At 71.6% G+C, this 115,343-nt stretch carries 73 protein-coding genes and 1 pseudogene (2 of these 74 running past the window's edge); 43 read left to right on the forward strand and 31 right to left on the reverse strand.

Features of this window, described 5'->3' with window-relative positions; translation table 11 throughout:
- Positions 1-4,695: the 3' portion of a trifunctional serine/threonine-protein kinase/ATP-binding protein/sensor histidine kinase gene (locus WME83_RS33540; protein ID WP_437313784.1), read on the forward strand. It extends 714 nt beyond the left edge of the window; 4,695 of the gene's 5,409 nt are visible here — the last part of the coding sequence; its start codon lies off the left edge, out of view; it ends in the stop codon at positions 4,693-4,695.
- Between the two features lie 14 nt (positions 4,696-4,709).
- On the forward strand, positions 4,710-5,207 hold the full coding sequence (locus tag WME83_RS33545) for a response regulator (protein ID WP_437313785.1): 498 nt from the start codon (positions 4,710-4,712) through the stop codon (positions 5,205-5,207).
- 42 nt (positions 5,208-5,249) lie between these two features.
- On the opposite strand, the gene WME83_RS33550 is transcribed toward WME83_RS33545, so the two are convergent.
- On the reverse strand, positions 5,250-5,684 hold the full coding sequence (locus WME83_RS33550; RefSeq protein WP_437313786.1) for a hypothetical protein: 435 nt from the start codon (positions 5,682-5,684) through the stop codon (positions 5,250-5,252).
- A 42-nt stretch (positions 5,685-5,726) separates the two neighbouring features.
- Here WME83_RS33550 and WME83_RS33555 point away from each other — a divergent pair, with 42 nt between their 5' ends.
- The 7 genes from WME83_RS33555 (at position 5,727) to WME83_RS33585 (ending at position 18,674) form a co-directional block, all read left to right on the forward strand.
- Positions 5,727-5,981, forward strand: a complete 255-nt coding sequence (locus tag WME83_RS33555) for a hypothetical protein (protein ID WP_437313787.1) — start codon at positions 5,727-5,729, stop codon at positions 5,979-5,981.
- Positions 5,982-6,090: 109 nt separating this feature from the next.
- Positions 6,091-6,558 carry a hypothetical protein gene (locus WME83_RS33560; RefSeq protein WP_437313788.1) on the forward strand — a complete coding sequence of 156 codons (468 nt, stop codon included), beginning with the start codon at positions 6,091-6,093 and terminating at the stop codon, positions 6,556-6,558.
- Positions 6,559-6,790: 232 nt separating this feature from the next.
- On the forward strand, positions 6,791-7,906 hold the full coding sequence (locus WME83_RS33565) for a GIY-YIG nuclease family protein (protein WP_437313789.1): 1,116 nt from the start codon (positions 6,791-6,793) through the stop codon (positions 7,904-7,906).
- A gap of 118 nt (positions 7,907-8,024) precedes the next feature.
- Positions 8,025-8,837 carry an acetolactate decarboxylase gene (locus WME83_RS33570; RefSeq protein ID WP_437313790.1) on the forward strand — a complete coding sequence of 271 codons (813 nt, stop codon included), beginning with the start codon at positions 8,025-8,027 and terminating at the stop codon, positions 8,835-8,837.
- A gap of 189 nt (positions 8,838-9,026) precedes the next feature.
- Positions 9,027-10,133, forward strand: a complete 1,107-nt coding sequence (locus tag WME83_RS33575) for a P1 family peptidase (protein WP_437313791.1) — start codon at positions 9,027-9,029, stop codon at positions 10,131-10,133.
- 422 nt (positions 10,134-10,555) lie between these two features.
- Positions 10,556-16,549 (forward strand): AAA family ATPase, encoded by a 5,994-nt coding sequence (locus tag WME83_RS33580; protein ID WP_437313792.1) that lies wholly within the window; start codon positions 10,556-10,558, stop codon positions 16,547-16,549.
- Positions 16,550-17,084: 535 nt separating this feature from the next.
- Entirely contained in the window at positions 17,085-18,674 is a 1,590-nt protein-coding gene (locus WME83_RS33585; RefSeq protein WP_437313793.1) for a cache domain-containing protein, read from the forward strand.
- A gap of 35 nt (positions 18,675-18,709) precedes the next feature.
- Here WME83_RS33585 and WME83_RS33590 read toward each other — a convergent pair whose 3' ends face one another.
- Positions 18,710-19,369, reverse strand: coding sequence for a histidine phosphatase family protein (locus WME83_RS33590; RefSeq protein ID WP_437313794.1), 660 nt, complete (start codon positions 19,367-19,369; stop codon positions 18,710-18,712).
- A 299-nt stretch (positions 19,370-19,668) separates the two neighbouring features.
- Here WME83_RS33590 and WME83_RS33595 point away from each other — a divergent pair, with 299 nt between their 5' ends.
- Positions 19,669-21,102, forward strand: a complete 1,434-nt coding sequence (locus WME83_RS33595; protein ID WP_437313795.1) for a PQQ-dependent sugar dehydrogenase — start codon at positions 19,669-19,671, stop codon at positions 21,100-21,102.
- Positions 21,103-21,133: 31 nt separating this feature from the next.
- Here WME83_RS33595 and WME83_RS33600 read toward each other — a convergent pair whose 3' ends face one another.
- Positions 21,134-22,375: an MFS transporter gene (locus WME83_RS33600; RefSeq protein ID WP_437313796.1), complete on the reverse strand. Its 1,242-nt coding sequence runs from the start codon at positions 22,373-22,375 to the stop codon at positions 21,134-21,136.
- The gene (locus WME83_RS33605) at positions 22,375-23,007 is read right to left on the reverse strand and encodes a TetR/AcrR family transcriptional regulator (RefSeq protein ID WP_437313797.1); all 633 of its coding nucleotides are present in this window, start codon (positions 23,005-23,007) and stop codon (positions 22,375-22,377) included. Before WME83_RS33605 ends, WME83_RS33600 begins: the two co-directional genes overlap by 1 nt.
- 174 nt (positions 23,008-23,181) lie before the next feature.
- On the opposite strand from WME83_RS33605, the gene WME83_RS33610 reads away from it, so the two are divergent.
- On the forward strand, positions 23,182-24,918 hold the full coding sequence (locus tag WME83_RS33610) for a trypsin-like serine peptidase (RefSeq protein ID WP_437313798.1): 1,737 nt from the start codon (positions 23,182-23,184) through the stop codon (positions 24,916-24,918).
- A 39-nt stretch (positions 24,919-24,957) separates the two neighbouring features.
- Here the strand turns inward: WME83_RS33610 and WME83_RS33615 are convergent, their stop codons facing one another.
- The gene (locus WME83_RS33615) at positions 24,958-25,500 is read right to left on the reverse strand and encodes a GNAT family N-acetyltransferase (protein ID WP_437313799.1); all 543 of its coding nucleotides are present in this window, start codon (positions 25,498-25,500) and stop codon (positions 24,958-24,960) included.
- Between the two features lie 284 nt (positions 25,501-25,784).
- On the opposite strand from WME83_RS33615, the gene WME83_RS33620 reads away from it, so the two are divergent.
- The 3 genes from WME83_RS33620 to WME83_RS33630 all read left to right on the forward strand — a co-directional run bounded on the left by WME83_RS33620 (position 25,785) and on the right by WME83_RS33630 (position 32,379).
- The gene (locus tag WME83_RS33620) at positions 25,785-27,113 is read left to right on the forward strand and encodes a ferritin-like domain-containing protein (RefSeq protein ID WP_437313800.1); all 1,329 of its coding nucleotides are present in this window, start codon (positions 25,785-25,787) and stop codon (positions 27,111-27,113) included.
- Between the two features lie 812 nt (positions 27,114-27,925).
- Positions 27,926-30,340, forward strand: a complete 2,415-nt coding sequence (locus WME83_RS33625) for a hypothetical protein (protein WP_437313801.1) — start codon at positions 27,926-27,928, stop codon at positions 30,338-30,340.
- 824 nt (positions 30,341-31,164) lie between these two features.
- Entirely contained in the window at positions 31,165-32,379 is a 1,215-nt protein-coding gene (locus WME83_RS33630; RefSeq protein ID WP_437313802.1) for a glycosyltransferase, read from the forward strand.
- A 149-nt stretch (positions 32,380-32,528) separates the two neighbouring features.
- Here WME83_RS33630 and WME83_RS33635 read toward each other — a convergent pair whose 3' ends face one another.
- Positions 32,529-33,788, reverse strand: coding sequence for a protein kinase domain-containing protein (locus tag WME83_RS33635; protein ID WP_437313803.1), 1,260 nt, complete (start codon positions 33,786-33,788; stop codon positions 32,529-32,531).
- 440 nt (positions 33,789-34,228) lie between these two features.
- Positions 34,229-39,082, reverse strand: a complete 4,854-nt coding sequence (locus tag WME83_RS33640) for a hypothetical protein (RefSeq protein ID WP_437313804.1) — start codon at positions 39,080-39,082, stop codon at positions 34,229-34,231.
- 495 nt (positions 39,083-39,577) lie between these two features.
- On the opposite strand from WME83_RS33640, the gene WME83_RS33645 reads away from it, so the two are divergent.
- Positions 39,578-40,099: a hypothetical protein gene (locus tag WME83_RS33645; protein ID WP_437313805.1), complete on the forward strand. Its 522-nt coding sequence runs from the start codon at positions 39,578-39,580 to the stop codon at positions 40,097-40,099.
- A gap of 30 nt (positions 40,100-40,129) precedes the next feature.
- Here WME83_RS33645 and WME83_RS33650 read toward each other — a convergent pair whose 3' ends face one another.
- The 4 genes from WME83_RS33650 to WME83_RS33665 all read right to left on the reverse strand — a co-directional run bounded on the left by WME83_RS33650 (position 40,130) and on the right by WME83_RS33665 (position 46,083).
- A complete protein-coding gene (locus tag WME83_RS33650; RefSeq protein WP_437313806.1) occupies positions 40,130-41,701 on the reverse strand; it encodes a hypothetical protein in 1,572 nt (523 codons plus the stop codon).
- A 538-nt stretch (positions 41,702-42,239) separates the two neighbouring features.
- On the reverse strand, positions 42,240-43,784 hold the full coding sequence (locus tag WME83_RS33655) for a hypothetical protein (RefSeq protein ID WP_437313807.1): 1,545 nt from the start codon (positions 43,782-43,784) through the stop codon (positions 42,240-42,242).
- Between the two features lie 469 nt (positions 43,785-44,253).
- Positions 44,254-45,666 carry a B12-binding domain-containing radical SAM protein gene (locus WME83_RS33660; protein ID WP_437313808.1) on the reverse strand — a complete coding sequence of 471 codons (1,413 nt, stop codon included), beginning with the start codon at positions 45,664-45,666 and terminating at the stop codon, positions 44,254-44,256.
- 15 nt (positions 45,667-45,681) lie between these two features.
- Positions 45,682-46,083 (reverse strand): hypothetical protein, encoded by a 402-nt coding sequence (locus WME83_RS33665; protein ID WP_437313809.1) that lies wholly within the window; start codon positions 46,081-46,083, stop codon positions 45,682-45,684.
- A 137-nt stretch (positions 46,084-46,220) separates the two neighbouring features.
- On the opposite strand from WME83_RS33665, the gene WME83_RS33670 reads away from it, so the two are divergent.
- A complete protein-coding gene (locus WME83_RS33670) occupies positions 46,221-48,023 on the forward strand; it encodes a monovalent cation:proton antiporter-2 (CPA2) family protein (protein WP_437313810.1) in 1,803 nt (600 codons plus the stop codon).
- Positions 48,024-48,532: 509 nt separating this feature from the next.
- Here WME83_RS33670 and WME83_RS33675 read toward each other — a convergent pair.
- Complete coding sequence (locus tag WME83_RS33675) at positions 48,533-49,927, reverse strand: sigma 54-interacting transcriptional regulator (protein ID WP_437313811.1); 1,395 nt, start codon at positions 49,925-49,927, stop codon at positions 48,533-48,535.
- A 1-nt stretch (position 49,928) separates the two neighbouring features.
- Positions 49,929-51,425 (reverse strand): protein kinase domain-containing protein, encoded by a 1,497-nt coding sequence (locus WME83_RS33680; RefSeq protein WP_437313812.1) that lies wholly within the window; start codon positions 51,423-51,425, stop codon positions 49,929-49,931.
- A gap of 544 nt (positions 51,426-51,969) precedes the next feature.
- Between WME83_RS33680 and WME83_RS33685 the strand changes: the two genes are divergently transcribed.
- The 4 genes from WME83_RS33685 to WME83_RS33700 all read left to right on the forward strand — a co-directional run bounded on the left by WME83_RS33685 (position 51,970) and on the right by WME83_RS33700 (position 58,312).
- A complete protein-coding gene (locus WME83_RS33685) occupies positions 51,970-52,359 on the forward strand; it encodes a hypothetical protein (protein ID WP_061626275.1) in 390 nt (129 codons plus the stop codon).
- Positions 52,360-52,407: 48 nt separating this feature from the next.
- On the forward strand, positions 52,408-53,250 hold the full coding sequence (locus WME83_RS33690; RefSeq protein WP_437313813.1) for a PspA/IM30 family protein: 843 nt from the start codon (positions 52,408-52,410) through the stop codon (positions 53,248-53,250).
- A 13-nt stretch (positions 53,251-53,263) separates the two neighbouring features.
- Complete coding sequence (locus WME83_RS33695) at positions 53,264-56,083, forward strand: cation-translocating P-type ATPase (RefSeq protein ID WP_437313814.1); 2,820 nt, start codon at positions 53,264-53,266, stop codon at positions 56,081-56,083.
- Between the two features lie 255 nt (positions 56,084-56,338).
- A complete protein-coding gene (locus tag WME83_RS33700; protein ID WP_437313815.1) occupies positions 56,339-58,312 on the forward strand; it encodes a hypothetical protein in 1,974 nt (657 codons plus the stop codon).
- Positions 58,313-58,447: 135 nt separating this feature from the next.
- Here WME83_RS33700 and WME83_RS33705 read toward each other — a convergent pair whose 3' ends face one another.
- Entirely contained in the window at positions 58,448-59,773 is a 1,326-nt protein-coding gene (locus WME83_RS33705) for a PAS domain-containing protein (protein WP_437313816.1), read from the reverse strand.
- 759 nt (positions 59,774-60,532) lie between these two features.
- On the opposite strand from WME83_RS33705, the gene WME83_RS33710 reads away from it, so the two are divergent.
- Positions 60,533-60,736 carry a hypothetical protein gene (locus WME83_RS33710; RefSeq protein ID WP_437313817.1) on the forward strand — a complete coding sequence of 68 codons (204 nt, stop codon included), beginning with the start codon at positions 60,533-60,535 and terminating at the stop codon, positions 60,734-60,736.
- Between the two features lie 19 nt (positions 60,737-60,755).
- On the opposite strand, the gene WME83_RS33715 is transcribed toward WME83_RS33710, so the two are convergent.
- From WME83_RS33715 to WME83_RS33730, 4 genes are all read right to left on the reverse strand, one after another.
- A complete protein-coding gene (locus WME83_RS33715; RefSeq protein ID WP_437313818.1) occupies positions 60,756-62,873 on the reverse strand; it encodes a serine/threonine protein kinase in 2,118 nt (705 codons plus the stop codon).
- A 30-nt stretch (positions 62,874-62,903) separates the two neighbouring features.
- A complete protein-coding gene (locus tag WME83_RS33720) occupies positions 62,904-63,671 on the reverse strand; it encodes an RNA polymerase sigma factor (RefSeq protein ID WP_437313819.1) in 768 nt (255 codons plus the stop codon).
- Positions 63,672-64,030: 359 nt separating this feature from the next.
- A complete protein-coding gene (locus WME83_RS33725) occupies positions 64,031-64,300 on the reverse strand; it encodes a hypothetical protein (RefSeq protein ID WP_437313820.1) in 270 nt (89 codons plus the stop codon).
- A 1,450-nt stretch (positions 64,301-65,750) separates the two neighbouring features.
- A complete protein-coding gene (locus WME83_RS33730) occupies positions 65,751-66,836 on the reverse strand; it encodes a hypothetical protein (RefSeq protein ID WP_437313821.1) in 1,086 nt (361 codons plus the stop codon).
- A gap of 1,310 nt (positions 66,837-68,146) precedes the next feature.
- On the opposite strand from WME83_RS33730, the gene WME83_RS33735 reads away from it, so the two are divergent.
- On the forward strand, positions 68,147-68,899 hold the full coding sequence (locus WME83_RS33735; protein ID WP_437313822.1) for a hypothetical protein: 753 nt from the start codon (positions 68,147-68,149) through the stop codon (positions 68,897-68,899).
- Between the two features lie 342 nt (positions 68,900-69,241).
- On the opposite strand, the gene WME83_RS33740 is transcribed toward WME83_RS33735, so the two are convergent.
- Positions 69,242-71,266, reverse strand: a complete 2,025-nt coding sequence (locus WME83_RS33740; protein ID WP_437313823.1) for an FG-GAP-like repeat-containing protein — start codon at positions 71,264-71,266, stop codon at positions 69,242-69,244.
- Between the two features lie 719 nt (positions 71,267-71,985).
- Here WME83_RS33740 and WME83_RS33745 point away from each other — a divergent pair.
- Complete coding sequence (locus WME83_RS33745) at positions 71,986-73,290, forward strand: MFS transporter (protein ID WP_437313824.1); 1,305 nt, start codon at positions 71,986-71,988, stop codon at positions 73,288-73,290.
- A 535-nt stretch (positions 73,291-73,825) separates the two neighbouring features.
- Positions 73,826-75,616 carry an FG-GAP-like repeat-containing protein gene (locus WME83_RS33750; RefSeq protein WP_437313825.1) on the forward strand — a complete coding sequence of 597 codons (1,791 nt, stop codon included), beginning with the start codon at positions 73,826-73,828 and terminating at the stop codon, positions 75,614-75,616.
- Between the two features lie 163 nt (positions 75,617-75,779).
- On the opposite strand, the gene WME83_RS33755 is transcribed toward WME83_RS33750, so the two are convergent.
- Positions 75,780-77,438 carry a tetratricopeptide repeat protein gene (locus WME83_RS33755; protein ID WP_437313826.1) on the reverse strand — a complete coding sequence of 553 codons (1,659 nt, stop codon included), beginning with the start codon at positions 77,436-77,438 and terminating at the stop codon, positions 75,780-75,782.
- A 436-nt stretch (positions 77,439-77,874) separates the two neighbouring features.
- Here WME83_RS33755 and WME83_RS33760 point away from each other — a divergent pair, with 436 nt between their 5' ends.
- From WME83_RS33760 to WME83_RS33770, 3 genes are all read left to right on the forward strand, one after another.
- Positions 77,875-78,381 (forward strand): hypothetical protein, encoded by a 507-nt coding sequence (locus tag WME83_RS33760; protein ID WP_437313827.1) that lies wholly within the window; start codon positions 77,875-77,877, stop codon positions 78,379-78,381.
- Between the two features lie 153 nt (positions 78,382-78,534).
- The gene (locus WME83_RS33765; protein WP_437313828.1) at positions 78,535-79,020 is read left to right on the forward strand and encodes a hypothetical protein; all 486 of its coding nucleotides are present in this window, start codon (positions 78,535-78,537) and stop codon (positions 79,018-79,020) included.
- 547 nt (positions 79,021-79,567) lie between these two features.
- The gene (locus tag WME83_RS33770) at positions 79,568-81,865 is read left to right on the forward strand and encodes an FG-GAP-like repeat-containing protein (RefSeq protein ID WP_437313829.1); all 2,298 of its coding nucleotides are present in this window, start codon (positions 79,568-79,570) and stop codon (positions 81,863-81,865) included.
- An 84-nt stretch (positions 81,866-81,949) separates the two neighbouring features.
- Here WME83_RS33770 and WME83_RS33775 read toward each other — a convergent pair.
- A pseudogene (locus tag WME83_RS33775) lies at positions 81,950-82,096 on the reverse strand (ISAzo13-like element transposase-related protein); the annotation flags it as partial.
- Positions 82,097-82,251: 155 nt separating this feature from the next.
- Here WME83_RS33775 and WME83_RS33780 point away from each other — a divergent pair.
- Positions 82,252-84,951 carry a TIR domain-containing protein gene (locus tag WME83_RS33780; RefSeq protein ID WP_437313830.1) on the forward strand — a complete coding sequence of 900 codons (2,700 nt, stop codon included), beginning with the start codon at positions 82,252-82,254 and terminating at the stop codon, positions 84,949-84,951.
- Between the two features lie 57 nt (positions 84,952-85,008).
- Here the strand turns inward: WME83_RS33780 and WME83_RS33785 are convergent, their stop codons facing one another.
- Genes WME83_RS33785 through WME83_RS33795 form a run of 3 tightly spaced genes read right to left on the reverse strand, consistent with a single transcriptional unit; the run spans position 85,009 to position 87,725 of the window.
- Entirely contained in the window at positions 85,009-85,983 is a 975-nt protein-coding gene (locus tag WME83_RS33785; protein WP_437313831.1) for a D-2-hydroxyacid dehydrogenase, read from the reverse strand.
- An 11-nt stretch (positions 85,984-85,994) separates the two neighbouring features.
- Complete coding sequence (locus WME83_RS33790; RefSeq protein WP_437313832.1) at positions 85,995-86,780, reverse strand: aldo/keto reductase; 786 nt, start codon at positions 86,778-86,780, stop codon at positions 85,995-85,997.
- 21 nt (positions 86,781-86,801) lie between these two features.
- Entirely contained in the window at positions 86,802-87,725 is a 924-nt protein-coding gene (locus WME83_RS33795) for a GNAT family N-acetyltransferase (RefSeq protein WP_437313833.1), read from the reverse strand.
- Positions 87,726-87,986: 261 nt separating this feature from the next.
- Here WME83_RS33795 and WME83_RS33800 point away from each other — a divergent pair, with 261 nt between their 5' ends.
- The 3 genes from WME83_RS33800 to WME83_RS33810 all read left to right on the forward strand — a co-directional run bounded on the left by WME83_RS33800 (position 87,987) and on the right by WME83_RS33810 (position 91,709).
- Positions 87,987-89,771: an SUMF1/EgtB/PvdO family nonheme iron enzyme gene (locus tag WME83_RS33800; protein WP_437313834.1), complete on the forward strand. Its 1,785-nt coding sequence runs from the start codon at positions 87,987-87,989 to the stop codon at positions 89,769-89,771.
- Between the two features lie 79 nt (positions 89,772-89,850).
- Positions 89,851-90,678 (forward strand): ABC transporter ATP-binding protein, encoded by an 828-nt coding sequence (locus tag WME83_RS33805; RefSeq protein ID WP_437313835.1) that lies wholly within the window; start codon positions 89,851-89,853, stop codon positions 90,676-90,678.
- Positions 90,679-90,845: 167 nt separating this feature from the next.
- Complete coding sequence (locus tag WME83_RS33810) at positions 90,846-91,709, forward strand: DUF5131 family protein (RefSeq protein WP_437313836.1); 864 nt, start codon at positions 90,846-90,848, stop codon at positions 91,707-91,709.
- Here WME83_RS33810 and WME83_RS33815 read toward each other — a convergent pair.
- Positions 91,660-91,926: a DUF433 domain-containing protein gene (locus WME83_RS33815; protein ID WP_437313837.1), complete on the reverse strand. Its 267-nt coding sequence runs from the start codon at positions 91,924-91,926 to the stop codon at positions 91,660-91,662. The genes WME83_RS33810 and WME83_RS33815 overlap by 50 nt on opposite strands.
- A gap of 215 nt (positions 91,927-92,141) precedes the next feature.
- Between WME83_RS33815 and WME83_RS33820 the strand changes: the two genes are divergently transcribed.
- The 4 genes from WME83_RS33820 (at position 92,142) to abc-f (ending at position 98,470) form a co-directional block, all read left to right on the forward strand.
- On the forward strand, positions 92,142-92,387 hold the full coding sequence (locus tag WME83_RS33820; protein WP_061623394.1) for a hypothetical protein: 246 nt from the start codon (positions 92,142-92,144) through the stop codon (positions 92,385-92,387).
- The gene (locus tag WME83_RS33825) at positions 92,384-92,779 is read left to right on the forward strand and encodes a type II toxin-antitoxin system VapC family toxin (protein WP_437313838.1); all 396 of its coding nucleotides are present in this window, start codon (positions 92,384-92,386) and stop codon (positions 92,777-92,779) included. The genes WME83_RS33820 and WME83_RS33825 overlap by 4 nt, the downstream gene beginning before the upstream one ends.
- Positions 92,780-93,089: 310 nt before the next feature.
- Positions 93,090-96,278: a CARDB domain-containing protein gene (locus WME83_RS33830; RefSeq protein ID WP_437313839.1), complete on the forward strand. Its 3,189-nt coding sequence runs from the start codon at positions 93,090-93,092 to the stop codon at positions 96,276-96,278.
- A gap of 266 nt (positions 96,279-96,544) precedes the next feature.
- The gene (abc-f, locus tag WME83_RS33835; RefSeq protein WP_437313840.1) at positions 96,545-98,470 is read left to right on the forward strand and encodes a ribosomal protection-like ABC-F family protein; all 1,926 of its coding nucleotides are present in this window, start codon (positions 96,545-96,547) and stop codon (positions 98,468-98,470) included.
- Positions 98,471-98,503: 33 nt separating this feature from the next.
- On the opposite strand, the gene WME83_RS33840 is transcribed toward abc-f, so the two are convergent.
- The 4 genes from WME83_RS33840 to WME83_RS33855 form a co-directional block, all read right to left on the reverse strand.
- A complete protein-coding gene (locus tag WME83_RS33840; RefSeq protein ID WP_437313841.1) occupies positions 98,504-100,678 on the reverse strand; it encodes a catalase in 2,175 nt (724 codons plus the stop codon).
- Positions 100,679-100,879: 201 nt separating this feature from the next.
- The gene (locus tag WME83_RS33845; protein ID WP_437313842.1) at positions 100,880-101,980 is read right to left on the reverse strand and encodes a sugar ABC transporter permease; all 1,101 of its coding nucleotides are present in this window, start codon (positions 101,978-101,980) and stop codon (positions 100,880-100,882) included.
- Entirely contained in the window at positions 101,977-103,500 is a 1,524-nt protein-coding gene (locus WME83_RS33850) for a sugar ABC transporter ATP-binding protein (protein WP_437313843.1), read from the reverse strand. The genes WME83_RS33845 and WME83_RS33850 overlap by 4 nt, the downstream gene beginning before the upstream one ends.
- A gap of 198 nt (positions 103,501-103,698) precedes the next feature.
- Positions 103,699-104,292, reverse strand: coding sequence for a hypothetical protein (locus WME83_RS33855; RefSeq protein ID WP_437313844.1), 594 nt, complete (start codon positions 104,290-104,292; stop codon positions 103,699-103,701).
- On the opposite strand from WME83_RS33855, the gene WME83_RS33860 reads away from it, so the two are divergent.
- The 3 genes from WME83_RS33860 to WME83_RS33870 all read left to right on the forward strand — a co-directional run bounded on the left by WME83_RS33860 (position 104,291) and on the right by WME83_RS33870 (position 106,900).
- On the forward strand, positions 104,291-104,581 hold the full coding sequence (locus WME83_RS33860; protein ID WP_437313845.1) for a hypothetical protein: 291 nt from the start codon (positions 104,291-104,293) through the stop codon (positions 104,579-104,581). The genes WME83_RS33855 and WME83_RS33860 overlap by 2 nt on opposite strands.
- 310 nt (positions 104,582-104,891) lie before the next feature.
- Complete coding sequence (locus tag WME83_RS33865) at positions 104,892-105,728, forward strand: hypothetical protein (RefSeq protein ID WP_437313846.1); 837 nt, start codon at positions 104,892-104,894, stop codon at positions 105,726-105,728.
- A 2-nt stretch (positions 105,729-105,730) separates the two neighbouring features.
- Entirely contained in the window at positions 105,731-106,900 is a 1,170-nt protein-coding gene (locus WME83_RS33870) for a zinc-dependent alcohol dehydrogenase (RefSeq protein WP_437313847.1), read from the forward strand.
- A gap of 217 nt (positions 106,901-107,117) precedes the next feature.
- Here WME83_RS33870 and WME83_RS33875 read toward each other — a convergent pair whose 3' ends face one another.
- Positions 107,118-107,771, reverse strand: coding sequence for a DUF4142 domain-containing protein (locus tag WME83_RS33875; protein WP_437313848.1), 654 nt, complete (start codon positions 107,769-107,771; stop codon positions 107,118-107,120).
- A 457-nt stretch (positions 107,772-108,228) separates the two neighbouring features.
- Between WME83_RS33875 and WME83_RS33880 the strand changes: the two genes are divergently transcribed.
- The 5 genes from WME83_RS33880 (at position 108,229) to WME83_RS33900 (ending at position 114,375) form a co-directional block, all read left to right on the forward strand.
- A complete protein-coding gene (locus WME83_RS33880; RefSeq protein ID WP_437313849.1) occupies positions 108,229-110,565 on the forward strand; it encodes a DNA polymerase II in 2,337 nt (778 codons plus the stop codon).
- A gap of 155 nt (positions 110,566-110,720) precedes the next feature.
- Positions 110,721-111,416 carry a hypothetical protein gene (locus WME83_RS33885; protein ID WP_437313850.1) on the forward strand — a complete coding sequence of 232 codons (696 nt, stop codon included), beginning with the start codon at positions 110,721-110,723 and terminating at the stop codon, positions 111,414-111,416.
- Between the two features lie 39 nt (positions 111,417-111,455).
- A complete protein-coding gene (locus WME83_RS33890; protein ID WP_437313851.1) occupies positions 111,456-111,956 on the forward strand; it encodes an RNA polymerase sigma factor in 501 nt (166 codons plus the stop codon).
- Positions 111,953-112,786, forward strand: a complete 834-nt coding sequence (locus tag WME83_RS33895) for a DUF4384 domain-containing protein (RefSeq protein ID WP_437313852.1) — start codon at positions 111,953-111,955, stop codon at positions 112,784-112,786. The genes WME83_RS33890 and WME83_RS33895 overlap by 4 nt, the downstream gene beginning before the upstream one ends.
- The gene (locus WME83_RS33900) at positions 112,783-114,375 is read left to right on the forward strand and encodes a caspase family protein (protein ID WP_437313853.1); all 1,593 of its coding nucleotides are present in this window, start codon (positions 112,783-112,785) and stop codon (positions 114,373-114,375) included. The genes WME83_RS33895 and WME83_RS33900 overlap by 4 nt, the downstream gene beginning before the upstream one ends.
- Before the next feature lie 30 nt (positions 114,376-114,405).
- On the opposite strand, the gene pgm is transcribed toward WME83_RS33900, so the two are convergent.
- On the reverse strand, positions 114,406-115,343 hold the 3' portion of the coding sequence (gene pgm / locus WME83_RS33905; protein ID WP_437313854.1) for a phosphoglucomutase (alpha-D-glucose-1,6-bisphosphate-dependent). It continues 709 nt past the right edge of the window; only the last 938 of its 1,647 coding nucleotides appear in the window; its start codon lies beyond the right edge, outside the window — the gene reads right to left on this strand; it ends in the stop codon at positions 114,406-114,408.

Here is a 115,343-nt window from a genome sequence, read left to right on the forward strand (position 1 = left end):
GCCCTGTCCGACATCGTGATGAAGCTCATGGCGAAGACGGCCGAGGACCGTTACCAGAGCGCGGCGGGCCTCCTCCACGACCTGGAAGCGTGCCAGAGCCGCCTCGACGCCGCGGGCGAGATCGCGCCGTTCCCGCTGGGCCGCGCCGACGCCTCCGGCGACCTCCGCATCCCGCAGCAGCTCTACGGGCGGGCCAGCGAGGTGAAGGCGCTGCTCGAGGCGTTCGGCCGCGTCGCGCGGGGCGGCACCGAGCTGATGCTCATCGCCGGGTACTCGGGGGTCGGCAAGTCCGCGCTGGCGCACGAGCTGTACAAGCCGATCACCGAGGTGCGCGGGTACTTCGTCGCCGGCAAGTACGACCAGCTCAAGCGGAGCACCCCGTATACCGCGATCACCAGCGCGTTCCGCGACCTCGTGCGGCAGATCGTCGCCGAGCCGGAGGCGCAGTTCGCGGAGTGGCGCGCGAAAATCAAGGCCGCGCTCGGGGTGAACGGGCAGGTCCTCGTCGACGTCATCCCGGAGATCGAGCTCATCGTGGGCCAGCAGCCGCCCGTCCAGGCGCTCGGGCCCGCCGAGTCCCAGAACCGCTTCGTCCGCGTCCTCCAGAACTTCGTCCGCGTGTTCTGCGACGCCGAGCGCCCGCTCGCCGTCTTCCTCGACGACCTCCAGTGGGCCGACGCGGCGTCGCTCCGGGTCATCGAGCTCCTGATGACCGACGCCGGGCTGCGCGGCCTGCTCGTGATCGGCGCCTACCGGGACAACGAGGTCGGCGCCGCTCACCCGCTCTCGGCCGCGCTCGCGTCCCTGCGGCGCGAAGGGGCGATCGTGCGCGAGATCGCCCCGGGGCCGCTCAGCACCGAGATGGTCTGCCGGATGCTCGCGGACGCGCTGCGCGCCGACCCCGCGGCGGTCATGCCGCTCGCCGCGCTGGTCGCCCGCAAGACCGGCGGCAACCCGTTCTTCGTCAACGAGTTCCTCCGCACGCTGCACCAGACCGGGTGCCTCCGGTACGACGCCGGCCGCGCGGCGTGGACGTGGGACGTCGAGCACATCGAGTCGAGGAACATCACCGACAACGTCGTCGAGCTGATGATCGACAAGCTCCGCGGGCTCCCCGCGGACACGCAGCGCGCGCTCATGTCCGCGTCGTGCCTCGGCAACCGCTTCGACCTGGGCAGGCTCGCGGTCATCCTCGAGGCGACGCGCGGCGACGCCCACCGGCGCCTCCTGCCCGCGCTGCACGAGGGCCTCATCGTCCCGCTGTCCCCGATGGAGCCCGCGGTCCCCGACGATCTCGCCGCGCCGCTCGTCTTCCCGGACTACAGGTTCCTCCACGATCGCGTCCAGCAGGCGGCCTACGCCATGGTCGACGAGGGCGAGCGCGGCGGCCTGCACGCCGACATCGGCCGGCTCCTCCTGCGGAGCCTCGGCGGGCGCGCCCCCGAGGAGGAGGTCTTCGACCTCGTCCACCACCTGAACCGCGGCGCCGACCGCCTGAGCGACGCCGCCGAGCGCCGGCGCCTCGCCGAGCTGAACCTCCTCGCGGGCCGGCGCGCGCTGCTCTCCGCCGCCTTCGACGCCGCGCGCGGCTACTTCTCCGAGGGCCTCGCGCTGCTGCCCGCGGGCGCCTGGCGACGCGACCACGCGCTGACGAGCGCGCTCCACATCGGCGCCGCCGAGGCCGCGTGCATGAACGCCGACTTCGGCGCCATGAAGGAGCTCGTGGACGCGGCGCTCAGCGAGATCCACGACGTCATCGACAGGAGCAAGCTCTACCAGCTGCTCATCCTCTATCACCACACCCAGGCCGAGTTCCGGCAGGCCGTGGACACCGCCGTGGAGGCGCTCGCGCAGCTCGGCGAGACGTTCCCCGCGAGCCCGGGCATGCAGGACTTCCTCGACGCCTACACGAAGACGACGAAGCAGGTCGCCGAGCTGGGCTTCGAGCGCCTCGGCCGGCTCCCGCCGATGACGGCGGCCCCGAAGCAGGCGGCGCTCGTGATCCTCCGGCGCGCGATCCACGCGTCGTACTTCGCCGCGCCGGAGATGCTCGGGCTCTTCATCTGCCGCGCGCTCGACCTGACGATGGATCACGGCGAGTCGCCGCTCGCGCCGTATGCGTTCGCGGCGTTCAGCGTCCTCGTCAACGCCGGCGTGGGCGACATCGCGACGGGGTCCCGGTTCGGCGAGCTGGCGATCGAGGCGCACCGGCGCCGGGACGAGCCGCTCTACAAGGCGAGCGTCTACAACTTCTATTACGGGCTCTCGCGGCACTTCTACCGCCCCGCGCGCGAGAGCCAGGCGCCGCTCATCGAGGGATACCTGAGCTACGCCGAGAACGGCGACGCGGAGAGCGCCGCGTACTGCCTCATCAACGCCTTCGTCTGCGGCGCCGTCTCCGGGCAGAACCTCCTCGAGCTCGAGTCGGCGTTCGAGCGGTACATCGAGGAGGTCTTCAAGTTCAAGCAAGAGCAGGTCATCAACCAGCTCAGCGTGTGGCGCCAGGTGATCCGGAACCTCACCGGCAGGTCCGAGCACGCGGCCAAGATCAAGGGAGAGTTCTTCGACGCCGAGCAGGTGCTCCCCGGCCTGTACGCGACGAAGAACTTCAACACCGTCAATTACATCCACACGGCGCAAGCGATGCTCTATTTCGTCTTCGGCGACTACGAGCTCGCGTACAAGCACGCCGCCGAGACCGAGCCGACCCTCGGCGCGAGCACGGGCAAGGTGTTCACGCCGCTGCACAACTTCTATTACTCCCTCGCGATGACCGCGCTCTACCCGGCGGCCTCGCCGGAAGACAAGGAGCGCTACCGCGCCAAGGTGTCGGAGAACCAGGCGAAGCTCAAGGCCCTGTCCGAGACGTGCGCCAGCAACTTCCTGCACAGGGTCTTGCTCGTGGAGGCCGAGCTCGCGCGGATCGACGGCCGCGTGGCCGAGGCGCTGGACCTGTACGACCGCGCCATCGCGTCCGCGTCGGAGCACGATTACGTGAACGAGGCCGCGGTGGCCTGCGAGCTCGCGGGCCGGTTCTGGCTCGCGCAGGGCAAGGAGAAGCTCGCGCGCGTGTACCTCGCGGACGCTTGCTATCACTACAACCTCTGGGGCGCCGTCCGCAAGACGCAGGAGCTCCAGGAGCGGTATCCGCAGCTCGCCCCGCGCGAGCCGCTCTCGCAGCGATCGACGGAGGTCGCGCCCTCGCGGACGTTCGTCACGACGACCTCGCTCGGCGCGTCCCGCCTCGATCTGCGGACGGTGCTGAAGGCCGCGCAGGCGATCTCCGGGGAGATCGTGCTCGACCGGCTGCTCACCAAGCTCATGGCGGTCGCCATGGAGAACGCCGGCGCCCAGCGCGGCTGCCTCGTGCTCCGGGAGAGCGACGGCCTGCGGGTCGAGGCCGAGGTCGACTGGACCGACGGCCGCGAGGACGCGCACTTCCCGGGGCTGCCGCTCACCCAGGCCGCGGCCGACGATCGCCCGCTCGTCTCGGCCGGGATCGTGCAGTACGTCGCGCGGACCGGCCAGAGCGTCGTCCTCGCCGACGCCTCCGCGGACCGGCAGTTCCAGCGCGACGATTACGTCGCGCAGCGCCGCCCGAGATCGGTGCTCTGCACGCCGATCGTTCACCATAACGATCTGTACGGGGCGATCTACCTGGAGAACAATACGGCGACCGGCACGTTCACCCAGGACAGGCTGGAGCTCCTCACGATGCTGTCCTCGCAGATGGCGATATCCATCGAGAACGCGAAGCTCTACACGGGCGTGGAGCAGAAGGTCCGCGAGCGCACGGCGGAGCTCGAGGAGGCCCACGCGACGATCGTCCGGCTGGAGCGGGAGGCGGTCGAGAACCAGATGGCGGGCGGCTTCGCGCACGAGATGCGCAACGCCCTCTCGGGGGCGGCGATGGTGCTCGGGACCGTGAGCCAGGGCGGCGAGACGGTGTGCGCGAAGAACGCGGCCCGGCTCGGCGAGCTCTTCGACCTGCTCAAAGACGACATCCCCGACGGGAAGCTCGGCTCGGTCCTGGCGCGCCTGGGCGACATCGAGGAGGCCGAGGAGACGCTGGACAGCGTGCTCTGCATGGTGGGCGACTGCACGGCGCGCGCGCTGAGCGTCACGAACAGCATCCTGGAGTACTCGAAGCTCGGCGTCGCGCTCGCCGGCAACGAGGTCGTGAGCCTCCGCCGCATCGTCGAGTCGGTCGCGGCGCGGCACCGCGACGAGTTCGCGCGCCAGGGCGTGTCGGTCGAGCTCGATCTGCGGGGCGGCTCGGCGGTCGTGGGGCACGAGTCGCACTTCGACTCCATCGTGAACAACATCGTCTTGAACGCGCGCGACGCGCTGCTCCTGGTCGGCGACGGCCGCGGGCGGCGGGTGCGGATCGAGACGGCCGAGGAGGGGGATTTCCAGGTCCTCACCGTCAGCGACAACGCCGACGGCATCTCCCCCGACAACCTCGCGAAGATCTTCCAGCCGTTCTTCTCGACGAAGCCGACGACCGGCGTGGGCCTGGGGCTCAGCTTCGTCTCTCGCATCGTCGCGATGTATGGCGGGACCATCGATGTCGACAGCGACGCGGGGCGCGGCACGACGTTCGTCGTCCGGCTCCCGCGCGCGGTGCCGCGCGGGCAGCCGCAGCCGGCCGTCACCACCGCTGGCCGAATCGAGCTCAACCTCGCCGGGAACTGAAAGGGGGCGCCAAGATGACAACGGCGAAATTCACCAGGCGCTTTCGCGGAGCCTCGGACGTCACGCCGGAGGACCCGCCGAAGGAGCGGCCGATCGTGGTCGTCATCGACGACGACCCGAGGATGCGGTCCGCGCTCGCGTTCACGCTGCGGCACGACTACGACGTGCGCCTGTACGCGAACGCTCAGGAGGGCATCGCCGGCGTGACGGAGATGACCAGCCTGGTCATCCTGGACATCCGCATGCCGGGGATCGACGGGCTCACCGCCTACCTGAAGATCAAGGCGCTGTACCCGAAGGTGCCCATCATCTTCTACACCGCGTTCCAGGACATCCTCGAGAAGCAAGACCTGCTCTCGACCCACAAGGCGTTCGGCTATTTCGACAAGAACGGCGACGTGTCGGGGCTCAAGGCGGCGGTCGAGAAGGCCGTCCAGCATCACAGCGTGGTCTCCAGCATGGCGAGCGCGCAGAAGCTGGTGCGCGGGCTCATGCCCCCGGACGACCACTGACCGGGGCGGCGCGTCCCCGCGGCCGCTCGGCCCGCCGCCAGGTCACACCGCCGAGAGCTCGGCGCTCCATGCACAGCCGTCCGATGGCCCGCTCACGGCGTAGCTCAGGCGGCCGGCCTTCACGACGATCGGCTCGCTCTCGTCCCACCCGTGGTAGCTCTTCACCGCCGCGACCGCGATCGCGATCGATGGCGCGGCTGGCCCAGGGAACACCTTGGCCCATCCGGTCCGGCTGATCACGAGAAACGACAGCGACGCGCTCCCGGCGAAGTCAGCGAGCAAGGGAGTCAAGGAGACGAGGCGCCGCTCGCTGAAATACGGATCGGTCGCCTGGAGGATGAGGTGCTCGGCGGCCCTCCCGTCCGGCATGGAGCAGACGAGCGTACGAAAGAACGGCATCGTGCGTTCGAGGCCTGGCACCTCGACGAGGCTCTCACGGTAGTGCTCCAGCGGCTGACCTCTCAGGGAGACCTCCATCTCTCCGCGGAGCTTCGGTGGGAAGAGGAGCCCGTCGCCCCGATGCTCGACACACGCCTTGAAGGTCATACCCGCCTCCCGCATGCTCGGCCGCCCGGCGCTCGCTGGCAACCTGGAGAAGGCGCCGCCTTCCTGCTCGCCGATGCCCAAGGCACCGAGCTGCACCTGGCCGCGGGGCAGGGCTCGGCGATCGACGGCGGCGCGGCCGCGTCTGCTGGAGAGATCGCCGGCGCGATCGGCGGCGAGCCCCGGCGCGGCGCGCACGATCTCGGCGCCGACGAACGCGCTGCGCCGTGAGGGGCGACAAGACCGTCGCGGAGGAGCTGACGGGTGTGCCACTGCGCGGGTTTCCGGCAGCGATCCCCGGAACGCCGGTGGCACAGCCGCTCAGGCATGAGCCTTGCACTTGCGGCTCGACATGACGGCAATCTACAAATTCATGATTCCTCTTTCTCTCATGGCCCTTCTCTCGGGGTGTGGCGACGGCGACGCGGAGCGCATCGAGCGGCAACGTGAGACGTGGAACGAAAAGCACGTCGCGAGCTACGTCGTCGAGATGTGCGCGACGGGCTTCTCCGCCGGTTGCCGGCGCGTGGCCGTCGAGGATGGCCAGGTCGTCGCAGCGCGCGAGAAATTCCCCAACGACAACTCGCCTTGGAGCGACATCGACGATCTGACGATCGTGGACGAGCCCATCGCGTGGATGTTCGATGTGGCCCAGTCCACCTCAGAGGACTGCGAGCTCTCGGAGCTCTCGTTCGATGCGGAATTCGGGTTCATCCGTGAATATTACGTGTCCTGCGGCGAAGAAGGATCCGGTGAGCGCGTGACGTGCTTCGCTCCTGATACCGTCGACCTCGCCGCGTGCGAGTAGGCGTCGGTCGCCCTGAGCTCGTCCCGTCATGCCCGCGGTCTCGCGCCGCGCCGTCCGGGTGGGGCTAAGGAAGGGTGTCCACGAGGGCGGCCGAGGACGCCCGGAAGCCGCCGGCGCCGAGCGGCCGGCGTTCGGGCTGCGCTGCCGCGGCGGGCTGGCGGCCTCGACGCTAGAGCGGGTTCTCGGCGGCGCGGCTTGCGCGCCCGCCGCGGGTTCGCAAGAACATCGGACGATGTCGCGCGCGGCGCTGCTCCCCGCCCGGAAGGGCCCAGGCGATGAAGAGCGGCTCGCGCGGCTCCGCAGCCTCGTGCGGACGGGCGCCGAGAACCGGCCCGGCGTCTACCAGATGGCCGCCGAGGACGGCACCGTCCTCTACGTCGGCAAATCGAAGCGGGTGCGCACGAGGCTGCTCGGTTATTTCCGCTGCGAGCCCGAGGAGAAGGGCGCCCGCATCCTCCGCGAGACGAGCCACGTCGCGTGGGAGTACTGCCCGAGCGAGTTCGCCGCGCTCCTCGCCGAGCTCCGGCTCATCCGGCGGCTGTGGCCGCGCTTCAACGTGGCCATGAAGCGCGACCTCAAGCGCTACGCCTTCATCAAGGTCACGCGCGGGCCGGCGCCGAAGCTCCATGTCGTGCGCGGGCCGGCGCGCGATCCGGGCGCGCTCTATTACGGGCCGTTCACGGGCGCGGGCCGCGTCCGCGAGGCCGTGCGCGCGCTCTCCAACGCGCTCGGGATGCGCGACTGCGCCGAGGACGTGCCGGTGCTCTTCAACGATCAGCAGACGCTCTTCTCGCTCGAGCGCCGCACGCCGGGCTGCATCCGCTACGAGATCAAGCGCTGCCTCGGCCCCTGCGTCGCGGGCTGCTCGTCGCGGGAGTACGGCGATCGCGTGGCGCTCGCCCGCGCCTTCCTCGAGGGCCGGAGCGACGGCCCGATCGGCCGCTTCCGCGACGAGATGGAGGCCTGCCGCGAGCGCGCCGAGTTCGAGCGCGCCGCGGCGCTGCGCGACCGGATCCAGCGCCTCACGGCCCTGCGCGGCGAGCTGGGGCGGCTCCGCTTCGCCATCGAATCGCTCTCGTTCCTCTACACCGTCCCCGGCCACGAGGGCGACGATCGGGTCTATCTCGTCCGGCGCGGCAGCGTGCGCGCCGAGGCCGCGGCGCCGCGCTCGGACGACGACCGCCGCGCGCTCGCGCGGCTCACGGCCGACGTCTACGGCCCCGCGGAGCCCGCCGCCGCGCCGGTGCCGCTCAGCGAGATCGACGAGGTGCTGCTGCTGTCGTCGTGGTTCCAGCGCTACCCGGACGAGCTCGCGCGGACGCAGCCGGTCCCGGGGCTCACGGGGTAGCCTCGGCCGCGCGCCGGCGGCGGCTGCGCGGAGCAACCTTCCGGCGCCGAAGAGGGTTGCGGGCGCAACGATGTATCCCGAGACTGCGCGCTCTCGCGCGTGACCGAGGAGCAGCCCCATGCGAGCGATGCGAGCGAAGGTCTCCAGCGTTCTTCTCGGCGCCCTCCTGGCGTCCGCCGCCCTCGCCTGCACGCGCTCGAGCGAGCCCGCTCAGGGCGCGCCCGCGGCCGAGCCCGCTCAGGGCGCGCCCGCGGCCGAGCCCGCTCAGGGCGCGCCGGCGGGGGTGCAGGTCCGCTCGTTCGGCGCGCTCCGCGCGATCATGCACGAGGGGCAGACCGGGCCCGCCGTGCGCGTCGGCGACGTCGTGCCGGGCCCGCACGCGTTCGGCGTCGGGGCGCTCAGCGAGCTGCGCGGGGAGGTGACCGTCGTCGACGACGCGATCTGGACGTCGTACGCGCGCGACGACGGCACGCTCGACGTGCGCCCCAGCGGGGCGGAGGAGCAGGCGACGCTCTTCGTGATGGCGAACGTCGCGCGGTGGCAAGAGGCGACGCTCGACGCCGACGTGCCCGACGGGCAGATCGACGCGCGCATCGAGGCCCTGCTGCGGGAGCGCGGCCTCGACGCGGAGGTCGCCGTCCCGGTCCAGGTGCGCGGGGGCCTCCGCGATCTCGGCTGGCATGTCATCGACGGGAGAAAGCTCGCCCCCGGCGGCGGCCACGCCGACCACGTGCGGGCGTCGGTCAGCGGGACGCTGCCCGACGCCGAGGGAACGCTGGTGGGGTTCTTCTCGAAGCGCCACCACGGCGTCTTCACGCACATGGGGTCGAACACGCACTTCCACGTCGTCTTGCCGGAGCGATCGCTGATGGGCCACGTGGATCGCGTGACGCTCGCCCGCGGCGCGCGCGTCCTCGTGCCGGCGCCTTGACGCTGGACCTCCCGCGCCGCTGCGCACCTGGCACGGAGGTTGAACCACCTCTCCCCATGAGCGCCAGACACCGCTGCTCGCCGCCACCCGTCACCCGGGCGCACGTCGCGGCTCACCACATCTCCCCGCCAGGGCGCGAGCGCCTGCTGTCCGGACGAGGCAGGCCGCGCGCCCTTCGCGCCCCGCTCGATGAATCCGGCAGGGGGCGCCGTGCGCGCCCGTGATCTCGGCGTCGCGCCCGGGATCTTCGACCCGGGCCCGCTGAACGCGATCACCGACGTGCGCGGCGTGCGCGTCGGCCACGCCACCGTGGTCGAAGGCGACGCGATCCGCACCGGCGTCACCGCCGTCCTCCCGCACGGAGAGAATCTCTATCTCGACCGCGTCCCCGCGGCGATCCACGTGGGCAACGGGTTCGGCAAGCTCGTCGGCGCGACGCAGGTCCGCGAGCTGGGCGAGCTCGAGACTCCCCTCCTCCTCACGAGCACGCTCTCCGTGTTCCGGGCGGCAGACGCCCTCGTCGAATGGATGCTGGAGCAGCCGGGGATGGAGGAGGTGCGCTCGCTCAACCCGGTCGTCGGCGAGACCAACGACGGCGTGCTCAACGCAATCCGGCGCCGGCCGATCACCGCCGCGCACGTGCGCGCGGCGCTCGCCTCGGCGCGCGAGGGGCCCGTGGCGGAGGGGTGCGTGGGCGCGGGCACGGGGACGGTCGCGTTCGGCTGGAAGGGCGGGATCGGCACCGCCTCGCGGGCGCTGCCGGCGTCGCTCGGCGGCGCGTCCGTCGGCGTGCTCGTCCAGTCGAACTTCGGCGGCGTGCTGCAGGTGATGGGCGCGCCCGTCGGCGAGGAGCTCGGCCGGCACGCCTTCCGCGCGGAGCTCGATCCGGACCCGGGCGGCGGGTCCATCCTCATCGTGGTCGCGACCGACGCGCCGCTGTCGGATCGCAACCTCGGTCGCCTCGCGGCCCGCGCGCTCTTCGGCCTGGCGCGCACGGGCTCCTCCGCCGCCAACGGCTCCGGGGACTACGCGGTCGCCTTCTCGACGAGCGCCTCGGTCCGGCGCCCCTCCGGCGCGAGGCGGCTCGTGACGACGGAGCTCGCCAACGAGGAGACCTCCGCGCCGTTCCAGGCCGTGATCGAGGCGACCGAAGAGGCCATCTACAACTCGCTCTTCACGGCCGAGACCACCGCGGGAAACGGCCGTACGGTGGAGGCCATTCCGCTGGATCGCGTCCGTGAGGTGCTGTCCAGGTACGGAATCCCGCGGCGAGACGGCCGCTCTCCGCAGTCCTGATGGGGAGGGCGCCGCAGGCGAGCCGGCGCGGCGCCATCGGTCCGTATGCCTGAGAGATCACATGACCTGGCGCAGGCGGCCCAGATACCCCATGTCACGATGGCGAGTGGTCTGATCCCAACAATGCAGTGGTTGGTCCAAGCGTCGATGTCCGTGGTGCACCTCGTGATGGCTTCCCATGGCGCACCGCGCCGCCGGGGCCGATTCCGGCCATGTCCTCGCGATCGCGTTCGACCGCACACGGGTCCTCTCCCGCAGCATCGTTACGAACGGGACGGACCGCGGGGCCTGACGGGAGCGCGCAGCAAGCGAGCCGACGCGGCGGCGCGTCGCCATTTGTCCGTGGCGAAGCGCCGCACTTTTGGCAACATCAGGACCCACGTCGGCGCCTCGGGGGCCGCCCGGCTTTCGAAAATCTCCCTATGCCCCAGAGCTCACGCTACCTCGTGCTGGAGGTCCTGCACACCGGGGCAGATACGATCCTCTACCGAGCCAGGCGCGCGGAGGACGGCCGGCCGGTCGTGCTCAAGGTCCTGCGGCGCGACCACGCGAGCCCCCAAGCCCTCGGGCGGCTCCACCACGAGCACGAGGTGGCGAGGGGGCTCGACGCGCCCGTCATCGTCAAGGCGCACGCGATCGAGGCGTTCGGCGACCAGGTGGCGCTGGTCCTGGAGGACTTCGGCGGCCGCTCGCTCGACCAGCTCCAGCGCGGCCCCATGCCGCTCGAGCGCTTCTTCCCCCTCGCCCTGCGCCTCTCCGCCGCGCTCGCCGAGCTGCACCGGCACCACGTCGTCCACAGGGACATCAAGCCCCAGAACCTGCTTTACAACCCCGACACCGGGGAGGTGAAGATCACCGATCTCGGGATCGCCTGCCCCTCGCCCCGCGGGCCGGAGGACCTCGCCCACGACGCGCTGATCGCGGGGACGCTCGCGTACATGGCGCCGGAGCAGACCGGACGGATGAACCGCTCCATCGACGAGCGGACCGACCTCTACTCCCTCGGCGTCACCTTCTACGAGCTGCTGACCGGCACCCTGCCCTTCCAGGCGAGCGACCCCGTGGCGTGGGTGCATTGCCACATCGCCCTGACGCCGCCCCCGCCGCACGCGCTCGTCCCCTCGATCCCCCCGCAGCTGTCGGCGATCGTGCTCAAGCTCCTGGCCAAGGCCGCCGAGGAGCGTTACCAGAGCGCGCTCGGCCTGCAGCACGACCTCGACCGGTGCTTCGCCGAGCTAAGGGCGCGCGGCGCCGTCGAGGCCTTCCCGCTCGGGCAGCGCGACGCCTCGGATCGGTTCCAGATCCCGCAGCGGCTCTACGGCCGCGAGCGCGAGGTCGAGGCGCTGCTCGCCGTCTTCGAGCGCGTGGTGGCCCACGGGCGGCCGGAGCTCGTGCTCGTGTCGGGCTACTCCGGCGTCGGCAAGTCGTCGCTCGTGGCCGAGCTGCACCGGCCGGTCGTGCGCGAGCGGGGCTTCTTCCTCTCGGGCAAGTTCGAGCAGCTCAGGCGGGACGTCCCCTACGACGCCTTCCTCCAGGCGTTCCGCGGGCTCGTGCAGGAGATCCTGTGCGTGAGCGAGGAGGAGATCGAGCGCTGGAGGCAGCGCCTGCGGGAGGCGCTCGGCGCGGGCGGCGGGCTGCTCGCCGGCGTGCTCCCCGAGCTCGAGCTGCTCCTCGGCCCGCAGCCGCCCGCGCCGGAGCTCCCCGCGGTCGAGGCCCGGCACCGGTTCCACGCGACGCTCCAGCGCTTCGTCGCGGCGTGCGTCCACGAGGAGCACCCGATGGTGCTCTTCCTCGACGATCTCCAGTGGGCCGACGCCGGCAGCCTCCAGCTGCTCGAGCAGCTCGTCACCTACGCCGAGGCCGAGCACCTCTTGCTGATCGGCGCCTTCCGGGACAGCGAGGTGGGCCCGGCGCACCCGCTCGCGCTCATGCTGGCCGACGCGCAGCGGCGCGGCGCCCTGGTCACCGACATCGTCCTCGCGCCGCTCTCCGCGTCCGACGTCGCAGCGCTCGTCGCCGGGGCGCTCCACGCCCCGGCCGAGCAGGTCGAGCCGCTCGCCCAGCTCGTCCACGAGAAGACCGGCGGCAACCCCTTCTTCGCGATCCAGTTCCTGATGGAGCTGCACCAGGAGAGGCTCATCGCCTTCGACGCCGACGCGGGCGCCTTTCGCTGGGACATCGCCGCGATCCGCGACAAGGGCTTCAGCGACAACGTCGTCGATCTGATGGTGGGCAAGCTGAAGCGGCTCTCGGCCCCGGCGCAGGACGCGCTCAAGCTCGCCGCGTGCCTCGGCAGCAGCCCGACGCTCGACACCCTCGCGGTGGTCGCGAAGCGCCCCGCGGCGGAGCTCTCCGAGGCGCTCACGGAGGCCGCGCGGGAGGGGCTGCTGCTCCGCCGGAACGGCGCGTACCGGTTCGTCCACGACCGGGTGCAGCAGGCCGCCCAGGCGCTCATCCCGGCGGCGCAGCTCGCCGAGGTGCACCTCTGCATCGGCCGGCTGCTGCTGGAGGGGCGGAGCGCGGCGGAGCGCGAGGACACGCTCTTCGACATCGTGGGCCACCTCAACCGCGGCGCCGCGCTCATCCGCTCTCCGGCAGAGCGGGCCGAGCTCGCCGCGCTGAACCTGCGCGCCGGCAGGAGGGCCAAGGCGGCGGCGGCGCACGAGACCGCCGCGTCCCTCTTCGCCGCGGGCACGGCGCTCCTCCCCGAGGAGCGCTGGGAGACGCACTACGAGCTCGCCTACGACCTCGGCCTGGAGCGCGCGCACGCCGCGTACGTCACCGGCCGCTTCGACGAGGCCGAGCGGCTGCTCGCGGAGCTCACGGAGCGCGCGAGGAGCAGGGCCGAACGGGCCGCGGTGGTCGAGCTCGCCGTCACGCTGAACGCCACCCGCGGGCGACCCGCGCGCGCCGTGGAGCTCGGGCTCTCGTGCCTCCGCGCCTGGAACATCGAGGTGTCGCTCCCCGTCACCGACGCGCAGGCCGAAGAGGAGACCGAGGCCGTCTGGAAGCTCCTGGGCGACCGGCGCATCGAGGGCCTGCTCGATCTGCCCTCCATGACGCACCCGGAGATCAAGGTCGCGATGGGCGTCCTCCGGGGCGTCATGATCCCTGCCTTCTTCGTCGACCAGAACCTGCACTATCTGCTCGTCGTGCGCATGGTCAAGCTCAGCCTCCGCCACGGCAACGCGGAGACGTCCGCCCAGGCGTATGCCGCCTTCGCGAGGGTGCTCGCCCCGAGGTTCGGGAGGTACGAAGAGGCGTATCTGTTCGGCAAGCTCGCCTACGACCTGGCGGACAGGAGCCCCGTCCTCGCCACGAAGGCCTCCGTGTTCACGCTGCTCGCGCAGCAGGTGATCTTCTGGACGCGACACTACCGGGAGACCTTCTCGTATGCTCGCCTCGGCTTCAACGCCGCGGTCGAGTGCGGCGACTGGAACAACGCCTGTTACAACTGCATCTGGGCGGCGGCGTTCCCGCTGCTCTGCGGCGAGCCGCTGGAGGACGTCCTCCACCAGACCGAGGACCGGATCGGGTTCGTGCGCAGGGCCGGTTACACGTTCGTTCATGGCGCCCTGCTCGGCGTCCGGTACGTCATCCAGGCGCTGCGCGGGCGGCCGGTCGATTTTCCGATGCTGGACGGGTCCAAGCTCGACCAGCAGGCCTTCGAGGGCTGGCTCCTCTCGGGCGCCGCGGGCAGCGCGCACAGCATCTACTTCGGCCTGAAGGCGCAGGCGCTGTTCGTCGTCGGCTCTCCGGTCGAGGCGCTCGCGGCGTCGTCCCGCCTGGTCGTCGATTACGACTGGAGGAACGACGCGCACGCGCTCGTGATCGAGAGCTTCTATGTCCACGCGCTCGCGCTCGCCGCGGTCTCGGGCGAGGCGTCGCCGCCCGAGGAGCTCCCCCGAGCGCTGCTCGATTGCGAGCGGCAGCTCGGCGAGTGGGCGGAGAGCTGTCCTCCGAACTTCCTCCACAAGCACGCCCTCGTCTGCGCCGAGATCGCCCGGCTCCGCGGGCAGGAGGGGGAGGCCATCCGGCGCTACGAGCAGGCCATCGCGTCGGCGCGCGAGCACGGCTTCGTCCAGCACGAGGCCATCGCCTGCGAGCTCGCCGCGGGGTTCTACCGCGCGCGCGGCCTGTCCACGCCCGCCGACGCTTACCTGCGAAACGCTCGCGCCGCCTACTTCCGCTGGGGCGCCCACGCCAAGGTCGAGCAGCTCGACCAGCGCTATCCCTTCCTCGTCGAGCGCAAGCCGATCGCGCCCACGGTCACCTTCGCCGTGCGGGCCGAGCAGTTCGACGTCCTGTCGGTGGTCAAGGCCGCGCAGAGCATCTCCGGTGAGCTCAAGCTCCCGCGCCTGCTCGAGATGCTGCTGCGCATCGTGGTCGAGCACGCGGGCGCCGAGGAGGGCTATGTGCTCCTGGTCCGGGAAGATCGCCTGTCGACCGCGGCGGCGCTCACGGCGTCCGGCGGCGCGGCGCGGCTGCTCGACGCGGGCGAGGCGGCGGCGGCGGCGCTGCCGCGGTCCATCCTCAACTACGTTCGTCGCAGCCATGAGCGCGTGCTCCTCGACGACGCGGCCGCCAGGCACCCGTTCCCGGAGGACGCTTACTTCGCCCAGAAGCAGCCGAGGTCGGTGCTGTGCCTGCCCATCGTGCGACAGGCCCGCTTGCTCGGCCTGCTGTACCTGGAGAACAAGCTCGTCGCCGGCGCGTTCACCCCAGCGCGGCTCAGCGTGCTTGAGCTGCTGGCCTCGCAGTCGGCCATCTCGCTGGAAAACGCCATGCTCTATTCCCAGGTCGAGCAGGAGAACGCCGAGCGCCGGCGGGCGGAGCAGGCGCTCCAGGCCAACCAGGCCACCCTCCAGGCGATCGTCGACAACTCGGCCGCGGCCATCTACCTGAAGGACCGCGAGGGCCGGTATGTGCTCGTCAACCGGCAGGCGGGCCATCTCGTGCGCCTGCCGCGCCACGAGATCCTCGGAAAGACCGACGCCGAGCTCTTTCCTGGGCCGACCGTCGAGACCCTCCAGAACAACGACCGGAAGGTGCTCGACGCGGGCGAGCCGCTGGAGTGCGAGGAGGAGCTGCTGCTGGCGGACGGACCACGCACCTTCCTGGCGGTCAAGTTCCCGCTCGGCGAAGGGGTCATGTCGGGCGTGCTGTGCGGCATCTCCACCGACATCACCGAGCGCAAGCGGGCCGAGCGCGCCGAGCGCTTCCTGGCCGAGGCGAGCCGCAGGCTGATGGCCCTCGGCTACAGCGCGACCCTCGAGAGCGTGGCCCAGCTCGCGGTCCCCGAGCTGGCCGACCAGTGCATCGTCGACATGCGCCTCGATCCCGACGCCCCGGGGCACACGGCCGCTGCCGGCGTGCCCGCCGAGCTGGTCGACGCCGTGAAGGACGCGGCGCGGCCCCTGACGACGCCGTCGCCGGCCCGGCCCGAGGTCGGCGACATCGGCGCCGCGCCCCTCCTCGGGCAGCTCGGCGTCCACGCCTTCATCCGCGTTCCGCTCCTCGCGCGCGACCGCTGCTTCGGGGTCATGATCCTGCTGTCGACCGCGCCCCGGCGCGGCTACGGCCCAGCCGACCTGTGGCTGGCCGGGGAGCTGGGGGCCCGCGCGGCGCTGGCGCTCGACAACGCCCGCCTGTTCGCCGAGGCCCAGCAGGCGATCGAGCGGCGGGACGAGTTCCTCCTCGTCGCCTCGCACGAGCTCAAGACCCCGCTGACCTCGCTCAAGATGCAGGCCCACCTCATCGAGCGGCTGCTGCGCCGCTACCAGCGCTCCGAGCTCGCGCCGGAGCGGCTCGACGCGGCGCTGCAGGTCTTGAATCGGCAGATCGCTCGGCTCGCGCACCTGGTCAACGAGCTGCTCGACGTCACGCGGCTGAGCGCCGGGCGGCTGACGCTCGCGCGCGCGCCGGTCGATCTGGCGGCCTTGGTGCGCGAGGTCGTCGAGCGGATGAGCCAGCAGCTCGCCGATGCCCGCTGCGGCGTCCAGCTCGATCTGGACGAGCCCGTGGTCGGGCGCTGGGACCCGTCGCGCATGGAGCAGGTCCTCATCAACCTCCTGTCGAACGCGATGAAGTATGGCGCCGGCGGCCCCATTCACGTCATCGTGCGGGGGCATTCCGATCGGGCGCTGCTCGTGGTCCGCGATCACGGCATGGGCATCGCGGAGGCCGATCAGGCGAGGATCTTCGAGCGCTTCGAGCGCGCGGTGTCGGTCCGGAACTTCGGTGGCCTCGGCCTCGGGCTCTACATCGTCCGATGGATCGTGACCGCGCATGGCGGCACCATCCGCGTGGAGAGCGAGCTGGGCGCCGGCGCCTCGTTCATCGTGGAGCTCCCCTTGAACGCGGCCGAGGCGGAGACCGACGCGGGCGGCCTTGGCGCCGCGCGCCCGCCGGCGTAGTCATTCACCTGGAGCCTCTGCGGGGGCTCGACCTGCTGCGCTGCCCCTTCCGTGACGCTCGGGGGCCAGGCCGGATCCTAAGAAGGTACGACTCTGGCGATCCTCAGCGACGGATTTACCAGAGGCTTATCGCCGCGTTACGCCTCGTTCAATCTCAGCAGGTCCACTTCGCCATACAACGCCGGACAATTACCCGTCCGGATCGAAAGCGCTCTCTCGCGGACGCCTCCGGGATTTCGGCAGACATTTCCGTCCATCTCCACGTCATCGACGCCGAGAGAGCTACCCCAGGTGAGCGTGATAGACGCGCGCCGGGAGATCTCGTCGTCTCTTTCTGACAGCAGTATCTTCATCGCGCCGGGAGGTGTAGAACCGTTCCAGGTGACGGGCGCATGTGTCCACCGGCCTGCGGGGGCCCCGGCTGGGGCGCATCGCAGGCGAGCGCCGACCCCGGCGAGGCCCGGGACGTGGGAGGAGGCTCATGGAGGATCGCAGCGCAGTCCGCGAGGACACGGACCACAACGTACGTCTCAGAGTGCTCATCCCTCTGGCGCTCGCGCTGGCCATATTGCTCGCACTCTATGTGGCGACCACGTACAGCGTGTTCACCGCACGGCGCGACGAGGCGATCCGGCAGGACACCGAGCACACAACGGAGCTCCTCCGGCGGGCGCTCGTCGACAACGTCGGGACCCTGAGCTCGCTGATGAGCGCCATCGAGCGGGATCCGGTGCTCGAAGATGCCATGCTCCGCGGGGACCGCGAGGCGCTCCTCGCGCGGGGGGCGCCGCTCCTGCAGGAGATCGAGGCGCGCGCCGGGATCACCCACCTCTACTTTCATGCTCCCGACCGCGTGAGCTTTTTGCGGGTTCACGAGCCCACCCGTTTCGGCGACACGATCTCTCGATTCACGCTCCTGGAAGCGGAGCGGACGGGACAGCCGAGCTTCGGGAACGAGCAGGGGCCCCTCGGCACATACACCCTCCGCTACGTGATACCCTGGCGCTCCGGGGGGCGCCTCCTCGGATACATCGAGCTCGGCAAGGAGTTCGAGCACGTCGCCGCCTCGTTACGCGACGTCCCGGGGGTCGAGCTCGTTATCCTCGTCGACAAGCGGTACGTGCAGCGAGAGCTCTGGGAGCCGACCGCCCAGAAACAGAGGCTGCCGCCCTGGGACACGCTCCCCTCGATCGTCTCCGTCTTCAGCACGGTGCAGGCGATCCCCGACGAGCTCTCCGCGCTGCTGTCGCGGCAGGGCCTGGCCCTCGACGAGCGGACCGCGACCATCCGGGCGGACGGCCGCGTCTTGCAGTGCATGCTGCTCCCGATCGATGACGTCCGGGCCCTCGAAACAGCGAAGTTGCTCGTGATGCGCGATGTGACGAACATCGCCGCCGCCGCCCGCACGCAGCTCGCGGCGGGCTGCGCCGCGTTCGCCGGCGTGAGCGCGGTGCTGCTCGCGATGTTCCACGTCCTCCTCGGCCGCATCCAGCGGGCCCTCCGGGAGCGGTCGGCGCTGCTGAACAGCGCCAAGGAGCGTCTGGAGCAGGAAATCGAGGAGAGGAAGGTCGCGCAGAAGGAGCTCGAGGCGGCGCTCGGCACGTCCGCGGCCGCGTCCCAGGCCAAGACGGAGTCGCTCGCCCAGCGCGAGGAGGCGCTCCGCGAGCTGCGCGCCGCCAAGCTCGACCTCGAGCAGCAGCTCCAGACCATCGAGCGCCAGCGCATCACCATCCGCGAGCTGTCGCTGCCCATCGTGGACGTCTGGGACGAGATCCTCGCGCTCTCGATCGTCGGGCCCGTGGACGCCGACCGGGCGGCCGAGATGATGGAAGGCCTGCTCCGCCGGATCGTCGAGGCGCAGGCCCGCTGGATCATCCTCGATGTGACCGGGCTGTCGGCCATCGATGAGGAGGTCGCGGCGCGCCTTGCCCGAGTGGCCAGGGCCGTGCGGCTGCTCGGCTGCGCCTGCATCGTGACGGGCATCAGCCCTCACATCGCGCGCACGTTCGTCGCGCTCGGCGTCGAGCTGGACGACCTCCGGCCATTGCGCAGCCTGAAGGAGGGCATCAAGCATTGCATGTCCGCCCGCCAGGCGGCCGCGCTCCGATCGACCCCGGCGCTCTGAGCGCCGCGTCGTCCCCGGGCCGCCCGCGCCGCGCCTCACGCCGGAGGCGCGGAGAGCGCCTCGACGAGCGCGTCGCCGAGGTGAGCGGCGTCGTTCCAGACGACGACGCGATAACCGCTCTTCGGGTCGTGCTCGATCAGGGAGACGCCCGTGTTCGCCGGCACCTGGAGCGCCTTCAGCCCGCTTCCGTCCATCTGGAGCATCCGCCCGACCGCGGTCTTGATGGCCGCGCCGTGGGAGACGACCCCGACCGCCTCGCCGGCGTGCCGCTCCGCGATCCGGTCGAGCGCGCGCATCATGCGATCGCCGAGCTCCGCGTACGTCTCGCCGCCCCCGCGCCGGACATCGACGCCGCTGCGCCATGCGGCCCACTCCTCCGGGAAGCGCGCCTGCACCTCGCCGCGGCTGAGCCCCTGCCAGGCGCCGAGGCTCACCTCCCGCAGCGCGGCGTCCGCGACGGCCCGGAGGCCCAGCGCCGAGGCGACGCGCGCCGCCGTCTCCTCGGCGCGCTCGAGGTCGGAGCAGTAGACCGCCGCGAGCCGGAGCCGCGCGCCGGCGAACCGCTCCGCGAGCCGCGCGGCCTGCTCGCGCCCCCGCGCGTTGAGCCCGCGCCCCGCCTGTCCCTGGAACACCTGCGCGCGGTTGTCGTCGGTCTCCCCGTGCCGGATGAGCATCAGCTTCGTGGTGGCGTGCACGATGGGCCGCACTGTAGCAGGGCGCGCGGCGCGACGGGCCGCGCCGCGCCACCTCGCGGCCCATGGCGCCTCGCACCCGCACCAGCGTGCCTTTCTGCCACGCGCAGGCCGGCGCCGAGCCATCGTGCCACGGCGCACGGGTGGCCTGTTTGTAAGTGGTCCTTGCTGAACCGCCGGGCTCCCAACCGGTACGCGGCGTGCTTCGGCCCTCGTCCGGAACAAGGTCATCCAGCGAGGATTCCGGACGGAGGGCGCTCCCCGACGCACCGGTGGCCTCTCTTGCGGAAAGGGTCGCTCGCATGAAACGGCAATTTGCGCCTTTGCTCATCCTGTTGCTCGTCGCGGCGTGCGGCGAGGAAGGCGGCGTTCAGCCCGCCGACGTCCAGTCCGGCTCCGGGGGGAGCGGCGGCGCGCCGACGGATCAGGGCGCGCAGGCAGGAGGGGGCGGCCAGGGCGCGGACGGCGGCAGCGGCGGCGAGGACGGCAGCGGCGGCAGCGGCGGCGAGGGCGGCAGCGGCGGCCAGGGCGGCAGCGGCGGCAGCGGCGGCGAGGGCGGCAGCGGCGGCGCCGGGGGGTACAGCCCGGAGGACGACAACACCTTCCGGCCCGAGGAGCGGCCGTTCTCCGACGAGCTGCTCGAGCAGCTCAAGACGAAGCCGGGGTTCACGATCCGCGTGTTCGCGAGAGGGGCAGACCATGCGCGCATGATGGAGCTCGCCCCCGGCGGCGGGGTGTACGTCACGCGGCCGACGAAAGGGGACGTGCTGCTCCTGCGCGACACCGACGGCAACGGGGCGGCGGACGAGTCGACGAAGGTGTTCTCGGGGGGTCCGGGCTTCGAGACCCTGCACGGCATCGCGCTCAACGCCGAGCGCGACACCATGTACCTGGCGACCGCGACGAGCCTTTACTCCGCCCCCATCGACGGCGACGGCCGCCTCGGCGACGCGTCGACCTTGATCACCGATCTGCCCGACGGCGGCCAGCACGGCAAGCGCACGATGCGCCTCACCCCCGACGGGACATCCCTTCTGTTCTCGGTGGGCAGCAGCTGCAATGCGTGCGCCGAGACGAACCCCGAGCACGCCGCCTTGCTGCTCATCGACCCATCGCTGGGCCCCCAGACGCAGCAGGACCGCACCGTCTTCGCCAAGGGCCTGCGCAACACCATCGGCTTCGACTGGTACCCGGGCACCGACGAGCTCTGGGGCATGGATCACGGCAGCGACCAGCGCGGCAACATCCTGCCTCCCGAGGAGCTCAACCGGCTCCTCGAGGGCAACAACTACGGCTGGCCTTACGTGTACTCGAGCGGCCCCGGCGAGCGGGGGATCGATCCGATCATGGACGACCCGCCCGGCACGACGAAACAGGAATACGCCGCCGCCACCGACCCCGCGGTGCTCGTCTACGACGCGCACAGCGCGCCCATCGATTTCCGCTTCTACACGGGCGACCAGTTCCCGGCCGAGTACAAGAACGACGCGTTCGTCGCGATGCGCGGCTCGTGGAACCGTTACCCGCCGGTGGGCTACAAGGTGGTGCGCGTCCTCTTCGACGACGCGACCCACACGCCGACGGGCTTCGAGGACTTCATCACCGGATGGCTGATCGAGGACGGCCGCGCCACCTTCGGCCGCCCCGCCGGGCTCCTCCAGATGCCGGACGGGTCTCTCCTCGTGAGCGACGACACGAGCGGCATCATCTACCGCGTATCGTACACCGGCCCGTGAAACAAGGCGCCTCAGCAGGGAGCCTGTCGCCCTAGCCCTGGGATGCCCCCTCGAGCGCGAGCTTCGAGGTGAAGCGCGCGCTCGGAAACAGCAGGAATGCGAGGACCGGCGAGAGCGCCGCCAGGACGGCCGCCAGGCTGAAGTGCGCCGGATAGCCGAGGCGCCCCGCGGAGAAGCCGCTCGCCGCCGAGGCGACCCCCGTGGCGATCACCATCGCGCTCGCCTGGAGGGTGTAATCCGTGGCGGCGCTCTCCCGATCGGTCCAGTCCATCATGCACGTGAAGAGCGCCGCCGTGGCCATCCCCCCGGCGAAGTGCTCGAACGCGCAGAGCGCCGCCAGCAGCGGCACCCCTGCCTCGGCCCGGGCGACGTACGCGTACCCGAGCACGCTCGCCGCCTGGAGGACGGCGAAGCCGACAAGCGACGAGCGCCGCCCGAGCCGCAGCACCAGCGCCCCGCCGGCCAGCGCGCCGAGCAGCCCCGCGACGAACCCCACCGTCCCGACGAGCCACCCGATGTCCGCGAGGGAGAGGCCGAGATCGGTCAGGAACGGCCGCAGCATGCCCACCGCGAAGGCGTCGCCGAGCTTGTACACGACGATGAGCGCGAGCACCTGCCGGGCATGAGGGCGCCTCCAGAACGAGGTGGCGATGGCGATCACCGAGGAAGACCGAGCGCCCTCGCGCCCACCCCCCGCCTCGCGGGCGAGCAGCGTGGGAATGCTCAGGAGGGCAATGGACAGCGCCATGAGCGCGAAGGTGAGCCCCCAGCCCAGCCGGTCGAAGAGGACGAGCAGCGCCCCGCCGCCCACGATCATCCCGGCCCGATACCCGGCCACCTGGATGCCGTTGGCCAGGCCCCGCTCGCCCGGCGCCAGGAGGTCCACCGCCAGGCCGTCCGTGGCGATGTCCTGCGTCGCGGAGAGCAGATTGACGATCAGCACCGCCGCGAGCACCGAGGAGAGCCCCTCCCCGGGGTCCCGCAGCGCGAGGAGCCCGAGCGCCGCGATCGTGAGCCCTTGCAAGGGGAGGATCCACGAGCGGCGGCGCCCGAGCCGGGGGAAGAAGAACCGGTCGACGAGCGGCGCCCAGAGGAACTTGAGCGCCCACGGGAGCGCGAGCAGGGAGGCGAGCCCGATGCCCTCGAGCGAGATCCCCTGCTTGCGCAGGAGGACCGGGAGCGCCTGGGTGAAGAAGCCGAACGGGAGCCCCTGGCACATGTACAGCGACGCCAAGAGCCCGAGACGTCGCCAGGACAGGTGGGGAGTGCGCATCAGCGGCTCGCCTTCCTGGCGGCGGAAGCGAGGCCGAGGAGCCCCGACGCCATCGCCCACGTCGCGCCGGCGGCCGAGCCCGGGGGGATGAGATCGCGCGCCGTGGCCGCGAGCACGAAGTACCCCTGAATGGCGGCCACGATCGCCGCAGCCGCGGCGTCGACGTCGCCCCGCGCGCAGGAGAACACCCGCTCCCGCGCGCCGCGCCGCACGATCGCCGCGAGCTTCTTCACCGCGCCCTCGAGCGCGCCCGCGAACGCCTTCCGCACGTCGGCGTCCCGGAGCGCCTCGCCGCTCACGCAGATCCAGCAGGCGAGCGCCCGCGGGTCGGCCCCCTCGCCCACCCGCAGGTGCGCGTCGATGAACGCGCGGAGCTCGGCCTCCGGATCGCCCGCCGCGGCGGCGAGCCGCCGCTCGATCCGGCCTTCATGGTCGCGCGCGAGCAGCTCGACGGCGGCGAGCAGGATCTCTCGCTTGCTCTCGAAGTGGTAGTGGACCAGCCCCGGCGCGAGGTGGGCCGCCGCGGCGACGGCCCCGATGGACGCCCCCTCGTAGCCGCGCTCCGCCATGACCTCCAGGAGAGCGCGCGCGATCTGGGCTCGACGTTCCGCGGTGTTCGAGGGGCGAGGCATCCTGCCGCTCCTGCGCTCGCTGGCGCCAGTTTATTGGTTGGTTGTACAACCAACTTATGAAGCGGCCTCGGCCGCGTGTCAAGGAGGGGCTCGGGCGCTCGAGCAGGATCACGCCGGGCGAGCAGCGGGAGCGGCGGGTAAGCTACGGCGTCTCGCCATCAAGGAGCTCGATCGATGACGTCGCGTCCTCTCTCGCTGATGATCGCAGGGCTGCTCTCCTGCGCCGGCCTCGTGTCCGCGTCCTGCGCGCCGTCGTCGCCCCCCGGCGGCGCGGGCGGCCAGGGGAACGCCGGCGCGGGCGCGGGCGGCCAGGGGGGCGGCGGGGCGGGCGGCGCCGGCGGCGAGGCCGGCGCCGGCGGCGAGGCCGGCGGTGGCGGCGAGGCTGGCGCCGGCGGCGAGGCCGGCGCCGGCGGCGCTGGCGGCGAGGCTGGCGCGGGCGGCGAGGGCGGCGCGGGCGGCGCGGGCGGCGCCGGCGGGAGCGGGCCGGGGGACGGGGAGTCCGAGCTCCTCTCGGGCCGGGACGAGGCCAGCGCGCCTCTCAGGGCGGTGGGCCGGCTGAGCGGCGGGCTCGGCTCCGGGGCCTGCACGGCGTTCCTCGTCGACCCCGCGGGGCGCCCCGAGGCGCCGGCCCACGTCCTGACGAACGCTCACTGCACCCACGAGTGGGCCGCGGAGACCGCGGCAAACGCGGTGTTCGTGGACACCGAGGCGACCCCGGAGCTGCGGATGATCTTCAATTACTTCCGCGACACCGAGGGCGCGCAGGTGCAGGTGCCGGCGAAGGCGATCCGCTATGCGACGATGAAGGGCACCGACCTCGCGGTGGTCGAGCTCGACACCACGATCGGCGCCCTCGCGGAGCGCGGCGTCGTCGCGCTCGGGCTCGCGCCCTCGGCGCCGCCGCCGGGGGCGCGCGTGTCGGTGGTGGGCGCGCCGCAGCTCGACGTGGAGTTCCTGCGGCGCGCTCGCTGCAGCGAGGAGGGCACCTTCGATATCGTCGAGTATCGCTGGCACTGGTTCGGCGCGCACCGGAACCGCTGCGCCGACATCGCCAACGGCAGCTCGGGCTCGCCGGTGCTGGACGAGGCGCAGCGGGTCTATGCGGTCGTCAACACCACGACCCTGGGGAGCCCGCCCGACGGCGACTGCTTCCTCGGCAGGCCCTGCGAGGTCGGCGCGCCCCCCGGCGCGTCGGTCGAGGGCGCGAGCTACGCCGTCGACGTGACCGGCGTGGGCGCCTGCTTCGGGGACGACGGCCGCTTCGCGCTGGATCGCGAGGGCTGCGCCCTCGACGCCGGCCGGGCGCTCGACGTGCTGACCTACCCCGCTCCCCGCGAGCGGCCGAGCGATCCGGCGACGGGCGCGACGAACACCTGGGAGGTGACGCTGGGCGCGCGGGACGCGCTCGGGTTCTTCCGCTACAAGCTGGGGCGCGCCGGCGAGGTCGACTGCCGCCGGCAAGAGGGCTACTCGGCGCCGCTCAAGCTCGATTCCCAGGACCTGTCGGCCATCGCGCTGCCCGAGGCCGAGGGGGTCCACCTGCTCTGCGCGCTCGCCGGCCCCACGGCCACGCCCGACGCCGCGTGGCAGCCGCTCTCGTTCCCCACGGTCGTCCTCACCACGATCGACACGACCCCGCCGTCGCGCCGGCCCGCGCTCTCGCGCGGGGGCGACGCCGCCGAGGGCATGCGCGTCGAGCCGATCTTCTCCCTGCCGGAGCACGCGGATTTCGAGTACCGCTTCGGCCCCCCGGACACGACCGATTGCGACGATCCGGCGGCCGAGTGGCGCAGGTACCGGCGGATCCCCATCTTCCTCGACCCCCGCGACCTGCCGGCCCGGTTCTGCGTGCGCCCGACGGACTGGGTGGGCAACGTGGGCGAGCCGTTCGATTACCTGCTGCCCGAGTGAGCCGCGTCGTCCGCCGCCGGAGGCCGGACATCCTCGCCGTCATGCCGGCCTCGGCAGCACGAACTCTTCCGCCGCGAGCCCCTTGAACACCGTCGGCCCCGTCCGGCGGAACCCGAGCTTCTCCAGCACCCGGACCGACGCGGTGTTCTCGAGCATCGCGTGGGCGACGAGGCGCGGGAGCCCGAGATCCTCGAACGCATACCGGATGCACGCCGCGGCCGCCTCGCTCGCGTAGCCCTTGCCCCAGTGCTTCCGGAAGAAGCGATATCCGAGATCCGCGAGCCCAAGATCCTCGTGCCACTTCAGCCCGCACCAGCCGAGCTTCTCCCCCGTCTCCCGGCTCAGGGCGACGAACCGGCCCATGCGGAAGGCCTCGAACTGGTGCGCGAGCCGCGCGACCACCGTGCGCGCCTCGTCCTCGCTGGCGAACGCAGGGTCCCCCGTGTAGCGGATCACCTCGGGATCGTCGTTCAGCTGCATCATGAACGGGACGTCGGAGGGCCGGTGGGGGCGGAGGCTCAGGCGTTCCGTCACGAGGACAGCGGGGGTTTCGTCAGGCTCGTTCCTGTCGAGGGCGACCATCTCGCCATCTTACCGGGTCCGCCACGGCGATGCACGGCGGGGTCGGCCAGGCGCAGCATCGCGTCGGCTCCGGCCCGCGCGTGGCACAGCGCGGCCGCGGTCGCTCCTCGAGCCTGCGCGGCCGGCGCGCGGCGCGCGCTCGACGGCCGTCGCCTTCGTCGGGCTGTGCCGCGGTCGCCCGGTGCGACGACGATGTCAGGCCAGGGAGCGCTCGCCGTCCGCGCGAGCCTGCCAGTCCGCCGCGCCGTTCTCGGCGGCACAGAACTTGTTGGGTGAGGACGCATATGGCCTCTTCGAACCCCATCGACAAAATCCTGCTTCGTGTCCTGTCGCTCTCGCTCGCGCCCCTCGTCGGCGGATGCGGGATCGACACCAGCGTCTTCGAGCCCATCCCTTGCGGGAGCGAGGGGCGCACGCCGTACCTGGCGGGCGCCGAGCCCGGGGCTCCTGCCGATTACGTAGAGCTGAGAGTGATAGCGAGCCCGTCGGGCGCGGCGACGCCGATCGCGCTCGAGTCGGTGGGCGAGAAGTGCTCCGGGGCGGCGGACAGGACCGCATGTGAGGAGAAGATCGCGGCGGCCACGTCGACGAAGGGGTTTCGCCTCGGGGACTGCGTGGATTTTTGCCCGGATCACATCCTGATCGTCAACACGGGCGACGAGGTGACGGTCCTCGATACGCGGGACGCGGTGAGGGCGTGGCTCGGCCCCGTGGACGCGCCCGCGGACGCGGTGCTCGCCGCGTCGCTGGCAGGCTACACCGTCCGCTGCGACAAGCCCGACGAGGGCGGCGTCCGGCCTGACGGCGACGCGTACGAGGTCCTCGCGACGCGGTACACGGAGATCTGCGCTCCGATCGAGCGCACGCTCTATGTGCTCGGGGTGGACGCGGGCGGCGGCGTGCTGGAGCTGGAGACCGAGGTGATCGAGTCCGAGTCCGGCGCCTGCGTCGGCCGGAGGCCGGCGGGGCTGCTGCGGGCCGCGGGCCGGGGCGCGACGCCGGTGGGGGCGTATTTCGCGAACGTGGCGCGGCTCGAGGCGGCGAGCGTCTGGGCCTTCGATGTGCTCGGGCGCGAGCTGGTCCACCACGGGGCGCCGCGGCCGCTCGTGGAGCGGGCGCGCGCCGCCGGGCGCGACGAGGTGCGGCACGCGCGGGTGATGCGGCGCCTGTCGGCGCGCTACGGCGGCCGCTGGCAGCCGCCGCGGGTAGAGCCGAGGCCGGTCCGATCGCTGGAGGAGATCGCGATCGACAACGCGACCGAGGGGTGCGTGCGGGAGACGTACGGGGCGCTGGTCGGCATGTGGCAGGGGCGCTTCGCGCGGGATCCGCTGGTCCGGCGCGTGATGACGCGCGTCGCGCGCGACGAGGCGCGGCACGCGAAGCTCTCGTGGGCGATCGACGTCTGGGCGCGGCCGCGGCTCTCGGCGGCCGAGCGGCGGCGCGTCGAGGAGGCGCGGCGCGGGGCGCTCGCGGCGCTCGAGGAGGAGGCGCGGCGCGAGGTGGATCCGGCGCTCGTGGTCCACGCCGGGATGCCGGGCCGGGAGGCGGCGAGGAGGCTCTCGCGGAATTTCGCGGAGGCGATCGCCGCGAGCGCCGCGGGCGTCGGCGCCTAGCGGGGCTAGCCCCGAGCGCACCCGCGGTGCCTCTCGCGTTCGCCAGAGGCCTCCTTCATCAACCCAGAAATCCCGAAAACAAGAGAAGACGAACCACAGAGCCACAGAGGGCACAGAGAAGAAGAGGAGAAGGAGCTCTTTCTTCCTCTCTCCTCTGTGCCCTCTGCGCCTCTGTGGTTCATTCTTTTCTCTTCGAACACCTGGCCCGCGCGCGGGACGCTGAAGCCGTCTCCTCATTTCGCGGAGATGGTCTCCAGGCGCCATTGCGCGGGCGCGGGCCGCTGCTTCTCCAGGCATTCGCCGCGCGCTGCCCTTCGTTCTGATCCCGCGACGCGCCCGGGCTTCGCGGGCGCGGCCGCCGCCCAGCGCTCCGCGGATGCGCGGCCGCGGATCGACAGGAGCCCTGGTCGTCAAGCCCTCGGCAGGGGGGTTGGTGAGCCGCCCCCATCAACTTAGGATCGCTCCAGACACAGCGGGTTGGCGACTGGAGCCTTCGAGCGCTGGCGGCACCTGATTGCGCCACGCGTCGTGGCGTGGCCCGCAGGGTGTCGTATCGACGCATCGCCCTGGCTTTTCGTGCCGGCAATTGGTGGGACTTTCGTCGAGAGGTCGGCGCAGGGCCAGGGCGGAGATCCGCCCTGGAGTCGCCCTTCGCCCGATTCGCTCGCCTGTGGGCTCCACCTGATCTGAACACGGCTGTCTGCGGGAATCGAGCGCATCAAAGCTCGAAATCGATAGAAAGGCGGACTCACATGCGAAAGTATCGAGCGAGTGCGGTTTCTGCTGGAATCATCGCCGGGTTTGCGGGCGTGATGGCCAGCGCAGGCGCGGTCTGGGCCGCCGATTCGGATCAGGGCACGGCTGACGCCCATCTGAGCTACGCATGCAAGCACCAGCACACTGGACAGCTCCGGAGCGTGGACAGCCCGGACCAGTGCCAGGCCTCGGAGGAGCTGGTGTCCCAGCCCCGCGGGGGCAAGGGCTTCGTGGGTCAGCAGGCCTTCAAGGGCGAGCGCGGTCCGCAGGGGCCGCAGGGGCCCAAGGGTGAGCCGGGCCCGCAGGGGCCCATGGGGCTGCAGGGGCCCAAGGGCGAGCGCGGTCCGCAGGGGCCGGCGGGCCCGCAGGGGCCCAAGGGCGAGCGCGGCGAGCCGGGCGCGCCGGGGCAGGCGGGGCTCGTCGGCCCGCAGGGGCTCGTCGGCCCGCAGGGGCTCAAGGGCATCGACGGCGTGCGCGGCCCTCAAGGGCCCAAGGGCGAGATGGGTCCTCAGGGCTTCAAGGGCGCTGACGGCGCGCGTGGGCCTCAGGGGCCGATGGGCCCCAAGGGCGAGATGGGTCCTCAGGGTCCCCAGGGCCCCAAGGGCGAGCGCGGTCCCCAAGGGCCCGCGGGCGCTCCGGGCGCCATCGGTCCCCAGGGCCTCAAGGGCGCCGACGGCGTCCACGGCCTCCAGGGTGCCCAGGGTCCCAAGGGCGAGATGGGTCCTCAGGGCATCAAGGGCACCGACGGCGCGCGCGGTCCCCAGGGTCCCCAGGGCTCCAAGGGCGAGATGGGTCCTCAGGGTCCTCAGGGTCCGCAAGGCCCCAAGGGCGACATGGGCCCTCAGGGCCCCAAGGGCGAGCGCGGTCCTCAAGGGCCCCAGGGGCCCAAGGGTGAGCGCGGCGAGCGCGGTCCCCAGGGCCCCGCGGGCGCTCCGGGCGCCATCGGTCCCCAGGGCCTCAAGGGCGCCGACGGCGTCAAGGGCCTCCAGGGGCTCAGGGGCGAGATCGGTCCCCAGGGCCTCAAGGGCGCCGACGGCGCGCGCGGTCCTCAGGGTCCCCAGGGTCCGCAAGGCCCCAAGGGCGAGATGGGTCCCCAGGGTCCGCAAGGCCCCAAGGGCGAGCGCGGCGAGCGCGGTCTCCAGGGCCCCGCGGGCGCTCCGGGCGCCATCGGTCCCCAGGGCCTCAAGGGCGCCGACGGCGTCAAGGGCACCCAGGGTCCCCAGGGGCTCAGGGGCGAGATCGGTCCCCAGGGCCTCAAGGGCGCCGACGGCGCGCGCGGTCCTCAGGGTCCCCAGGGTCCGCAAGGCCCCAAGGGCGAGCGCGGCGAGCGCGGTCCCCAGGGCCCCGCGGGCGCTCCGGGCGCCATCGGTCCCCAGGGCCACAAGGGCGCCGACGGCGTCAAGGGCCTCCAGGGTCCCCAGGGGCTCAGGGGCGAGATCGGTCCCCAGGGCCTCAAGGGCGCCGACGGCGCGCGCGGCCCCCAGGGTCCGCAGGGTCCGCAAGGCCCCAAGGGCGAGCGCGGCGAGCGCGGTCCCCAGGGCCCCGCGGGCGCTCCGGGCGCCATCGGTCCCCAGGGCCACAAGGGCGCCGACGGCGTCAAGGGCACCCAGGGTCTGCAAGGGCCCAAGGGCGAGCGCGGCCCCCAGGGTCCGCAGGGTCCGCAGGGTCCGCAAGGCCCCAAGGGCGAGCGCGGCGAGCGCGGTCCCCAGGGCCCCGCGGGCGTTCCGGGCGCCATCGGTCCGCAGGGCGTCAAGGGCGCCGACGGCGTCAAGGGCACCCAGGGTCTGCAAGGGTCCAAGGGCGAGCGCGGTCCCCAGGGTCCGCAGGGTCCGCAAGGCCCCAAGGGCGAGCGCGGCGAGCGCGGGCCGCAGGGCCCCGCGGGTGTTCCGGGCGCCATCGGTCCGCAGGGCGTCAAGGGCGCCGACGGCGTCAAGGGCACCCAGGGTCTGCAAGGGTCCAAGGGCGAGCGCGGTCCCCAGGGTCCGCAGGGTCCGCAAGGCCCCAAGGGCGAGCGCGGCGAGCGCGGGCCGCAGGGCCCCGCGGGTCCCGCGGGCGCCATCGGTCCCCAGGGCCACAAGGGCGCCGACGGCGCCAAGGGCATCCAGGGTCTGCAGGGTCTGCAGGGTCCGCAGGGTCCGAGGGGCGAGCGCGGCCCGCAAGGGCCCATGGGGTCGCCCGGCATCGCCAAGATCCACGTGGTCTCGGTGACGCGCGAGGCAGGGCCGACGAGCGCGTTCGTCAACGTCAAGGCGCTCTGCAACGCGGGTGAGGTCGTGCTCAGCGGCGGATTCTCGATCTCCGGCGGAGCCCAGGCGACCAGCAGGGTGGTGGAGAACTCGCCGCTCGACACCGCCGACGAGGGCCGCGCGGGCTGGACCTCGACCGCCGTGTTCGAGGGCGGCTACGGCAAGAAGGGGCAGACGGTGGCGCTGACCACGTTCGCAGTCTGCGCCCAGGTGCCCGAGCGCTGACGGCGATCGACCGCAGGGTCATGCTCACGGGCCCGTGAGCCCCACCTCTCGACCAGCTCGCCCCCTGTCCCCCTTCACGACAGCCCTGAGGACAGGGGGCAGCTGGTCCAGCCCCTCAGCCTTGCTCCCCGCACACCGCACGCACGGCGAGCCGCCCCGCCCCGCCCCGCCGCCAGCATGACGAGCCCGCCCCGCCGCCCAGCATGGCGGGATCCGCGAGCCCCCCACCCGTCGCGAGCCCGCCGGTCACGAGCTCGCAGCCCCGCCCCCACCGCGCGGAGACGGACGCGCTGCAACGCGCCACGATGGCGAGGTGCCCCACGCGCCGCCAAAACTCCCACCGTGTAGGTCAATTCACTCCATTGACCCACCTCGATCCAGATGCCGGACCGGACCGTGGCGCAGCTCGCACGCTTTTCGCAAGGAGCCTGGCCGGTGACATCGTGAACACTGGGCTCTTCCTCGGCACCGAAAAAAATGCGCGACCGCGGCGACTTCTGCCGGAATTCCGGGGCGCCATGGCCGCTGTGCTCGGGGGAGAGGCCGCGGCGCGCGACGCCGCGGCGGTGCCCTTTGTCACAGCTGTCGTCATGTGCCACAGCAGTGCTTTCACGTAGTCAACTCACCGGCTGGTGAAGGCATCCCCTCACTTCAACCCAGAGGTACGAGGCGTGCTGAGGAGATTCACAGAGAATCCTCCTTGCCTCATAGACTCTGTGGTAACTTCCCCCAGTGGACGAGGACACGAAGGAGGGGTTTCTCTCAGGTCAGACTACATGCCTCCGAGCGCATCCTAGAGGGGAACCATGAGCGTAGATTACCCTATGAAGACGACCCAGCATGCACCGATGACCCGCGCGCGCCACAACCGTCTTGTGATCGCGCACGTGCTGAACTCCTTCCAGGTGGGAGGCGCGGAGCAGGTCGTGGTGGATCTGGCCGGGCTGCAGCGCGAGGCGGGGCATGAGGTGATGGTCGTGGGCATCGAGACGAACCCCGACGGGCCGCGCGCCGCGCAGCTCCGGGAGCGCGGCGTCTCGGTCCACATGCTCCCGAAGCGCCCCGGCTTCGACGTCAAGCTGCCCGGGAAGCTCGCGGCGTTCTTCGCCAAGCATGGTGTCTCCATCGTGCACTCGCACAACCAGCTGCCGCTCATCTACGCGACGGCCGCGGGCCGGCTCCACCGCGTGCCCGTGTGCCACACGCTGCACGGCGCCATGTTCGATCAGGGCCGCCGGGCGTGGCTGCGGCACATGGCGGCCAAGCTCGCCGACGCGCACGTGGCCGTGTCGCAGCCGACGGCCGACTTCATGCTGAAGCACAACGAGGTCCCGAGCTCGAAGCTGCACGTCGTCTTGAACGGCATCGATCTCTCCCGGTTCAGGCCGGACTCCGCGGCCCGGCGCCGCATCCGGACCGAGCTCGGCATCCCCCAGGACGCGTGGGTCGCCGGCGCGGTCGGCCGCCTGTCCCAGGTCAAGAACCACGCCCTCCTGCTCCGCGCGGCCGCGAACGCGGGTGTCCTGTCGGAGAACGGGCGCCTCCTCCTCGTCGGGGACGGGCCGGAGGCCGCCTCGCTGCGCGCCCTCGCCGAGGAGCTCGGCATCAGCGACCGCGTCGTGTTCGCCGGCGAGCGGCACGACGTCCCGGAGCTCCTCTCCGCGAGCGACGTCTTCGTCCTCTCGTCGACGTCGGAGGGGCTGCCGCTCTCCATGGTCGAGGCCATGGCCACCGGCCTGCCCGTGGTCTCGACCGCCGTGGGCGGCATCCCTGCCCTGATCACCGACGGCGACACGGGCTTCCTCGTGCCCTCGGACGACGTCGGCGCGCTCGCCGCGAAGCTCGCCGAGCTCAAGGCAGATCCCGCGCGGTCCGCGGCGATGGGCAAGCGGGGGCGGAAGCTCGCGCTGGGGCGCTACTCGGCGGAGCGCATGATGGCGAGCTACATGGATATCTACGAGACGCTCCTGGCCCGGCGGGAGTCGGAGCGCCGCGCCGTGCTCCGGCCGAGCGAGCTGCTCGCCGGCTTGAGCGCGTAGCCGCACGCCCCGGGCGAGGCGCGGCCCACCCCTGCGCGGGCGTCGAGGCCGCGCCGAGGGCGACCGAAAAGGCACGGAAGACGCAGAGAGTGCACCCATTCTCTGCGCCCTCCGTGCCTTTTCGGTCAGGGCGGCCGGCGGATTCGCGGTCAAGGCGCGCGGGGGATCGTCGAGAGCGCGCGCGGGACCGTGGCGAGCGACGCCGGCGACGAGAGCGCCGAGGTCCGGGAGGACCGCGGCTGCGCCTGAGCGCGACCGGACGGCGGCCGCGCCTCCAGCGCGCCGAGGTCGCGCACGTCCGTCGACGGCGCGAGCACTCCCCGCGGCGGCGGCGGCGCGACCGTGCTCCGGGGCAGCGGCGCGATCGCGCTCCGCGACGGCGGCACGATCGTGCTCCGCGACGGCGGCGCGAGGGTGGCCCGCGACGGCGGCGCGACCCCGACCGCAGCCTGCGCCTCGCGCACCGCTGCCAGCATCGACCGCGCGTCCGGCCAGCGATCCGCCTGCGCGAACTCGAGCGCCCGGTCCACCACCCGCACCACGGCGGGGTGCATCGACGGCTGGATCCGCGCGAGCGACGGGATCGGACACGTCATCCGCAGGAAGAAGAGCTCGTTGACGGTCGGCGCGTCCTGCACGTACCGGTTCGTGAGCAGCGAGAACATCGTCGCTCCCAGCGCCCAGATGTCGGTCCGCGCATCGACGAGATCCCAGCGCGCGCGCGCCTGCTCGGGCGGCATGTACGCCGGCGTCCCCATCGCCCGCAGCCCGGCGAGCGACGTCTGCGACGAGGGGACCCGCAGGCGCGCGATGCCGAAGTCGAGGATCTTCACCCCGTGCTCGCGGGTGAGGAAGATGTTGTCGGGCTTCAGATCCCGGTGAATGACCCCGTTCTCGTGCGCGGCCGCGAGCACCTCGAGGATCTGCTCGCTCAGGGCGAGGACCTCCGCCGGAGGGAGCGGGCCCTTCTGCGCCTTCCAGCGCTGGAGGAGGGTCTCGCCCTCCAGGAGCTCCATCACCAGGAAGGGCGACCCGTCCTCGGTCACGTCGTCCGCGAGCACCGCCGCGACCCCGGGGTGATTCACGGTGTTCACGATGGCCTTCTCGCGAAGGAACCGGGCCCGATCCACCTTGTCGCGCGCCCGCTCGGGGTGCAGCAGCTTGATCGCGACCCGCTCGCCGCTCCGATGCGTCGCGGCATAGACGGCCGCCATCCCCCCGAGCCCGATCAGCGCATCCAGCCGCCACGCGCCGTTGAGCACCGCCCCTACACGTGCCTGCGCCTTCTGGACGTGCGTGACATTCTCGAAGTCCATGGCTGCTTCTCTCTGTGTGCCCTCGGGCAACCGACGCTTCAACGCTCGCGACGCAAGAACGGCTGTCTTCTTTACGTTCCCGGTGTCATGCACCGGCGCTACGGCGGAATCGGAGCTCCACGATGGCGGGCTTGGGGTGCAACTCGTCGGAACCGCGACCTGTCCGGCCGTCCTGCGTCACCGAACCAGGAGACGCCTGGGGTGGGCGGTGTCCAACAGCACGTCATTTCATGGAAAAGTTCAGCAAGAGCTGCGCCACGGAGACCCCACGTCCAGGACCGCGGCGAACGGGCAGCCCGCATGGGGCGAATCGCCTCCCTGCGGCAAGATGCCACGACCATTGCGCCGCCACGGGTCGCTCGGGTCCTCGTGGAGCGGGCGTCCACACGATGGCGACGCCTCCTTCGATGAGCCCGCTGCACTCGTGATCACGGGGACGAGCATCGCTCGGCATCGCTGGGTGTGGGGCGAGCGCGCCGCGCGTGTCCTCGCGCGGCGCATATCGTTGACGAAGGGCCCGCTCGCGCGCGAGGTCAGTGGAGGCCCCTCATCGTCGGGTCGCCGAGCTTGAACGCCGACAGCGCCTGGCGGATGAACACCGGCACCGAGACGTAGGCCTCGAGCGCGACGCAGGCGCGGTTCGAGGAGCACGTGCAGCGATGGAAATCGCTGAAGTCGTCGTCGGCGGCGTCGGCGTCCTCCTCGCATCCGGGCACGCCGTCCCGCAAGACCTCGCCGTCGGGCGTGATGGCGGCGACCGTCGGATCCCACCGCACGATCGGCTGTCCGCTCTCCGGGCTCAGCTTCACCTTGTGCCAGTCCGCCTTGCCGTCGCCGTCGAGGTCGGGGCCGGGCTCCGTGACATACGCCTTGGCCAGGAGCTCGTTGGCGTACTCCAGGACGCGCGCGCCGATGCCCTTCTGCACGACCTTGCCGAAGATGGTCTCGGTCCCGTACGCCTTCGCCACGAACACCTTCCCGGACGGATGGTGGAGCTCGATCCGGTTCGGGAAGCCAGGATCGGTGTCCGCGCCGGTCTCCCAGATGTGCATCATGTCCAGCCATCTCTGCTTCTGGTTCTCGGGCAGGTAAAGGAGCGTCCAGGCGATCAGGAACTTCTGCTGCTCCCAGCCGATCTGGGGGTCGAGGACGGCGACCTTCGCCGGGGCCCGCGGGTTCCACGGCGCGCTGTCGACCGCGCCGTACGCGCTGCAGACGGTGCTCCCGGCGCCGGGGAAGCAGCTCTCCGGCCCGGCCTCGCTCCACCACGACGTCCAGCCGAGCGCGCTGGCCGGATACCCGCTCGCGTCCCTGACGGGACGGCCGCGATCGTCGGCCTCGATGCGCACCCCCTTGATGGCGTCGTCGCCCGTGAGGTTGTTGGCCAGCCAGCGGCGGTACCCTTCCGGGAACACGTCGGCGAGCGAGACCGCGCGGTAGCGCGCGTCGAGGAAGTCGTGCCGCGAGTCGCTGACGAAGTTGTCGACCGACTCGGTCATCAGCATCGCCACCCACGCCTTGTCGTAATAAGAGCCGGCGTTCATCGTGTACGACGAGTCGTACTCGCCCTTGTCCTCCGCGAGCGCGTTCTCGAGCGGCTTGCCGCCGAAGGCCACGTCGCCGAAATAGCCCGTGGCGCCGTTCGGGACGACCACCACCGTATCCCCGGGATCGCCGAAGACGTCGCTCGACGACCGGAGGACGGTGTCGCCCTCCGGCAGGAAGTGCTCGCCCGGCTGCGGGCGCGCCATCTGGAGCGCGAAGTGATCGAACGCGATCCCGGCCGCGAGGATGTTCTGCTGGAAGAGGTTGCCCGCGGCGTGCACCCAGAACGTGTCGAAGTCGTAGCCGCGGTCCAGCGCGAACTCGCGGTAGATGTTCGCGACGAGCCCGAGGCCCTTCGCGCCGTCGCGCATCTTGGCGTTGTACCGATTCAAGGTCCGCTCCGACGCCGCGCGCACGCTGAAGGCCTGCCGGTCGCGGCGGTAGTTGTCGAAGATGTGATTCACCTCCTGCTGCGTGATGAAGAAGTTGAAGAGCTCATAGGCGTCCGCGCCGCTGTCGTGCCGGTACACGCTCAGGTTGCCGAGATCGGCCCACCGGTCGGTCGCGAAGCCGTAGGGGACGCGGGTGCGCCCCGCGGGGTCCACCGAGGGCCCCTTCACGCCCTTCGGCGTCTCGAGCGCGCGCCACGGCACGTAATCGACCTTCTGCTGCCGGCACCGCGTGTACTTGCCGTCGACCGGCACGATGTGCCCGTCGAGCACGGGGTGCCAGGCGCCGCCCTGCTCCTCGTCCCAGTCCGACGGCCTGTAGGCGCTCGGGTCGACCTCGACGCAGCTGCCCGGCCGGATCAGCTCGTATTTGTTCTGCAGGTCGGAGTAATGGATATCCTCGTCGTCGTACTCGGGCTGGATGCCGAGGATGCCGCCGAAGTCGTCGATCTTGGCGAGCATGCCCTTGCCGCGCGGGGTGGCCGCCCTGTAGCTCGGGTCGGCGTGCACGGAGACGACGTCGCCGTAGAACATGCGGGCCGCGGCGAAATCGTAGGCGCCGAGCCCGATGAGGTCCTGCGTGGGCTCGCCGGCGTAATCCATGGTCGACGAGTGCATGAACATCCAGATCAGGTGCTTCCGCTCGTTCTCGGTGACGGGGTCGTAGTAGCGCGGCCCGACGCACGCCTCGCCGTCCTCCGAGAGCGTCTCGCACGGCGTCTTCACCCGCCCGTCGTTCGTGCGCAGCTGCCAGTATTGCGGCCGGTAGCCCCAGGCGTCGGACGAGCTCACGAAGTTGTGGCGCAGGCCGACGGAGTGGCCCATCTCGTGGAGGATCACCGCGTAGTGCGCCCGCTGCGCGAGGTAGCGCCGCATGGCCTCGGCGCGCCGCAGCTCCTGCGCGGCGTCCCCCTCGCCGAAGCGCCCGTGCTTGCTCGCGAATTTCTCCTCCAGGATGTCCGCCAGGTTGGCGGTCGCGAGCGGCGCCGGCGCCTCGTGCATCACGCACGCGCCGCGCTCGGCCAGCGCCACCTCCTTCAGGTTCCTGAGCTCGCGCTGCACGCTCGGGTTGGCCCCGCGGAGCGGCGAGGCGAAGCGCATCACCTCGTCCGTGAGCGGCAGCGCCTCCACGCCGGTGAGCTGCTGGATCGTCTTCGTCGTGAGCTCGGCCTCGAGCTCGGTGCCCACCGCGGACTTGCGGCGCGCCTCGTACACGGCGCGCATGCTGTCCGGCGCCGTCGCGTCGGCCGCGATGGCGCGCACCTCCTTCGAGAGCCGCCGCAGGTCCTCGCGCAGCGCTGGATCGCGCGCCAGCTGGCCGGAGACCCCGGCGGCGTCCTCCGCGGTAGCCCCGGCGGCGCCGGCGATCCGCCGGGCGATCTCCTCCCGCGTGAGCCGCGGCAGCGCGCCGCCCTTCGACGCGCCGTCGCTCGCTTGCGCCCAGTCCCGGACGTAGTCGCCGTCGGTGACCTCCTCGGTCTTCAGCTCTCCCTTGATGTACCGGGCCGTGTCGACGATGCCCTGGCTCCAGATGTCGTTGACGTGCGTCCAGACGTTGATGCTCGACGCGATCTTCTCGCCGGTGAGCGGGTCCTCCGAGTCGCTGTAGATGCCCCAGGCGGAGGGCGATTGCGGCGCCTCGAAGTTGTTGATTTGGTGATAGCGCAGGTCGCCGATCCGGGCGCTCAGCGCCGCCCCGCACGCCTTCATCAGCGCGGGATCGCGCCCCGCCTCCTTCCGGCGCTCGTCGCTGCACATCCTCGCGGTCACCCCCTCCGGCAGCCGGGGGCCGCCGCACGCCTCCGGGTCGGCGGCCTCGACCGGGCTGTGGCAGAGCACGATCATCTCGGGCATCTTGGCGAGGGCGACGACGCCCGGCGCGTAGCCGCGCCGCGCGCCGAGCTCGTCGGCGAGGGCGTCGCACCCCTGCCCCGCGCGCGCCGCGTCGCGCCGGCACGCGTCGACCTCGCGCGCGAGCGCGACGGCGTCGGCGCTGTCGTCCATCTGCCCGTCGTAGACAGGGAACGCCGCGCCGCAGCGCGCCGCGTCGCCCGTCGTCCGGACGCACTCGACGTGCTTGGCGGTGACGACGGCGCTGCGCAGGGCCACGTCCCACTCGTGCGCCGCCGAGGCCGTGGCGTCGAAATAGTCGGGGTTGCTGTTCGACGTCACGTACCAGGCTTGCGGCACGGCCTCGCGACGCTGGTACGGCAGGGTGCATCGCTGCTTGAACGTGTCGCACCGCGACCCGGGGCCCACCGTCACCCGCTCTCCATCGACGTCCATCGTCGCCCCGGTGACGGCCTCGCACTCGTCCTCGGTCCCGTTCCCGTCGTCGTCGCGGTGCGGGTCGGCGAGCGGCGGGGTCGTCTCGGGCGTGAAGCACCGGATCTCGCCCGTCATGCGCTCCGGATCGGCGTAGTAGTGGCTGCGCTCCCAGAGGTTGTACCGGGTGATCATCCGGTGCCATTTGGCGTCGCTCATGCCGTAGTTGCGCGCGTACCCGAAGCGCTCTCGCACGAAGGGGCCGAACGCCTGGAACCGGTACCCGTCCCACTCCGCGGGCTCGTAGTCCCGGTCGACGACGCGGCGGAACGACTGCCGGAGCGTGACCTCGACCGGGTTGCAGGAGCCGACCGGCGCGGTGCCGCCGGGGAAATCCGCGTCGAGCATGCAGGCCGGGAAGCTGCCGATGCCCCACCCGAGGTGGCTCAGATCGATGAGCTGGGGCATCGCGAAGGCCTTGTTGGTGACGTCGAAATATCCCTCCTCGGCGTCGAAGTGGGGCGCGTCGGGGTGGCTCGGGTCGCTCACGTAATAGGAGAGCGGCTCGTACTGCACGCCGCCGTAGACGCCGATGAGCGACAGCGTGTCGAAGTCGTAGGAGTCGACGTTCAGGTTCTTCGACCAGTCGACGCGCATGTACTCCCGCGCGTACCAGGGGCGGTCGGTCGTGTTTTCGACGACGACGTTGGTCTCTTCCCCCGTCGACCGGTTGTAATCGCGCTGGACGTCGAAATGCGAGAGGATCTTGTACGCGACGGCCACGACGCCGTCGTCCGTGGCGGCGCCGGCGCCCTTGCCGTCGGTGTCGTTCACGCGCTCGTAGGTGAGGCGCCCGATCAGGAGGTCTTCCTGGATGACCCACTTGATGCGCGCGACCTCCGCCTGCGCGTACGACGACGAGAAGAGCCCGTCCTGGGAGGCGCCGTAGCCCACGTCGACCACCGTGGTGCGCGTCCAGAACTCCGGATCGTCCTCCTTGCTCTGCAGATCGGCCCCCACGAAGAACGATTTCGCCAGCGCGTTCGCCTGCACCTGGCTGAGCGGCCTCCGCTCCTCGGCGCAGCCCGCGATCGAGCCCGCGGCCGCCGCGAGCAGTGCCAGTCTCACGATCCAACTCATCGCAGCGTCCTCCTCCTGCAGCTCGGCCCGAGCGCGCATGCCCCCGTGAGAGCCTCGGCGTCCCCACGCGATCTGCGTGACGGCCGCCCTGATTGCGCGATCGGCGTCTCTGCTCCCCCATCGAGTCGCCCCATCGAGTCGCCCCATCAAGCCAGCGGCACATCGCGTGCCACACACCTCCAATCGCCCCCCTTCGCGGCAAATCTCCGGTCGTGCGGTGGTGTCCTGTCGATCTCCGCCGCGACCGCGCGGCGACGCCAGCGTTAGTGGACTGACGCCTCCGCCCGCCCGCGTCCGAATCCCCGGTCCGCTCGGGCTGCTTCGGGCGGAAACGGAGCTCAGGACACGAATCGATCCTCGAAGCCCGGTTGTTCCGGGCGTCCACGGTAGGCACCCGGCGAGGGAGCTCGTCTCGCGGGGCGGGGGATGGCCTCCCCCGCCCCGCTGCGGTATCGACATCCTCACCCGATCGGGAGGAACGCAGTGCCTGAGGGAGACGTCCTGCTCTCGAACGCCGACGGCGCCATCCGGGCGCTCGGCCCCGCCGTGCTCGTCTGCGAGTGCCCGGGCGACGGCCTCGACCTCGCCGTGCGCCGCGTCGCCGCGTTCGCGCTGACCGCCTCGCTGATCATCGTGGGCATCGTGGCCGCGCGCGCGGCGCCCTCTCCCATCCTCTTCATCGCGGGGACGTGGACCGCGGGCGCCACCGCGGCGCTGCTCGTCGTCCGCCGGCGCCGCCGGCTCCACGGCCTGTTCCGCCTCGACTTCGAGCGGGCCGAGATCGTCCAGGAAGGCCGCGGCTTCCGGCGGACCTATCCGATCCAGGCGATCGCCCGCGTGTCGACCCCGCCGGCCTCGGACGCCGACGTCGACGAGCCGGGCCTCACGCCGCGCTGGCTGCTGCTTCACCTGTCGACCGGGGAGCAGCTGCGCCTGGGCAGGGCGCCCGCGTACGCGCTCGGCCCCGCGCTCGCGTTCCTCAAGCGGGCCGGCGTCGAGGCGTGAGCGCGCCCGCCGCCGGCCCCGGCTGCGGCGTCAGGGCCTGGGCAGGTTGGGGTAAGGCGGACCGAACTGCCTCACCACGGTCCGCGCGTCCGAGAGGAACGGCGTCTTCATCGTCTCGTCCTGGTAGATCGGCCGGACGACGCAGGTGGGGTTGCTGCATTGCCCCGGATCGGGCTTGGGGAACATGACGTCGGCCACGAGCCAGAACCTGTCGCCGGAGTCCTCCGGGGTGAACGCCACGGGCTCCTCGGGGTCGTAGAAGCCGGTGGGCCCGAGATCGGCCCCGAGCTCGCCGTTGCAGAAGATCTTGACCCGCGGGTGCACATCGAACGACGCCGTGCCGCCGAAGTAGTGCACGGCGACCCGCATCCAGCCGTCCTTCGGCGGGAAGTCGACGTTGATGTTCTCCGGCGCGCAGAAGTTCGGGTTGTCGGGGTCGGTGACGCGGTGCAGGCAGGCGATGTTGTCGAGGTCGAGCCGCGGGTTATGGCATCCCTGGCCGTAGGAGCGCCACGCGTCCCCCACGCCGCGGGGCGCGTAGAAGCACGTGTTGTTGGTCTCCTCCGGATCGAGGTACCAGTTCACCGGCTCGGGCGGCGCCGCGTCGTCGCCGAACCAGCGGATGGACGAGCCCTCCACGATGCCATCGAGCGTGCAGTTCCCGTAGCCGCACGCGACGCTCGAGCCGCCGATGGTCCAGGGCTGCGTGTTGTTCGGCTTGTGGAGGTAGAGGTCCAGATCGACGCTGTACGGATCGTGCTCCCACTCGAGCTCGACGCGCAGGCCGCGGGCGCCGACGAACAGCGGGTAAGCGCAGGTCGCGGTCTCGCCGCCCGCCGCGCGCTTCGTGTACGTGACCGTGTACTCGCCCGACTGCAGGGGCTTGAAATCGTCCGCGGGGTCCGAGCCGCCGACCGAGGGGCACGGGTCCACGCCCGGCGGGCAGGTCACGGTCCAGACCTCGGAGCCCGGGACCGCATCCCCGCTGAACGAGCCGGTGCCTTCCTTCAGGTCGACGTTGGCGAACGGGGCCGCCTGGATCGGGTGGCACCCCGTCACATCCCTCATGTGGCAATTCTCGTCCGCGTGCACGCCGCCGACGCACGGGCCCCACGTGCCCGTCTCGTCGCAGAGCTGGGTGCCGGGGTAGCACCCCGGGCTGTGCCGGAAGGACGGGTCGCCGCGAAAGCAAGAGTGCGCCTGGCCGGCGATGCACGCGCACGTCTCGTCGATCATCCCGTTGCAGTCGTCGTCGAGCCCGTCGTGGTCCACGCCGAGCTCATCCACGCCGCACAGCTCCACGGGGCCGCAGGCGCTGCCGCACGGGTTGACCGCCACGTCGGGCGCCTCCTCGGTCGCCCCTGCATCGATGTTGAGCATGCCGCCGAAGCCGTCGGAGCCGCCCGTCTGGGCGCCCGGCTCGCCGGCGGCGCCGCCCGCCCCGCCGGCGCCGCTCGCCCCGCCGGCGCTCGCGCTGCCCCCAGGCTTCCCGTCGAAATCGAATCGTATGCCTTCGGCGCTGCAGCCCGCCGCGACGCCGACGCCCGACGCCGCGGCTGCGATGACGACCGGGAACACGGTGAGGACACGAAGACGAAACATGAGACCTCCACTCGGGACCTCGACACGCGGCCGCAGCGAGACTGCGGCCGCTCAGCGCCACAGCGAAGAGCACCGTACCTTAGCAAAGCGGAGACGCTGCAGCCCGAGGGCGCGCGCGATCGCGCGCGCAGGGCTGGCAGCCCACGATGCCTCGGCCTTCATCGGTGAGAGATAAAACCAGCTTGCGGGCTCAACAGGCGACGCGCAGCGCTCCCTAGCACGGCCTCCGCCGGGCGTCGGCGACAACGAACCGACGAGAGCCAGCGAAGAGCGTTTTCCCGAGCCTTCGAGTCAGGCAAATCACTATCAGGCGAACCACTACAGATTCCCATCGGCCCGGCGAGCGCGGCAGTGCGCCTCGGGGCGCCGGCGCGCGGGACACGGGGGCAGGCTCGGTTCGACGAGCCGCGGTGCTACGCGGTCGAGCGGTCGAGCGACCGGTCGAGCTCGCTCGAAGGCCTGCACAGGGCTCCTCGCTTTCGTTCGCTGGGATCGGGCCGCTCGGGGCCATCCGCGGGGCGCGCGGCGCGCCCGCCGGTCACGGGAGCGACGGGTAGTCGGGACCGAAGCTCGACTCGACGTACGCCTCGGTGGTGAGGAGCGGCGTCTTCGTGTCCTCATTCCGGTAGATCGGCTGGACGATGCAGTTCGCCTGACCGCACTCGTCGGGCTCGGGGAAGAGCACGTCGGCCACGAGCCAGAACCTGCTGCCCGAGTCCTCGGGCGTGAAGGTGACGGGCCGCTCGGGGCTGAAGAACCCCGTGGGCCCGAGGTCGGCGCCGAGGGTGCTGTTGCAGAAAATCTTGATCCGCGGGTGGATATCCTTGGTCACCCGGCCACCGTAGTAATGCACGCCGATCCGCATCCACTGGCCCTTCGGCGGGAAGTCGATGTTGATGTTCTCGGGCGCGCAGAAATCCGGGTCGTCGGGATCGCTCACCGTGGGATCGCACTCTCGGTTGTCGAGGTCGAGCCGCGGGTTGTGGCAGCCGCGATCAAGATCGCGCCACTCCTCCCCGACGCCCCGAGGCGCGAAGAAGCAGGTGTTGTTGCTCTCCACCGGGTCGAGGTACCAGTTCACCGGATCCGGCGCCGTCGCGGTGTTGCTGAACCAGCGGATCTCCGAGGAGTCCACGAAGTGCTCGATGGTGCAGTTGTTCCAGCCGCAGTCCGCGGGCGAGCCCGACGTCGCCCAGGGCTGCGTGTTGTTCGGCTTGTGGAGGTGCAGGTCGAGATCGACGTTGCCGAAGTCGTGCTCCCACTGGAGCTCGACGCGCAGGCCGCCCGCGCCGACGAAGAGCGGGTACTGGCAGCTCTGGGTCTCGCCGCTCGAGACGCGCTTCGTGTACGTGACCGTATACTCGCCCGATTGCAGCGGCTTGAAATCGTCCGCCGGGTCCGATCCGCCCACGCCGGGGCACGGGTCGACGCCCTCGGGGCACTCCACCGTCCACACCTCGGACCCCGGGACCGCATCCGCGCTGAAGATGCCCGTGCCGGGCTTGAGATCGACGTCGGCGAACGGCGGCGACTGGATCGGGTGGCACGCGATGGAGCTGTTCGAATAGCAGCCATCGTCGGCGTGCACGCCGCCGACGCACGGGCCCCACGTGCCGGTCTCGTCGCAGAGCTGGGAGCCGGGGTAGCAGCCCTCGGCGTCCCGGAACGACGGATCCCCGCGGAAGCAGGAGTGCGCCTGGCCGGGGACGCAGGGGCACTCCTCGTCGATCTCGCCGTCGCAATCGTCGTCCAGGCCGAGGTTCGCGCCGGCGCACAGCTCCTGGTCGCCGCACGCGCTCCCGCACGGGTTCACCGTCACGTCGGGGGAGCCCTCCTGCCCTCCATCGGTGTTGAGCAGCCCGCCCAGCCCGTCGAGGCCGCCGACGCCGACGCCGCTGCCCTCTCCCGCCTCGCCGCCGGCCCCGCCCAGGCCGCCGGCCGCCCCCACCCCGGTGTCGCCACCTCCGCTCGGGTTGAACGCGCCGGGCTTGCCCGTCGCGCTGCAGCCAGCCGCGATGCCGGCGCTCGACACCGCAGCGCCCACGAGGATGAGGAGCGAGGACGAGAAACGAAGTCGACCCATGAGACCTCCATTCGAGGGCAATGCAGTGACCAAGCGGATCCACCCCCGCCCGCCACCCCGGCATTCCAGAGCTCACGCGAGTGTAGCAAAATCAGCAACCGACAACTTTACTGTAGCGCAGCGGGGAAACGCGGCCCGCGAATGGTGCGCGGCCGCTGATCCAGACGCCGTCGACAGGCTCACATGTCAGGCGAGCTGCGGCGATCGCGAGCCGCGGGCGCTCGGTGAGGGCTGCGGGCGCTCGACGAAGGCCGCGGGCGCTCGACGAAGGCCGCGGGCGCTCGACGAAGGCCGCGGGCGCTCGACGAAGGCCGCGGGCGCTCCCGCCGCCGACGCGCGGCGTCCTGTCACGCCGAGGAGCGCCGCGCCGGAACACCGCGTCACCGCGACCCTGGAGAGCGCTGTGGCCTTGCATTGCCGCTTGCAGGCGGCGAATGCGGGACGGACGCGCGCCGGCCGCCGGCGGAGGCTATCCGACGATCGGCAGCTGCCGGCCGCCCCTGGTCCTCGCCGGCTGCGGCGGCTGCGGCCCCTGCTGCGGCTGCGCCGCGGGCGGAGCGGCCGTCTCCTCGATGTGCACGCCGGACCGGAAGCGCTGCTCGCCGCCCGCGATCTTCCGGTGCGCCAGCGTGTGCTGCATGAAGTTCAGCGGAAAGAAGCCGGCCAGCTGAATCCAGCTCGACTGTCGCGTCAGGGTGAACCTGCGCCATATCGAGGACGGCGCGTAGAATTTCGTCCACGCCGACACCCAGCCCTCCCGGAGCCGCTCCCGGGACATCTGCTTGGGCACGAAATACGGTGAGCCGGCGTCGTGGTCGCGGCGCAGCCACCAGCGCTCGTCGGTGAGGCGCCCCTCCGCCTTCAGGCGGCGGTACAGCTGCGTCGCCGGGTACGGGGTGAGGATGGCATACAGCGCCATCGTCAGCTTCATGTCGATGCCGAACTCCACGGTGCGATCGAACACCTCGGGATCGTCCGTGTCGAACCCGAAGACGAAGCTCCCCCAGACCGAGATGCCGTGATCGTGGAGCATCGCCATCGTCTCCTTGTACTGCGAGGGCCGGTTCTGCCGCTTGCCGGTGAACTTGACCGTCTCCTCGTCGATGCTCTCGAAGCCGATGAAGAGCGCCTTGCACCCGCTCTCGGCCATGAGCTTCACGTTCTCGAGGCGCTTGACCGCGGCGAGCGAGCACTGGCCTATCCAGTGCTTCTTCAGCGGCACCATCCGGGTGAACAGCTCCTTCGAGTAGGCCCGGTGGATCATCACGTTGTCGTCCGCGAACATGATGAGCTTGCCGAGCGACCTGAGCTCGCTCAGCACCTCGTCGGTCGGGCGGAACCGCATCGTGGTGCCGTTCGCCGTCGACACGCTGCAGAACTCGCACGGGTAAGGGCAGCCGCGCATCGTCTGCACGACCTGGAACGGGATGTACTTCTTGGAGGTGAACAGATCGCGCCGCGGCGGGGGCCTGCCGGCCAGGTTCGGCAGCTCGGGGCGGTAGATCGGTTTGAGCTCGCCGCGCTTCGCGTCCGCGAGCAGGACGGGCCACGCGTCCTCCGCCTCGCCGACCACGACGGCGTCGGCGTGCTGCATCGCCTCGTCGGGGCAGGCCGTGGGGTGGATGCCCCCGAGCACCACCTTGACGCCGCGCCTGCGGTAAGCGGCGGCGATATCGTAGCTCCGGCGCGCGGTCTTGCTGTCGACGCTGATGCCGACGAGATCGACGTCCTTGACGTCGCGCTGGAGATCGAAGGGCTGCACGACGTCGTCGGTGTAGATGACCTCGTCCTCGGGGGGCGTGAGCGCCGCGAGGGTGCCGAGCCCCACCCGGGGCAGGTACGCGGAATCTTCGCTTGCCGTGGCGATGAGCTCGATCTGCATGGCGGATCGTGCTTATCACGGGGCCGCGCCGGCCCGTACCGCCGAGGCGCGCCGCACGAGGATCTCCGGCCGCGGCTGACCCGGCGGCGTCGGCACCTCGGGGCTCGCCGGCGGTCCCTTGTCGGGGGCGTGCGGGGCGGGCGGGACCTCGTGCGGCACCTCACGCTCCGGCCGCGGCGGCTCGGGGTGATGCGGCACCTCTCGCCCCGGCTCGGTCGGGGGCACGATCTCCGGCCCGGGTCTCCCCGGCGGGGTTGGCGCCTCCGGCGCCGGCCTGCCGGGGAGACCTGGCCCGGGCTGCCCTGGCTCCGCAGGCGGCCCGGGCACCGGCTGGAACGGGACCTCGGGGGTGATCGCGGTCGTCGCGGTCGCGCCGCTGGGCCCGCCGGCGCTGCGGATCTCGTCGCGCGTCGTCATCCACAAAGGGTAGGGCCGCGGCGCCCCGCCCGCATCAGGGCCTCCCTGCTTTGCGCTAGGCGCGCCGCCTCGTCCGGCGCACCCTCCGGACGCGGAGCCGCGCTCCGGACGCGGAGCCCAAGGAGACCTAACGACGCATGAGTCTGCTCTCTCACGCCGCCGTCTTTCTCGGCGCCGCCGTGGTCGCCGTGCCGCTGTTCAAGCGGCTCGGCCTCGGCGCCGTGCTCGGCTACCTCGTCGCAGGCGCGCTCATCGGCCCCTGGGGCCTGCGGATCGTCACCGACGTCGAGAACATCCTCCACTTCTCGGAGCTCGGCGTGGTGCTGCTCCTCTTCCTCATCGGCCTCGAGCTCCAGCCGTCCCGGCTCTGGGTGCTGCGGCGCGCGGTGTTCGGGCTCGGCGGCGCGCAGGTCGCCGTCACGGGCGCGCTCATCGCGCTCATCGGCGTCGCGCTCGGTCACCGCGCCGACACGGCGGCCATCGCCGGCCTCGGGCTCTCGCTCTCGTCCACGGCGTTCGTGCTGCAGATCCTGGCCGAGAAGGGCCAGATGCAGGCGCAGCACGGCCGCTCCGCGTTCGCGATCCTGCTGTTCCAGGACCTCGCCGTCATCCCGCTGCTCGCGCTGCTCCCCCTGCTCGGCCCGGGGGGCGGGTCCCCGGCCGAGGGGAGCGCCCTCGCCTCGTCGATCAAGGCGGTGGCCGTGCTGCTCGCCGTGGTCGCCGGCGGCCGTTACCTCGTGCGCCCCGTCTTCCGGGCGATCGCCGCCGCCCACGCCCACGAGATCTTCACCGCCGCGGCCCTGCTCGTCGTGCTCGGCACGGCGCTCCTCATGGTGCAGGTGGGCCTGTCGATGTCGCTCGGCGCCTTCATGGCGGGCGTGCTGCTCGCCGACTCGGAGTACCGCCACGAGCTCGAGGCCGACATCGAGCCGTTCAAGGGGCTGCTCATGGGGCTCTTCTTCATCGCCGTCGGCATGTCGGCGAACATCGGCCTGCTCATCGAGCGGCCGCTGCTCGTCCTCGGGCTCGTCCTCGGCATGATGGCGCTCAAGGCCGCCGTCCTGTTCGCCCTCGGCAGGGCGAGCGGGCACGCCGTGGGCTCCGCGCGCGACCTCGCGCTCGCGCTCCCGCAGGGGGGCGAGTTCGCCTTCGTCCTCTTCGGTCTGGCCGCGGGGCAGGGCATCATGGACAGGCTCCTCGCCGACCTCCTGGTCGTCGTGGTCACCCTGTCCATGGCGATCACGCCGCTCGTCATCGCGCTCGGCGACCTGCTCCTCCAGCGGTGGCGGCGGGCCGGACCAGCGCGGGAGTTCGACGCGATCGAGGACGGCGACCCCAAGGTCATCATCGCCGGATACGGCCGCTTCGGCCAGATCGTCTCCCGCGTCCTCCGCACGAGGAAGATCCCCTTCACCGCGCTCGACGCGAGCGCCACGCAGGTCGACTTCGTCCGCAAGTACGGCAACAAGATCTATTACGGCGACGCCTCCCGGCTCGACCTGCTCCGCGCGGCGCGCGCCGACAAGGCGAAGATCTTCGTGCTGGCGATCGACGACGTCGCGTCCTCGGTGAAGACGGCAGAGATCGTGAAGCGGCACTTCCCGGAGCTCCAGATCTACGCGCGCGCCCGCAACCGCCAGCACGCGTACCAGCTCATGGATATCGGGGTGGAGCTGCTCGAGCGGGAGACGTTCCGGTCGTCGCTCGAGGTGGCGGCGCGTGTGCTGGAGGGCCTCGGGATGCGCGCGCCGGACGCCCGCGCGATCGTCGAGCGGTTCAGGGCCCACGACGAGCGGGTGCTCCTCCGCGGGCACGCGGTCCACAACGACGAGGCCAAGCTCATCGAGGCCGCGAGGCAGGCCGCGCAGGAGCTGGAGGGGCTGTTCGAGACCGACGAGAGCGCGCCGTCCGGCAGGGACGACAAAGCCGCTGCCGTGTGACGCAGGTCGCCGCGCGGCCGCGGCCTGCGCCCCGTGGCCACGGCCTGCGCCTCGTGGCCAGAACAAGTTCGTTAGCCTAACTAATGCCTCCCCCCGCGCTTTGTGCGACGCACGCAGTCATCGGCAGGGCCTCCTCGCGGCTGGCCTTATGGCGACGAACAAGTTCGTCAGCCTAACTAAGTCGCCCGCGGCGCTTCCTGAGATGCACGCAGCAGCCGGCAGGGCCTCCCCGCGGCCTGAGCTTCATGGCCACAAACAAGTTCGTCAGCCTAACTAAGTCGCGTACCGCTCTTCGTGAGACGCACGCAGCAGCCGGCAGGGCCTCCCCGCGGCCTGAGCCTCATGGCCACGAACAAGTTCGTCAGCCTAACTAAGTCGGCCCCTGCGCCTTCGTACGACGCACACAGCGGTCATCGTAGCGCGCCGCGCAACGCACCTTCCCGCTGCGCCGGCTCACCCGGAGCGCCGGCCGGCAGCGCGCCGCGCCGCGCCGCGCCGCGCCGCGTCGCTCACTCCTGTTCCTGCTTCGCGCCGATGCCGTGGCGGCGAAGGTAAGCCCGCACGTGCGCCCGCTCCATGCCCGCGCGCCGCGCCATCTCGCTCACGTTGCCCTTCGCCTCCTCGGACAGGGCGGCGAAATAGTCGCGCTCGAACCGCGCGAGCACGTCGCGCTTCGCCTCCTGGAACTGGCGGCCCTTCAGCGACGCGAACGAGCCGTTGAACGCGCCGCCGCCGCCGGCGGACGGGTGGATCGAGGGCGACGAGTTGCCGTGCACCGGCGTCTCGGTGAGCGCGCCGAGGTGCGCCGCGATGTCGATCTCCTCGCCCTCGCCCGCGAGCGCGAACGCGACGGCGACCGCGTTCCTGAGCTCGCGGACGTTGCCCGGCCAGTCGTGCCGCATCAGCCGCTCGAGCGTGCTGTTCGAGACGCGCTCGTAGGCGCTCTCGTCGCCGAGATCCTTCAGCATCCGGCGGACGAGCACCGGGATGTCCTCCACGCGCTGCCGGAGCGCCGGCAGCTCGATCTTGATCTGCGCGACGCGGAAGTAGAGGTCGCTCCGGAAGTTGCCGCCGTTGACCGCGCGCACGAGGTCGCGGCGCGTCGCCGCGAGCACCCGCACGTCGACCTCGCGGTAGCTCGACCCGCCGACGCTCTTGATGCGGCGCTCGGCGAGCGCGCGGAGGAGCTTCGGCTGCACCTCGAGCGGCAGCTCGCCGAGCTCGTCGAGGAAGATCGTGCCGCCGTCCGCCTCGATGAACGGCGAGAGGCGCTTGTCGACCGCCCCGGTGAACGCGCCGCGCTCGTGGCCGAAGAGCGTCGCCTCGGCGAGCGTCGGCGGGATCGAGCCGCAGTCGACGACCACGAACGGCTTCTTCGAGCGGGCGCTCGCCTGGTGCAGCGCCTGGGCGACGAGCTCCTTGCCGGTGCCGGTCTCGCCCGTGATGAGCACCGTGAGATCGGTCGGCGCCATCTTGGAGAGGCGCTCGAAGATGGCGCGCATCCCGGGGCTGCTCGCCACGAGCGGGCCGAACGACGGGATCGCCGAGACGGTGATGCGCTCGGGGCGCAGCGGCTCGAACTGGATCTCGGTCTCGCCGAGCCGGAGCTTCGTGCTCGTGAGCAGGTAGATGTCGCCGACCCGCACGCCGCCGACGAACGTCCCGTTCCTGCTGTCGAGGTCGCGCACGCGGACGCCCTGCTCGGTGGCGACGAACTCGGCGTGCACCGCGCTCACCTTGGCGTCGTCGAGGACCAGCTGGCAGGCCGCGTTGCGGCCCACGATGACGGGATCGGTGCCGATCTCCAGCCATCCGCCGCCGCGAGCGGCCGACGACTTCGTCGGGCGGATGCGCCCGCCGCGCACCTCGACCCTGTTCTTCGTGCCTACCGTGGCGTCGAGCAACTCAATGCCTCTCTGTCTTGCGGCGCGAAGGTGGGCCCTCCGGCCGGGGAATCTCTGCGGCCCCCGTCCTGCTCGGCGGCGCCGGCGGCACCGCGCCGGACCTGCTCGGCGGCGCCGGCGGCACCACGCCGGACCTGCTCGGCGGCGCCGGCGGCACCGCGCCGGACCTGCTCGGCGGCGCCGGCGGCACCGCGCCGGACCTGCTCGGCGGCGCCGGCGGCACCGCGCCGGACCTGCTCGGCGGCGCCGGCGGCACCGCGCCGGACCTGCTCGGCGGCGCCGGCGGCACCGCGCCGGACCTGCTCGGCGGCGCCGGCGGCACCGCGCCGGACCTGCCCGGCGCCGGGGGCACCGCGCCGGACCTGCTCGGCGGCGCCGGCGGCACCGAGCCCCCGGTCCTGCTCGGCGGCGCCGGGGTCACCGAACCCCCGGTCCTGCTCGGCGGCGGCGGCATCGAGCCCCCGGTCCTGCTCGGCGGCGGCGGCGGCATCGAGCTCGGGCCGACATCGGCGAAGCCGCCGTTCTCGGTCATCGTCGGGGGGCCGTCGACGACCGTGGGGTTGTCCTCCAGGAACGCGTCGGGTAGCTCCGAGGGGTACCGGCTCCGCTGCGAGCGGCGCACCGCGCGCGTGATGTTCGCCGGCTGGATGGCGCGCCAGCTCGCGAGCGCCTCGGCCGCGGTGCTGAAGCGCCCCTCGCGCCGGCGATCGAGCGCCCGCTCGAGGAAGCGCTCGATGCCCACCGGCCACTTCTCGCCGGTCGCCTCGGCGAGCGACGGCGCCGGGCGGTCGAGCTTCATCGCGACGAGCACCGCGGCCGTCGCGCCCTCGAAGGGCAGCCGCCCGGACAGGGCGCGGAAGGCCACCGCGCCGACCGCGTAGATGTCGGCCCGCTCGTCGGCCCGCGCCGCGCCGCGCACCTGCTCCGGCGCCATGTACGCGAACGAGCCCAGCGTCGCGTCGAAGGCGGTGAGCGTCGGCTCCTCCTTCTCGCGGCGGGTGAGCTTGGAGATGCCGAAGTCGAGGATCTTCGCGCGCTCACGCCGATCGGGCAGGCCGAGGTGCTCGAGGTAGATGTTGCCGGGCTTGAGGTCGCGGTGGATGACGCCGGCGGCGTGCGCCGCCACGAGCCCCTGGAGCACGTCGTCGATGATCGGGCCGACCTCGCTGAAGGGCAGGTACTGCTCGCGCTTCAGCCGGTCCGCGAGCGACTCGCCGTCGAGCTGCTCGAACACGAGCAGGTGCGCGCCGTCCTCGGTCTCGCCGACCTCGAGCAGCTGGCAGACGTACGGGCTCTTGATCGCCGAGGCGATCTTGGCCTCGCGGTCGAAGCGCCGGACGAGGTCGGGCTTCATCGCGGCGCGCGCGAGCAGGACCTTGATGGCGACCTGCTGCATGTCCGATTCCCGTGTCGCCGCCCAGACTTCGCCCATGCCCCCCCGCCCGAGCAAGCGGGTGACTCGGTAGCCAGCAACAACGTCGCCCGGGTGGATCGCCACGTAACCTGGATCGGGACCGTACCACCGCCAATCCCAAACAGGTGAGAAAAAAGCGAGCGTCCAGGTAAACCCCGTGATTCCCGGAGCGAGCGGAACCGATCACGTCGGGCGCGCGAAGCGGCGGCGCGTGAAGCGGCGGCGCGTGAAGCGGCGCGCGGCTCGCGGCGGCGCCGGCGGCGCCGGCGGCTCCCGACGACGCGGCGGCGCGTGGAGCGGAGCGGCCGTGGCGACCGCGCGGCGCGGGGGCCGCGCGCGGCACGGGACGGCACGGCGGCGCGACGAGCAAGCACGAAGCGGGGGCCCGCGCGCGGCACGGGACGGCGCGGCGGCGCGCCGAGCAAGCACGAAACGGACGAGGCGCCGCGCCGGCGGGCGCGTCCAGGGGAGCCGGCGCCGGGGCGCACGTCGGTTCGGAGGACCACGGCCGCGCGGCGCGCGTTCGGCGGGCGCGGCCCGAGCCCGCGCCGCAGCGCGGAATCCCGGGAGAACCCGAGGGGCGGCGGCACTAGCCCGATGCGCCATGATTCTGTAGGCTCGCCGCGCCATGCCGCGCACAGCCGAGGACGTCGAAACCTACCTCCTGCAGCTCGATCGCCGGTTCGAGAACGACGCCGGTACCTACCTCGTCTCGGGGGGCGCTGGCGCGCCGCCGATCGCGATCCGCATCGATCCACCCATCGTGGCGGTGCGCGTCTCGATCGGCCCCGTGCCCGCAGACGACGCCCACCAGACCAAGCTCTTCCGCCGCCTGCTCGAGTACAACGCGACCGACCTGATGCATGCTTCGTACGGGATCGAGGCCGGCACCATCGTCCTGTCGGCGGCGCTGGAGCTCGAGAACCTCGACATGAACGAGCTCGAGGCGATCCTGAGCGACATCGATCTCGCGCTCGCCCGCCACGTCCCCGTGCTGCACGATCTCGCGCTGAGCTGACCTGCCGCGCCTTTCGACCCTGCGCTACCCGAGAGTTGGAGCTGATCTATGGGAATTTTCGCGCGCCTTGCGACCCTCATCAAGTCGAACCTGAACGACCTCATCAGCCGCTCGGAGGACCCCGAGAAGATGCTGAACCAGGTCGTCATCGACATGGCCAACCAGCTGATCGAGGCGAAGAAGCAGGTCGCCGTCTCGATCGCCGACGAGAAGCGGCTGGCGAAGCAGGCCGAGCAGGAGGCGGCCAACGCCGCGGAGTGGGAGCGCCGGGCGATGCTCGCCATCAAGGCGGGCGACGACGCGCTGGCCAAGGAGGCGCTGAACCGCAAGAAGGAGCACGACCAGCTCGCCGCGACCTACAAGGACCAGTGGCAGAAGCAGAAGCAGGCGGTCGACCAGCTGAAGACGGCGCTGCGCCTCCTCAACAACAAGATCGAGGAGGCGAAGCGCAAGAAGAACGTGCTCATCGCCCGGAAGAAGCGGGCCGAGGCGCAGAAGGCGATCCAGGAGACCATGAGCGGTCTGAACAACGCCTCCGCCTTCGAGACGTTCGACCGGATGTCGAACAAGATCGATCAGATCGAGGCCGAGGCGGAGGCCGCCGGGGAGATCGCCGAGCAGTACACGGGCGACACGCTGGCGCACCGGTTCGGGCAGCTCGAGGCGACGGCGGGCGCGGACGAGGAGCTGCTCGCGCTCAAGCGGAAGATGGGCGTGCTCCCGCCCGAGCCGCCGCCCGCCGCCACGCCGCCGCAGGTGCGCGTGGCCGGCGCGGGCGGCGCGGGCGGCGCGCCGACCGCCATGCCCCAGGCCGAGCAGGACGAGCTCGCGGCGGCCATCGCGGAGCTCGAGGCCGAAGAACAACGTGAACAAGCCAGGATGAAGCGCTAGAGCACGCCCGCCCATGAGCCAAGCCGCTACGGCGCTCCGCCGTCCCGAATCGAACGCCGCCCCCGCCGCTCCCATCCCCGTACACGCCGAAGAGGTCGGCGCCTTCCTCGAGCGCGTCGGCGTCAGCTCGTCCGGCGGCCTCTCCGAGGCCGAAGCGCAGAAGCGCCTCGCGGAGCACGGGAAGAACCTCCTGCCCGAGACGAAGAAGAAGAGCGCGCTCGTCCGGATCCTCGAGCAGTTCGCGAACCCGCTCGTCCTCACGCTGCTCGCCGCGGCGACGATCGCCGTGGTCGTCGGCTTCACCGCCGAGAAGCACGAGAGCTTCCTCCACAGGTTCGGCGACGCGATCGCCATCCTGCTCATCGTCATTCTGAACGCGTTCCTCGGCTACTACCAGGAGCGGCGCGCGGAGGCGGCCCTCGAGGCGCTCCAGAAGCTCAGCGCGCCGAGCGCGCGCGTGCGCCGCGGCGGCAAGACCGTGGTCATCGCGGCCGAGGACGTCGCGCCCGGCGACATCCTCGAGCTCGAGGCGGGCGACGCGGTCCCGGCCGACGCGCGGCTCGTGCAGACGATCAGCTTCGCGACCGAGGAGGCGGCGCTGACGGGCGAGAGCGCGGCCGCGGTCAAGGACGCCCTCGCCCCGGTCGCGCGCGACGCGCCGCTCGGCGACCGCGTGACGATGATCTTCACCGGCACGAGCGTCGTGCGCGGCAAGGGGCGCGCGGTCGTGACCGCGACCGGCGTGAACACCGAGCTCGGCCGCATCGGCGAGATGATCCGCTCGGTCGGCGAGCAGAAGACGCCCCTCGAGGAGCGCCTCGATCGCTTCGGCGCGATCATCCTGCGGGTGTGCCTGGCGCTCTCCGCGGTGCTCCTCGGCTGGGGGTTCATCCGGGGCGGGCGGCCGTGGCACGAGCTGCTGCTCGAGGGCGTGAGCCTCGCCGTGGCCGCCATCCCCGAGGGGCTGCCCGCGATCACGACGATCACGCTCGCGCTCGGGATGCAGCGCATGGCGAAGCGCGGGGCGATCGTGCGCAAGCTGCCCGCGGTCGAGACGCTCGGCGCCGCGACGATCATCGCGTCGGACAAGACGGGCACGCTGACCCAGAACGAGATGACCGTGCGCAACGTGTACGCGGGCGGCCACCGCTACGCCGTGTCCGGCGAGGGGTACAACCCGGCCGGCGCGCTGCGCGACGAGGCCGGCGCGGAGGTCGTCGATCTGTCGGCGCCCCTCAGCTACCTGCTCGCGACGGTCGCGCTCTGCAACAACGCGTCGCTGAACGAGGACCAGGCGACGGGCCGCTGGAACATCGTCGGCGACCCGACCGAGGGGGCGCTGCTCACGCTGGCCGCGAAGGGCGGCCAGTCGCGCGAGTCGGTGGCGCCGTCGCACGCCTTCGTGCACGAGCTGCCCTTCGACAGCGATCGCAAGCGGATGACGGTGATCACGCGGGACGAGCGCGGCCGCGAGATCGCGCACGTGAAGGGGAGCGTCGACGTGCTCCTGCCTCTCTGCGTGAAGTTCGCGGACGACAAGGGGGTGCGGGCGCTGACCGAGGACGATCGGCGCGCGATCATCGCCGAGGCCGATCGCATGAGCGAGGCCGCCCTGCGCGTGCTCGCGATCTGCCGCCGCGTGCGGGTCAGCCACGACGAGGACGACATCGAGCGCGAGCTCACGTTCCTCGGCCTGGTCGGGATGATGGACCCGCCGCGGCAGGGGGTGAAGGAGGCGGTGGCCGAGTGCCGCCGCGCCGGCATCCGCGCCGTCATGATCACGGGCGACCACCGGCTCACCGCGACGGCGATCGCCAAGGAGATCGGGCTCTGGGACGAGGGCGACGAGGCGCTCAGCGGCGCGGAGCTCGCGGCGATGAGCGACGAGGAGCTCGCGCGGCGGATCATGCACCTGCGCGTCTTCGCCCGGACGACGGCGGAGCAGAAGCTCCGGCTCGTGCGGGCGTTCAAGGCGCACGGCCACATCGTGGCGATGACGGGCGACGGCGTGAACGACGCGCCCGCGCTCCGCGAGGCGCACATCGGCGTGGCGATGGGGCGCGGCGGCACGGACGTGGCGCGGCAGGCGGCGGACCTCGTGCTCGCGGACGACAACTTCGCGACCATCGTCGAGGCGGTGCGCGAGGGGCGCGCCATCTACCGCAACATCCAGAAGTTCATCTTCTTCCTCCTCTCGTCGAACATGGGCCTGCTCGTGGCCGTGTTCGTGGTCTCGTTCTTCGGCAAGTGGCCTCCGCTGACGCCGCTCATGATCCTCTGGATCAACCTCGTGACGAACGGCCTGCCGGCGCTCGCGCTCGGCATCGATCCGCCGGATCCGCAGCTCATGTCCGAGGCGCCGCGGCCGCGCGACGAGGGCCTGCTCGTCAAGCGCGACTACCTCGGGATCCTGTACGTCGGCGCGTTCATGGGGCTCGCGGCCGTGGCGCTCTACGCCACGTCGGAGCAGACCGAGGAGGCGCTGCTCCGCACGCGCGCCGTCGCCTTCTCGCTGCTCGCGCTGTCGCCGCTCTTCCACGCCTGGAGCTGCCGCAGCCCGGTGATCTCGATCTTCGCGTCGAAGCCGCTCGTCAGCCTCCCGCTCCTCGTGGCGGTGGCGGCCAGCGCGGCGATCCACCTGATCGCGCTGCTCGTGCCCGCGCTGCGCCCGGTCTTCCGCACGTACGCGATGTCGTCGCACGAGTGGATGGTCCTGCTCGTCCTCTCGGCGCTCATCGTGCCGGCGGTCGAGATCGCGAAGCTCGTGTACCGCCGGATCCGGCCGGTCGACGCCGGCCCCGCCCGTCTCCCCGCCTCCGCCGGCCCCCGCTGATTCGCCGACATGGGCCGGCGCCGCCGGCCTCTCCCCCGCCGCGCGAGGTCGCCGCCCCGCCGCGCGAGGTCGCCGCCCCGCCGCGCGAGGTCGCCGCCCCGCCGCCCCGAGATCGCCGCCGGGCGCTGTTTTCGCGCGGCGGCGGAGCGGCTTCGAGCGTCGCGGCGGCCGCGGGCCCCCCGCGCGGAGCGATCCGGAAACAAAGTGCCCGTGGTAAGAACAAGCGGGCGCGGAGAGGCGTCCAAACCCGAGCTTATGAGACGTAGAACACCTTTCCTCCGTGCGCCGGGGGCGCCTGCCCTCGGATCCCGCCTCGCCGCGCTCGCGCCGGCCGCGCTCGCCGCGCTGGTCGCCCTGGCAGCCGCGGCGCCCTCCCCCGCCCTCGCCGCCGGCGCGCCGATCGCGGCGCCGCTCGTCGAGTCGAAATGGCTCAAGCTGGACGGGATCCCGAAGGAGTGGCCGGTGGCGCTCACCTCCCTCGGCGTCAAGGTGAAGGGCAAGCCGAGCAAGGCCGACCTCGCCGCGCAGGTGGCCATCGCCTACGACGACGCGCGGGTCTACGTGGCGGCCGACGTGACCGACGACGCGCTGCGCGGCGGCGCGGACCACGTGAAGCTCGTCCTCGGCTTCCCGGGCGGGAAGGTCCAGGAGGTCGCGCTCTACCCGGGCCAGCCGGGCAAGACCGCGGGGAGCGTAAAGCTGCCGGGCGGCAAGACGGCGGCGGGGGCGAAGGTGATCGAGGCGCCGCGGAGCGGCGGGTACACGCTCGAGGCGAGCATCCCCTGGTCGGCGTTCCCCGAGGCGGCGACGACCCGGGTCGGGCTGCGGGCGGGGCTCTTCGTCCACGACGCCGACGGCGCCGGCGGGGTCGACGCGATCGTCGGCAGCGCCGCCTCGGAGGCGTACACGTCGCTGTCGCCGCTCGCGACCGAGCCCGAGCTCGCGGTCATCGACGGCCTGCTGAGGAGCAAGGGCATCCGCAGCGCCCCGAAGTACGACCTCGTCGCCGACGTCGCCGGCGACGCGATGCGGGAGCGGGTGACCGTGTACGAGCGGTACCTGGTCGTCCTCGGCCCCGGGTTCCGGAAGGGCGCGCAGTACTACTTCGAGGACCTCGGGGTCGACGCCAGCGAGGGGATGGTCCCGTCGCTCACGGCGCGCGACCTGACGGGCGACGGCCAAGCCGAGCTCATCCTGAGGAAGCGCACGGGCACCGGCGCCAAGTACCGCGAGGTGATGCACGTGCTGCAGTTCGGCGCCGGCGACACGCCGAAGCCGATCTTCCAGCACGAGGTCGCGATCTCGACGGACAAGGGCTCGGTCGTCAACGACGTCGAGCTCGTGCCCGACGGCGCGAAGATGGCGATCCGCGTCGAGCCGGGCAAGGCGACCCGGTACGACGCGAGCAACTACGCGGAGGGGGTGGAGCAGACGTACGACCCGCTGCTCTTGCCGTGGGGGCCGATCAAGTCGCAGCTCTACAAGCTGACCGGGGGGGTGTTCACGAAGGCGAGCGAGCAGCGGCAGGCGCCGACCGCGGCCGCGCGCCCGGCGGCGGCGCGGGCCGAGGAGCCGCGGGGCGCGGCGAAGCCGGCCGGGCTGTCGCCCGCCGAGATGCTCGACAAGGTGTACGCGCTCTACCGGCGCGACCGCGGGGCGTCGTCGAGCAAGCCGCGGTTCGACCTCGGCGCCGACGTGGCCGGGGGTCGCGAGCCCGAGCGGGTGCTCCTGCACGACCGCGACCTCGTCGTGTTCGGCAAGGGCTTCCGGGGCGGCACGGGGTACGCGTTCATGACGCTGGCGCAGTTCGCCGCTCCGGGCGACATCCGCTCGGTGCGCGCGCTCGATCTCACCGGCGACGGCAAGGCGGAGATCATCGTCCACGGCACCGTCCGCGCGGCGGCGCCCAAGGAGGCGGGCGCCGCGACCGTGGACCGCGACGTGGTGCTCATCTTCCGGCTGGAGGGCGACGGCATCCAGCGGGTCTTCGCGGCCGAGGTCGGGCGCAGCATCGGCGACAAGAAGATCGTCGGCGAGCTCAAGTTCGTGCGCGCGGACGACAAGGTGGGGATCGAGCTCGCCCCCGGGCGGGCCGTCGAGTGGACGGAGCAGACGTATCCGTTCAACCAGGACAAGGGCCCTGTCGGCGGCTTCGAGCCGCTGCTCCTGCCGTGGGGCGGAGCGCAGCCGGTGCGCTACGTCTGGAACGGGTCGACGTTCGCCAAGTAGGCGGGCCGCGGGCCACGCGGGGTCGCACGCGCCCATCGCCTTTCGGGATGTGCGCGCGCCGCACCGGCTGCGGAGGGGAAACGCCGCGGTGGACGCGGCCGGCGCGTCCGCCTTGGCGGTTCATCTCTCGCTCGCTCAGCGTGCTCGGTGCTCGAGCCGCCCATCGAAGGGGTCGCCTCCGCTCGACGACCCGCGGGCTTGCCCGCTCACGCGCCCGGCGCCGCGCGCGAGGGCGTACGCGATGCCCGAATCGAGCGTGGACCGCACCAGGATCCCGCCCAGATCGGCCCCGAGCTCCACGAGCGCCCGCGCGATCGCGGGCTGAATCCCCGTCAGGAGCACCTGCGCGCCGAGCAGATTCACCGCCCGCGCCGTCCGCACCAGCGCGCTGGCGACCTGGGTGTCGATGGTCGGCACGCCCGTGACGTCGAGGATCACCATCGAGGCCCGGTGGGCGACGACGCCTTCCAGCAGGGTCTCGAGCACCTGCTGCGCCCGGGGCGCGTCGATGTTGCCGATGAGCGGCATCGCCACCACGCCGCGCGCGATCGGCAGCAGCGGCGTGGAGAGGGCGCGCAGCCTGGCCTCCTGCAGTTGGATGATCTCGTTCTGGAGCCGCTGAGCCTCGGCCTCGGCCGCTCGGCTCTCGGTGACCTCGACGGAGATGCCGCACACCGCATACAGCCTCCCTCGTGAATCGAGCAGCGGGAACCTCGTGGTCACGAAGTGATGGGTACGGCCCTCGAGCAGGAGCTGCTCCTCCACGACGAGCGGCGCCTCCGTCGCGATGACCTGCCGCTCCGACTGCGCAAAACGCTCGGCGAGCTCCGACGGCACGACGTCGCGAGCGACGCGCCCGAGCACCGCCTCGCGGGAGAGGCCCATGAGCCGCTCGAAGTGCCTGTTGACGAGCACGTAGCGGCCGTCCAGACCCTTGACGTAGACGGCGCTGGGCGCGTGCTCGACGATCGCGGTGACGAACGCCGCGCCGTCCTGGTACGCCTTCTCGGCGCGCATCCTGTCCGTCACGTCGAGGTTGATCCCGATCACGTAGCGCGCGCCGCCCACGTCGGCCCGCGACATCCTGGTCTCGGTCCAGACGGTGCGGTCCTCGGCGCGCTCCAGGCCGGCGTCGGCCGTGTCATACGGGGTCGGCGGCATGATCGCGCATTCGCCGCTCCGGATCACCCGATCGAAATGGGCGGTGTATCCGCCCGCCACGGCCACCGGATCCTCGTACATGTTGTGCTTGCCGACCATGGCTTCCTTCGACGGCACGGCCAGCATCTCGCGGTTCCGGCGATTGATGTCCGCCAGGACGCCGTCGGCGCGGTAGAGAGCCGACGGGACGGGCAGATGCTCGAAGACGCCCTGGTACAGGGCCGCCTGCGCCTCCGCGGCCTCGGCGCGCTGCTCCAACGCCTTGATCTCACGGCGGAGCCGCTCCAGCTCAGCCTGCATTCCCTCGATATCCACGCGCCCCCCGGGTCATCGTGCCTGCACCGTCAGCTCGCGAATGGCCATCGCGATCACGTCAAGGGTATTTGATGATATGCCGGACCCTTACATGGTCTGCCCAGCATTGCCAAGCCATTTGATCCAGACCTCGGCTGTCGCGGCTGGTGTGCGGCGGCACTCACGCCGGCGTGGACCTGTGCTCTGACGCGTGCGAGGTAACCCGCGTTCGGCCGATGTAGGCACGGCGGAGCCTCGCCCGCGCCTGGCGGGCGGGGCCCCTCGCCGTGATCCGGGCATCCTGCCCAAACTTTGCGCGGCCTCACCGAGGCCTGATCGACCCCGTCCGAGGGTGTGACCGGGTCGTCCGCGGTCGCAGCGAGGAGCAGGAAGCGACGGTACTCGGCGACCGCGCGCCGCGCGAACGGCGCGGGCCAGCCGTTGTCCGCGGCGAGGCGGGCGGTGAACGGGAAGGAGGCGCCCTCCGCGTCGAGCGGGAGGACCTCGAGGCGCGCTCAGATCTCGGCCTGCTGCGGGTTCATGGGATCTCCGGTCTCGGGGCCGCGCGGCAGTGTCCGCGCGCAACCCGGATGTTGGCGGAATTCGGGCGCAGCGCGTCCGCGCAGCCCCGGTATCGACACGACTCGCCTGCTCCTGAAGAATCCGAGATGAAAGGTTACGCATCGTCGCAATGCGGTAGAGCGGCGTCGTTGAAACGCCGCTCGCGCGCTCATGGTTCTTGTCCTGCGCCGGAGCTGCCCCACGGTGACCGAGGTTGAGGGCGCCGAGCAGCGGCTCGCCGGCCTGCCACCCGAGCAGCGGGTCGCGGGGCTCACCCCCGAGGAGCGGCTCCTCCTGGTTCCCGACGAAGTGCTGCGGCTGCTCCCCGAGGACTACCTGCGCTCGCTTCCGCTGGACGTGCAGGCGAAGATCCGCGCTCGGCTCGGCGCCCGACCCGAAGACGCGTGACGGCGGGCGCGGCCGGCGCCTACCGCTCGTCCGCCATGCGCCGGCGGCGACGGCGCCGCGCCGCCGACGCGGCCGCGAAGGCGAGGCCGAGCAGGGCCAGGGCGACGCCGCTCCACGACACGAGCCGCAGGCGCGGGTCGGCGTCGAGCGCCACGGCCTCGTCGGCGCGGCTCTGGACGATGACCACGAGATCGGTGTGGCCGACCGGCGCGATCCCGGCGAGAAACGCGCCGCCGTACTTCACGGGATCGCGCTCGGCGAGCGGATCGCGAAAGTCGTCCACCGAGGCCACCAGCTCGGGCGGCGGCAGCCGGAGCTGCTCCAGCGCGGGCGCGCCGGTGACCGGCGCCGGGAGGAGCCCGCTCAGCGTCGCGCTGCGGAGCGCGGCGCCCTCGCCGTGCTCCAGGCCGTCGTGGACCAGCACCGTGAACGCATCGCTCGCCGGCGCCGGCCCGCCGCGCTCCTGATCGCGGCGGGCCGCGAGCGCGGCGAAGCGGCGGCCATCGCTGAGCTGGAGCGCGCCGAGCCGCGAGTCCGTCGCGATCGTGGCGATCAGCGCCCCGGCGAACTCCCCGGAGGCGCTGCGGATCGGGGACGCGAGGGCGAACTTGTGGTTGTGGTCGGTCTCCGACTGGAAGGCGCGGGAGACGTACGCCACGCCGGGATCCGGCCCCTCGGCGAGGCGCCGGGCGCCCTGGAAGTAGTTGCGGAACTCGTACGTCCCCCGGGGCGCCGACGCCCGCGGCCAGTGCAGGAGCAGCACGCCGTTCCGGTCGACCACGAACCAGGTGACCAGCGAGGGGCCTCCGTGCTGGCCGACGTACGCCTCGCGGAGCGCCTCGAGCGCCGGCAGGTGCGGCTGCTCGACGAGCGCCGCGGCGCGCGGATCGGCGGCCGCGCGGGAGACGAGCACGCCGTAGTGCCAGAGCTGCGCGAGCACCGCGCCGGCCACCGCCCGCGCCGCGTACACGTTGCCCTCGAGCACCTCCTGCCGCCGCGCCTCCTCCTGGGCGCGCGCCGTCGCCACCGCGCCCCCGAACGCCAGCGTCGCCGCGAGCATCAGCGCCACCGCGGCCGGGTGCCGGGCGCACCATCGCAGCGCGCGCTCGACCCGCCCCGGCGTGCGCGCCGCGACGGGCTCGCCGCGCAGCCAGCGCTCCAGATCCTCGGCGAGCGCCTCGGCCGAGCCGTACCGCCGCTCGGGCTCCTTGCGCAGGCACGTCAGGCAGATCGTCTCGAGGTCGCGCGGCAGGTCGCGCCGCACCGAGCGCGGCGGGGTCGGCTCCTCCTCGGCCGTGCGCTGCAGCGTCTCGTGCGGCGTCGGACCGTCGAACGGGCGGCGGCCGGTGAGCAGCTCGTAGAGGATCACGCCGAGGCTGAAGATGTCGGCCGCCGGCGTGACCCGCTTCGCGTGGCCCATCGCCTGCTCGGGCGCCATGTAGCCGGCCGTTCCCACGCGGTCGCCCGTCACGGTGCCGCACTCGTGACCCAGCTGCTTCGCGACGCCGAAGTCCGCCACGTACGGCTCCTCGGCCTCGTCGAAGAGGATGTTCGCGGGCTTCAGGTCGCGGTGCAGGATGTGCTGGCGGTGCCCCTCGTGGACGGCGCGGGCGAGCTTCGCGACGAGCGCGGCGGCGCGGCGCGGGTCGCGGTAGCGCTCCAGGCGGGCGGAGAGGGCGCCGCCGGCCATGAGCTTCATCGTGAAATAGGCGCGGCCCTCGTGCTCGCCGACGTCGTAGATCGGCACGACGTTCGGGTGATCCAGGCGGGCGACGACCTCGATCTCGCGCTGGAACAGCCGCGCCGCGGTGGCGCTCGCGAAGGGGCCGCCCGGGAGCATCTTGAGGGCGACGATCCGGTCGGCGCGGATCTGCCGGGCCCGGTAGACCACGCCCATCCCGCCGGCGCCGAGCCGGTCGAGGATCTCGTACGCGCCGAGGCGCAACGACGGAAGAGGGCTGTCGTCCTGGCCAGGCGGGTCGGGCGCGGCCGGCGCTGCGGCGCGGTCGAGCACGCGGGCGATCAAGCAGGAGGGGCAGAGGCCGTGCGGCGCGTCGGGCTCGATGGCCTCCCGGCATGTCGGGCAGACGCGGACCGTCAGGACCTGAGCGGCAGCGGTGTGGGCTCCACGATCCATCACCCGTCCTTCCGGATCCATCCGTGAAGGTTACCCGTCATTCGATGGATCCCCCCTCAGCGAGAGGCGCAGCGCGCGCAGCTCGTCGTCCACGTCCTCCACGCGCGCGACCGTGCGCGCCACCTCCTCGCGGAAGGTTCGCTGATAGCGATCGTACAGGCGGGAGGTCGCGGTCTTCACCGCCTCCACGCTCATGCCGAGCGCCGCCGCGACCTCCTTGTGCGGCCGCTCCTCCTCTTCGCCGGTGAGCCGTCCCCTGAGCGCCTCGAAGACCCGCGCCTGTCCGGTCTGCGCGTAATGATCGTGCAGCACGGTGAGCGTGCGCTCGATCAGGTCCATGGCGAAGCGCCGCTGGTAGAGCGCCTCCGGCGTGAGCAGGTGTCCCGCCGCGTGCGCGCGCACCGGCTCTGCCTGATAGCGCTGCTCCGCGCGCTCGGCGTCGAAGCCGCGGAGCGCGCCGTCGCCGCCGCGCTTCTGGGCGCGGGCGCGCTCGCGCTCGTTGGCGACGTAGTGCTTGACGCAGGCGATGAGCCACGACCGGAACCGGCCGCGGTTCTGGTCGGCCATGGCGAGGTCGTTCCGCTCGAGGAGGCGCGCGAAGAAACCCTGGGTGAGGTCCCGCGCCTCGTCGGCCGGCGCGCCGCGACGGCGCACGAAGGCATAGACGGGGTACCAGTACAGCTCGCAGAGCGTGGCCAGCGCCTGCCGCCCCTCGGGGGTGAGCGGCTCGCCGGCCTTTCCGACCAGACCCCAGGAGGTCTCGGGGAAGCGGCGCGGCGGGTCGGAGGACGGGGGCATGGGAGCACAGAATAACCGTCCTGGCCCGAGCGAGGGAATTTACTTTCACGGGGCGGGGCTGGGCCTCGAGGACGTCACTCCGAGCTGCCCGGCCCCAGGATGTGGATGTTCGTGGGGCGGCGCGGGGGCCCTACCGAACTCGCGTTGGACGTTCTTTCTCCGGCGTGCGATTGCACACTGGCTAGGCATCGGCGCGTAGCGGATCGCGTGGCGTGAGGAGACGACGGCGATCCCGCCTAACGGATCACGCAAGCTCTTCCAGCCGAGCGAGGCGTTCGTCGTCGAGCCGCACCCGGGGGGCTGAAGCCGAGTACGCCTCGGTCCCGACGATGGGCAGGCTTGGCGTATTCGTGGGTCGCTCATTCGCCCTCCTTCATTCGCGGTTCGAGGGGCGGGTCGAGCGCATCGCCATGGATCTCGCGCAACACGATCGCGGCGTGCCGGGCCCCCGTCTCGACCGCATCGAGAGGATCCATTCCGTGTGTAGTAAATGGGCGCCCATCGAGATCTACAGTGACGGACCAAGGCCACTCTTCTTCCGGAGGGCTTCGTGTCGGCTCGTGGATCCGAACGAAGATGTCGCGCGGTTCGTCGCCGTCTGGCGTCACCTTGAACGTCAGCTCGATCATCACTTGCACCTCCTGTCGCAGTCTCTCAGGCATCTCCCGTATTCCTGCATACACTCGTTCTTGCAGTTCCTGTCCCCCTTTGGGCAGTTTTTGTGGCAGAGATCCAATACCCGATCGCACTTTTCCTTGCATGCCTCTTTGCAGTCGGACGAGCTTGAGCCTGTCGCCCACCGGCACGAGTCGCACGACTGCGCTCCGAGGCCGCTTCGAACCCCAGAGGCCTCTTCACATCGCTCCTTGGCTTCGTCCAGACTCGCGTGCTCGCCCTGGTACCGCGTGGTGCAGCTACCGGTCGCGCCCTGGTTATTGCAAACAGCCGACCCCGCCTTCCACGTGACCGTGCACTCCACGGTTTGCGAGCACGGATCCGCATCGAAGCCCATGTGTTCTTGCGGCTCCAGCGGCACATGCCACCCGAAGCCGCCGACCCCTCCAGTCGGGGTGATGATGCTGCCTCCGGCGCCTTCGTTTCCCGAACCCCGGACATAGCATTCCCCTACATCGTAATTGCACGCCGCGAGACCGAAACATAGAACAACCACGAGCTTTTTCATCTCGGCTTCACCTCGAATCTCCAAATGGGTCCAGTGGTCACCATCACGACCAGACTTCCAGGAAGAACGCGACTGCTGCCGCCGGCCCAGTCCGCATGGACGCTGGTGGACAAGCCCAAGGGCCCCGCGAAGTACCAATCGGACTGGGCACGGCCGCCTGGAGCAACCCCCACCACGCGGTCACAGATCACGGCACCACACACCGGCATCGAGTAGATCGCCAGGGACGGCCCGAGGCTGACCGTGGTTGTCTTCGTGCCGTACCCGAGAGTGACGGCCGTTCGATCGTAGACCCCTACGCCTGCCCCTGGCACGATGCTGAGCATGTTGTGGACTTCGAGCCGGAAGTCCCCCTCGCTGCGCCAGAGCCACCCGGCGAAAGGGCTCACGGCAAGCCTGGGCTCGATCCCGACCTGGATCCCGCCCACGCTCACACCGCCGCTGAACTCGAGTGCATGTGCCGGCGCCGGAACACTGACGAGCGCACAGGCACAGCCGCATAGCACGAGCGCGCTCGCCCTCCCCCTGAGCCCGTGCCCCATGCCTTCCCCTGATTCCGGATGGTCCTCCCACCGGGGGTGGGCGTCAACGGCGATCTCGCACACGCCAGCTCCGTGCCGTCCTTGCACCTGCAAGCCGGAGCGCGATCGGCCGCGCCGGTGGGTCGAAGCGTGCGCCGCCCTCCGGCGCGCAGCGCCCGGGCGCGTCGGCGATCCACGTCGCGCTCAGGCTTCCCAGCGTGGAACCTGGCACGGGGTAGCGCATCCGCGGCGCCCGGCCGGCGGCGTCGAGCCGCTGCTCCTGTCGGGCTCAAACACGATCCGTCCCCCACGCCGCCCCACGAACACCCGCTCCGGGGGCGTGCCGCTCCCTCGATCTGGACACACGCCGCATCGTCATTCTTCGGGCTCCGGCAGGCAGCAGACGGTGCGCGGACGCGGTTCCCCGCCGAACGGCGTGCAATGCGGGCCCTCCCTTGCTACCCACTCCGCGCTCAGGCTGCCGAGCGCCGGCCCGGACTCGAAGTGCAGGCAGGCATCCTCCTCGCCGCGGGCCAGGTCCGCGGTCCCGATGAGCGCGCTGTCGCTGCACGCGCGGTCCGCATAGGCGCTCACCCGCGCTTCGCACCGATTCAGGCCATCGGACGCGCAGCCGCACGGCTCGCAGTTTCGAGGATCGGACAGATCGCGTTGATAGAAGAGGAACCTCTCCGAGAACAGCGGTGGCTCGCCCGGTGGGGCAGACGGGTGGCAGTCCAGGACACCTCGGACTTGCGCGACGGCGCAGTAGCGCCACCCCGGGGGCACATGGGCCTCTTGCTGGCTCAGCATGCACAGCTCCGTGGGCCCCGGGCAGAAGACAGGGGCCACGCCGCCGACACACACGACCGCGACCTGGGAAGGCCCCTCCGGGATCGGGGGCACCTCGCGGACCCTGGGCTTGCAGTACGACTCGACCACCGGCCCGATCCAGATCGATCCGACCTGCGATGACGGCACGGTGCCTGACGAGATGCAGTCCCCACCCCAGCTGGGAGGCGGATTGAATGGCGTGTTCGTCGCCTCCGGGATCTGCTCGCAGGACGAGAGGGAGTTCGCCGCGACCATCCGCGGCAACGAGCAAGCGCCCTCGCCGCAGCTGCACTCGCCGCAGACCGTCTCGCCGGGCTGGATCGAGCGGAGTGTCGTGAATGTGGTCCGGGCGATGGGTTCAGGCTCGCCCGTAAACTGGTCGTGGGCCACGAGGTCCTCGCACGACGGCTCGGACTCCTCGGGCCCCATCCAGACGAGCATCGGATCGGCGAAATTGGACGGTGGGAGGGGCACGCATTTGCCCCAGCAGACGCCATTGCTCGTGCCGTCGGGGTTGACGACCAGGCAGGGGTCCCACGGGTGGCCGCAGGTGTCCTCACGGACGACGCAGCCCCCCGCGCTCTGGACGCCGGCGCCGGCCAGGCCGGCCAGCGCGAGCGCGCTCAGCATCCACCACCTTTTTCGCGATCTCATCTCCACCTCACCGCCTCCCTCGGCCCGCCCGCGACGAGCCCGCGCACGTCCTCCGCCATCGAGGCTGCGCCCGGCGCGACGCACCCAGCGCCCCGGCGCCGGCGCTCTGCCGGCAGCATCACCGCTCCCGGGGCAGGCAGCAGATCATCACCGCCCCGTCTCCTTCTCCGTCGCCGACCAGCGTGCCCCCCTCTGGCGTGCAGCGGCCAGGCTCGCTGACGATCCACGTCGCGCGCAGGCTGCCGAGCGAGAAACCCGGCGCAGGGTCCCCTGGAGGACATTCGCCGCTACGTGGAGCGGCAGGGTTTCCGGGGCGCGGATCGGGACGACCTGGTCCAGGAGATCTTCCACGGCGCGGCGAGCCTCGGCGCCGTCGCGCGGCGGTGGCGGGCGCGGAACCGCGGCCGCGGCGCGCTGCTCGCGCCGCTCGCCGTCGCGTTCGGCGCGGGCGAGGCGCGTGCCTCGTCGGGGTCGCTCCACCGAGGCCCGCTGCAGCGGCTGCTCGGCTGGGCTCGCCGCGCTCTCCGGCGCTCGCCGTCCCGCGGGGAGGCCAGCCCGGCGGCGAGCTCGCGGCGCAGTTCACTCGTGCCGACACGGGGGGTCCGGCGATCGATGGCCAGCGCCGCGACTGGCGCCGTGGCAGGTGCGCTCGTCCTGCTCACCCCGGTTGGGCGCAGCGACGTGGCGGCACCGCCAGCCGACGCGGTCGCGCTGCGCTTGCCGACGTTCATGACGGCCGTTCCGCGCGGCCTGGATCGTCACTGGGCTCGGGCGCTTCCACCGTCCCTTCGGCCGCCGGCGCCGCAGGCGGCGGTCCCAGGGCGACGGGTCGCAGGCCGTCGAGCCCGCGGCACGCGCATGGCCCGCTTCAGGGCGGCGGCGCCCTGTCCACGAGCGAAGAGCGCCTATGGCGACAGGCGATCGCGACGCTCACCTCGGGTCGAAGCGACGCAGCGCGCCTGCTGCTCGAGCGACACCGGCGCGAGTTCCCCCGGGGTGCTCGTGCAGCGGACCGCGAGGAGCTCCTGCGACGGCTGCGAGCGGACGTCGATCGCCATGGACACGGCCACCGGCCGATGAGCAGCATTCCGCCGCGATCGCGGTGAGCGGCGCGACGGCGCAACAAGGAGGGTGGAAGAGATCAGCAGCGATGGAGAAACGAATGGGCTGCTCGGCTGCAACGCGCCCGATTCGTGCCATCCCCTCCTGGCGAGTCCTCCAGGCATTGCCATATCCGCCCAGGCCCGCCAACATGGCCCCGTTTTGCTCAACCCAAGGAGGCGCCTGTGGCAGACCCCTACATCGATCCTTTCGAGACGAAGATTTACGGGAAGTTCGCGCGCGAGCAGATGGCCGCGGTCCTGATGGGCAAGCTCCCGCCGCTCGACGGCATGGTGGAGTTCGCGATCGGCAAGCAGCTCGTCGCCGATCAGGCGATGTCCGACGTCCTCGATCGCCAGCCCAGGCCGGCGCCGCAGCTCGACAGCGGCGCGGTGCTCGACGAGGCGCGGGACGTCGTGGTGCGGTTCTCCGCGTACCTCGACTCGCTCAAGGGGAGGCCGGTCGATCCCAAGGTGTTCTTCCGCGGCGAGGCGCCGAGCGTGCTGGCGCGCCGGCGGCTCACGAAGCTCACGGCCGCGGTCGGGCACATCGCCGACGAGCTCGAGAGGCAACGCGACAAGGTCCGTGGCGCGGACATGTGGCTGGCCGAGCTCCGGGAGGCGCACGAGAAGCTCGGCATCATCGAGCGGCAGCAGCGCGCCTCGCGCGTCGAGCGGCTCGAGCTCGGCCCCGAGGTGTCGACCGCGCGCGACGCCTGGCTGGGTGTCTACAACGCGAACAAGAGCCTCGTGCGCGGGCTGCTCGCCCACCTCGGCAAGCCGGAGCTCCTGCCGCTCATCTTCGACGACCTCGCCGAGATCCACCGCACGAGCGGCGTGAGCGACGCGCTCCCGACCGACCAGCCGGCAGCGCCGGCAGCGCCGCCAGCGCCGGCGGGCGCACCGGCCGGCCAGCCGGAGGCCTCGCCGGACGCGTGAGCCGGCGGTCCCGTTGCAACGCGCGATGCAAGCGTTGCAACGGGCGACTCGGGGACCGAGTCGGCCATTCCAAGGCGTGAGACGGCCGACTCGGGGACCCAGCGGGGCGGATCAGGGCATGAGATGGGCAGCTGGGCTGCCCAGGGGGCCATCTCATGGCATGAAATCGCCGGCTGGGCGGCCGAGTCACCATCTCACGCCTTGAAGCGGGTGACTGCGCGCCGGGGAAGGCGCTCTCAAGGCAATCTCGGTCGCCCCGTCGCGCTTCGGGGAGCGCTGCGCGCCGGTCCGGCCGGTCTCGTCCGCCGACTTCCCGGACGAACTGCGGCGCGAGGGCGCGCGTCAGAGCCCGTTGGGGATCACGGTGAGGGTGCCGGAGCCCCGGTTGGTCAGGACGAGATCGTCGTACCCGTCGCCATCCAGGTCTGCGACGGCGATGGCGTTGGGGCCGGGCGAGGCGCCGGTCGGGACGACCGGGCCCGAGGCGAAGCCTCCGCCGCCGTTGCCGGTCATCGGGCGGACGCCGCCCGAGGAGGTGGTGACCAGGATGTAGGCGTCGAGCTTGCCGTCGCCGTTGAAATCGCTGGCCACGACCCCCAGCGCCGAGTTGGCGATCGCGGTGGGCGCAGCGGTGGATGAAACGCCGCTCGCGAACGTGCCGTTGCCGTTCCCCTTGAAGAAGAAGAGGAACCGGCCGGCCGCGCCGTTCGAGAGGATGTCGAGCCTGCCGTCGCCGTCGGCGTCGCCGAACGCGATGCCCGCGGTCTGGCCGCCGGCCGAGTTGGTGTAGGCGACCGGCGCGGCGAACGAGCCGTTGCCCTGGCTGATGAGGATCGACAGGCGCGCGGCGCCGGGGCTCGTCACCACGAGATCGGAGGAGCCGTCGCCGTTCAGATCGCGGCAAGCGATGCTCGACTGGACGCCGCCGGTGTTCTGGATAGGGATGAGCGCGGGCGCGGCGAAGCTGCCCCCGCCGGTACCCATGATCACGCTCACCTGACTCTGGGTCACGCTGGTGGTGGCGATGTCGGCCACCCCGTCGTTGTCGAAATCCCCGGTGCAGAGGTGGACGGAGCCCGGGGTTCCGGTGGTGAAGGTCGTCGACATGCCGAAGGTTCCGGGCGCGCTCGGGCCCAGGTTGCGGTAGACGCTGATGCTCCCGTTGCTGGTGGGCAGGTTGGTCTGGCCGTCGACGGTGACGGCGTCGAGCCAGCCGTCGCCGTCCACGTCCACCGCCACGACCGCATTGCTGGAGAGCGGGGCGCCCGTGTAGGTGAGCTCCGGCTGGACGGTCGTGTCGCCGTTGCCGTGGAACACGGAGAGCGACCCGGCGGGGGTCTGCGACGATCCGGATTCGCCGTTGGCCACCAGGACGTCGAGCTCACCGTCGCCATTCACATCGGCGACCGCCGGAGCCAGCGGGTTGTGGGGCGCGGGCACGCTGATCGGCGTGCCGGGAACCTGGCCGGAGGGCTGGGCCTGGCAGCCGCCGTTCGAGCAGATCTCACCCGCCGCGCACGCGCTGTTGCAAGCGTTGCAGTGGGAGGCGTCGCTCTGGAGGTTCACCTCGCAGCCGTCGGACGTGAGCCCGTTGCAGTCCGCGAGGCTGCCTTCGCACGCCTCGCAGCGGGTCCCCTCGTAGGTGGGCAAGCACGCGCAGGTATAGCTGTCGATGCCGTCGACGCAGGTCCCGTCGTTCTGGCACGGGCTTTCGGCGCACTCGTCGATGTCGGTCTCGCAGTCGGCGCCGGTGAAGCCGGGCGGGCACGCGCAGGTGTAGCCGTCGATGCCGTCGGTGCAGGTCCCGCCGTTCTGGCACGGGCTTTCGGCGCACTCGTCGATATTGGTGCAGGTCACGCCGTCGCCCTCGTACCCCGCGTTGCAAGCGCAGGTGAAGGAGGTCGGCGTATCGGCACATACGGCGTTCGCGTCGCAGTCGTCGGTGCCCAGGGCGCACTCGTCGTTCTCGGTGCACACGCCGTTGTGACAGGTGAGGCCGTCGCAGCACGGCACCGCGGCGTCGCAGGGCGCGCCCTCGGGGAGGCAGCCGTCGCCGTGGCAGGTGGGGTCGCCCAGGGCGATGTAGTCGCCGAGATGCAGCAAGTGCGCGGGGAGGCACAACAGGTTGATCTTGAGGATCGTGTAGGGGTACGTCGTGGAGCCGTTCCTGTGGCACATCAGGATCGTGCCGTTGACGTCGAAGTCGTCGCAATGCGCTGGGGTGAGCGCGCCATGGGCTTCGCCCACGGCCTCGTCGTCGTCGCCGTCGGCCGCGGAGGGGTCGGCGCCGGTGCAGCTCGCGACCAGCAGGGTGGAGAAAGCCGGGATCGCCAGATAGCCGAGAAGAGAGCCCTTGCGATAGCGCATCGCTTGTCCTCTGTTTTTCTTGAAGCGGGGGCGCCGCGCGATGTTCGGCCTGCGCTGGCTGAAGGAATGTCAGGTCGTCCACATCTGCCAATTCAATTTCGAGGCCAGCGCGAGGACGTCCTTGTGCGGAGGTGATGTCGAGGCAGGCCGCTGCGCGTCTTCCGCGTTTCGCGCGCGCCGCCGCGCGAGCCGCCGGCTCCCGCGCTGAGCGCGCGCCGAGATCCGGGCACACCGCCTCATCGAACCCGTTGGCCCGGCGCCGCGCACATCACGGTACAGGGCACGAGCAGCCCGCGGGCCCGTCGCGCTCCGCTGCTGCGGCTGCTGCTGCCTGAACGCCTCAGCTGCGGAGTCCGCTCCTCATCGTGCGGAACGACCGCGCGCACTCCGCCGTCGATGGTGAGTTTTCAGCGCACGCAGGGCGCTCCAATCAGGCGAGCCACGTCCCGCCCGGTCGGCGCCGGTCCGGATGGCTGGCGGCGTCGCTCCAGCGCGCTCACTTCTGGCCCGCGCGGAGCGGAGCGCGGGCGCTCCTCCGCGGACGTTCCTGCGCGTGCGCGTCGGCCCGCGGCCGCGCGGCGTGGTCCGTCAGCACCCCCGACCATCGGGCTGCCTGGCTCGTCGATGGACGCGACGCTCGCGTCGTCGCCGCATGGGTCGCTCTCGGTTACGCTCCGCGCGCCGGGGAGGGCTGCGCCTCGGCGCGAAAGGAGACCTTCTTGGGACCACATTCCCGCGAGTCCGAGGTGGACGCGCTCCCCGAGACGCCCGTCGCGCAGCGCGCTCACGCCTGGCTGGTCTTTGCCTTGAGCTTCGGCCTGCTGCTGTCCGACTACATGTCGCGCCAGGTCCTCAACGCGGTCTTCCCGTCGCTGAAGCTGGAGTGGGGCCTTTCCGATACCGAGCTGGGGGCCCTGAGCGGCGTCGTGGCGCTGACGGTCGGTGTGCTCGCCATTCCGCTGTCGTTGCTGGCCGATCGCCTGGGCCGCGTCCGGAGCCTGACCCTCATGGCGACGCTGTGGAGCGTGGCGACGCTGGGGTGCGCGCTGTCGGCCGACTTCGGCGAGATGCTCGTCGCTCGTTTCATGGTCGGCGTCGGGGAGGCCGCGTATGGCAGCGTCGGTATCGCCGTGGTGCTGTCGGTGTTCCCGCGCCACCAGTGGGCCAGCCTGAGCGGCGCCTTCGCGGCCGGCGGCGCCTTCGGCGCCGTGCTGGGCATGGCGCTCGGCGGCCACGTGGCGGCGAGGCTGGGCTGGCGCTGGTCGTTCGGCGTCATGGCCCTCTTCGGCCTCGTCCTCGCTGCGATCTACCGCTTCGCCATCACCGAACAGCGGTTGCGACCAGCGCTGGAGGAGGGCCAGCGCGCCGCCGTCGCACGGCCCCCTGCGCGCCAGCCGATGACGTTCCGCTCCGTGTTGGAGTCGCTGTTTCCGACGCCCTCGATCGTCTGTGTCTACGTGGGCAGCGGTCTGCACCTGTTCGTCATGGGGGCCGTGCTGTCCTGGATGCCCAGCTACCTGAACCGTTACTACGGCATGACCGTCGATCGGGCGGGCGCCGCCGCGGCCGTCTTCGTCCTGATCGGCGGCGCCGGCATGATCGCCTGCGGTGTGTTGACCGATCGCCTGAGTCGCGGCCAGCCGGCTCGCCCGTGGCGGATGGCGGTCGCGTACAGCCTGACCTGCTGCACCTTGCTCGGCGTGGCTTTCCGGCTCGAAGCAGGCCCCATGCAGCTGGCGCTCATCGGGGCCGGGACGCTGTTCGCCGGGGGCACGGCCGGCCCGGCCAGCGCCATGGTCGCCGGCATGACCCGGGCGTCGATCCACGCGACCGCGTTCGCGACGCTGGCGGTGGCCAACAACCTGCTCGGCATGGCCGCGGCGCCGCTCGTGACCGGCGTCCTCGCCGACCGGATCGGCCTCCTCGGCGCCCTGCAGGTCGCGCCGCTGACCGCGCTCGCGGCCGCGCTGGCCTTTGCCCTGGGCGGACAGCATCGTGGAGCCGGAATGGATGAGCGCCTCTAGGACACCGAACGGGTTGAAACCCCGAGAAAATGAACCACAGAGGGCACAGAGGACACGGAGGAAGAAAGAAGAGAGAGCTCAGAATCTCTTCTTCATCCCGCTGTGCCCTCTGTGCCCTCTGTGGTTCCAATCTCTTCATTCTCGGGCGTTTCAAGCTGATCGGCGCTCTAGTTTCGACTTGGGCACAGCTGCCCGATGTCAGGCAGCTGGAGGCCATCGCCGCCCACGACAAGGTGCTGACCGGCCTGAAGTGAGCCTCGGAGCTCTGCATCGCAGCGGGTGCGACGATGATGGTGGCCTCTCTGCACGCGGGGCAGAACGCGACGAGATCTCACCCCCGCTTCGGGCCGAGCCATTAACACGTGAATCGCATCGTTCGCGCGTGAATTCACACGATGAGGTTTCACCGGCGCAGTAGAAGACGGAGTTGCGGTCGAGATGCGCTTCGAAGCTACCAAGCGCGCACCATCGCAAGGATATACCGCACCCTTCCACGATGCCCCTTACGGGCCATTGCCCGAGGAGACGTTTCGTCATGAGAACGCTTCCCAAGAACCGCCGTGCCACGTTCGGCTCGATCCTCTGCGTCGCCTCCCTGGGCGTCTTCGCGCTCGGTCCCGGGTGCAGCGCGGCCTCGTCAGACTCCGCCGGCGCGGAGCAGGTCGGCGAGGCTGACGAGCACGTCACCGCGGCACAGTGCGACTACTTCGATGTCAACGGCAAGGTCACGATCTGCCACTACACCGGCTCGGCCAATCACCCCTACACCGTCCTCAAGATCAGCGACGAGGGCTGCATCAACGGGCACGCGGTGCACGCGCAAGACTACGTCGCGGTGAACGACCCGACCTGCCAGGGCGGCGGGTGCCTCCCCGTGAACGCGCCGTGCGACGCCACCCTGCCGTGCTGTGACGGCACGCAGTGCATCGACGGCGTCTGCAAAGACCTCTGCGAGGGCGTGACCTGCACGGCGTCCGACCCGTGCCACGCGGCCGGCACCTGCGACCCGCAGACCGGGCTCTGCTCGAACCCCGTCGCCCCTGACGGCACCGGCTGCGACGACGGCGACGCCTGCACGCAGACCGACACGTGCCAGGCCGGCACCTGCACCAGCAGCAACCCCGTCACCTGCACCGCGAGCGACGAGTGTCACGTGGCCGGCACCTGCGACGCCTCCAGCGGCGTCTGCTCCAATCCCAACGCTCCGGATGGGATCTACTGCAGCACGGGGATCTGCAAGACCGGGGCATGTTACATGCCCACCCTGAGCTTCCAGGCGAATCAGGACTACGCCGGCTTCAACCGCCCGCAGGGCGTGGCGGCGGGGGACGTCAACGGCGACGGCAAGCCCGACCTCATCGTGGTCAACGTCAGCGGTGCCAACGCGAGCGTGCTGCTGGGCAACGGCGACGGCACCCTCACGGCCGCCGCCCCCGTCGGCGGCATCGGCACGAACCCCGGCGGCGTGGCGCTGGCGGACCTCGACGGCGACGGCAAGCTCGATCTCCTCGTCGGGGGCTTCAACGTCCCCGGCACCGGCGGGCTCCGGGTGCTGCCGGGCAACGGCGACGGCACCTTCCAGACCCCCGTCCTTTATGACGTGGGCAATCAACCGGTCAGCGTGCAGGTGGCGGACTTCAACGGCGACGGCAAGCTCGACGTCGTCACGGCCAACTTCGTCGGCAGCAGCCTGAGCGTGCTGCTGGGCAACGGCGACGGCACCCTCCAGCCCGCCGTCAACTACGCCGACCCCGGCGCCCGCACCCCCAACGACGTGGCGGTGGCGGACGTCAACGGGGACGGCAAGCTCGATCTCGTCTCGGCCAACGCCAACAGCAGCAGCCTGAGCGTGTGGCTCGGCAACGGCGACGGCACCTTCCAGCCCGCCATCGTCTTCCCCTCCGGCGGCAGCTTCCCCGGAGCCGTGGCGGTGGGGGACCTCAACGGCGACGGCACGCCCGACATCGCCGCGGCCCACCAGAGTTCTGCTGCCAACGTGACCGTGCTGCTGGGCAACGGCGACGGCACCTTCCAGACCCCCGTCGTTCATCCCGTCGGCGGCGGTTTCCTCCTCGACGTAGCGATCGCGGATCTCAACGGCGATCTCAGGCTCGATATCGCCACGACCAGCTTCAACAACAACGCGGTGGGCGTGCTGCTGGGCGACGGAGCCGGCGCCTTCCAGCCCGTCACCTTCGTCTCCACCGGCAACAACAGGCCTTACGGCGTGGCGGAGGTGGACCTCGACGGCGACGGCAAGCTCGACCTCGCCACGACCAACCTCTTCGAAAACAGCGTGAGCGTGCTGATCAACCAGTCGTTCTAGTTGGGACGGCGTTGCCAATTGGACGCCGCGCAGCGCTGTACGAGCCTGCCCCGTTGACAGCGACGACTACCGCGCGGTGCTCGGAGCGCATGGGCTCATCCCGAGCATGAGCCGCGCCGGCGACTGCCACGACAACGGCCGACCGCCTCGACCTCTCCCCGCTTCAGCCGACCCCTGCGAGCGCGAGCGCCCCCACGAGGTCGTCGACCAGGGCCTGGTCCGCGGTCATGCGCCTGACGACGGCCCGGGGATCCCGCTCGACCTCGGGCAGGATGGCGGCGAGCTCGCGGCCGGCGGCGCGGGCGTCGGCGACGCGGCCGAGGCGGGCCAGGGCAACGGCGCGGTCGAGCGCGCTCCAGGCGAGGTTGGGGGTGATGGCCTCGGCCTCGACGAGGGCAGCCGCGTAGTCGCCGCGGCGACAGGCGTCGAACGCGAGGGCGTGGTGGACGGTGCCGGGATAACGCTTCGTCAAGCCCCGATGCTTGCGGAGGATGGCAGTGCCGCGCTCCCAGTCACCGGCGAGCGCGAGGAGGAAGCCCGTGAACATGAGCGGCCCGCCGAGCTTCAGGGCGACCTTGGCCTCGGCCTGCGCCCCCGGGCCGTCGCCGGCGTCGAGCAGCACGAACGCGAGCGCCTGGTGGGGGTTGGCCAGCTTGGGCTCGAGCGCCACGGCCCGGCGCGCATCGCCTTCGGACCGGCAACGGTCGTGATCCCTGCCGGCGGCCGTCCACGACGAGAGCACATGAAAGAACGAGGAATAGGCCAGCAGCCCCCCGTCATCGGGGTCGCGCTCGAGGAAGCGCGCGCAGTGGTCCGCGAGCTCGGTTTGCAGGCGGGGATCGAAGGTGGCGAGCCACCGGGGGAAGCGCAGGAGCACCTCGTACGCCGAGCGCGGAGGGTGGACGCAGCGCTCCTCGGCCTCGATGGCATGGACCGCGCCGAGGGGCAGCGCGACGAGCAAGATGGTGATGTCGCGGGCGATCTCGTCCTCGACCGCGAACAGGCGGTTGTCGACGTCGGGGCGGTCGAACGTCCTGCTCCACACCTGGATTCCGCGCGTCGTGTCGTGGAGCTTGACCGCCACGCGGAGCGCGCCGGGGATGAGGCGCACGCTCCCCTCGACCACGTAGCGCGCGCCCCGCGCCTCGGCCTCCTCCAGGGTGGCGGCGCGCGAGAGCACGCGCACGCGCGGGGCGCGAACGAAGAGGTCGCCGAGCCGGTCGGTCAGGCCGTGGGCGAAGGCGCGGCTCCGCGTGCCGGTCGAGCCCGGCACCAGCGGCTCGCTCTCCGACCCGTCCGCGTTCAAGGAGGCGGAGACGGCGGTGATCGAGGCAAAGGGGAGGATCGCGATGACGGGCCCGTCGGCGCTGGTTGGGAGCCGCGGCCCTCGGGGGGACGGTGGGCCCGGCCGGTCGGAGGGCGCTGAATCGAGCGAGGGCCGCCGGGAGACGGAGGGTTGGGCGGGGTCGGGCGCGGCTGGCCCCGCGACAAAGGCGGGGGCATAGCGGCCGCGCGGCAGCTCGATGCGCACCGCGGCGGCGGGGCTCGCGGCGTAGTAGCGCTCGAGGGCGCGCCGGAGCTTGCTCATCTCGACGCGCACGATCGAGTCCTCGGTGGAGTCGAAGCCCTCGGGCCGCTCGAAGATGCGCGTGGCGAGGAGGGGCGCGCGCAGCTCGGCGCCGCGCCCCGCGAGCACCTCGCCGACCAGGAAGCGGAGCAGGCGGATCTGCCGCGCAGACCCGCCGAACACCGGGCTCGTCACCACCCGCTCCAGCTCGGCCACGATGGCCGCGCGCTGATCGGTCTGCGGAGAACTTTCCATTCAGGTCAGCATGCTCACCTAGGTGCCCCTCCGGATGCAACAGCGTGAATCGCAGCGCTCTCCCCTCCCGGAGGAGGGCGTGTGGCCTTGCCCCACGCCCGGCCGTTCCGCCGCGGAATGCGCGAGGATCGGCGCGAGCCGCGGATCGGGCGATGTGATTCACAGCGAATTCACGGTAAAAACGCGTGTGGGGCCGCTGCGCTGACGTTTACCGTGCGCGGTCAGGGCACACGCGCCTCGGCCCCGTCGGGGGGCAACGCGGGGCCTGCGACGGATCGCACCGGGGGCGGCGTCCCCGCCGGGAGGCCGCCAGGGAGGACCTCTCCATCATGAGCACCTCGAGCTTCCTGAGAGGCGCGTCCGCGCTCTTCACTGTCCGTCCAGCCGGTGCACGGCGTGACTGGATGAAGGTCTCACCACAAAGGAGCGTTCAACGATGCGCATCTCTCGAATTCATCTTGCAGCCACGGCGCTCGCCGCAGCGCTCGGGGGGCTCTTCGCCGGCGCCGGGGGCGCCTTCGCGGAGGGCAACGACTTCGCCGGCGCCTACGTGGCGAGCCTCCCGGATCGCGCGGAGATCATGCACCTTCACCGGGACGGCACGGCCGGGATGACCCTCTCGGATCAGGTCACGTTCGGCGCCGGAGGGTTCACGTTCAGCGACAGCCTGGGCTCCTGGAGGCGCGCGGGGAGCCATACGGTCTCCGTGCGCATGCTCAACCTCAACTTCGATCTGACCGGCGCAGCGCCCGCGTTCTCCGGGATCGCCGTCGTCGACTACGTCCTGGTGTTCGCGCCGGACAAGCAGACGTTCACGGCGAGCTGTCAGGGCAAGATCTTCGCCACGGGCGTCGACCCGCTCGATCCAGGCGCCACCCCGGTCACGGAGTTCGATTGCGCGTACCTGAATGGGTATCTCTACCATCGGTCGCCGGCGCCGTAGCTCCCCGCAGCGAGGAGTCTTCCGACGGCGTCACCGCCGTGAGATAAGAAATCGTTTTTCCGTGCTCGTTTGAACGGACCTGTCGCGGCGTACTGGCGCGAGGACGCGCCGAGAGCACGTGGCACCGGTCCGTGGAGAAGGATCGAAACCGGTATGCGCAAAAGGCTTCTGTTCGCTCTCTCGCTGCTCCCGCTCGCGGCCCTCGGGCTCGCGCTCCGGCCGGCGCCCACCCTGGCCGGCGGCTTCCCCTCCGCCTGCGCCGGGACGTACCTGATCTCGGAGGCGGGCGGCGCGAGGGATTTCTGGACGTTCGCGGCCGACGGCTCCTTCTTCGGGACCACCTCGACGCAGCCCCTCTACAATTTCTCCAACCAGCAGGGGAGCTGGGAGAAGGTGGGGGACGACGGCGCTCGAGGCGCCCTGTTCGCGTTCGTCTACGACGAGGACAACACCCTGCTGACGACGGCCCGGATCGATATCGTCCTCGACACGGTCGGCCAGGGCTGCGACGAGATCGCCGGCTCTCTCGTCGTGCGCACCTTCGAGGACGGGGAAGATCCGCTCGATCCTTCGAGCGACACCGGCGATCCCATCGCCTCCGACACCTTCACCGGCCGGCGCGCGACGGCGAGCCCCTGACGGCCTTCGCGCGCGCGGGCGTGCCCAGGGCGGAGGAGCGCGTGGCCGCGGTTGAGCGCCTGTCCGCGAACGGCAAGAACGTGTGCGAACGCAATTTTTCGATTTCCGCGGCTCGCCTGGTTGGAGCATCATGCCGCGCTGGCACTCTGTCATCGATCTCGGCGGAGCGTCCGCGGTGGTTTAGGGCGGTGAGGGGCGCACTCTTCAGCTGAGGCATTCAGGCAGCAGCAGCGGCGGAGCGCGGCTGGACCCGGGGGCAGCTCGTGCCCGGTATCGTGATGTGCGCGGTGCCGGGCAAACGGGCCCGAAGAGGCGGTGTGCCCTGATTTCAGCGCGAGCTCAGCACGGGAGCCGGTGGCTCGCGCGGCGGCGCGCGCGAAACGCGGAAGACGCGCAGGGGCCTGCATCGACATCACCTCCGCAAAGGACGCATTCACACTGGCATCGATCTTGGATCGATTGAATTGGACGACCTGACATTTCTTCCGCCAGCGCAGGCTCAACATCGCGCGGCACTCCCCGCTTCAACAAAAACAGAGGACAAACCATGAGCTATCGCAAGAGCTCTCTCTTCAGCTGCCTGGCGATTTCGGCGTTCTCCACCCTGCTGGTCGCGAGCTGCACCAGCGCCGGCCCCCCCGCGGCCGATGGCGATCACGACGACGAGACCGTGGACGAGGCCCATGACGCGCTCACCCCCGAGCAGTGCAACTACTTCGACGTCAACGGTACGGTCCAGATCTGCCACAAGACCAGCTCCGCGACGAAGCCGTACACGATCGTTCGCGTCAGCGAGCAGGCGTGCATCAACGCGCACAGCGCCCACGTCGACGACTACGTAACCAGCCTCGACCCGAGCTCGCCGAGCTACGACCCGACCTGCGGCGGCCAGGGCTGTCTGGCCGTGAACGCGCCGTGCGACCCCACGGTGCCGTGCTGCGACGGCCTCACCTGCCAGAGCGGCACGTGCACCGACGTGAACGAGTGCGCCCTGGGCACCGACAACTGCGACGCGAACGCGGCGTGCACCAACACGCCGGGCTCCTTCACCTGCGCTTGCAACGCGGGCTACTCCGGCGACGGCGTGACGTGCACGGACATCGACGAGTGCGCCCTGGGCACCGACAACTGCGACGCGAACGCGGCGTGCACCAACGCGGCGGGCTCCTTCACCTGCGCTTGCAACGCGGGCTACTCGGGCGACGGCGTGACGTGCACGGACATCGACGAGTGCGCCCTGGGCACCGACAATTGCGACGCGAACGCGGCGTGCACCAACGCGGCGGGCTCCTTCACCTGCGCTTGCAACGCAGGGTACTCCGGCGACGGCGTGACCTGCACCAACATCGACGAGTGCGCCGAAAGCCCGTGCCAGAACGGCGGGACCTGCACCGACGGCATCAACAGCTACACCTGCGCGTGCTTGCCCGGCTTCACCGGCGCCAGCTGCGAGACCGACATCGACGAGTGCGCCGAAAGCCCGTGCCAGAACGACGGGACCTGCGTCGACGGCATCGACAGCTATACCTGCGCGTGCTTGCCCACCTACGAGGGGACCCACTGCGAGGCGTGCGAAGGCAGCCTCGCGGACTGCAACGGGCTCACGTCCGACGGCTGCGAGGTCAACCTCCAGAGCGACGCATCCAACTGCAACGCCTGCAACAGCGCGTGCGCGTCGGGCCAAATCTGCTCGAACGGTGGCTGCCAGACCCCGCCCTCCGGCCAGGTCCCCGGCACGCCGATCAACACCTCGGTTCCCCACAACCCGCTGGCTCCGGCTGTCGCCGATGTGAATGGCGACGGTAAGCTCGACGTCCTGGTGGCCAACGCCGAATCGGGGTCGTTGCTGTTCCCCTCCGGGTCGCTCTCCGTCTTCCACGGCAACGGCGACGCGACCGTCCAGCCGGAGCTCTACACCACGGGCGCCCCGCTCTCCAGCAACGCGGTCGTGGCGGTGGACGTGGACGGCGACGGGTGGCTCGACGCCGTCACCGTCGACGGCCAGACCAACCTGCCCCTCATCAACGGGAGCATCAGCGTCTACCGAAACCTGGGCCCGAGCGCGCCCGGGACCTTCGACACGCCGACGAGCTTCACCACCGGCACCCCGGGCTCCGTCCACCTCTGCACCGGGGACTTCGATCACGACGGGGTGGCCGACATCGCCACCACCAGCGTGACCCTGAGTCGGGTGAGCGTGCTCCTGGGCACCGGCGGGGGCAGCTTCGGCGCGCCCACGCTCATCTCCATCTCGGGCACCGGCGGCGTGCAGTCGAGCATCGCCTGCCGCGATCTGAACGGCGACGGCTCCTCCGATCTCGTGGTGACGAGCCCCGGCACCGCGCGTCTCTCGATCCTCATCAACCAGGCCAACGGCTCGTTCGCCGCGCCGGTCGCCTACACCAACTCCGCCGGCGGCCAGACCGCGGGCATCGCCTTTGGCGACGCCAACGGCGACGGCACGCTCGACATCCTCTCGAACGGCGCGGCCGGCCGGTACCTCTTCTTCTTCCGAGGGAACGGCGACGGCACGGTCGCGAGCGGCGTTCAGTCCACCGCCGCGGCCACCGCGGTCGCCAACTCGGCGCTGGGGGTCGTGGCCAGTGATTTCAACGGCGATGGCAAGCTCGACGCCTACATCCTGGTCACCACCGCCTCGGGCGGCGTCCGCCCGATGACCGGCAACGGCAACGGAGCCTTCACCTCGGGCACCGTCGTCCCGACCGGCACCTCGCCCGGCCCTAACGCCATCGCCGCCGCGGATCTGGATGGCGATGGGTACGACGATCTCGTCCTGACCAACCGCGGCTCCGGCACCCTCACCGTGATCCCGAACGGACTCTGACTCGCCGTTTCGCCCTCACGCGGCCTCTCGCTCGATCCGGAGGATCTCTTCTTCGGGCTGTGGATACGCGCCGCGGCCGGCGGTGTCGTAGGCGTTGACGTGCCCGGGTTCTCCCTTCGGCTGCCACTCCCGTCCGGCGTTCTTGACATGGCCAACGAGCTCCTTCTTCTTGGTGTCGACGGAGACCGTCGGCCGGCCGCGGCGCTGAAACTGGCAAACCCGGCGCGCGAGCTGGCGGCCTGCCTCCGCGTTCGCCGCGGACCGAGATAGAGGAGCTCAGAAGGGCTGGATCGCATCCTCCTGGATGGCCAGGCCAGGACGCGTGAGCGCCCGGCGATCTCCAGCCGCCTGCCTCGCTGTGCTACCTTGCTCGACCGGTGGTCCGCATGTCCCCAGCTCCGGCACGTCTGGTCCTGCTGCACTCCTCCCGCGACGACGCCCTCGCGCAGGACATCGAGCGGCTCTTCGCGGTGCTCGAGCGGCAGGGCATGGTCGAGACCTGGAGCCCGCGCCGCATCCCGGCCGGCCAGGACGTCATGTCCGCCACCCTGCAGCAGATCCAGCGGGCGGACATCATCTTGTTGCTGATCAGCTCGGACTTCCTGGCTGCGGAGGACACAGATGCGTGGATCCAGCTCGCGCAGCAGCGGCGCCGGCTCGAGGGCACCCGGGTCATCCCCGTGCTCCTTCGGCCGGCGGTGCTCCCCGACGAGCTCGAGAAGCTGGCGCCGCTGCCGCGCAACCGGCGAGCGATCTCGACCTGGGCCGATCGGGACGAGGCGCTCCTGGAGGTCGTCGACGGCGTCCGGACCGCGCTCGCCTATCGGCCCACGCTCGCGCCGGCCGCGCAGCCCGCGCCCGCGGCGCCCAGCCCTCCCCCCGACGACATCGCCGCAGAGGCGCCGCAGGGTAGCGCGCCTGTGACGCCCCCGACGCCGATCCAGAGCATCTTTCGCTTGAACGGCCCGCCGGACATCACGTTCGTGGAGCCGTCGCAGTTCCCTGCGCTGCAGGTCGAGCTGGATACCCTGGGCTCGGGGTTGATCGTGGAGGGGCCGTCCAGGGTCGGGAAGAGCACGGCCGTCAGGAAGGTGCTCGCGCTCCAGCTGCCGGCACGCCCGCAGCGCTGGATGGATGGGAAGCTGCCGCCCAGCGATTTCGAGGCGGTCCTGGACGGCGTGGTGCGCGGCGAGATCTCTGGGCACCTCATCGTCGACGATGTCCACCACCTCGAGGACGCCCTGAAGCGACAGCTCGCCGTCCGCATGAAGATCCTCGCGGATCAGGAGCGGCCGCAGGCGAAGGTGACGCTCATCGGGATCAACCCGATCGGCAGCTCGCTCACGGAGGCGCTGCCCGACCTCTCCGGCCGATTCCGGATCATCCGGATGGATCGCCAGAAAGACGTCAAGATCGCCGAGCTGATCTTCAAGGGGGAGCAGGCGGCGAAGATCCGGTTCACGCGTCGCGACGAGCTCATCACGGAGGCCGGCGGGAGCTTCTTCATCGCGCAGCTCCTCTGCTATCAGGCCGCCGTGAACGCCGGGATCCGTTCCGCACAGGAGCGGCACCGGGACGTCACGCTCGGTCCGGCCGACGTCATGGAGTCCATCCAGGAGGAGCTCCGCGCCCGTTACCACGGAGATCTCCGGGACTTCGCGGCGTATGACGAGGCCCCACCGCCCCGAGGCGCCTGCCTCGCGCTGCTGTGGATGCTGTCCCAGACCGACGACGGGGACGTGTCGATCGGCGAGGCGGTCCACCGCTATCCCGATCTCGCGCCCGCGTTGGAATGGCTGAGGTCCAGCAACCTGCAGCGCTGCTTCCAGGAGAAGCCGCGCCTGAGCCAGCTCCTCTATTACAATCGCGCCGCGGCTACGCTGAGCCTCGAGGATCCGCTGCTCAGGTTCTATCTCAGGAAGCTCGATTGGCGCGCGCTCGCCCGGGCCAGCGGGCACAGGAGCGTGCAGTTCCACCCGATCGACGGGCCGCTCTTCGCGCCCCCTTCCAGCCGCCCAGGCGCGCCGCAGGGCGGCACGCCGCCCAGGCCGGCGAGCGCTCCGGCGGCCGCCCCGGCCGGAACATGCGTCCGGGTCCTGCACCTCTCCGATCTGCACTTCGACGCTCAGGACCAGGCGACGCTCTGGTACGCGCAGCTCGCGGCCGATCTGCGGCAGCAGGGCTGCGAGCGCCTCGACGGCCTCGTGATCTCGGGCGACGTCGGCAATGTGTCGATCCCAGAGGAATACACCGCCGCGCGGCTCTTCCTCGATCACGTCATGGGGGGCTTCGGGCTGTCGCCGCGGTCGCTCGTCCTCGTCCCGGGGAACCACGACCTCAACTGGGCCCTGTCGCAGGACGCCTATCGGCTGGAGCGGCGCGCGCGCTACCGAGGCGAGCTGAAGGACGGAACGTTCATCGCGCATGGCGCCGACGTCATCGAGGTACGGGACGAGGAGGCCTACAAGCTGCGCTTCCGGCACTTCGCGGAGTTCTATCGGCAGGTGAAGGGGGAGGAGTATCCGCTCGACTACGAGCAGCAAGCGACGATCCATCTTCTGCCCGAGAGCAACCTGCTCTTCCTGGGTCTGAACTCCGCGTGGCAGATCGATCACCACCACCGCGCCCGCGCCGGCGTCCACACGGGCGCGCTCGCGCGCGCGCTGATCCAGCTCGATCGTCATTCGCGAGATAGCCTGCGGATCGCGGTCTGGCATCACCCGGTGACCAGCGAGGAGCCGGACCACCTCGACGACGCGGGCTTCCTCCAGCAGCTCGCGGTGGCTGGCTTCCGCGTGGCGCTCCATGGCCACGTCCACCGGGCCGAGAACCAGCTCTATCGGTACGACATGAGCCCGAGCGGCAGACGGATCGAGCTCGTCTCCGCCGGCACCTTCGGCGCGCCCGCGCGGCAATGGGTGCCGGGGTACCCGCTCCAGTACAATCTCCTCCTGTTCTCAGGGGGGACGATGACGGTCGAGACGCGCTGCCGCGAGGAGGTGAACGGCGCGTGGAGGCCCGACGCCAGGTGGCTGCAGGGGACGGGCAAGGACCCGCTGCCACGGTATCGAATCCCGCTGGAGTGACGCGCCACCACCTCCCGCTCGGATGGCGCGCCACGAGCCCGGCTCGCCGGCGCGGCCTCAGATCACCCGGTCCAGAAGCGCCTCCCCCCGCTCGAACCGCCTCAAATTCGCCAGGAAATGCTCGACCTGCGCCACCGGCTCCTCGCGCCGCCCGCCGGCGGTGTGCGGCGTGATGAAGCAGCCCGGGGCGCGCCAGAGCGGGTGATCCGGCGGCAGCGGCTCGGGATCCGTCACGTCGAGGTACGCGCCCGCGAGGCGGCGCGCCTCGAGCGCCTCGAGCAGCGCCGCCTGGTCCACCGTGGCGCCCCGGCCGACGTTGAAGAACCACGCGCCCGGCCGCATCCGCGCGAGCAGCGCGGCCGAGACGAGCCGCCGCGTGCCCTCGGCCTCGGGCAGGCTCGAGACCACGTGGTCCGCCCACGCGAAGGCGTCGCCGAGCTCCTCCCGCGCGACGGCGCGGCCAGGCTCGTCGCCGCGGGGATGGGCGCGTAGGACGCGGAGCTCCACCTCGAACGGGGCGAGCAGCGCGGCGAGGCGGCGGCCGATGGCGCCGAAGCCGAGGAGCAGCACCCGCCGGCCCCGGAGCAGCGCGCTCGTCGAGCGCACGGCCGCGTCGGGCCAGCCGCGCGGGCCGCGCTGGTTGTCGAGGCACTCGGGCAGCCGCCGCGACGCGGCCAGCATGAAGGCGAGCGCGTGCTCCGCGCACGGGTCGGCGTAGACGCCGCTGCTCGTCGTGAGGACCGCGCCGCGCGCCGCGAGCGCGGCGCGCACCGCCGCCACGTCGTAACGGGCATAGCCGGCGGTGCTGAGGTGCACCCAGCGGAGGCGCGGGGCCGCGCACACATCGTCCGGGTGCGGCTGGCCGAAGACCACGTCGGCGCCCTGCACGGCGGGATCGCGCCCGACCTCGGCGAGGTTCTCCGCCGAGCGCGCGCCGGACAGCACGAGCTCGTGCGGCGCGACGCCCTCGGCGAGCCTCCGCGCCGCCTCCTCGGGGAACACCATGGTGCAGGCGATGACCCTCCGATCCATGGCCGCCCCGCTCACCCGTGCACCGCGCGGCCGAACTCGCGCATCCACGCGTCCTCGTCCGCGGTGAGCGGGCCCTTCGCGAGCGCGTCGAGGTTCTCCTCCACCTCGGCGCGGCTCCTCGGCCCGGTCAGCGCGACGTCCACGTGCGGGCTGGAGAGCTGGAATCGATAGCAGTCGCCCGCCGTCATCGCCGAGCCCGACCAGCCGCTCGGCTTCTTCAACAGGCGCCGCCACGCCGTCGCCGTGTAGGCGAGGACGCTCGGCCGCGCGTCGCGCACGTGCGGGAAGATGTCGCGCTCCGCCCCGGGATGCGCGGCGTTGTAGCGGATCATCAAGAGATCGAGCGGCGACGACGCCGCGAGGCTGCCTGCCCGCACGCGGTCGTGGATGCTCACCCCGAGCGCGCCCACCTTGCCGCTCTCGCGCAGGTGCACGAGCTCGCGCTCGGTCGCGCCCGTCCACGCGGAGCCGACGCCGAGCCAGCTGAGCAGGTAGACGTCGAGGTGATCGGTCCCGAGCTCGCGCAGGAGCTTCTCGGCCCCGCGGCGCACGCCCCAGCCGAACCAGCCGACCTGCGCATAGCCGACCACCGCCACCTGGTCGCGCCGCCGCTTCAGCGCCTCGCGCAGGGGGCTGCCGAGCCCGCGCGCGCGCATCGTCCAGAGGAAGAGGTTGACGCCGCGATCCATCGCCGCGCGCACGCCATCCTCGTCGATGCCGTAGTTCGCCGCGAGGCCGAGCCGGAAGAGGCGCTTGCCGCGGAACGCGGTGGGGGCGCGGTGGAGCCAGTCATCCATGCGCCGGCAGCTTACACCACCTCAGTCGATGTCGTCGTACTCCCGGTATCGGAGGCCCGGAATGCGCGGCGTGCGGACGTCGAAGCCAAAGCTGCGATCGACCGCCTCGAAGAGCTCGATCTTGTGCGCGAGCCCCTCGGGCTCCCCGCACCCGGAAGCGCGGTGGCGCTCGCGCCAGCGCGCCTCGGACCGGACGAGGGGGTAGCCGCGCGTCGCCAGGGCGACGGCGAACGTCCCCGGGGCGAGACACCCCACGTCGGAGCCGTCGCCGCGATAGGCCTCCATCCGCGGCGACTCCACCCATCCGAGCCGATCGCCCTCGCGCGAGGCGCGGATGAGGTGCTCCGTCCGGCCGTCGACCACGACCCCGAACGCGGCCTCCCGCGCGCCGATCTCGAGGTCGTGCGCGGGCAGCCCGGCGCGAACGACGAACGCGAGCGCGTCCGACCAGCCGGCGACCCACATGCGCAGGCCGAGATAGAAGCGCACGGCGGGCTGCCACGACCACGGGGTCTTGAGCCGCAGGCCGGGCACGCCGTGGGCCCGCGCGACGCCGTCCGCGCGGCGCAGCAGGGCGCCCGCGACGCCGCGCCCGCGGTGGGCGGGCAGCACGTAGAGGCTCGAGACCTCGAGCAGCGGCTCGCCGCGGGCGCCCGTCGACAGCGCGACGGTGCCGACGCGGCGGCCGCCCCGCATGAGCCAGTACGGGGCCGCGTAGCGCGCGCCCGCGTGCGGCGTGCCGAGCTGCGCGCCGTCGCGCGCCGCCCGCGGCTCCCACACGGCGCGCAGCTCGGCGCCGCGCGCCACCGGATCGACGCGCTCGAAGAAGCGGTTCTCGACGAGCGACGCGAGCTCGCAATCCATCCACGCGCGCGTCTCGGCGTCGTCCAGGGCGAGCGGCGCGATCGCGCCGCCCGCGACGAGCGCCGCGTGGATCGCGCGCATGCGCCGGCCTGTGTCGTCCCCGGGAGCGCCCACCGCGCGACGCTACCACGCCGCGCGGCCCACCCAGAGCGGCGGTCCGAGGCCGACAGCTCGGCACACCGCCGCCCCGGCGCGCCCGCCGCGCCGCCGCGCCGCGACGAAGCGCAGGAATCCCGCGCCGCCGCGCGGCCTGAGCCGTCGCCGACGCGGGCCGACGCGCCCGGCGCGCCCCACATTCGCCGCCCACGACGGCCTCGACCTGTGCGAAACTCCCCGCGACCGATGGGCCAGGACACCTCTTCCCGGTGCGCCGGCTGCGGCTCTCCGCTCCCGGAGAACGCCCGCTTCTGCCCCTCGTGCGGCCACCCCGTCGCCGCGCTCGACCCCGGCTTCGCCGCGACGGCGTTCCCCGCCACGCAGCTCGGCGCCGGAGGGCAGTCGCCGCCGCCCCCCTCGCTGCCGCTGCCGCCGGTGCGGCTCCTGCCCGGGACGGAGATCAGCGTCTACCGCATCGAGGCGACGCTCGGCGAGGGCGGCATGGGCGTTGTCTACCGGGCCCACGACCGGGCGCGCGAGCGCGTCGTGGCGGTCAAATGCCTGCACTCGAACCTCTCCGGAAACCCCGAGATCCGGCGGCGCTTCGCCCGGGAAGCGCGGGTGCTCCGCTCCTGGAGCCACGACAACGTCGTGGCCGTCTACGACTTCGTGGAGCGCGAGCACCTGCTCGCGATCGTGATGGAGTACGTCGAGGGGTCGACGCTGGTGCGGCACCTCGAGCGGTGGCGCGGGCGCATCCCCTTCCAGGAGATCCGCACGCTGTTCGGCGGGGTCCTCGACGCGATGGACGAGGGGCACCGGATGGGCATCATCCACCGCGACCTCAAGCCCGACAACATCCTGGTCACGGCCGGCAAAGACGGCCTGATGCCCAAGATCGTCGACTTCGGCATCGCCAAGATCCTCGAGGGGACGACCTATACGCTGAGCGGCGCGTTCCTCGGGACCTGCTGTTACATGTCGCCCGAGCAGGTGAAGAGCCCCCACGCCGCGGACCCGCGCTCGGACATCTACTCTCTCGGGGTGACGCTCTACAAGCTGTCGACGGGGCAGGTGCCGTTCGACAGCCCCAACCACTTCGCCGTGATGATGGCCCACGTCGCCGATCCGCCGGCGCCCCCGTCGTCGCTGCGGCCCGACATCCCGCCGGCGCTCGACCGGCTCATCCTCGACGCGCTCGCGAAGGATCCGGCCGGGCGGCCGGCGTCGTGCGCGGAGTTCCGGGCGCGGCTCGACGAGGCGCTCGCGGAGTTCTCGCCCGGCCCGTCGCGGCTCGCGTCGGACACGCGCGAGCTCGCGCCGACGGTCCGCGAGAAGACCGGCGAGCAGATGATCCTCGTCCCCGGCGGGCCGTTCCTGAGCGGGCAGCAGCGCAGGAAGGTCCACGTCGACGCGTTCTACATGGATCGCACGCCGGTCACGAACCGGCAGTTCAAGGCGTTCGTCGACGTGACGGGGTATCGCCCCGACGACGCCGACGCGAGCCGGTTCCTCTCCCATTTCCGGCGCGGCGAGATCCCGCCGGGGCTCGAGGAGCACCCCGTGGTCTACGTGTCGTGGGACGACGCGCGGGCCTACGCCAACTGGGCCGGCAAGCGCCTGCCGACCGAGGCGGAGTGGGAGAAGGCCGCGCGCGGCGCCGACGGCCGCAAGTACCCCTGGGGGCGCGCCGAGCCGGGGCCGTCGCGCGCGAACTACGACAACCGCGAGGGCGGGACGGTGCCCGTCGGCTCGCTGCCGGCGGGCGCCTCGCCCTACGGCATCCTCGACCTCGCCGGCAACGTGTGGGAGTGGTGCGAGGACTACGACGATCCGCACTTCTACGCGGACGGCCCCTCGCACAACCCGCGCAACACGCGGCCTCCGGACAAGGCGCTGCTCGTGATGCGCGGCGGCTCGTGGATGTACGGCGCGCAGTCGCTCCGCACCTGGGCGCGCACGAGCTTCGAGGCGCATTACCGCTTCGCCGGCGGCGGCTTCCGCTGCGTGCGCACGGCCTCGTCGAGCTGACCGGCGGGCGCGGCGCTCCGCGCGGCGCTCACGAGCGCCTGGCCAACCGGCGGCGGCGCGGATAGAACGCCGGGCGCAGATGAAGAACGCGATGGCGAGCGGCGGGGTCCGCGTGCGGCTGGCCGGCATCCGGCGCGTCTTCCCGGTGCTCGACGACGCCGGCCGCGCGCTCCGGGGCAGCGGCTCCGGCGTTGTCGCGCTCGACGGCCTCGACCTCGACGTCGCGCCGGGCGCCTTCGTCGCGCTGCTCGGGCCCTCGGGGTGCGGCAAATCCACCTTGCTGCGCCTCGTCGCCGGGCTGGACCGCGCCGACGCGGGCACGGCCGTCGTGGAGGTCGAGGAGGGGCCGGGCGGCGCGGGCGGCGCGCGCGCGCCCATCGCGTACGTCTTCCAGGACGCGCACCTCTTGCCCTGGCGGAGCGTCCTCGAGAACGCCGCCCTGCCGCTCGAGCTCGCCGGGGTGCCGCCCGAGGAGCGCCGCGCCGCCGCGCGAGCCGCGCTGCTCCAGGTCGGCCTCGCCGACGCGGGCGCGCGGTACCCGGCCGAGCTCTCCGGCGGCATGCGCATGCGCGTGTCGCTGGCCCGCGCGATGGTCACGCGACCCCGGCTGCTGCTGCTCGACGAGCCGTTCGCCGCGCTCGACGAGCTCACCCGCAGCCGGCTCGACGATCAGCTCCGCGCGCTGTGGGCCGAGCTCGGCATGACGGTGCTCTTCGTGACCCACTCGATCACCGAGGCCGCTTACCTCGCCGAGCGCGCGGTCGTGCTGTCCCCGCGCCCGGCGCGCATCGTCGCCGACCGCACGCTGGCGCTGCCGGCGGAGCGGACCGCCGCGCTGCGCACCGAGCCGGCGTTCGCGCGCGAGGTGCGCGCGCTGCAGGAGGCGCTCGAGAGCGGCGGGGCGTGAGGGGCGGAGGGGGGCGAGAGGGCCGTTATGACGCGCGCAGGCCCACGCCGCCGGTGCCTACAACGGCGCCGAGATGGGCGAGGGATAGCCTTGGGGGGGACCTGGCCCCCATACCTGAGATGGCGTACAGTGATGTGACAACATAGACCATCATAGCGACCCGACGCATGAGCGAGCACTCGAAGATCGAATGGACGGATGCCACGTGGAACCCCGTTCGCGGCTGCATCAAGGTGAGCCCCGGCTGCAAGCACTGCTACGCCGAGACGTTCGCCGAACGATTCCGCAACGTGCCGGGGCATCCTTATGAGCACGGCTTCGATTTGCGGCTGATCCCCGACAAGCTCGCCGAGCCTCTTCGTTGGCCAGCATCGAAGAGCGTCTTCGTCAATTCGATGAGCGATCTATTCCAGGATGGAATACCAACCGAATACATCGTCGACGTCGCTCGCGTGATGCAGCGAGCGCCTTGGCACGTCTTTCAAGTACTGACAAAGCGCTCGGAGAGGCTGCGAGATCTGCTCCTGGGTCCCCTGCGATTCGCCTCCCAGCTGCCCCACATATGGTGGGGAGTCAGCGTCGAGGACAAGCAATACGGCCTGCCACGCGTCGATCATCTTCGCGCGGCACCGGGCGCTGTCCGGTTTCTCTCGATCGAACCCTTGCTCGAGGACATCGGAGAGATGGACCTCTCCGGCATCAACTGGGTCATCGTGGGTGGAGAGAGCGGACCTGGCGCACGACCGCTGCTGAGCTCGTGGGTGGAGTCGATCAGGCGACAATGCGACGAAGCTCGCGTACCGTTCTTCTTCAAACAATGGGGAGGCGTCCAGAAGAGCAAAAGCGGAAGAACGCTCAACGACCGGACGTACGATGCGCTGCCCCCGCGCCAGGTCGCGGCGATCCCCGACCGAGCGTCACGCTTGACACTCGTCGACGACGTGGAGCGCGAAGCAAAGAAGTGGTCAAATGCTCCTCTGGTCAAGCTGTCTCGCCGCACATCGCGCGTACGCTCTGTTGCTGCGGAGTGACATGACCGAGGCGGCGGCGTCGCTCGAGTGCCCACACTGGAATACGGGTGCACACGATGCAGGCGTCTCCACCGCAGACGCCGGGCCTCTTCTCGACGCCCGCGACCCCGCGCGTGAGGCCGGGGAGGCCGGGGAAGAGCGCGCGTGCGAGCTGCGCCTTCTCGGCGTCGCTGAATAGCGCGAGCTCGTGCTGGATCTCCTTGAGGGTCACCGTCATGCGCGGAGCGTAGAGGAACACCTTGGCGAAGGAAGCCTGGCCGCGGCGCTCGCCGCGAAGCCGCGCCTCGCGGCCTTACCGCCCGACGTCGAGCAGCGACGGGCGGCCCGGCAGCACCGTTCCCGGCAGAGCCCGTCCTCTCCCCGCCGCGGCCGTCCCGCACGGCCAGCGCGGTGCGGGACGCCTGGTCCGCGCTAGACTCTCGCTGGTCGACCATGGCCAACGCGATCCGCATTCACACCCAGGTCACCTCGGAGACGCTCCACATCCCGGAGCTCTCGGCCCTCGTGGGCAAGAACGTCGAGGTGATCATCCTCGAGGAGGAGCCGGCCCCGCGCAGGCCCACGCCGCCGGCGCGCAAGCTAGGAGCGCTCCGAGGCCTGTTCGACGTCCCGGAAGACTTTGACGCGCCCTTGCCGGAGGACATGCTGCGCGCCTTCGAGGGAGATGGCGAGCGTTGAAGCTGCTCCTCGACACCCACGTGTGGCTCTGGGCGGTGCTCGCCCCGGAGCGCATCGCGAGGACGGCGCGCCAGGCCATCGAGGATCCGCACAACACCCTCCTGATCTCCGCAGCCAGCGCCTGGGAGATCTCGGTCAAGCACGCGAGCGGCAAGCTCCCGCTCCCCGAGCAGCCGGAGGTCCTCGTCCCGCGGGCGATCGTCGCGCTCGACGCGATCGAGCTCCCCGTAACCGCCCGCCACGCGATCTCGTCCGCGGCCTTGCCGTACCATCACCGAGACCCGTTCGATCGCCTCCTCGTGGCCCAGGCGCTCTGCGAGGGCGCAGCGCTCGTCACGGTGGACGAGCTGCTCACCCGGTACAGCGCCACGTTGCTGTGGGCCGGGTCGTGATGGTGCAGCACCCCGGTTGCTGCCCGATCGACCCGCCGGGGCTGCGCCCCCGCTGAGCCCGTCCTCATCCCCGCCGCGGCCGTCCCGCACGGCCCGCGCGGCGCCCTCCCCTGCGCCGCGGACCTCCGCCGCGGGCGACGCCCACCGTGGGCAGAGCTCCCACTCGGCGCACGAACCCGCGCGCGAACGCGCTTCCATGGCGACAGCGCGCCCGTACAATCGCCTCATGCCCACGTGCCCCCGGCGGATAATTCCCCTCGCGCTTCCTTGGTTCCTGTTCGCTGCAGCGGCCTGCAGCAACCCCGAGATCGTGAACAACCCCGGCCAGGGCGGCGAGGGCGGCGGCGGCGGCGGCAGCACGAGCGAAGGCACCGGGTTCGTCGGGACCACCACCGGCAGCGGCGGCGCGGGCGGCGTCGAGAGCGGCTGTGAAGGCGTCAGCTGTCGGCCCGATCAGCACTGCGAGGTCGAGGACGGACAAGGCACCTGCGTCAACAACACCTGCGACGACCTCAGCTGCGACCCGACCGAGCAATGCCAGATGACCCCGGAAGGGGGCGCCACCTGCGTCGATATCAGCTGCCAGAGCGACCTCGAGTGCCCCTTCAACCAGTACTGCAACGGCACGATCTGCGTCGATGACACCTGCACCGCCGGCGAACGGACGTGCGACGGCGAGAGCCTCCTCGTCTGCGTCTCGAACGGCAGCACCACCCGCGAGCTCTTCACGTGCGGCGGAGAGGCGTACTTCGAGAGCACGTGCACCGACGGCGCCGCGGGGAACGCGAGCTGCCCGTGCGAGGACGACTGGGACTGCCCCACCTTCGCCGCCTGCGAGGTCGGCTCCTGCACCGGCACCGGCGACGCGCCCACGTGCCTCCTCGACCCCGTGCCGTTCGAGCGCGTCCTGCCGCAGATCGAGATCCAGTGGGGAGGGGTGAACCGCGCCAACTCGAACGCGGCCGGCAGCCCGTTCCCGACCTCGGCGCAGAACGTCATGACGCCGCTCGTCGCCAACCTCGACGACGACAACGGCGACGGGCTCATCAACGAGCTCGACTTCCCCGAGATCATCTTCACCACGTTCTGCAATTCGGTGTACCAAAATAGCGGGGTCCTCCGCGCGATCCACGGCGGCGGCCCCAACAAGGGGCGCAACTACTTCGCGGTGCTCGGCCCGCTCGTATGGCACGAGGGCGACGCCATCGATGCCCCCTACACCTGCAGCGACGCGACGCTGCTGCCGACCGCCCAGCTCGCCGTCGGCGATCTCGACGCCGACGGCGTCCCGGAGATCGTCGCCGTCACCGAGTCGTATGGGCTCCAGATCTTCAGCAACACGGGCGAGACCCGGGTCCTCGCGAACAACCTCTGGGCCGAGGCGGACGGTTACAACGAGCCGGCGCCGGCGATCGCCAACATCGACGGCGCGGGGCTCCCGGAGATCGTGGTCGGCCAGCACGTGTTCACGCTGCGCTCCGACCCGACGACCCGCGAGCTCTCGATCCTCGACCGCTTCAAGGGCGGCGTTGGCCTGATGAAAGGGGTCCAAGGGGACGCGACGAGGCCGACCAACCCCAACCGGCTCGGCCCCATCACGTGCATCGCGAACCTCAAGGACGACCACCGGCTGGAGATCGTCGCGGGCAGCACCGTCTACGCGCTGCCCCGCCCGCCGACCGGCGTGACGCGCAGGACCGAGTGCGCGCCCCCCTATGCCGACGCCGAGGCGACGGCGTTCTGCAACGGGCAGCTCCTCGTGGTCTGGGACGGGCAGACCGTCAACGGCGCGGGCGACGGCAATACGCAGATCCCGGACACCCGCCGCGACGGGTTCTGCGCCGTGGCCGACATCCTCGGGGCCGACCAGACCGCCGCCCCCGGGCCGAACAACCCGCTCGATCAGAAGCCGGAAGTGATCCTGTTCAACAACGGGTACCTCTTCGTGCTCAACGGGCAGGACGGCACCATCAAGCGCCGGACCGTGATGGGCGTGGGCGCCGAGTTCGACGGCGGGGCGCCGAACGTGGACGACTTCGACGGCGACGGCTTCCCCGAGGTCGGCACGGCGTTCGGCGGGCGCTACGTGATGATCGACCTCCAGGAGCCGACCGCGGAGTGCCCGGCGTGGCCCAACCCGCTCAACGACAACGGCTCGGGCGCAGCCAACCCCCCGCGCACCCCGAACGGGAAGGCGTGCACCACCGACGAGGACTGCAGCGCCACCGGCGCGGCGACCTGCAACACGCAGCGGGGCACCTGCGTCTGCTACCACAACAGCTGGCTGCGCGTCATCGAGGACAACTCCAGCCGCTCCACCGGGTCGAGCGTGTTCGACTTCAACGGCGACGGCGCCGCCGAGGTCATCTACAACGACGAGTGCTATTTCCGCATCTACGACGGCGTGGCCGCGAGCGTCCTGTTCAAGGAGCACTCCCCGAGCCGCACCCGGACCGAGTACCCGGTCGTGGCCGACGTCGACAACGACGGCAACGCCGAGATCGTGTTCGCCACCTCGAACGAGTCCACCAACTGCGACGAGGGCGTCGACTACAACAACGGCCTCGAGGTCTGGGGCGATCCCAACGACCTCTGGGTCTCGGCCCGCCGCATCTGGAACCAGCACAGCTACCACGTGACGAACGTGCTCGAGAGCGGCGGCATCCCCCTGCAGGAGCCCGAGAGCTGGAAGGCGTACAGCGGCCGCGTCTACAACACCTACCGCTCGAACCCGCGGTCGTACGGGATCGCGCCGGACCTCGCGCTCAGCGGCATCCAGATCTCGTCGCCCGACGCGGCCTGCGGCGAGCTCACCGACAACGTCGAGATCACGGTGCGCGTCGACAACCTCGGCGACCTGCGCGTCGGCCCCGGCGTCGTCATCAGCTTCTACGGCAAGTGGGACGCCCCGGAGGTCGACGAGGCGCTCAACGACGAGGCCGGCGCGCCGCTGCAGGCGGTCCTCCAGACCAGCATCGAGCCGCACAGCTCGCTGCTCCTCACGGTGAGCTACAGCGCCGCGAACAACGCGCAGGGGACGCTGCCCGCCCGGCTGCGCGCGGTCGTCGACGAGGGCGCCACCGAGCGCGAGTGCAAAGAGGACAACAACGAGGAGACGGTGGTCGTGGACGACGGCGACGCGCTGCCGGACCTCCAGATCGAGATCGGCCGGGTGACCGACGCGAAGTGCGAGCTGCAGCAGGTCGACGTGCCGACGGTCATCAGGAACGCCGGCTCGGCGCCGGCCAGCGACGTGCGGGTCCGGTACTACGCCGGCGATCCCGGCCAGGGCGGGACGGCGCTCCACGAGGAGGTCGTCCCGGGGCCGATCGCGCCGGGGCAAAGCGTGAACCTCGTCGCCACCATCGACAAGTTCCCGTGGAACCTCTCGATCCTGATCTACGGCGTCGTCGACCCGGACGGCGCGATCGACGAGTGCAACGACGGGAACAACAAGGACGCCGCCTCGGACAAGGTCGTGTGCGAGCGCGTCGATTGACCCGCCGGCGCCCGGCCGCCGGGGCCTCCCGCCTGCGGCCGGGCGCGCGCCGCGCCGCCCCCGCGGCGGCCGGGCGCGCGCCGCGCCCCTGAGGCGCCCGCGGCGGCGCACGAACGGCCCGCTCCCCCGGGGCGCAGTGCTATGCCTGTGGCCCCCGCCGCGCCGCTTCCGGCCGCGCGCGGCGCGGCGCGCGGCTCCTTTCGCCGCGCGCCTCGCGCCGCGCGCCGCGCGCCACGCCGATCCCTCGACCCAAGCCCCCAACCGCCATGCTCGGAACGTCCAACCTCGCGAAATCCTTCGGTGATCGGACCCTCTTCGAGGGCGTCTCGCTCAAGCTCAACGCGGGGTCCCGCTACGGCCTCGTCGGCGCCAACGGCTCGGGGAAGACCACCTTCCTCAAGATCGTGGCCGGCGACGAGCCCGCGACCGAGGGGAGCGTCAGCTTCCCGAAGGACGCCCGCGTGGGCGTGCTCCGGCAGGACCGGTTCCTCAGCGACGACCAGATCATCCTGGATCTCGCGATGATGGGCGATCGCGTCGTCTGGGACGCGCTCGTCGAGTCGCGCCGCCTCGCGGAGGAGGGCGGCGACGCCGGCCGGGTCGCCGACCTCGAGGACCGCATCCGCGCCCACGACGGCTACACGCTGGAGGCGCGCGCGAGCGCCGTCCTGGAGGGGCTCGGCATCCCCGTGGAGGCCCACAGGAGGCCGCTCTCGACGCTGTCGGGCGGCTTCAAGCTGCGCGTGCTGCTCGCGCAGGTGCTCCTCGGCGGCTCGGACGTGCTCCTGCTCGACGAGCCCACGAACCACCTCGACATCCTGTCGATCCGGTGGCTCGAGAAGTTCCTCGCCGGCTACAAGGGGTGCGCCGTCGTCATCTCGCACGACCAGCGCTTCCTCGACAACGTCGCGACGCACATCCTCGACGTCGACTACGAGACGATCACGCTCTACACGGGCAACTACGCCGCGTTCGTCGTCGAGAAGCAGGCGATCCGCGAGCGCAAGCAGGCCGAGATCGCGCGCGCGGAGAAGATCATCGCCGACAAGCGCGCGTTCGTGGAGCGGTTCGGCGCCAAGGCGACCAAGGCGCGCCAGGCGCAGAGCCGGCTCAAGCAGATCGAGAAGATCGAGGTCGAGGAGCTCGCCGACACGTCGCGGCGCACGCCGGTGTTCCGGTTCGCGATCCAGAGGCCGAGCGGGCGCGACGTGCTCGAGGCGCGAGGGATCTCGAAGTCGTACGGCGACAAGCAGGTGCTGCGCGACGTGTCGCTGTCGGTCCGGCGGGGCGAGCGGGTCGCGGTGATCGGGCCGAACGGGCTCGGCAAGTCGACGCTGCTCAAGATCCTCGTGGGCCGCCTCGCGGCCGACGCCGGGGGCGCGTCGTGGGGGCACGAGGTCCGCGTCGGGTACTTCGCGCAGGACCACCGCGAGCTGCTCGTCGACGGCTCGATGACGCCCCTCTCCTTCCTGTGGGCGGCGTGCCCCGACGAGTCGCCGAGCTACGTCCGCGGCCAGCTCGGCAAGGCGCTGTTCTCGGGCGACGAGGTGGAGAAGAGCGTCGGCTCGCTCTCGGGCGGCGAGGCGGCGCGGCTCATCTTCTGTAGGATCATCGTGGAGCGGCCAAACGTGCTCGTCCTGGACGAGCCGACCAACCACCTCGATCTCGAGGCGATCCAGGGGCTCGTCGAGGGGCTCAAGGCGTTCGAGGGGACGGTGCTCTTCGTGTCGCACGATCGGTTCTTCGTGTCCGAGCTGGCGACGCGCATCCTCGAGGTCACGCCGGCCGGGCCGCGCGATTTCCCGGGCACGTACGAGGAGTACCTGGCCGGCTGCGGCGACGATCACCTCGACGCCGACACGGTGGTGCTCAAGGCGAAGCGTGAGCACCAGAGGGCGGCCGCCGCGCCGGAGGCGGGCGGCTCGTGGGAGGAGCAGAAGCGGCGGCGCAACCGGCAGAAGGAGCTGCCCGCGCGGCGCGACAAGGTGCTCGCGGCCATCGAGGCGGCGGAGGCGCGGAAGAAGGCGATCCACGACCTCTATTGCAGCGACGGGTTCTTCGAGCGCACCGGGAAGGCGGAGATCGCGGCGCTCCAGGCCGAGGAAGAGGCGCTCGGGCCGCGCATCGACGCGCTCATGGCCGAATGGGAGCAGCTGGAGCAGGAGATCGCGGAGCTGGGGACAGCGCAGTGATGCCCCCGGCCCCGGTGGTCGTTTAACCGCTCGTCACGCGGGGATCTGCGCGATGTCCTCGCGGTCCCAGTGGCGGTGCTGCGCGATCGCGCGGAGGAGCTCCTGGGTGAACAGGGCGAGGCCCGCGGGGTCGCGCAAGGTGATCACGCCCTTGTCGGACAGGGGCGGCGCCCCGGCCTGCACGTCGGCCAGCGCGACGCCCTGGATGTCCGTCGCCACGAGGAGATCGACCGCATCGCCCGTCGCCCCGATCGCCTTGCAATGCTTGAACGCCTCGTTGACGAAATGCACCGCCTCCCCCGAGGCCGCGAGCGTCGCGACGCTGGCGCGCCCGCCGGGGACGTAGACCGCATCGAACATGACGGACTTCGCCGTGAGCAGCGATCTGTCCGCCTCCACGGCGCTGCCGTCGTCGCCGAGGATCGGCCCGAGCCGCGTCGACACCACCTGCGCGTGCGCGCCGGCCGCCTCGAGCGCCGCCTTCACCGCAGCGAGCTCGGCGACGACGAACCCGTCGGCCACGAGCAGCGCGACGAGCCGGCTCTTCACCGTGTCCTTCACCGTGTTCTCCATGCTGAGCGCCGGCGAGGCGTCCACCGAGCGCTTGCCCGCGGCCTTGCCGCCCTTCGAAGGCACGTGGGGCTGGCCGGCGGGCGGGGCGACGCCGATCCCCTCGGCCACCTGCCGGCCGAGCTCGGTGTCGACCTCGCCGAGCCGCGCGACCATGCGCTCGCGGATGTCCCGGCTCGCCACGTTGCCGAGCTCGAAGCGCGCCGCGCGGATGAGGTGCTTCTTCTCGGGCGCCGAGAGGCTGTTCCAGAAGAGCCTCGCCTGGGTGATGTGATCCTTGAAGCTATCGCTCCGCACGCGCTGCTTGAGCCCGAGCACCCGCTCGGCGTAGTGCACGAACGCGCCCGTCTCCCACGACGCCGTCACCGGACAGCCGCCGGCGAGCGAGTTCGGGACGTAGTGCGCCCGACCCTGCTTGATCCGCTGCTGCATGAAGCCGTCCCGGTTCTGGTTGTGCACCGGGGCCAGCGGGCGGTTGATGGGGATCTGCGGGAAGTTCGGGCCGCCGAGCCGCAGGAGCTGCGTGTCGAGGTACGAGAAGTTCCGGACGTGGAGCAGAGGATCGTCGGTGAAGTCGATCCCGGGCACGACGTTGGCCGTATGGAACGCGACCTGCTCGGTCTCGGCGAAGAAGTTGTCCGGGTTGCGGTTCAAGGTCAGCTTGCCGATGCGGCGCACCGGCACGAGCTCCTCGGGGACGATCTTCGTCGCGTCGAGCAGATCGAAGTCGAAGGCGAACTCGTCCTCTTCCTCGATGATCTGCACGCCGAGCTCATACTCGGGGTAATCCCCCCGCTCGATGGCGTCCCAGAGATCGCGGCGGTGGTAGTCCGGATCCCTGCCGGCGAGCTCCTGCGCCTCGTCCCAGACATGGGCGTGCACGCCGAGGAGCGGCTTCCAGTGGAACTTGACGAAGCGCGATTTGCCCTGCGCGTTGACGAGGCGGAAGGTGTGGACGCCGAAGCCCTCCATCATGCGGAAGCTCCGCGGGATGGCGCGATCCGAGAGCACCCACATCGCCATGTGGGTCGACTCCGGCATGAGCGAGATGAAGTCCCAGAACGTGTCGTGCGCGGACGAGGCCTGCGGGATCTCCCGGTCCGGCTCCGGCTTGATCGCGTGGATCACATCCGGAAACTTGATGCCGTCCTGAATGAAGAAGACCGGGATATTGTTGCCGACGAGGTCGAAGTTCCCCTCCCTGGTATAAAACTTCGTCGCGAAGCCGCGCACGTCGCGGACCGTGTCCGCCGACCCGCGCGAGCCGACCACCGTGGAGAACCGCACGAAGACCGGCGTCCTGACGCTCGGGTCCTGCAGGAACGCCGCCCTCGTGACCTCGGCCATGGACGCGTAGACCTGGAAGTAGCCGTGCGCCCCGGAGCCGCGCGCGTGCACGACGCGCTCGGGGATGCGCTCGTGATCGAAATGCGTAATCTTCTCGCGTAGATGGAAGTCTTCCAGGAGCGCCGGCCCCCGGGCCCCGGCCTTGAGCGAATCGTCGGTGCTGTCGATCCGGATGCCCTGGTCGGTCGAGAGCACCGTGCCCGCCAGGTCCTCTCGGTGAGGCTCCAGGCTATCGATCTTGCTGTGCGCGCTGATCTCCGGGCCCGCGCCCTTCTCGCCTTGCTCGGCCATGCGTCCTCCCCATCCTTCCCGCCGGCTCCCGCCTGCGCAGGTGGCGATTGGATGCGAGAGCCGGGCGCGCGTCGCACCGGGGGGGTGCGCGCCGGGGAGCGGCGGGGAGCGGCAGAGAGGTGGAGTCGCGGGCGGAAGGGGGGTGACGCCGGCGGAAGCGTCGGTGGGCTCCGCCCCTGCGCGTCGCAGGGGCGGCGCGGCTCAGTGGCCGCGGCCCTTGCGGCTCGCCATGTCGATGCCGACGGCGAGGATGAGGATGACGCCCTTGATGATCGGCTGCCAGAAGCTCTCGGTGTTCATCAGGCTCATGCCGTTGTCGAGCGAGGCCATGACCAGCGCGCCGAGCAGCGCGCCCCAGATGGTGCCCTGCCCGCCGAGGAGCGACGTGCCCCCGATGACGGCGGCCGCGATGGCGTCGAGCTCCATCATGCGGCCGGCGTCCGAGGTCGCCGAGCCGACGCGGGCGGTGAGCACGATGCCCGCGATGCCGCACATCACGCCCATCAGCGTGAACACGGCGATGAGGTGACGATTGATGTTGATGCCGGAGTAGAAGGCCGCCTCGCGGTTGCCGCCGATCGCGTAGAGGTGCCGCCCGAACGTGGTGTGCTTCGCCAGCACCGTGAACACGGTCGCGAGCAGGAGGACGAGCAGCACCGGGAACGGGATGCCCTCGTAGGAGTTCATCAGCGCGGTGAACGCGATGGCGAACGCGGCGAGCCCGATCCACGGAAACCGCGCCGTGCCGGTCGCGCGCACGGCCTTGTACAGCAGCACGAGGCAGAGGAGGCCCGCGCCCGCCCAGCCGAGCGTGTGCGGCACGTACGCCTGGCCGACGAACAGGTAGGGGCGCGCCGGCGACACCGAGACGCCGCCGGTGGTGCCGAGGATCGACCCCTGGAAGATGAGCATCCCGCCCAGCGTGACGATGAAGGGGGGAATGCGCAGCCGCGCCACGAGCGTGCCTTGCACGAAGCCGAGCAGCGCCCCGAGGGCGAGCGGCAGGAGGAAGGCGGCCGGCAGCGGCCAGCCGAGGTTCACGTAGATCATCGCCGACGCCGCGCCGAGCAGGCCGGCCATCGCGCCCACCGAGAGATCGATCTGCCCCGCGACGATGACCATCACCATGCCGATGGCCAGGATCGAGGTCACCGACATCTGCCGCGCGAGCAGCGTCAGGTTGCGGGGCGTCACGAACGTCCCGTCGGTGGTAATCGAAAAGGCGATCCAGATCGCGATGAGCGAGCCCACCATCGAGAGGGCACGCCAGGGGATGCGTACGCGAAGCTTCGCCTCGCTCATTCCGTCACCTTCCTCGTTGCTGCAAGCATCACGCGCTCGGCGGTGGCGTCGTTCCGGTCGAGGCAGGCGGTGGCCCTGCCCTGGGAGAGGACCAACACGCGGTGGCTCATGCCGAGCAGCTCCGGCAGATCGGAGGAGATGAGCACCACGGCGAGGCCGTCCGAAGCGAGCTTGTGGATGAGCTGATAGATCTCGGCCTTCGCCCCGACGTCGATGCCCCGCGTCGGCTCGTCGAGCAGGAGCACGCGCGGCCCCGCCATCAGCCATTTGCCGATCACGATCTTCTGCTGGTTGCCGCCCGAGAGCTGGTTCGCGAGCGCGAGCGGCCCCGGCGCCTTGGTCCTGAGCGCCCTCATCTGCTCGACCGCCGTCGCCTCGCGCTCGGCGTGATCGAGGAAGAGCCCCTTCACGAACCGCCGCAGCGTCGCGAGCGTGATGTTGTCGAGGAGGGTCGACTCGAGCACGAGGCCGTAGCGCTTGCGATCCTCGCTGACGAGCGCGATGCCGGCCTCGATGGCCTCGGCGGGCGACTTGAACGGCGGCGACACGGGCCCGCCGCGCACCGAGATCGTGCCGGTGACGCGGCTCTGGGCCGCGCCGAAGATCGTCGAGACGAGCGCGGTGCGCCCGGCGCCCATGAGGCCGCCGATGCCCAGCACCTCGCCGGCGCGCACCTCGAAGCTCACGTCGCGCAGCACGAACCGCCCGGGGTGCCCCGCGTCCTCGACCGACCAGCGATCGACCGAGAGCGCGACCGGGCCCTCCGGCGGCGGCGGGCAGGGGTAGAGGTTCGTCACCTCGCGCCCGACCATGTACGAGATGACCTTGTCGGGCGTGAGCGCGGTCCGCGGCTGCGTCGTGATCGACTTCCCGTCCCGGAGGACGGTGATGCGATCGGCGATCTCGAAGACCTCCTCGAGACGGTGGCTGATGTAGATGCAGGAGACGCCGCGGGCGCGCAGGTCGCGGAGCAGGCCGAGCAGCGTCCTCACGCCGGAGTCGGTCAGTGCCGCCGTGGGCTCGTCGAGGACGAGGATCTTCGCGTCCTTGAGCAGCGACTTCGCGATCTCGACCATCTGCTGCTGGCCGATGCCAAGGTCCTTGATCGGGCGCTCGGGATCGACCTCGAGCCCGACGCGCGCGAGCGCCTGCCGCGCGTCGGCCCGCACCGCGTCCCAGTCGATGAGCCCCCCGCGGACCGGCTCGCGCCCGAGCACCAGGTTCTCGGCCACGGTGAGCTCGGGGACGAGCGCGAGCTCCTGCGCGATGAGCGCGATCCGGTGCTCCTCGGCGCTGCGCATTCCGCTGAACTCGACGACGCGGCCGTTCAAGCGGATCTCCCCGCCGTAGGTGCCCGCCGGGTAGTAGCCGCACAGGATCTTGATGAGCGTGCTCTTGCCCGCGCCGTTCTCGCCGCAGAGGGCGTGAATCTCGCCTTCCTCGAGGTCGAACGACACGCCGTCGAGGGCTTTCACGCCGGGGAACTGCTTCGTTATCGATGCGAGCTCGAGGAGGGGCATTGTCCTGGCGCAGGTGCAGAAGCGCGGCCACGTTTGCCCGGGACGCGCCCGCGATGCAAGCACTTATTTTGCCTGCGCGCGCAGGGGCAGCGCGGCCCGGGCGGTCGCTCGGGCGGCCCGGGGAAGCGCGAAAGGCGCAGACTGAATGAAGGCCCCCGGGCGCGAGGGCGCCCGGGGGGGAGGCCGGCGCGAGGGCGCTCAGTTATAGAAGGCGAGGTCGTCGATGTAGATGTCGAACGACTCCGCCATGCCGACCTGGAACTGGATCGAGTAGAGCTTCGTCGCGTCGATCTCGGTGGTGCCCGCCGGCGTGCCCCAGCCGCCCTGCTTCAGGTCCGCGAAGGGAATGGTGAACTGCTGCCACTCCTCGGAGATGCCGGCGAGCGACTTTTGCCAAGCGTCGCACTCGTCCGTGCAGACGCCGCCGACGGTATCCGTGCCCGGGTCCGTGATCAGGACGCTCGCGGTCGTGCTGGCGCCCGGGCCGACCTTGGCCCAGAACGTGATTCCGGTGTACGCCGAGGCGTCATAGGGCGTCTTCGCTCCGGCATCGCTCTTCAGATCGAAGCCGAACCCGATGCCCCAGCCCGTGAAGCCCGAGCCCCACGAGCGCGCCGCGAACTTGCTCTGCCCGCGCGCCGGCTCGAGAGCCGTCATGGTGAAAGGCGTCTCGCCGGTCCCCGTCGGATCGGGCGGAGGGTTCTGCGTGGCCCCCTCCGTCTTGTCATTGAAGGTGTACCAGTAACCGAGCCGGCCCCCCGCGGCCTCGATGGCGTTGTCGTCGTCCTCCATGTCATCGATCATCTCGAGGGTCTGGGGACCGCCGCCCGAGCCGGTCGTCGCGGAGGTGGTCGAGGCGGCCGTGGTGGTCGAGGTGGTGGAGGGCTCCGTGCTCCCCGTGCTCGTGGTCGACGGGCTCCCGCTGGCCGAAGAGGTGGTGGTGCTGGTGCCGCCGCCGCCGGCGCCGCCCGAGCCACCGTCCCCGTCGTCGCCGCACGCCGCGAAGGCCGCGACCGCAAGACCACACAACGCCAAGTTCAAGCTACGCAGGAAAATTCGATTCTTCATAGCGTCTCCGTAATCTACCTTAGGCTAATCAGGACGTACCTTAAGTCCGGACAACGTGTGAATGAACGACGTCCGGGCGCGCCGAGTATCGCCCGGAATTTCTGACACCGCAACCTTCTTCTTTCCACGCTGCAATCTGCTTTCCTCTTTCCTCTCGCGCGCCGCGATGGGGCCGCTCGCCCGGAGTTCCCGACTCGGGCCGCTCGCAACGGCGGTGGCGTGTCCGGAGGACCGTTGAGACGTGAGCGGCTGGATCATCGCAAGTGGCCGCCTGCTTGCAACGCGCCTTCGCGGGCTCTCTGACGAGGCTCGAGGGGGGAAAGATGGCAAAAAGGAAGGCTGTCCTGCGAGCGCACGCCGCCGCGCAGCGGGCGGGAGAGACCGCGCAGCGGGCGGGAGAGACCGCGCAGCGAGCGGGAGAGACCGCGCAGCGGGCGGGAGAGACCGCGCAGCGAGCGGAAGAGAGCGCGCAGCGGGCGGAAGAGAGCGCGGGCCGGGAGAGGAGCGCGGGCGCGCCGCCGGCAGCGCAGGAGAGGGCCGCGCCCGGCGAGCAGGGGTTCGCCGCGGGGCAGCCCGCGCCGTGCGCGCCGCTGCCGGGGAGGAGCGGAATCGCGAGGCGGCTCTGGAGCCGCGTGGAGACGGCGGCCTACCGCGCCTACGAGCGGATCTCCGGCCTGTCCGAGGATCGGCCGGCCCTCGGGATCCTGGCTGCGGCGCCGGTGTTGCGGGCGCTCGGCGTCCCCGCGCCGCGGGTCGCGAGCAGCGTCACGGTGAGCAGGGCGCGCGCGGCGGTGCTGGGCGCGCTGCGCGACGCGGAGGGCGTGCGGCGGTACCTGCAGCGGATCGCGCGCGTGGAGATGGGCGTGGCCGAGGCGACCTCGACGATCTGGGCGGCCGGCGTGGGAGGCCGGGAGCGCATGCGGACGGGGATCGTGTCGCTCGCCGACGCGCCGGGAGAGCGGGGCACGGAGATCCGGGCGGTCCTGCCGGGCGCGCGGCCGAAGGGGTGGCTCGCGCGGGCGGCCGGCAAGCTGCTCGCGGAGGAGCCGAGGCGGCGGCTGAGGGGCGATCTGCGGCGGCTGAGGCAATGGATCGAGGTCGGCGAGATCCCGACGACGGTGGGGCAGCCGTCCGGCCGGACGGGCCGCGAAAGGACGTGATCATGCGAGCGATCTGCTGGAACGGGGTGAATGACGTCGCGGTCGCGTCGGTGCGGGAGCCGAGGATTTTGAGCCCGCACGACGCCATCGTCCGCGTCTCGCTGTCGTCGGTCTGCGGCTCGGATCTGCACCTGCTCCACGGGTACGTCCCGACGATGAAGGAGGGCGACATCCTCGGGCACGAGTTCCTCGGCGAGGTCGTTGAGACCGGCGCGGAGGTGAAGCGGGTGCGGCGGGGCGATCGGGTCGTGGTGTCGTCGATCATCGGGTGCGGGCAGTGCGCGTATTGCCAGAGCGAGCTGTGGTCGCTCTGCGAGAACTCGAACCCTCACCACGTGGTGGCGGACAGGATCCTCGGGGACACGACGGCGGCGATCTTCGGCTACTCGCACGCCTTCGGGGGGTTCGCGGGGAGCCACGCCGAGTACGTGCGCGTGCCGTTCGCGGATCACGGCGCGTTCAAGGTGCCCGACGGGGTGCGGGACGAGAGCGCCCTGTTCGCGTCCGACGCGCTCACGACCGGCTACATGGGGGCCGAGCTCTGCGACATCCGGCCGGGCCACGTCGTGGCCGTGTGGGGGTGCGGCGGGGTCGGTCAGATGGCGATCAAGAGCGCGTATCTGCTCGGCGCCGAGCGCGTCATCGCGATCGACCGGGTCCCGGAGCGCCTGGCGATGGCGAAGGCGCACGGGGGCGCCGAGGTGCTGAGCTACGCCGAGGTCGACGTGCAGGAGGCGCTCCGCGAGATGACGGGCGGGCGCGGCCCCGACGCCTGCATCGACGCGGTGGGCATGGAGGCCGACGGCGTGGGCCTGCAGTACGCGTACGATCGGGTGAAGCAGACGTTCCGGCTGCAGAACGACCGCCCGCTCGTGCTGCGCGAGGCGATGCTGGCCTGCCGCAAGGGAGGCACGGTGTCGATCATGGGCGTCTATTCCGGGTTCGCCGACAAGATCCCGCTCGGCGCGCTCATGAACAAGGCCCTGATCGTCAGGACCGGACAGCAGCACGGACAGCGGTACATCCCGAGGATGCTCGATCTCATCCAGCGCGGCGACATCGATCCGTCGTACCTCGTGACGCACCGGATGTGCCTGGAGGACGGGCCGCGCGGATACCGGCTGTTCGAGGAGCGCGCGGAGGGGTGCATGCGCGCGGTGTTCGCGCCCTGACGCCCGCATGCAGTGAAAGGAGAGGCCGCAAGGGCGCAAGAGACGCAAGGGCGCAAGAGGCGCAAGAGGCGCAAGAGGCGCAAGAGACGCAAGAGGCGCAAGAGACGCAAAGGAACAGAGTTGGAATCATATTCCTCTCTTCCCCTTGCGTGCCTTGCGCCCTCGCGGTCCTCTCCCCATGAACGGACCTTCGGGGGATTTCGACGTGATCGGCGTTCTAGCGGCCCTGTTGCTGCTTCGCCAGCTTCGCCTGGATCGCCTGCGCCCGCTCCAGGTGGTGAACCACCTGCGCCCGCACGCTCTGGAGCTCCTGCCTCAGGGCCGGCTCCTTCGCCTTCGGGATGAGCTGCTCGTCCAGCATGCGCAGCTGATAGCGGTGCGTCATCACCTGGGCGTTCATGAACGCCTGGTCGAATTTCTGGGCCGGCTGCCGGCGGAGGTAGGCCGCGAAGAGCGGCGCGTGCCCGACGAGCATCGCGCTCACCCGCGTCGGCTGCACCTGGATCCTGTGGCGCCGGAGGAGCGCGGTCAGACGGCGCTCCGCCTGGGTGTGGGCCTCGAGCATTTCACAGGCGAAATCCTTGACCTCGCTCGACCGGGCCTGCTTGCGGCCGATCGTCGCCATGGAGATCTCGAGCTGGTTGCTCGCCGAGACGACCCCGGCGATGGCGCCGTCCGACACCTGTGGTTGCGCGCGCTTCGGGATCGCCTGCTGCGGCCGCTGCTGCTGCGGCCGCTGCTGCTGGGAGATCTGCGCGCCTTGCTGCTGAGCGTAACCTCCCCGCCCGGTCGCGTGCGCAGAGCTGCCGACGACGCTCGCGGCGAGCGCGGCGATCACCGCGACCCGATGCCTGAAATGATGGCGCATCATGGTGGATTCCCTTCCTTGTTTTCCGCGGCGCGCCTCACGGACCGATCCATGGAACACCCGCGGGTCACTACGTCTCCAACATCAAGCAAGCAGCGGACCCGCTCTCGACGGAATCGCCGGGACAGCGCTGCTCACCGCGGCGCGCGAGGGCGCACAGCGAGGGCAGTCGCCGCGCACCCGGGCTGGCCTCCGGCGCCATGTCTCATGCCTTCGCGGGAAGCGATGGATAGGCTGCCGTCATCCCTCCCCGGGACGTCGCCTCCGCGAAAGGCACCCTCTCCGGCGAGCCCCGGCTCCCGGGGCCGCCGCGCTCCTCCGGGAAATCCGTGGCGCCGGGGGTGAGACGGGGCTTGCGGGGGGCCGGTCCCGGTGGTCAAGTGCGGCGTGGCGCGGAGCGGTCCCGGGCCGCCCCGCGCGCCGGCGACGAGCTCGCCCGGAGGCCTCAGCGCACCCGCACATGCCCGACCGCGGCTTCATCCTCACGCCCACGTACCGGGTCGTCGCCGGATGCCCGGAAGTCCATCTGTATGCGGTGATGGAGGACGGCACGCCGGCGCTCGTCATCGAGGACAGGTTCAGGCCGTACTTCTTCGTGCGCGAGCGCGACGCGGACATCGCGCGGCGGCTCGCGGGCAACCGCGTCTCCCCGGAGGCGCTCGAGACGCTCGACGGCGAGCCGGTGCTGCGCGTCTTCGCCGCGCTCCCGCGGGACGTCGCGGCGCTGCGCGACAAGCTCGCCGAGGCCGGCGCCGACGCCCTCGAGGCGGACGTGCGCTTCGCCTACCGCTTCCTCATCGACCGCGGCATCCGCGGGGCGTTCGCGGTCTCCGGGCCGTTCGAGCTGCGCCCGGGCGTCGGGCGCGTGTACAAGAACCCGGAGCTCTTCCCCGCGAGCTTCGTCCCGGCGCTGCGCGTGCTGTCGCTCGACATCGAGACGAGCCTCGACGGCGAGCAGCTCTATGCCATCGCCGTCGCCGGCGCGGGCGGCGAGCGCTGCCTGCTGGTCCGGGACGAGCCCGTCCCGTCCGGCCTGCCCGCCTACGTCGAGCGCTTTCCCGATGAGCGGACGCTGCTCGAGCGGTTCCTCGCGCACGTCGCGGACGCGGATCCCGACGTCCTCACCGGCTGGAACATCCCGGATTTCGACCTGCCGGCGCTCCAGCGCTACTGCCGGCGCGCCGGGCTCTCGTGCGCGCTCGGGCGGGGCCCCGAGGAGGTCTCGATCCTGCGCGACCCGGGCTTCTCGCGCGAGGCGCGCGCCGTGCTCCCGGGGCGCGTGGTGCTCGACGGCCTCGCGCTGCTCCGCAGCGCCTTCATGCGCCTCGAGGATTACCGCCTCGAGACCGCCGCGCAGACGATCCTCGGGCGCGGCAAGCTGTTCAAATCCGACGACCGGGGCGCGCAGATCGAGGCGTCGTACCGGGACGACCCGGCGCTGCTGGCGGCGTACAACCTCGAGGACGCCCGCCTCGTCCGGGACCTCCTGGAGAAGACCGGCCTCATCGAGCTCTCGGTCCGGCGGAGCCTGCTCACGGGCATGCAGCTCGACCGCGTGGGCGCGCAGATCGCCGCGATCGACTCGCTGTACCTGCCCGCGCTCCGCGCCCGCGGCAAGGTCGCGCCGTCGGTGTCGCAGGGGGCGCCGGACGAGGAGGTCGAGATCGCCGGCGGCCTCGTGCTCGAGTCGATCCCGGGGCTGTACCGCAATATCGTCGTCTACGATTACAAGAGCCTGTATCCGAGCCTCATCCGCACGTTCAACATCGATCCGCTCACGTTCGTGGCGGGGGACGGGGCGCCGCCGGAGGCGCTCATCGTGACGCCGGGCGGCGCGGCGTTCCGGCGCGGGGAGCCGGGCATCCTCCCCGAGCTCGTCGCGCGCCTCTGGGACGAGCGGGCCGAGGCGCGACGGGCGGGCGACGAGCGCGGCGCCATGGCGATCAAGATCCTCATGAACTCGCTGTTCGGCGTGCTCGGCTCGCCGGCGTCGCGCCTGTTCTCCCCGGCCGTCGCGAACGCGATCACGAGCGCCGGCCAGCACGTCATCCGGCTGACGGCGGAGGCGGTGCGGAGGGCCGGGCACCGGGTCCTCTACGGCGACACCGACTCGCTCTTCGTCGACATCGGCGAGCCGGACGCCGCGCTCGCCGCCGCCCGCGCCGAGGAGCTCCGCGACGCGGTCTCGGCAGAGGTCGCCGCCGAGATCGCGAGGACCTTCGGGTGCGAGAGCCGGCTGGAGCTCGAGTTCGAGAAGGTCTATGCGCGCTTCTTGCTGCCCGAGCTGCGCGGCGCGACGCAGGGCAGCAAGAAGCGCTACGCGGGCCTCGTCGCCGGCGAGGGCGGCGGCAAGCTCGAGATCGTCGGGCTCGAGGCGGTCCGGCGCGACGCGAGCGCGGTCGCGCGGCGCTTCCAGCGGGAGCTGCTCGAGCTCGTGTTCCACGATCGCCCGGTCGAGGGCTTCGTGCGGACGTTCGTGGCGGAGCTCCGCGCGGGGCGGTTCGACGCGGAGCTCGTCTACAAGAAGGCGCTGCGCAAGCCGCTCGGCGCGTACACGAAGACGACGCCGCCGCACGTGAAGGCGGCGCGCAAGCTGGGCGGGGACGCGGGGCGGATCGTGGCGTACGTGATCACGCGCGCGGGCCCCGAGCCGGTCGGCCAGACGACGGCGCCGCCGGACTACGATCACTACGTGTCGCAGCAGCTCAAGCCGATCGCGGACTCGGTGCTCCGTTGGCTGGGCGGGGCGGACTTCGACGCGATGACCGGCGCGAAGCGGCAGCTGTCGCTGTTCTGAGGCGCGGCGGCGCCCGCGCGGCGCGCCGCGCCGGAAGAGCCCAGCGGCGCGGCCGGCGCTCCGTGCGGCGGGGAGCAGGATTTCGACGCGCGCAGCGTGCCCGAAACCGGGGGCTCGCGTTCCTAACGGCGGTCCTTCAACAAGGGAGTCCCTTCATGAACAGGTTGCCGTTCGTCTCCGCCGTCGCCGCCTCGTCCTTCCTGCTCCTCGCCTGCGACGCGCAGGTCGATCCCGAGTACCGCGGCGAGCCGCTCGCCACGATCCAGGGCGCCATCGTCGACGAGGGCGGCTCGACCGGGGGTCACCTGCGCACGGCCATCCTCAATTACAACTTCCTGGTCGACGACTTCGGGCACGTCGACCTCGCACCGGTGGTCGGGAGCTTTCCCGCCGAGTTCAGGATCGATCTGAACGTACCGCCCCCCGCCGAGGCGCTGAACGACTTCACGCTGGGCGGGACGCGTCCGTCGGAGAGCCGGTTCAGCACCGGGTACATCGCCGTCCTCAGGGAGGGCCTGGACCCGAACGTCGACCCCGCCTCCATTGCCGGCCTCGCCGAGGAGTACATGCTGGTCTATGTCGAGACCGACGTCCAGCCGGGGACCCAGTCGGAGCGGTTCCTGGGCGGCGCGCTCTCGGCCGGATACCACCTGATGAAGTGGGCCCCCATGACCGAGGCCGAGCTGCAGGCCTACGACGCCTGCAAGGCGACGCCAGACCCGAGGAGCTGCGGAGTCGCAGACGGCGGAGACGCAGACGACCGCCTCGTGCCCAACCCGGAGGAGTTCGATTCCGAGGTGACCATCAGGATCGCGCCACCCCGACAGTTCGCCGCCGCGAACCTCTGGTGAGCGCCCAGCGGGTCAGGTCATGTCGCGAATGTGGTTTCGATGGTAGCGTCGGGCCCGGTGCAGGGCGAGCTGGACGTCGAGCGGCTTTACCGGGCCCACGGGCACCACGTGCTCCGCCGGGCCCGCGCGCTGCTCGGCTCGGAGGAGGAGTCGCGCGACGTGCTGCAGGAGGTGTTCCTGTCGCTCGTCCAGTCCCCCGGGCAGTTCGAGCAGCGGAGCTCGCCCGCGACGTGGCTTTACAGCGCCACGACGCACCGCTGCCTCAACCGCATCCGCGACCGCAAGAACCGCGCGCGCCTGCTCGGGTCGGGCATGCCGTCGAGCGACGTCGGCGCCCCGCGCGCGGAGCAGACGGTGCAGGCCGCGCGGCTCCTCGCCGAGCTCCCCGACGAGCTGGCTCAGGCGGCCGTCTACTACTACATCGACGAGAGCACTCATGAGGAGATCGCGACGATCATGGGCTGTTCACGGCGGCACGTGGGCGACCTCCTCGCCCGCGTGAAGCGGTGGGCGGAAGCCCTGGAGAGGAGGCCTGCATGATCCCGTTCGAGAGATCTCGCCCCGAGGGCTGTCCGTCGGATCTGCGCTTCGACCGCCTGCTCGCCGGCGAGCTCGCTGCGGCCGAGGAGCAGGCCACCCGCGCGCACCTCGACGGCTGCGGGCGGTGCGCGGGGCGCCTCGCCGAGATCGAGGCGGGTCGCGCCGCGTTCCTCGCCGCTCCTCCCCCGCTGCGCGCCCCTCCGGCGCCGCCGGCCGCAGCGCCCGCGGTCCGGCGGCTCCGGCCGCGGGCCCTCATCCCCGCCGGGCTCCGCGCGCGGGCCCTCGTCCCCGCCGTCACGGCGGCGCTCGGCGCCGCGGCCGTCCTCGCGGTGGCCCTGAACGTCGGCGTCCAGCCGCGCGAGGAGCAGCGCGGCGACGACCGGGGCGCGCGGCCTCCGCCGGCGGCGCAGGGCGCGCGCATCAAGGGGGGCAGCGGCCGGATCGGGTTCTACGTCGCGCGGGGAGACGCCCTCGCGCCGGGCGGGCCGGGCGAGGTGGTCCACCCGAACGACAGGCTCCAGTTCACCTACTCCACCGTGGACGCGGGCTTCTTCGCCCTGCTCAGCGTCGACGGCGCCCGCAAGGCGAGCGTCTACTTCCCGGCGGGGGACGTCGCGGCGCCCATCGAGCCCGGCGAGCAGGTGCCGCTGCCGAGCAGCGTCGTGCTCGACGAGACGCTCGGCGCGGAGACCGTCTACGGCCTGTTCTGCGAGACCCCCGTCGCCCTCGAGCCCCTCCGCGCCGCGCTCGAGGCCGCGCCGGAGCGCCCTCCCGCGCCCGAGGGCTGCCGCGTCGATCGCGTCTCGCTCGACAAGCGGGCGGCCCGGTGAGCCGCGCCTCGGCGCCGAGGATCACCGCCTTCGCCCTCGCCTGCGCGGCGCTGCTCGCGGCGCAGGCCGCGCTCGCGCGGGTCGAGCGGTACGCGGTGATCGCCGGCAACAACGCGGGCCTCCGGGGCGAGGTCGAGCTGCGGTACGCCGAGGCCGACGCCCTCAAGATGCACGACGTGCTGGTGGGGCTCGGCGGCTTCTCGCCGGCCAATGTGACGCTCCTGCGCGGCGGCAACGCCGAGGCGATGCGCCGCGCCCTGATCTCCATGAACAGCCGCATCCGCCAGGACATCACCGGCGGGGGCGTCGAGGCGGTGCTGGTCGTCTACTACTCGGGCCACGGCGACGCCCGCGCGCTCCACCTGGGCAACACGCTCCTGGATCTCCCGGAGCTGGAGCAGCTCGCGCGCGGCTCCGCGGCGCATTTCCGGCTCGTCGTCGTCGACGCCTGCCGCTCCGGCGCCCTCACGCGCGTGAAGGGCGGGACGGCCGCGCCGCCGCTGACGATCAGGACCGACGCGCGCCTCGCGGGCGAGGGGGTCGTGTTCTTGACGGCGAGCTCGGCCAACGAGGATGCGCAGGAGTCCGATGCGCTGGGGGGCTCGTTCTTCACGCACTACCTCGCCTCGGGGCTCCTGGGCGCGGCCGACGACGACCGGAACGGCGTGGTCACGCTCGACGAGGCCTACCGGCACGTCTCCGAGGCGACCATCCGCGCCACGAGCCGGACGCTGGCCGGGACGCAGCACCCGACGTTCCGGTACGAGCTGCGCGGCCAGGGCAAGCTCGCCCTCACCGCGCTGCCCGCGAGCGCCGCGCACCGGGGCACCGTCGAGCTGCCCGCGGGCAGGACGTACCTGCTCCTGGACGGCGGCAGCCACGGCCCGGTCGTCGCCGAGGTCGCGGCGACGGACGTGTCGCGCCGGCTCAGCGTGAAGCCGGGGCGCTACTTCGTGCGGGGGCGCGGCCAGGATCACCTGCTCGAGGGCGAGATCGCGGTGGAGGCGGGCAAGGCGATCCGCGTGGAGGACGCGATGCTCTCCCGGGCGGAGTACGCGCGCCTCGTGCGCAAGGGCCAGGAGGGCGCGGACGCCACGCACGGCGTGCAGGCGGGCTACCGGCTGCGCACAGCGTTCGACGAGGGCGAGTCGCCGTGCCACGGCGTCTTCGCGGGCTACACGCTCGAGCTCCGCCAGCTCAGCGTCATGCCGCGCCTGGGCGCCTGCCGCGGCGGCTTCGAGAACGACGCGCTGCGGGCGAGCCGCGAGCAGCTCGACCTCGAGGTCCGGGTCGCCCACGCGTGGGACTTTCCCTGGGTGACGCTCGACGTGGGCGTGAGCCTGGGCGCGGGGCTCCTCCGTCAGGAGTTCGAGACGCGGGGGGTGGCCGCGCCGCGGACGAGCTTCGTCGGTTTCCTCGGCAGCGGGCTCGGCCTGACGGTCGACCTGCCGGCGGGGTTCTACCTGCTCGGCCAGGTCGACGCCCAGACCTATTTCTTCCAGCGGGCGAGGCGCGGGTCGGGGGAGAGCGGCCCCGTCAGCGCCGAGTTCGCGGTGCGGCCGCTCGCCGGGCTCGGCAAGCGCTTCTGAGCGCGGCGAGCGCCGCCCGCGCGCCCGCGCTCACTTCGCCGACAGCGCGTCGGCGACCATCGCGCGCGCCTCGTCGAGGATGCGGTCGAGGTGCGCCTGGTCCTTGAAGCTCTCCGCGTAGATCTTGTAGACGTCCTCGGTGCCCGAGGGCCGCGCGGCGAACCAGCCGTTCTCGGCGACGACCTTGAGCCCGCCGATCTCGCCGCCGTTGCCCGGCGCGCGCGTGAGCTTCGCGGTGATCGGCTCGCCCGCGAGGCTCTGGGCGCGCACCGCGTCGGGGGAGAGCTTCTTCAGCACGCTCTTCTCGGCCGGCGTCGCCGGCGCGTCGATGCGGGTGTAGAGCGGCGCGCCGAAGCGCTGGGTCAGGTCGCGGTAGTGCTCGGCCGGGTCGCGGCCGGTGCGCGCGAGGATCTCGGCGGCGAGCAGGTCGAGGATGATGCCGTCCTTGTCCGTCGACCACACCTGCCCGTTCCGCCGCAGGAACGAGGCCCCCGCGCTCTCCTCGCCGCCGAAGCCGAGCGAGCCGTCGAGCAGCCCGTCGACGAACCACTTGAAGCCGACCGGCACCTCGCGCAGCGGCCGGCCGAGGTGCTTCGCCACCCGGTCGATCATGCTGCTCGAGACGAGCGTCTTGCCCACGGCCGCGTCGGCCCGCCACGCGGGGCGGTTCTGGTAGAGGTAGGACACCGCCACGGCGAGGTAGTGGTTCGGGTTCATCAGCCCGGCGCTGCGCGTGACGATGCCGTGGCGATCCGAGTCGGCGTCGTTGCCGAACGCGAGATCGTAGTCGTCCTTGAGCGCGATGAGGTTCGCCATCGCGTACGGAGACGAGCAGTCCATGCGGATCTTGCCGTCGTGATCGAGCGGCATGAAGCTGAAGGTGGGGTCGACGGCCTGGTTCACCACGGTGAGATCCAGCCCGAATTTCTCGGCGATCGGCGCCCAGTACGCGATGTTCGAGCCGCCGA

Origin of the sequence: Sorangium sp. So ce385 (assembly GCF_051474135.1) — a bacterium.
GTDB lineage: Bacteria > Myxococcota_A > Polyangia > Polyangiales > Polyangiaceae > Sorangium > Sorangium cellulosum_D.

Excerpts from the sequence above, each read along its gene's own strand:
- WME83_RS33545 (WP_437313785.1), top strand. The coding sequence starts at position 4,710 with ATGACAACGGCGAAATTCACCAGGCGCTTTCGCGGAGCCTCGGACGTC.
- WME83_RS33550 (WP_437313786.1), bottom strand. The coding sequence starts at position 5,684 with ATGGAGGTCTCCCTGAGAGGTCAGCCGCTGGAGCACTACCGTGAGAGC.
- WME83_RS33555 (WP_437313787.1), top strand. The coding sequence starts at position 5,727 with ATGCTCGACACACGCCTTGAAGGTCATACCCGCCTCCCGCATGCTCGG.
- WME83_RS33565 (WP_437313789.1), top strand. The coding sequence starts at position 6,791 with ATGTCGCGCGCGGCGCTGCTCCCCGCCCGGAAGGGCCCAGGCGATGAA.
- WME83_RS33570 (WP_437313790.1), top strand. The coding sequence starts at position 8,025 with ATGCGAGCGATGCGAGCGAAGGTCTCCAGCGTTCTTCTCGGCGCCCTC.
- WME83_RS33575 (WP_437313791.1), top strand. The coding sequence starts at position 9,027 with ATGAATCCGGCAGGGGGCGCCGTGCGCGCCCGTGATCTCGGCGTCGCG.
- WME83_RS33580 (WP_437313792.1), top strand. The coding sequence starts at position 10,556 with ATGCCCCAGAGCTCACGCTACCTCGTGCTGGAGGTCCTGCACACCGGG.
- WME83_RS33595 (WP_437313795.1), top strand. The coding sequence starts at position 19,669 with ATGAAACGGCAATTTGCGCCTTTGCTCATCCTGTTGCTCGTCGCGGCG.
- WME83_RS33600 (WP_437313796.1), bottom strand. The coding sequence starts at position 22,375 with ATGCGCACTCCCCACCTGTCCTGGCGACGTCTCGGGCTCTTGGCGTCG.
- WME83_RS33605 (WP_437313797.1), bottom strand. The coding sequence starts at position 23,007 with ATGCCTCGCCCCTCGAACACCGCGGAACGTCGAGCCCAGATCGCGCGC.
- WME83_RS33610 (WP_437313798.1), top strand. The coding sequence starts at position 23,182 with ATGACGTCGCGTCCTCTCTCGCTGATGATCGCAGGGCTGCTCTCCTGC.
- WME83_RS33615 (WP_437313799.1), bottom strand. The coding sequence starts at position 25,500 with ATGGTCGCCCTCGACAGGAACGAGCCTGACGAAACCCCCGCTGTCCTC.
- WME83_RS33620 (WP_437313800.1), top strand. The coding sequence starts at position 25,785 with ATGGCCTCTTCGAACCCCATCGACAAAATCCTGCTTCGTGTCCTGTCG.
- WME83_RS33625 (WP_437313801.1), top strand. The coding sequence starts at position 27,926 with ATGGCCAGCGCAGGCGCGGTCTGGGCCGCCGATTCGGATCAGGGCACG.
- WME83_RS33630 (WP_437313802.1), top strand. The coding sequence starts at position 31,165 with ATGAAGACGACCCAGCATGCACCGATGACCCGCGCGCGCCACAACCGT.
- WME83_RS33650 (WP_437313806.1), bottom strand. The coding sequence starts at position 41,701 with ATGTTTCGTCTTCGTGTCCTCACCGTGTTCCCGGTCGTCATCGCAGCC.
- WME83_RS33655 (WP_437313807.1), bottom strand. The coding sequence starts at position 43,784 with ATGGGTCGACTTCGTTTCTCGTCCTCGCTCCTCATCCTCGTGGGCGCT.
- WME83_RS33660 (WP_437313808.1), bottom strand. The coding sequence starts at position 45,666 with ATGCAGATCGAGCTCATCGCCACGGCAAGCGAAGATTCCGCGTACCTG.
- WME83_RS33665 (WP_437313809.1), bottom strand. The coding sequence starts at position 46,083 with ATGACGACGCGCGACGAGATCCGCAGCGCCGGCGGGCCCAGCGGCGCG.
- WME83_RS33670 (WP_437313810.1), top strand. The coding sequence starts at position 46,221 with ATGAGTCTGCTCTCTCACGCCGCCGTCTTTCTCGGCGCCGCCGTGGTC.
- WME83_RS33685 (WP_061626275.1), top strand. The coding sequence starts at position 51,970 with ATGCCGCGCACAGCCGAGGACGTCGAAACCTACCTCCTGCAGCTCGAT.
- WME83_RS33690 (WP_437313813.1), top strand. The coding sequence starts at position 52,408 with ATGGGAATTTTCGCGCGCCTTGCGACCCTCATCAAGTCGAACCTGAAC.
- WME83_RS33695 (WP_437313814.1), top strand. The coding sequence starts at position 53,264 with ATGAGCCAAGCCGCTACGGCGCTCCGCCGTCCCGAATCGAACGCCGCC.
- WME83_RS33700 (WP_437313815.1), top strand. The coding sequence starts at position 56,339 with ATGAGACGTAGAACACCTTTCCTCCGTGCGCCGGGGGCGCCTGCCCTC.
- WME83_RS33705 (WP_437313816.1), bottom strand. The coding sequence starts at position 59,773 with ATGCAGGCTGAGCTGGAGCGGCTCCGCCGTGAGATCAAGGCGTTGGAG.
- WME83_RS33715 (WP_437313818.1), bottom strand. The coding sequence starts at position 62,873 with ATGGATCGTGGAGCCCACACCGCTGCCGCTCAGGTCCTGACGGTCCGC.
- WME83_RS33720 (WP_437313819.1), bottom strand. The coding sequence starts at position 63,671 with ATGCCCCCGTCCTCCGACCCGCCGCGCCGCTTCCCCGAGACCTCCTGG.
- WME83_RS33725 (WP_437313820.1), bottom strand. The coding sequence starts at position 64,300 with ATGATCGAGCTGACGTTCAAGGTGACGCCAGACGGCGACGAACCGCGC.
- WME83_RS33730 (WP_437313821.1), bottom strand. The coding sequence starts at position 66,836 with ATGCTGAGCGCGCTCGCGCTGGCCGGCCTGGCCGGCGCCGGCGTCCAG.
- WME83_RS33740 (WP_437313823.1), bottom strand. The coding sequence starts at position 71,266 with ATGCGCTATCGCAAGGGCTCTCTTCTCGGCTATCTGGCGATCCCGGCT.
- WME83_RS33750 (WP_437313825.1), top strand. The coding sequence starts at position 73,826 with ATGAGAACGCTTCCCAAGAACCGCCGTGCCACGTTCGGCTCGATCCTC.
- WME83_RS33755 (WP_437313826.1), bottom strand. The coding sequence starts at position 77,438 with ATGGAAAGTTCTCCGCAGACCGATCAGCGCGCGGCCATCGTGGCCGAG.
- WME83_RS33760 (WP_437313827.1), top strand. The coding sequence starts at position 77,875 with ATGCGCATCTCTCGAATTCATCTTGCAGCCACGGCGCTCGCCGCAGCG.
- WME83_RS33765 (WP_437313828.1), top strand. The coding sequence starts at position 78,535 with ATGCGCAAAAGGCTTCTGTTCGCTCTCTCGCTGCTCCCGCTCGCGGCC.
- WME83_RS33770 (WP_437313829.1), top strand. The coding sequence starts at position 79,568 with ATGAGCTATCGCAAGAGCTCTCTCTTCAGCTGCCTGGCGATTTCGGCG.
- WME83_RS33780 (WP_437313830.1), top strand. The coding sequence starts at position 82,252 with ATGTCCCCAGCTCCGGCACGTCTGGTCCTGCTGCACTCCTCCCGCGAC.
- WME83_RS33785 (WP_437313831.1), bottom strand. The coding sequence starts at position 85,983 with ATGGATCGGAGGGTCATCGCCTGCACCATGGTGTTCCCCGAGGAGGCG.
- WME83_RS33790 (WP_437313832.1), bottom strand. The coding sequence starts at position 86,780 with ATGGATGACTGGCTCCACCGCGCCCCCACCGCGTTCCGCGGCAAGCGC.
- WME83_RS33795 (WP_437313833.1), bottom strand. The coding sequence starts at position 87,725 with ATGCGCGCGATCCACGCGGCGCTCGTCGCGGGCGGCGCGATCGCGCCG.
- WME83_RS33800 (WP_437313834.1), top strand. The coding sequence starts at position 87,987 with ATGGGCCAGGACACCTCTTCCCGGTGCGCCGGCTGCGGCTCTCCGCTC.
- WME83_RS33805 (WP_437313835.1), top strand. The coding sequence starts at position 89,851 with ATGAAGAACGCGATGGCGAGCGGCGGGGTCCGCGTGCGGCTGGCCGGC.
- WME83_RS33810 (WP_437313836.1), top strand. The coding sequence starts at position 90,846 with ATGAGCGAGCACTCGAAGATCGAATGGACGGATGCCACGTGGAACCCC.
- WME83_RS33815 (WP_437313837.1), bottom strand. The coding sequence starts at position 91,926 with ATGACGGTGACCCTCAAGGAGATCCAGCACGAGCTCGCGCTATTCAGC.
- WME83_RS33820 (WP_061623394.1), top strand. The coding sequence starts at position 92,142 with ATGGCCAACGCGATCCGCATTCACACCCAGGTCACCTCGGAGACGCTC.
- abc-f (WP_437313840.1), top strand. The coding sequence starts at position 96,545 with ATGCTCGGAACGTCCAACCTCGCGAAATCCTTCGGTGATCGGACCCTC.
- WME83_RS33840 (WP_437313841.1), bottom strand. The coding sequence starts at position 100,678 with ATGGCCGAGCAAGGCGAGAAGGGCGCGGGCCCGGAGATCAGCGCGCAC.
- WME83_RS33845 (WP_437313842.1), bottom strand. The coding sequence starts at position 101,980 with ATGAGCGAGGCGAAGCTTCGCGTACGCATCCCCTGGCGTGCCCTCTCG.
- WME83_RS33850 (WP_437313843.1), bottom strand. The coding sequence starts at position 103,500 with ATGCCCCTCCTCGAGCTCGCATCGATAACGAAGCAGTTCCCCGGCGTG.
- WME83_RS33860 (WP_437313845.1), top strand. The coding sequence starts at position 104,291 with ATGTCATCGATCATCTCGAGGGTCTGGGGACCGCCGCCCGAGCCGGTC.
- WME83_RS33855 (WP_437313844.1), bottom strand. The coding sequence starts at position 104,292 with ATGGAGGACGACGACAACGCCATCGAGGCCGCGGGGGGCCGGCTCGGT.
- WME83_RS33865 (WP_437313846.1), top strand. The coding sequence starts at position 104,892 with ATGGCAAAAAGGAAGGCTGTCCTGCGAGCGCACGCCGCCGCGCAGCGG.
- WME83_RS33870 (WP_437313847.1), top strand. The coding sequence starts at position 105,731 with ATGCGAGCGATCTGCTGGAACGGGGTGAATGACGTCGCGGTCGCGTCG.
- WME83_RS33875 (WP_437313848.1), bottom strand. The coding sequence starts at position 107,771 with ATGATGCGCCATCATTTCAGGCATCGGGTCGCGGTGATCGCCGCGCTC.
- WME83_RS33880 (WP_437313849.1), top strand. The coding sequence starts at position 108,229 with ATGCCCGACCGCGGCTTCATCCTCACGCCCACGTACCGGGTCGTCGCC.
- WME83_RS33885 (WP_437313850.1), top strand. The coding sequence starts at position 110,721 with ATGAACAGGTTGCCGTTCGTCTCCGCCGTCGCCGCCTCGTCCTTCCTG.
- WME83_RS33890 (WP_437313851.1), top strand. The coding sequence starts at position 111,456 with ATGGTAGCGTCGGGCCCGGTGCAGGGCGAGCTGGACGTCGAGCGGCTT.
- WME83_RS33895 (WP_437313852.1), top strand. The coding sequence starts at position 111,953 with ATGATCCCGTTCGAGAGATCTCGCCCCGAGGGCTGTCCGTCGGATCTG.